This window comes from Serratia sp. EC4, assembly GCF_059652115.1.
In genome coordinates this window covers 1-112,902 of the sequence record NZ_JBNIDE010000009.1, presented here as the reverse complement: position 1 = coordinate 112,902, position 112,902 = coordinate 1, and the positions used below count along the sequence as shown (strand labels likewise).

Here is a 112,902-nt window from a genome sequence, read left to right as displayed (position 1 = left end):
ATTAGGCATGTTTGTCGCCTTTAATGCCTATCGGGGGCAATTCTCCGATCGCGCGTCAAATCTTATCGATATGGTCATTCGGCTGCGAATGCTGAATTTGCATAATGAAAGGCTGGCGGACATCGTGCTTTCTACGACAGAGGAAGAGAAGCCCTATCGCAAGATATGCAATCCCAACGAGGCGGTGACTTTTGAAGTGCGCGATCTGCTTTATCAATATGACAGCCTTTCGCGCCCAGTGATCCCCGGGCTCAGCCTGCAGATTGCGGCGGGAGAAAGCGTGGCGATCGTCGGGCCTTCAGGCGTCGGCAAAACCACGTTGATGAAGCTGATGTGTGGGCTGTTGGAACCGACGGAAGGGCGCTTGTTTATCAACGGCATTAACATTCATGATATCGGCATTAATAATTATCGGGAGTGCATCGCGTGTGTATTGCAAGAAGATAAACTGCTTGCCGGTTCAATTGCCGAGAACATATGCAGTTTTGATGCTCATCCCGATACGGAATTTATCGTTGAATGCGCCAAGCATTGCAATATTCACGACGACATTATGAAAATGCCGATGGGATATGAAACGTTGGTGGGCGAATTGGGGGGTAGCCTTTCCGGCGGGCAAAAACAGCGGGTTCTTATCGCCCGCGCATTATATCGAAGGCCCAGTATTCTGTTTATGGACGAAGCGACCAGTCATTTGGATCTGGATAATGAAAAAAGGGTGAACGAAGCCATATCCTCGTTGAAAATGACCCGCGTTATCATTGCTCATCGGCCATCGACGATTGCATCGGCAGATCGGGTAATTACATTGCAACCTGTACATGCAATGACATAATTGTCTGGTGAAATATAAAATTTTATATTTATTTCACCTTTGATTAAGATTTTCGTTATTGAGTTAATTTATTGAGCGTCTTATACCTAAAACGTGAACCGACGGTTCATAAAAAGCAGTCTTTTTAAATTAATTATTTTTAGTGAATGGAGATGAAAAATGAGAGAATTAAACTCAACAGAAGTTCAGCAGGTGAACGGCGCAACGATTGGCCTGGGTTTGGCTATCATCGGCAAGGTTGTTAACAGCTGGGGAAACGCGTGGAATAATGCCTGGGGCAGTTGCACACCAAAACCGCCGGTATGTAAACCTGAGCCGCCGGTCTGCAAACCAAAACCGCCTAAATGCGATTAATCGTATTTAGATAACGCAGCGTAATATGCGGCAGGCTTAATGTTTTATTCATTAAGCCTGCCTTATTGCTGGCGGATAACGTGCGCCATCGACGCAGTTAACCCGCCCCCCACTGGGTCAGCAGCGCATGCAGCCTGGCCGGTTCCAGCGGCTTGCGCAGCACCAGATAGCCTTCCTGCTCGGCCTCTTGCAATATTTGCGAATTGAACTCGCCGCTGACCATCGCGCCGCTCACGTCCGGCAGGCGTTCGAACAGCGCTTTCAGGATGTCGAAACCGCTCTCGCCGGAACGCAGGCGCTGGTCGCACAGCACGGCGAACGGCGTAAAACCGTCGTCGACGATGGCGAAGGCTTCCTCGGCGGAGGCTGCGCAGCGCACGGTGATGCCCCAGGTGCTCATCAGGCTCTCCCAGGCGGAGGTCACCAAGGGATCATCGTCCACCACCAGGCAGGCGCCGCGCAGTGGCGCATAGCGGGTAGGCGTGGCGGTGTTGTCGTAGGCGGCCGCGGTTTCCGGCGCTTTGTCTTCGCCGATGTATTGCGTGAAGCGCATCCAGAAACGCGATCCTTTGCCTTCGACGGAGTGCATGCCGTACTTCACCTTCATCAGCTTGGCGCAGCGCGCCACCACCGCCAGCCCCAGCCCGTGGCCGGCGCTGTCGATTTTCCACGCCAGCTCGGGGCGGTAGTAAGGGGAGAAGATTTTGCTTTTCTCTTCGTCGGCGATGCCCACGCCGGTGTCCCACACTTCCACCAGGCACTCGGCGCCGCGCGGGCGGATGGCGATCAGCACGCCGCCCCGTTGCGTGTAGCGCAGGGCGTTCTGGATCAGGTTGATCAGCGATTGCCGCACCAGCAGCGGATCGCCCATCACGCTGATACGCCGTCTGGGGCGCCAGGTGCGCAGCGTCAGGGCGCGGCTGTTGGCCTCTTCGCGGAACAGGGTGACCACCGAGTCGAGCAGGGCGCCGATATCCACATGGGTGGCGGCGGTGCGCACGTTGCCGGATTCGATTTTGCTGAGATCGAGCAGCGAATTGAACATCAAATGCACCGAACGCACGCTCTGCTGCAGATCCAGCAGCTGCGGCGTCAGGCTGTCGTCGCGGTTTTTGTGGATGATGGCCTCGATCAGAAAGCCCATGGCGTGCACCGGCTGGCGCAGATCGTGGCTGGCGGTGGTCAGGAACTGGTTCTTGTCCAACAGCGCCTGTTCCGCCTCTTCTTTAGCCTGGCGGAACTGCTCCGCCAGGCGCGAGCTTTGCTCTTCGAGCAGCGCCTGCTGAATAAAGAACGCATGCGAGGTTAATGCGTGGCGGTAAATGGCGAAGCCGTACAACAAGTTCAGCATCAGCACGATGAACATCACGTCTTCCAGCCGCCAGATGATGCCGAGGTTCAGCAGCCCCCAGGAGGCGAAGAAAAAGCGGGTAAAGGTGCTGATGACGGGCGTCAGGTGCGTTGCGTTGGCGGCGACGATCGCGGCGATGCTGATATTGAGCAGCAGGAAAAAGTCAAAGTTATGGGTCTGCGGCGTAATTAAATAGAGTGATGAGATCCCCAACCCGTGAATAAAGGCCACCTTATTAATACGCGGCAGCCAGCGGCGCAGCACGGCGTCTTCATCATTCTCTTTGGCTTCGCGCTGGTAGCGCCGATGCCCTATTCGGATCGCCACGGCGCATAGCAGGTAAACGATGATCCAGGTAATGGTTGGGCCGAGCTTGTCGCCCAGCAAATAAATCCAGATGGCGAACGGGATGCCGACAAAAGGCACGGCGGTGAAGCTGAACACCAGCCGCATGAAGGTGTTGTCCAGCAGGCGGATCTGCGCGCGCGGGGAGATGCCATCATTTTGTAAATGCTGGAAAAACCTCATGACGACGGATCCCGTTTGCCGTGCAACAGCGTGATGGCTTCCACCCGGCTGTTGACGCCGATCTTTTTCAATATATTGCTGATATGTTCTTTGACGGTGGGTTCGGAAATAGACAGTTGCGTCGCAATTCTTTTATTTGGCAGGCCGCGCAGCATCATAGTTAATACGTCGATTTGCCTCGGCGTTAAATTGAATTTATTTAAGTGTTCATGGTGGCTTTTAACGGTGGCTTCATTACCGTCAGGGAACCATTCCTGATTATTATTCAGCGCAAAAACCGCCCTGGCGAATAATTCCGGCGGCTCGTTTTTTAACACGAATCCATGCCCGCCGGCATTATTAACTTTCTGCCAGATATCGTTATTCTCGTCGCCGCTGACCACCAAAATCCGCACCTGCGGATAACGTTGTTTTACTTCTTTGAGTAATTTCAACGCTGTACCGGAAGAGAGCCAAAAATCGATCACCAGTAAACGCGGTGGGCCATTTTCCCTAATATGGCGGTAGCAACTCTCTTCATTGGTCACCACATGCGCCTGTTTGAATCGGCAATGCGTGCTGAGAAAATTGGCGATGCCGCTTGCTACCAATGGATGGTCATCAACGACCAACGCATAATCCTGCCCCAAAGGATTCTCCTTTCGCCTTCAAATATCAGATAGGTCTGATGAATTATTATCAACCCTCCCTACTTTAGGAGGGTTTTTTCGTTTAGGAAAGGGAAATATATTATTCGAGGATTTGGATAAGAGAAAACATAAAGCTAATCGGTAATTTTAACTGATTGGTTATAAAGGATAATTTATGAAGAAACCACTTATCGCTTTAACCGTTACGATGATGGTAGCCGGTTGTTCCACCCTGAAAACCGATCAGGCCATTCCATTACTGCAGGCGGAAACCGCCAAAATGCTGGGGCTGGGATCGTCGGACGAAATTACCGTGACCAACGTCAATGGCGCACAGCCGGATGCACTGGGCGGCCAAAAACTTTCTTATCGTGCCACCACGGAAAAAGGCCGCATTTTCGATTGCTCGTCGCTGATGATGCCGGGAATTTTAGGTTCGTCGCCGTCGCTGAGCGCGCCGACCTGTACGCCGGTGGTCACGCATAAATAATTCGCTTTGGGGGGCGGTATTACCGCTTCCTGGTTTTTCATCGTCGGAGCGTCAGCGCCGGGGGGCAATAAGCTTTTGCTTCGACGATCACTAAACCGGCGTGCGCGAAATAACGTCTCACACCTCCTCTAGTGTATTGAGTTCCCTATAACAATAAATTTCGCGACATCACGCTAACGAGTACGGAGATAGCCCGTGAATGACAAGACATCGCACCCTTTAGCGGTTAGAACACCGCTTTCCAAACTTTACCTCGCTCTATTTTCCGCGCCGTTGTTGATGCTGGCGCCTGCCGATATCGCTCGCGCAGACGATGCCATTTTTGACGGCGACTCAAAAATTACCGAATCATTGGCCTACACCGGGGACGTTTACGTCGGCCGTAATCAAAGCGGCAACCTGTTGATCGAGAATGGCAAGATCAGCGCCTATAACATCAATATCGGCCGGATGTTCAACGGCCAAATTCATGACAGCCTGGTCACGGTCCGCGGGCCGAACGCCGAGCTGAACGCGGTGAACGATCAGTTCGTGCTGCGCGGCGGCCTGAATCTGGGGCGGGGCACTTTGCGGGTTGAAGACGGCGCGCTGGCCAGCGCGAAAGAGATCGTGGTCGGCGCCACCCGCGGCTACGACAGCCACCTTATCGCCACCGGCGCCGGTTCTCGCGTCACCAGCAATTTTCTCAGCGTCGGCACCGACTTAGGGGCGCGATCCACGCTGGCGATTGAAGACGGCGCGGTGCTGAACACCGCCTTTGACGCGCGCATCGGCAATGGCAGCGGGCCGGGCGAGACCGATACGCTGAGCCCGAAAGCCACGGTCACGGGGGCCAATTCCCAATGGAACGTCGGCCGCGCGCTCACGCTTTACGGCGATCTGGACGTGTTGAACGGCGCTGCGGTCAACGTCGGTAATATTCAGGTGGCGGGCGTCTCGGGCGCGCGTAAAACCGCCGAGCTGACGATCGCCGGCAACGGCTCACGGTTTACCAGCGGCAGCAGCGTCAACGTCGGCGATTACGGCAATGGCGTGTTGGCGGTCATGGACGGCGGGACATTCTCCGCCGGCGGCAACGAAGTGGTGCTGGGCAAGACCGGTTCCGGTTCTAACCGCGGCGCGCTGATTATCGGCAGCCGCGGCAACATGGATACCGGCACCGGGTTGACCGAGCCGACGCTCGGCGCGGCGGGCGCTGCAGGCACTATCGATGCCCAGACGGCGATCGCCCTGCGGGGCGGATTGTTCCGCAGCTATGTGTACTTTAACCATACCGACGGCAATTACGTCTTCAGCAACAAGATGAGCGGCGAAGGCGAGGTGATCAACACCGCCGGGCATACGACGCTGAACGGCGATCTTACTGGCCTGCAGGCCAACGTCACCGCGCGCGGCGGCAAGCTCATCATCGCCAGCGACATTAACACCCAGAAAGAAGACGACATCTTTGAGATCCAAACCCTCGGCGCCGAGAACGGCGGCACGCTGATCCTCAACGCGACGGCGGGTTCCGACGTCAATAACGGGCAGGGTTACAGCAGCGCCGCCTCGATCAAGGCCGGCGGCACGCTGGGCGGCAACGGCACGCTGGGCCAGACCGAGATCCAGTCCGGCGGCCATATCTCGCCCGGCGACGGCAATATCGGCACGCTGACGCTGAAACGCTACCTGAACTTTATCGGCGAATCCTTCTATGACGTCGATATCGCCGGCGACGGACGCAGCGATCAACTGCTGGTGGCGGGCAAAACCACCATCAGCGATCAGGCCAAAGTGCAGGTGACGGCGCTGGATCCGCAAACCAGCTATAAAACCGGCCAAAGCTACCGCATTCTGACCTCGGACGGCGGCATTGAAGGCCAGTTCGCGGCGGCGGTCTCCAAGTCTGCCTTCCTCGATGTGGCGTTGAACCACAGCGCCAACGCCGTGGATCTGACCATCGCGCAGAAAGACACGGGGGGTGAAAACCCTGGCGGCGAGAATCCGGGCGGAGAAAACCCGGGTGGCGAGAATCCGGGCGGGGAAAACCCTGGGGGCGAGAACCCGGGCGGAGAAAACCCGGGCGGAGAAAACCCAGGCGGTGAGAACCCGGGCGGTGAGAACCCGGGCGGGGAAAACCCGGGGGGTGAGAACCCAGGCAGCGGCAAGCCGGGCATTTTCCAAACGGTGGCCGAAAGCGGCAACCAGTGGAATACCGCCGGCGCGCTCTCGACGCTGACGCAGAGCGGCCCTTCGCTGGCGCTGTACAACTCGCTGCTGCTGCTGAGCGCGCCGGAAGCGCGCGAGGCGTTCAATCAGCTGTCCGGCGAAGTCTATCCGTCGATGCAGTCTAACCTGATCGCCGGCAGCACCCAGCTGTTCAACGTGCTGAACCAGCGCATGCTGCGCCTGTTCGACAACGACAGCCTGCCGGTACCGCCGTTGGCGATGTCGCTGGTGCAACCGGCGCAGGCGCAAAACAGCGGCGTCTGGGGGCAGACCTTCAGTTCCTGGGGCAGAAACAGCGGCAACGGCAACGTGGGCAAGCTGGATGGCAACACCACCGGCTTCCTGTTGGGGGCTGATCGCAAACTGGCGGACCATAACGTGCGCATCGGCGGTTACTTCGGTTACAGCCGCGGCGACTACGACGTTGACAGCCGCCGCTCCAAGGCCGATACCGACAACTACCACCTCGGTCTGTATGCGGCCGGGCAGCAGGATGCGTTCTCACTGCGCGGCGCGCTGGGTTACACCTGGCACAAGATTGAAGGCAAGCGCAACGTCGATTTCAGCGGCTTCTCGGATCGGCTGAAGTCAGATTACGACGCGAACTCGCTGCTGGCGTTCACCGAAGCGGGTTACCGTTTCGGCCAGCCGGAGATGAACGTCGAACCGTTCATCAACCTGAGCTATATCCGCCTGCATACCGACAGCTTCCAGGAGTCGGGCGGCGCGGCGGCGTTGAGCGTGCGCAATGAAACGATGAATACCTTCTACTCCACGCTCGGGGTGCGCGGCGTGACCGAACTGCCGAAGAACGTCAGCCTCTACGGCTCGCTCGGCTGGCAGCATGCTTACGGCGATAAGAACACCTCATCGCGCATGGCGTTTGCCGGCAGCGACGCGTTCGTCACGCAGGGCCAGGCCGTGGATGACAACGTGATGGTGGGCGATATCGGCGTGAGCGTGAAACTGTCGCGCGCCGCGACGCTGGATGTCGGCTATCAGGGGCAATTCGGCGCCGATACCCGCGTTAATTCGGTCAACGCCAACTTGCGCTGGTCGTTCTGATTTTCCCTCTAGACTTCTCTGGTACCGACTGGCCCGCTTGATGCGGGCCTTTTTTATGGTGAGGGCTCAGTGGCGGCCTGTGGCTGACTTTCACGATAAAAAAGCCCGCGCAACGGCGGGCTGAGCGGGGGAAGGCGGTTAACGCCCTTTTTTCTTGCGCCCCGGCTGGGTAAAGCGCTTGCGGCCGGCCGGCACAGCGGCTTTGTCGGCGCTTTTCGGCCCGCCGGCGCTCGGCTTTTTCGCCGCGGCGGATTTGGCCGGGGCCTTCTTCGCCGGCTTGGCCTCGGACGAAGAGCCTTCAATCAGTTTGAACAGCTCAATCAGCTCGTCATCGGTCAGATCGCGCCACTCGCCCAGCGGCAACCCTTTCAGGCTGACGTTCATGATGCGCGTGCGTTCCAGCTTGGTGACCTCGTAGCCGAAGTGTTCGCACATGCGGCGGATCTGACGGTTCAGCCCCTGCACCAGCGTGATGCGGAACACGAACGGCGCTTCTTTCTTCACCTTGCACTTTTTGGTCACCGTGCCCAGCATCGGCACGCCGGCGCCCATGCCGCGAATAAACTCGTCGGTCACCGGCTTGTTGACCGTCACCAGATACTCTTTCTCGTGATTGTTGCCGGCCCGCAGGATCTTGTTGACCAGGTCACCGTGGTTGGTCAGAAAGATCAGCCCCTGCGAATCCTTGTCCAGGCGGCCGATCGGGAAGATGCGCTTGCTGTGGTTGACGAAGTCGGCGATGTTGTCGCGCTCGCCGTCTTCGGTGGTGGTGACGATGCCGACCGGTTTGTTCAGCGCGATCAGCACCAGATCTTCTTCATTGCGCGGTTCGATCAGCTGACCGTTAACCTTCACGACATCGCCGGCAAATACCTGGGCGCCAACGGTGGCGCGTTTACCGTTGATGAAAACGTTGCCCTGTTCGATGTATCGATCGGCGTCGCGGCGTGAGCAGATGCCGCTCTCGCTAATGTATTTGTTCAAACGAATGGATGAGTTGGTCAGCATGGGATCTCCGTAAAACGCGGACTATACATTACCCGGATGGCGCTGCGAAGCGAATCATGCAGGAGCCGGATGCCCGCTGCTGAGCGTTGTCGCGGCTAAGGTATTTTCACCACTCGGGTATTCAGCGGGGTGAGCGTCTGCCCGGCGCTGCCGATCGGCGTCAGGCGCGGCACGGGGCGGCCGCTGTCGCTTTCCACCAGCGTTGAGTGCGCTTCTCCCTCGGCGAACAGATGATCTTCCCCCCACTGGCGCAGGCCGACGATCACCGGAAACAGTGCACGGCCTTTCTCGGTCAGCACATATTCCTGATAGGCGCTGCCGTCTGCGGCGGGCACGATCTCCAGCACGCCGTGCGTCACCAGCGCGCGCAGGCGGGTGGCGAGGATGTTCTTCGCCATCCCCAGCCCTTTTTGAAATTCGCTGAAGCGGGTGACGCCGTCGAAGGCGTCGCGCACGATCAGCAGCGACCACCAGTCGCCAATCACATCCAGCGTGCGCGCCACCGGGCACGGCGCGTCTTCCAGGCTTTTACGTTTCACGGCGGTTATCTCCAGCTGCACATTCTGGTTGCATTATAAAACCTCTGCACCTAAAGTTCATTGGGTTTAATAATGAAACCAGATTGAGGTGTGCAATGAGCGACAAACCGCTGGATCCTCCCTGTGCGGCGCTGGGGCGTCTGCCGGCCGCCCTGGTGCTGCTGTTGGCCGTCGCCAGCGCCTTCAGCGTGGCCAACGTTTACTATGCGCAGCCGCTGCTGGACGCCATCGCCCGCGATTTTTCCATCAGCCTGGCGGCGGTCGGCATGGTGATCACCGTGACTCAGTTGGGCTGCGCGCTGGCGTTGCTGTTGGTGGTGCCGCTGGGGGATCGGTTGAACCGGCATCGATTGCTGGCGGGGCAACAGCTGGGGCTGATCGGCGCGCTGCTGCTGGTGGGCTGGGCGCACAGCGCGCCCTGGCTGCTGGCGGGGATGTTGCTGGTGGGGCTACTGGGCACCGCCATGACGCAGGGGCTGATCGCATTCGCCGCCGCCCTGGCGGCGCCGCAGGAACGCGGGCGGGTGGTCGGCGCGGCGCAGGGCGGGGTGGTGCTGGGGTTGCTGCTGGCGCGCACCTTGTCCGGCGCGCTGGCGGACGTTGGCGGCTGGCGCACGGTGTACTTCTTCTCCGCCGGAGTGACGCTGGTATTGCTGCCGATCCTGTCGCGCCTGCTGCCTGCGCCGCGCACCGCGCCCAGCACGCTGAGTTATCCCGCGCTGCTGCGTTCGATGTTGAGCCTGTTGCGGCATGACCGCACGCTGCAAATTCGCGGCATGCTCGCGCTGCTGATGTTCGGCGCTTTCAGCCTCTTTTGGAGTTCGCTGGTGTTGCCGCTGAGCCAGGCGCCGTTCAACTTCACCCATGCCGCGGTGGGAGCGTTCGGCCTGGTCGGCGCGGTGGGCGCGCTGGCGGCGGTGCGCGCCGGGCATCTGGCGGATCGCGGGCTGGGGCAGGCGGCCAGCGGCGCGTGTCTGTTGCTGTTGACACTGGCCTGGCTGCCGCTCGGTTTGCTCGGCAGCGGCCTGGCTTGGCTGGTGGCGGGCATCGTGCTGCTGGATCTGGCGGGCCAGGCGATCCACGTGCTGAACCAGAGCATGATCTTCCGCGCGCACCCGCAGTCGCATAGCCGGCTGGTGGGCTGCTACATGCTGTTTTACGCCGTCGGCAGCGGGCTGGGCGCCTTTGCCGGCACCCATATGTACGCTTGGGCGGGGTGGAGCGGCGTCTGCTGGCTGGGGGCAGGCGTCAGCCTGAGCGCGCTGCTGTTTTGGCGGCTGACGCTGCGCGGGATGCCGGATGCCGCGGGTAAGAGCTAGCGGGCCGGCGAATGCATCAGGTAATAATCTTCTTCGCCGTCGTTGCCGGTAGAGATAATACGCCAACCGTGTTTGCGGTAGAACGTCAGCGCCTTTTCATTCTTCACCAGGCATTTCAGCGAGCCGGTGGCGGTGAAGGTGGCTTGCGCCGCTTGCAGCAGCGCACTGCCGACGCCGCGCGGCGGCTGATGGGGATCGACATACAGGTTATGAATGAAGTTGTCTTCGCGGTAGATGGAGACGAATCCCAGCAGCACGCCGCCGTCTTCCGCCACCCAAATCGCTTCGCCCAGCGTCGCGCGGTCGAAATCTTCCAACTGGTAGTTTGAGGTATTGCGCCAACCGAACGCCGCCTTGCGCGACGCCAGGTACAGCGTGCGCAGGAAGGGACGATCGGCCTCTTGGTAAGGTCTTATTTGCATGACATCTCCCGGTGGTTTGTGCTCACTATAGCGCATGGCGCCGGGCGTGCATGGCCACAAACGGAAAATGCTAGGCGTCGCCCCAGGCGGGCAGGCGATTGACTCCGTCGCTCAGCTCCTGAGCAAGATGGCGCACGGTGTCGGCGTGCAGGGCGGCCGACGGTGGATGAAAGTCGGGCGCCCGCAACGCTTGCGGCGCGCGGGAAAGCTGCGCCGCATACTCGGCGAGAACGCGCCCGCCCTGACGTTGCACCTCGATCAGCGCCTGGCGTTCCTGCGCGGACAGCGCCGCGCCGCCGCCTGCCAGATAGGTGTTGAGCTTTTCGCTGGTCAGCAACAGGCTGCGCGTCTGGTTAAAGATCAGTTGGATATGCCGGGTGAAGCTTTCATGGTTATCGTCCGCCAGCTGCCAGGTGGGCTCCAGCGTCACCCGGGCCACCACCGCTTCGCAGCCCTCGATCTTTTGCCAGATGCCGATGGCGTTTGTGTTCTCGCCGCCGAGGAAGCGCGACAGTTCCCGCAGCACGTTGGCAACCTGCTGCCGCAGTGACTCCCCTTCGTATTCCGGCCACAGCGTGGCGTGAATGAAGGTGGCGAACCCTACTCCCAGCACGATGCCGATCAGGCGATCGCGGATCTCGGTCAGCTCGGTGACCGGGCCGAAGCTTTCCAGCAGCGCCAGGGAAAAGGTGAACAGGATCTGTACCCCGGCATAGCTTATTTTCTCGGAGCCGGCGGCGATCCAGGCGGAGAGGGCGATCACCGGCAGCGTCAGCAGCAGCAAGCCGACGAGGCTGTCGAGGTGAGGCATGATCCACACCACCGAGATCAGCGCCAGCAGGCTGCCGATCGCCGCGCCGCCGAGACGCAGCCGCGCCCGCCGCTGTGTGGCGCCGAGGCTGGGCTGCGCCACGATCAGGCAGCTCAGCATGATGGTATGAATGCCGGACCAATCGACGGCGGTATAAAACACGTAGGCGACCAGCACGGTCAGCAGCGTTTTCAACGAAAACTGGATGTAAACCGGGTTGGTCAGGGCATCGGGGGTAAAGAAGGGCACTTTTGGCGGCGGCGCGGCCTGCAGGGCGTCGGCGTAGTCGCTGCGGTTGGCGTAGACCTGCAGGAGGGCGGCCATTTCATTGAGCGGCGCCGGCACCTGCGGATCGTCGCTGCCGGCGATCGCGACGGAAAATCGCAGCGCGCTGTCGTGGCTGATCGCGGTTTGCAGCGCGCGGCAGGCGGCGTCTATCTCTTGCGCCAATTGACGCGCGGCCGCGCCGAAAGCCGGCGGCAGCTGGTAGGCCAGAATATTGAGCTGCAACACCAGGGTGATCAGCGCCAGATAACCGGGCTCGTTGGCGCGGCAGCGATCGCTGCGCATCACCGAAAAGCGCAGCAGCTTATGCAGCTCGGTGGCGTGCTGCGAGATGGCGCTCAGATCGCGCGTCTCGCCGCCGTTGGCCAACATAGCGCGGGTTTCGTCCAACACCGCGTTCATCCGGCCCTTTAGCTGTTTCAGCGGTTCAGCCGGCAGCAGCAGGGTATTGACGATCAGGGTGAGCAGGATGGCGTAGTTGATCGCCACCCATACCCACAGCACCAGCCGTATCACCACTTCCGCCTGCGGAGTGAGATCGACAAAGCTTTGCGTGTAGATCACCACCAGCGCCATCAGGAAGAACAGCACCCCAACCTTGGTCACCCGCATCAGGAACACGCTGAGGAAAAACAGCGCGCTGGAGAGCAGGATGCGCAGCATCGGGTAGTCGTAGGTGAATTTCAGCACCAGGATAGCGGCGCCGATCGCCAGCGTGGAGCTGACGAAAAACAGGATGCCGATTGCGCGGGTGATCACGATATTGGACTGCGTGATAAAGAAGACAGCGATCAGCGACAGCGCCAGCCACGGCACCTGCAGCGTCTGCGAGATCACGATGGCGATCGCGCTGGAGAGCAGGGCGCGGATCACCAGGTTGATGCGGCTGTCCGAAGGGCGCAGCTCGTCGATCAACTGGGACAGCCAGCCGTGAGACATCGTTTTATTCTTCATGGCGCAGGTTCAGCTTGGCCACCGCCGAAGCGCCCACGCGGAACAGCGCCGGGTTGGGGGCTTCTACCGCGATCTTGACCGGGAAGCGCTGCGAAACGTGCACCCAGTTGATGTTGCGCGACACGTTGGGCAGCCCGCCCAGCACTGTGCCGCCGTCGTCGGGCTGCACGCCGTAGCTGATCGATTCCACCTTGCCACTGAAGGTCTGGCCGGCGTCGCTCATTAAATACAGCGTGGCCGGCACGCCGGGATGCACGCCCTTCAGGTCGGTTTCGCGGAAGTTGGCGACCACGTACCAGTGGCGGGTGTCGATCAGCGTGAACACCGGTTTGGCGCTGGAGGCATATTGGCCTACGGTGGTTTTCAGGGAGGCGATGCGGCCGTCGAACGGCGCTCTCACCTCGGTGAACTCCAGGTTCAGTTTGGCGATGGCGATGTCGGCCTGCACTTCGGCACGCTGCGCGACCAGGGCTTCGACGCCGCTGACGGCGGCTTCCGCCTGTTTCGCCTGCAGCAATGCGGCCTGCAGTTCCGCCTGCGCCGAGCGCTGGGAGGTGCGGGCGGTTTCCACTTCTTCCGCCGAAACGTAGTTCTTGCCGAGCAGCTTCTGCCGGCGGTTGAGGGTGTCGGTCGCCTGCGCCACCAGCGCCTGCGAGCGTTTGACGATGGCGTTCATCGATTCGGCATTGTACTGCTGCGCGTTGACCGAACGCTGCGTCAGCTTGATCTGTTCATTCAGCGTGATCAGGCGCGCTTCGCTGGCCGCCAGCGCGTCCTGGTAAGGGCGCGGATCGATGCGGAACAGCAGATCGCCTTGCCGCACTTCCTGGTTGTCGCGGATCGGCATCTCGATGATGCGGCCGTTCACCTCCGGCACTACGTCGATGGTGTCGGCATAGGCGTAGGCATCGTCGGTAGTGGGGGCGTTTTCCACCCGCCAGACGACGACGGCGGCCACGATGAGCGTCAACGCCAGGATGGTAAGCACCAGCAGTCTGCGCTTGTTGGAGGTTTGTGGTTGGGTCATGGCGTCAGTCTCAGTGGGGGAAAACCAGTAACCAGGTCAGCATGGCGATCAGCGCGGTCAGCGCCGGATACGTCAGCAGCTGCGGCGCCAGCCAGGCGCGTTTTTCCGGGGTGCGCAGCAGCAGGTGGATCGCCACCATGCCCGCCACGCCGCCGCACAGGCAAAACAGCCAGTCGGGGAACGAAGCGCCGAACACCACCATGGACGGTGCCGGCGAGCACCCGGTGAGCAACAGCGCGGTCAGGCAGGTGATAAGCAGTTTTTTGTCGGGCATAGGGCGTTCTCTGGCGATTGGCTTGGTCGACGGGCCGAATGAAATGACTCTTTTTCAGTGAGTGAGGTCACTGTTTGTCACCCCCATGCTTGCGCAAGGGGAAACTAGAATAAATACTCTACTCTAAACTAGAGGGGTTAATCTAGTTTTTTGTGTCACCCTGCCTTCGCGGCGGCAAATGGGTATAATGCGTTGATGACAGCGGGCAGAAACGAATATGCAAATCGACGAACACATCACCGGGCGAGAGCCGCAGCAGGAAAGAGGGCGGCAACGCGTACAAACCATTCTGGATTCAGCGGCGGCGATCGTGGCGCAGGATGGCCTGGCGGCGCTCAGCATGCAGCGGCTGGCCAAACACGCCAAAACCTCCATCGGCTCGATGTATCACTTTTTCCCCGATCGCCACGCGGTGATCAAGGCGCTGGCGGATCGGCATACCGAATCGATCGAGGCGCTGGTGCGCGACATGGCGCTGGCCAGCGACGACGAGTGGCGGCACCTCTCCGCTGAAGCGGTGATCCAGCGGCTGTTTTCACCCTATGCGCAATACCTGCGCGAGCACGCCGACTACCTGCCGGTGATGCGGGAAATGAACCTGCCGGACGAAAAGTCCAGCTTCCTGGCGCTGATCGCCCGAGTGCTGCAGCTGCGTCGCCCCGAGACCGCCGAGACGGAGATCCTGCAGCAAACCCGGCTGTTGCAAAGCCTGGTGGCCGGCACCTTGCATCACATCTTCAAAACGGCGCCGCAGAGCGTGGCGTTTACGTTGGCGGAGCTGCCCGGCGTGCTGAGCCTGTATCTGGCGGGAAAAGAGGGCAACATCGCTTAGGCGCGAGCGAATTTATTCGCTTGTTTGTCCGCGCCGCCGCTGGCATGATCCCGCTCAGGGATTAACGCAACGTTGATCACAACCTATTGATTTTCATGACTCGGGGTGCCCTTCTGCGTGAAGGCTGAGAAATACCCGTATTACCTGATCTGGATAATGCCAGCGTAGGGAAGTCACGGCCGCCCAACCGGCGCCGCCTTCTTGAACGCCGGTTGGGAGGAATATGATCGCTCGACCTGATGCACTACCCGGCGCTCGCGCCGCGGCCTGCCTGACTCAATTCCAACAGCGGCCTCCGCTGATCCACTGCCTGACCAACGAAGTGGTGCAATCGCTGACCGCCAACGTGCTGCTGGCGCTCGGCGCCTCCCCGGCGATGGTGGTGGAGCCGCAAGAGGCGGCGCAGTTCAGCGCGCTGGCCGACGGCCTGCTGATCAACGTCGGCACCCTCAACGCGCTGCGCGCCGAATCGATGCGCGCGGCGGTGGCCGCCGCCAATCAGGCCGGCAAGCCCTGGACGCTGGATCCGGTGGCGGTTGGCGCGCTCTCCTACCGCACCGCCTTCGCCAAACAGCTGCTGGACGAGAAACCGGCGGCGATACGCGGCAACGCCTCGGAAATCATGGCGCTCAGCGGGTTGCTGGCCAGCGGCCGCGGCGTGGACAGCGGCGACGATTCCTTGGCGGCATTGCCCGCCGCGCGTGAGCTGGCGCAGCGCAGCGGTGCGGTAGTAGCGGTCACCGGCGCGGTGGATTACGTCACCGACGGCCAACGCGATTGGGCGATCGAAGGCGGCTCCTCGCTGATGACGCGGGTGGTGGGCACCGGCTGCGCGCTGTCGGCGGTGGCGGCGGCGTTTTGCGCCCTGCCGGGCGATCGCCTGGACAATGTGGCGGCCGCCTGCCGGGTGATGTCCCACTGCGGCGGCCTCGCGGCCAGGCAGGCCGCCGGGCCGGGCAGTTTTACGCCGGCGTTCCTCGACGCCCTGTATCAGCTGCGCGGGGAGGATCTGTGATGAAACGCATTAACGCGCTGACCATCGCCGGCACCGATCCCAGCGGCGGTGCCGGCATTCAGGCCGATCTGAAGGCCTTCTCGGCGCTTGGCGCCTACGGCACCTCGGTGATCACCGCGCTGGTGGCGCAGAATACCCGCGGCGTGCAGTCGGTGTATTACATCGATCCGGCGTTTGTCGCCGCGCAGCTGGACTCGGTGTTCAGCGACGTGCGCATCGACAGCGTCAAGATCGGCATGCTGGCCAACGCCGATATCGTGCAGGCGGTGGCCGAACGGCTGCGCCATTACCGGCCGGAATTCGTGGTGCTGGACACCGTGATGCTGGCGAAAAGCGGCGATCCGTTGCTGGCCCCGGAGGCGGTGGCGTCGATTCGACGCGAGCTGTTGCCGCTGGTGTCGATCATTACGCCGAACCTGCCGGAAGCGGCGGCGCTGCTGGCGTGCGCGCCGGCGGAAGATGAAGCGCAGATGCGCGAGCAGGGGCGGGCGCTGCTGGCGATGGGCTGCCGAGCGGTGCTGATGAAGGGCGGCCACCTGAGCGAAAGCGAGAGCCCGGACTGGCTGTTTACCGCCGAAGGCGAGCAGCGCTTTACCGCGCCGCGCGTCGCCACCCGCCATACCCACGGCACCGGTTGCACGCTCTCGGCCGCGCTGGCGGCGCTGCGTCCGCGCCATGCCGACTGGGCGGCCACGGTGGCCGCCGCCAAGGGCTACCTGCAACAAGCGCTGCAACAGGCGGATACGCTGGAAGTGGGGCACGGCATCGGGCCGGTGCATCATTTTCACGCCTGGTGGTGAGTCAACTTTTTGCCGCAACCGTGGTCTGACTAGTTCAGGCCCGGTTTTATGGGCGAAACCTGATTTAACCTAGGGAGAAGGACTATGACGGGACACCAGGCGCTGCGTTGCGCCCTCTTTGGCGCACTGCTCAGCTTCAGCGCGGGCAGCTTTGCCCAACAAATCGTCACCACATCGGATTTGATTCAGCAGCCGGGGTATCAGGCCAGCTGGCAAAACATGGTCAAAGGCCAGGCGCGGATGCCGGGCTGGGCGCGCAAGGGCGTCGGCACCTCTACGCCGGCGCAGAATCTGAACTGGAAGGGCAAAGAGTATCTGGTCGGCAACCTGTGCAAGCCCCACGACTGCGGCAATAACTTTTTGATCGTGGCGTTCAGCGCGGACAAATCCCAGGCCTGGGGCGTGCGGGTGGAAGTGGAAGATCGGCCGGAAGCCGTCGATCATCCGAAGAAGTATGCCAAGTACCAGTGGCTCGGCAAGCCGAATGACGACATGAAAGCGCTGCTGAAGCAGCAGTTCGAGAACAATCCCGATTGGAAATGATCTGACCGGGGGGCGCTGGTGATGGCGCCCCCCGGCGTTGATCAGCCGATGCCGGCCTGATGCAGATCGTGCAGGTTGAGCGCCCCCACCAGCACGCCGTCCATATCGACCACCGGAGCCGCGCTGATGTGTTGTTCGTGCAGCGCTTCCAGCGCCTCCCCGGCGCGCCACTGCTCTGGCAGCCGATAGCCGGGGCGGGTGATCGCCGGGCTGAGCGGATCCTGCAGGCTGTTGCCCTTCACCAGCCAGCGGCGCAGGTCGCCGTCGGTAAATACGCCCACCACCCGCTGCTGCGCGTCGCAGACCGCTACCAACCCCAGCCCGGTGCGGCTCAGTTCCAGCATCGCCTCCATCACGTTGGCGCTTTCGCTCACGCGCGGCAGGCGATCGCCGGTGCGCATCAGGTGATGCACGCGGTTCAGCAGACGCGCGCCCAGGCTGCCGCCCGGGTGCGATCGGGCGAAGTCTTCCGCGTTGAAACCGCGCTGGCGCATCAGCGCCATCGCCAGGGCGTCGCCCATCATCAGGGTGTTGACCGCGCTGGAGGTGGGCGCCAGCCCCATCGGGCAGGCTTCGCGCTCGACGCCGATATCCAGCACGCAGGCCGCGGCCTGCGCCAGCGGCGACTCTTTGCCGCCGGTAACGGCGATCACCGGAATGCCGTTCTCCGCCAGCAGCGGCAGGATCAGATCCAGCTCTTTGGCGCGGCCGGAGTAGGAAATGAACACCACCACGTCGTCGGCGCCGATCATGCCGAGATCGCCGTGCAGCGCCTCCGCCGGATGCACGAAGAATGACGGCGTGCCGGTGCTGGCCAGCGACGCGGCGATCTTCTTGCCGATATGGCCGGACTTGCCGATGCCGGAAATCACCGCTTTGCCGCGGCAGTTCAGCAGCAGCTCGCAGGCGCAGACGAAATTGTCATCCAGGCGCGCCAGCAGGCGCTGCGCTTCGGTCAACTCGATCTCCAGCGTTTCGCGGGCGAAGGCGAGCAGGGCGTTGGCGTTACTCATCGGGGTCTCCTACCAGAATGATATTGATGCCTTTCGCCTGCAGGGCGGCGAGGTAATCGGGGTTGATGTCTCGGTCGGTGATCAGCGTGTCGACGGCGCTGAGTTCGCACACCACGTTCGGGCTCTTGCGGCCGAATTTCGAGGAGTCCACCAACAAAATAATGCGGCCGGCGGCTTCGCACATCGCTTTGCTGACGTTGTGCACTTCGTTGAAGGTGGTGACGCCTGCGTTGAGATCGACGCCGTCCGCGCCGATAAACAGCTTGTCGAAGCTGAATTGCTGAAACGCCGATTCGGCCAGGCTGCCGTGGAACGAGGCCGATTTTTTGCGGTAGGTGCCGCCGGGCATCAGGATGGTCTGATCGTTGTCCAGTTCCACCAGCGCGTTGACGATGGTCAGGCTGTTGGTCATCACCGTGATGTTATTGAACTGCGCCAGGTGCGGCACCATCTGCAGCACCGTGCTGCCGGCGTCGAAGATCAGCGAGTCGCCGTCGGCGATCAGCGCCACGGCGGCGCTGGCGATGCGGCGTTTTTTCTCGGTGTTGATATGGGTTTTACGGTCGATTGGCTGATCGCCGTCGTCGCGGCTGAGCACCACGCCGCCGTAAGTGCGGATCACCTCGCCTTCTTCTTCCAGCAGGGTGAGATCCTTGCGGATGGTGGTGCCGGTGGTGGAGAAATGCTCGGCCAGGGCGTCCACCGCCGTTTTGCCATGCCGCTGCAGATATTCAAGGATAGCGGCCTGCCGCTGCTTTGGTTTCATCGCGATTCCCGTTCACAAGAGTTGGGCATTTCCCCTCGCTGAATAATTCACTATGAAAGGTAATGTCTTTTAATGTGAAAATATCACGATTTGGGGTCAATCGCTAACGATAGTGCAGACTGGCATGCGCGATCCTCGGGGAAGATCACATCCGGGCGCAAATCCCGCTGATGCAATCCGTGTAAATGAGGCAGCGGGTGGGGCCGGGCGAAGACGGTCAGGCCGCGCAGCAACAGGCTGCCGCATACCCGCCGATCGGCGTCGAAGGCCAGCGCCAGCACCACCCGCGGGCGAAAACGGCCGCCGGAACGGCCGACGCCCACGGCGCCCAGCCGGCATAAACCGTCGAAGGCGCGGTTGAAACGTTGCAGTTGCCACCAGCCGAAGGCGATTTGCAGCAGCCAGGCCAGCAGCGCGAAGGCGATCAAAGCTTGTGTCATGGGGTTCTCCTTAGGCCCCCTTCCGCGGAAGGGGGCGTCGATGGCGTCAGAACATCACCTGGCCGCCGGTGATGTTGATCGACTGGCCGGTGCAGTAAGAGGCCTTGTCGCTGGCGTAGAACAGCAGGGTGTTCAGTACGTCCTGATAGTCGCAACCGCGCTTCAGCGGCACCTTGTCGATGTAGTACTGCTCCACCTGGTCCGGCGCGATGCCCAGTTTTTGCGCGTACTGCGGCAGCAGCGACTGGAACATCGGCGACTTCAGCAGGTTGCCGAGCATCAGCGAATGCACGGTGATGCCGTACTCCGCCAGATCGAGCGCCAGCGACTGCGTCAGCCCCACGCCGCCGAACTTGGCGGCGCTGTAGCCGGAGTTGTGCTTGCTGCCGACCTTGCCGGACTTGGAGTTGATCTGGATGATGCGCCCGGCGATGCCGTCGCGGATCATCAGGCGCGAGAACTCGCGGGCGCAGAGGAAATAGCCCACCAGGTTCACCTGCAGCGAGCGGTCGAAGTCGCCCAGCGGGAAATCGGTGATTGGCGCCGCCTTGGCGATGCCGGCGCTGTACACCAGCAGGTTGGCCTGGCCGAACGCCCGGTCAACCGCCGTCGCCAGCGCGATCACGCTCTGCTCGTCGGTGGCGTCGGCTTGAAAACCGCAGGCGCTGCCTGTGCCGTACTCTTCGTTGATCTGCCGCGCCACCCGATTGGCGTTGTCGGCGTTCAGATCGGCCACCGCCACCCGATAACCGGCCTGCGCCAGCCCGTGGGACAAAAAGGCGCCTAACGTTTGGCCGCCGCCAATCACTACAGCTACTTCAGACATGGTCTACTCCTTATGCGATAAATGACAGCGTGCTGCCCAACGGGATATCGGTCGGCGTCGGGCCGGATACGTGGATCGAGCCGGGGAATTCGGCTTCGGCTTCGCCGTCGAAGCGCACGGTGACGTGGCCCAGCTCGCGCAGATTCTGCGTGGCGACGCTGCCGACGGCGGTGATGGCGTAGCGCTGCTGCGCCAGTTCCATCACGCCGCCGACCTGCAGCTCGCCGGCGGTTGCGCCGTGGCGGTGGATGAAGCAGAACTCTTCGATATCCGCCGGGGCGCCTTCACGGAAGGTGATCAGCATGTTGTCCAGCAACGCGTCGCGGGCGCAGCCGCCGATCTGCGTGATGGTGGTGTGAAAAATGGTGTGCATAAACGTCTCCCTGGGGATCACATTATTGATAAATGAAGGCCGAGGCGGCCCAGGCGATTAACACCGTCGGCGCGCCGGTCAGGAAGCGGCCGACCAGCACTGAAGGCACGCCGACCCGCACGGTGTCCTGTTTGGCTTCCGCCAGCGACAGGCCGACCGGAATGAAGTCGCAGGCGGCCTGCGCGTTGATGGCGAACAGCGCGGGCAGCGCCAGCTGCGGCGGAATATGGCCGAGGCCGATCTGTACCCCGACCAGCACGCCGATCACCTGGGCGATGACCGCGCCGGGGCCGAGGAACGGCGACAGCAGCGGGAATGAGCAGATCAGCGCCAGCGTCACCAGGCCGATCGGGCTGTTGGCGAGCGGCGTCAGGCCGTGAGCGATAAAGTCTCCGAGGCCGGAGGCCATGATGATGCCGATCAAGGCCGAGACGAACGCCATAAACGGCAGAATGGTCTTCAGCACGGTGTCGATGGTGTCTCGTCCGGCCTGGAAGAACACCGCCACCACCGATCCCATACCCATGCCGACCTTCGCCAGCAGCCCGTCGCTTTGTTCGGTGATCTTCTTGCTGGTGTCGTAGTCGCGCGCCTTGGGCGGCGCTGCAACCGCGGCGGCGGGTGGGTTCTCCGTCGCGTCGATTCGGCTGATGTTGTGGTCACGCACGCCGGAGACATAGATGTCTTCGAGGATAAACTGCGCCAGCGGGCCGGACTGGCCGGTGGCATGGATGTTGACCGTCGGAATGCGGCGTTTCGGGTACAGGCCGCAGCGCAGGGTGCCGCCGCAGTCGATCACCGCCACGCCGATCTCTTCCGCCGGCGGCTCGCCCTCTTTGAAACCGTCGACGGCGGGCCAGCCGGTCAATTCGCTGAGGCGATCGACGATGGAAGGCCGGGTGCCGGCGGTGATGTACACCACTTTTTTGCCGGGCTCTATCGGCAGCTCCAGGGGGCCGCCCCAGCCGCTGGCGCCTTTTTCAATACGGATATAAGCACTCATGCTGCACTCCACGAATTAAAGTTGCACCTGGCGATCCAGACGGATGCCCATCTTGCGTTCAAACAGACTGGTGGTGAGATCGGTGACCCAGCCGCGGAAGAAGTTGGTGAACAGCCCCACCAGGAAATAGCTCACCGCCAACGGGCCGAGCGGCAGGCCGAGGGTGGTCAGGCCGCTGGCGATGCCGAGATAAACGAACAGTTCGCCGGGGTTGATGTGCGGAAACAGGCCGTTCATCGAGTGGCAGCTGTAGGAGGCCGCGGCGTAGTAACTCGGCTTGTATTTCTCCGGCATGAAGCGCCCCAGGCTGAGGGTCATCGGGTTGCAGAAGACAAAGGTGCCGATCAGCGGCAGCAGCAGATAACGCGAAACGGGGTTGCCCGCGCAGCGCTGCGCCAATCGTTCGATACGTTCCTGGCCAACAAATTTGATCAGCGCGTTCATGATAACCAACAGGCTGATCAACAAGGGCAAAATGCCGGTCACCATGCCGACAAACACTTCACCGCCTTTCTGAAACAGGCCGATAAACCACTCGGCGCCGTGGGTGATTAGCTCAATCATTATGTTCTCCTGTAATGGACTGATATGGCCTGGAGCGAACGGCGGCTCTGTCGCCATGGGCCTTACAGTAGTCACTTTGTTGGGCTATTTGTTTTAAACAGATCACAATTTGAAAGATAAATATTTTATTTTGAAAGTTTAAAATGAAAGAAAGAGAAGGTTAACGGCGCGGGAGGCGGGATAACGGGCACAAAAAAGCCCGGCGAACCGGGCTTTGGGACAGACGGTCCGTCACATCAGGCGATGGTGACCTTCTTGTCCAGATAGGCGTCTTGCACGGCGTTGATCAGCGCCACGCCGTCTTTCATCGATTTCTTGAAGGCTTTACGCCCCAGGATCAGGCCCATGCCGCCGGCGCGTTTGTTGATCACCGCGGTGCGCACCGATTCCTGCAGATCGTTCTCACCGGCGGCGCCGCCGGAGTTGATCAGCCCGGCGCGGCCCATGTAGCAGTTGGCTAACTGGTAACGCACCAGATCGATCGGGTGATCGGTGGTCAGCTTGGTGTAGACGCGGTCGTCGGTGTAGCCGAATTTCACTGCGCGGTAGCCGCCGTTGTTTTCCGCCATTTTCTGTTTGACGATGTCGGCGCCGATGGTGGCGGCGATGTGGTTGGCCTGGCCGGTCAGATCGGCGCTGGAGTGGTAGTCCACGCCGTCCTTGTTGAACGCCGGGTTGCGCAGATAGGCCCACAGCACCGTGACCATACCCAGCTCATGCGCGCGCTCGAAGGCGATCGAGATCTCTTCGATCTGGCGGCGCGACTGCTCGGAGCCGAAGTAAATGGTGGCGCCGACCGCCACCGCGCCCATGTTGAACGCCTGCTCGACGCTGGCGTACAGGGTCTGGTCGTACTGGGTCGGGTAGCTCAGCGTTTCGTTGTGGTTGAGTTTGACCAGGAACGGGATCTTGTGCGCGTAGCGGCGCGATACCGACGCCAGCACGCCGTAGGTGGAGGCGACGCAGTTACAGCCGGCTTCAATCGCCAGCTCGACGATGTTCTTCGGATCGAAATACAGCGGGTTGGCGGCGAACGAGGCGGCGGCTGAGTGCTCGATGCCCTGATCGACCGGCAGGATAGACAGATAACCGGTGCCGCCCAGACGGCCGTGGTTGAACAGGGTTTGCATCGAACGCAGCACGCTGTTGGGGCGGTTGTTATCGATCATTACGCGGTCGACGAAGTCGGCGCCCGGCAGGTAGAGATTCTCGGCGGGGATAGTGGTACAGCGGTGTTGCAGCAGATCTTCCGCTTCCTTTCCTAGCAACTGCACAATATCAGTCATGATTCACTCCCGATTAAGCTTCTTCATACACCGGCAATGCAAGGGTTTTTGACCACCGGCGCAGTAAAAAGCGGTGATTGAAGCTGTAAAGCGATGCTACCGAACTTGCTCCGGCAAGGACAAACAATAGATGCGATTGAGAGGAAATGCCATTTGCGTGGCCAAATACGCGGGGGCGATCGCCCCCGGCTTGCTAAGCGGTTGATTATTCGATCTCGAACCACTCGGTGTTCTGCAGGGCGATCGGGGTGATGGAGTAGATCATCTCCTGCAGATGATCGTGGATGGCGCGCTCCGCCGCCTCGGCATCGCGCGCTTTCAGCGCTTCATAGATGCGGTAGTGCTGCTTGATCAGGCTCTCCGGCGGCGAGACTTCGCTCAGGCTGAGGAAACGCACCCGATCCATGGTGGCCTTGATGGTTTCGATGGTCTCCCACGCCAGCGGGCAGTCGGCAAACTGGGTCAGCAGCTGGTGGAACTCGTCGTCCAGCGCCAAAAATTCGCGCGTTTGCCCGTTCTGCGCCGCCAGCTCTTGACGGTGCAGGTTATGCTCCAGCGTCATCAGCTGCGCCGGAGTGGCGCGCTCAGCCGCGCGGCGCACGATGGCGCATTCCACCGCTTGACGGATAAAGCGCCCGTCGGCCACGCGCTTGGCGGAAATCTTCATCACGAAGGTGCCGCGCTGCGGCAGGATCTGCACCAGGCCGGCCTCCGCCAGCTTGATGAAGGCTTCGCGCACCGGCTGGCGCGAAACGCAAAAGCGGGTGGAGATCTCTTTCTCGGACAGCAGGGTGCCGGGGGGGATGGTGCAGTCGACGATATCCTTGCGCAGGAAGCGATAGATCTGCTGGTTGACCGGGACGTTGTTGGTGAGACTGTACGTTTCAGACATGGCGACAATCAGGCATCTGGCTGGAATTCGAATGCCACCATACTAGCAGATTATTGGTTGAGGGCGGGGGGATAAATCCACCCGCCGGGCAGGGTAACTCAGTGATGCCAATCCTGATACTCCTGCTTGCGCCGCTCTGGCGCGGTTTCCGGCATCAGGCTCAGGCCGAGGGCCGACACCACGCCCAGCACCATCATGTAGCCGGCCAGCCCGTAGTAATGGCCGCCGGTCACCTGCAGGATCTTCACCGCCAGCAGCCCGAGAATGCCGCTGCCGATCAGCGAGCCGATCTGCCAGATCAGCGCGATGCCGCTGCAGCGCACGCGGGTGGGGAACAGTTCCGGGAAGTAGGAGGCCTGCGGCGCGTAGCACATGCTGTGGCCGAAGGTCAGCACCACGATCATGGCGATCTGCGTCACCCAGAAATTATCGAGGTTGATCGCCATAAAGAACGGCACGATGCACACCACCTGCAGCAGCGCGCCGGCGATGTAAACCGGTTTGCGCCCCAGCCGATCGGAGAGGCGGCCCATCAGCGGAATGGCGAAAATCTCCAGCAGCACCGCCACGATCATCGCCTCCAGCAGAATGCTTTCGTTGAGGTGGTTGGCCTTACCGTAGGCCAGCACGATCACCGTGAACATGGCGAAGGCGCAGGCTTCGATCAGCTTGGCGCACACTCCTTTGGCGATAAGGCCGGGATAGCGGCGGGCCACTTCCACCACCGGCCGGCTCTCCACCGCTTTGGTGGCGCGGATCTGGGTAAACACCGGCGATTCGTCGATCTTCAGGCGAATAAACAGCCCGACCAGCACCAGCAGCAGGCTGAGCAGGAACGGAATGCGCCAGCCCCAGTCCAGCATCTGCGCCGGCGACAGCACGGCGGTCAGCAGCGCGAACAGCCCGGACGGCAGCAAGAAACCGGCAGGCGCGCCGATCTGCACCCAGCTGGCGTAGAAGCCGCGCCGCGGCGGCGGCGCATATTCGGCGGTCATCAGCACCGCGCCGGCCTGTTCGCCGCCGACGCCGAAGCCCTGCAGCACGCGGATAAAGATCAACGCGATCGGCGCCCAGATGCCGATCTGCTCATAGGTGGGCAGCAGGCCGATGCAAAAGGTGCCGAGGCCGACGATCAGGATGGTGATCACCAGCGCCTTCTTGCGGCCGACTTTGTCGCCGATATGGCCGAACACGATGCCGCCCAGCGGACGCGCCAGGAAACCGACCGCGTAGGTGGCGAAGGCCGCCAGCGTGCTGATCAGCGGATCGGCGCTGGGGAAAAACAGCTGGCCGAAGAACAGCACCGCGGCGGTGCCGTAGGCGAAGAAATCATAGTATTCGGCGGCGGTGCCGATGGCCGAAGCGCTGGCGACGCGCCGCAGCAGCGGTTGATTGCCGGTATTGACGGCATTATGCGTGGTGACGGTCATCGGAAACCTCCCGGTCGGTAAGCGGCAGAGCGGCGACGGCGGCTTTGGCCCCCAGGCTCAGCAGTTGGTGATAAGCGTGGCTGACGGCGTGGACGAAGTCAGGCGAATCGGGCAGATCGCGGCCGAAGACGCTGTCGAGTTGCAGCAGCGCCAGGACGCGGGGCCGGCCTTCCTCGCTGCCGGCGACCAACGCGGCGAGGCGTTCGCGCAGCGGATCGCTGATGGCGATCGGCTCGCCTTGTTCATCGCGGCCGCCGACGTAGCGCATCCAGCCGGCGACGCCCAGCGCCAGGCAGTCGAAGCGGCTGCCGCGCGCCAGATGCCAGCGGATCGCGTCCAGCAGCCGTTGCGGCAACTTCTGCGTGCCGTCCATGGCGATCTGCGCGGTGCGGTGCTTCAACGCGCGGTTGCGGTAACGCTGCAGCAGCGAGTCGGCATACTGCGCCAAATCGACGTTCGGCACCTGCAGGGTCGGCGCCTGTTCCGCCAGCATCAGGTGACGGGCGGCGCGGACAAAATCCGCATCCTGCATGCAATCGCCGACGTGCTGATAACCGGCCAAATAGCCGAGATAGGCGAGGAACGAATGGCTGCCGTTCAGCATGCGCAGCTTCATCTCCTCGTACGGCAGCACGTCGCTCACCAGTTCGGCGCCGACTTTTTCCCAGGCCGGGCGCCCCTGGGGAAATCGGTCCTCAATGACCCACTGGCTGAACGGCTCGCAGGCCACGCCGACCTCATCCTCGACGCCGCCCAGCCAGACAAACAGTTGTTCGCGGGCCTCCGGTGTTACCGCCGGCACAATGCGATCCACCATGGTGGAAGGGAAGGCGACCTCTTGACGCACCCAGTCGGCCAACGCCGGATCCTGCCGCTGCGCCAGTTCGACCAGCACCTGGCGCGTGACCTGGCCGTTGGCCGGCATGTTATCGCAGGACATCACGGCGAACGGCGGCAGCCCGCGTTCACGGCGCAGGCGCAGCGCCGCCAGCAGCAGCCCCGGCGCCGACTGCGGCTGTGCCGGGTGGGCGATATCATGCGCGATCGCCGGGTGTTCCGCCATCAGCCGGCCGCTGGCGGGGTGGTGGCAATAGCCCTTTTCGCTGATGGTCAGCGAGACGATGGCGATCTCGGGCTGCGTCAGGGCCGCCAGCACCGCCGCCAGCCCGTCGGTTTGCAGGTGCAGCGCCTGGCGCACCACGCCGATGACCCGGCCCCGCCAGCCGTCGTCGTCCATCTCCGCCACCGAGAACAGCAGGTTCTGTTGCCGTAGATCGGCGATCTTTTGCCGGCCGTGCTGCATGCTGATTTCGCAGTAGCCCCAGTCACTGCCGTGCTCGCTGGCCAGCCTGTCGGCGTACATCGCCTGGTGCGCGCGGTGAAACGCGCCGAAGCCGATATGCGCCATGCGCGGTTTCACGCGCTCACGTGCGTAGCCGGGCCGGATAACGGCGGCCGGCAGCGCGCTGTGGTCGGAAAGTCTCATGTTCAATGTCCCTGGAGAGGTAAGCAAAGGGGCGAAGCCGCCCCGTCTGGCGTTAGGGTTTTAAGATTTGCACGCCCGCCGTTGCGCGCGGCTCCTTGATCACCAGCAGCACCAGCAGCGCGCCCAGCGCGGCGACGCCGCCCGCCAGCATAAAGGCGCTGTCGAATTTGCCGGTGTTCTGCACGATGTAGCCGGTGGCGATCGGCCCGATGATGCCGGAGACGCTGCCGATCAAATGAATGAACCCGCTGGCGCCGCCGACCCGGGATTTATGCACCACGTCCTGAATGATCGCCCAGTAAAGGGCGCCGGTAATGTAGAGGAAGAAGATCGACACCGACATCAGCATCACCGCCGGCACCACGCTGCTGACGGTGCCCGCCAACGCCACGCACACCGCCGCCGCCAGCAGGCTGGTGACCAGCACGATCTTGCGTGACAGCAGCAATTTGCCGGTGATGTTGAAGATCTTGTCGGAAATATAGCCGCCGAGCGCCAGCCCGACGAAGCCGACGATCCACGGGATCATCGTGGTCAGGCTCATCTCTTTGATGTTCAGGTTGTGCGCCTGCACCAGATACGAGGGGAACCAGCTCAGGAAGAAGAACAGGATGTAGTTGTAGCAGAAGAAGGCGAAGGCGGTGACCAGAATGATCGGCTGCTTCAGGTAGTAACCCAGCCCGTGCGGAGCGTCGCTCAAGGCGCTTTCCTCGCCGAGATTTTCCTGTTTCAACCGTGCGATCAGCGCCCGTTCTTCGTTGCTGACGCGTTGGCTTTTCGCCGGGTTATCCGCCACCACGAAGAACCACACCAGCATCCAGACGATGCCGATGGCGCAGATGATCATAAACGCCGGCCGCCAGCCGAACGCCAGCGCCAGATAGCCGACGATCGGCCCGGCCACCGCGCCGCCCAACGGCGAACCGGCGCTGAGCAGGCCCACGGCGGTCGCCGCCTGTTTCTTCGGGAACCAGCCGTTAATCATCTTGTTGGCCGAGGCGCAGATCGGCCCTTCGGCCATGCCGAACAGGACGCGCAGGATCAGCATTGAGTAAAAACCGGTGGCGATCGCCGTCATGCCGCAGAAGATGGACCACAGGCCGACCGCCACGCCCAGCACCAGCGTCGGGCCGAAGCGGTCGACCGCCAGCCCGCCGACGAAGTTGAAAATGGCGTAGCCGAAGAAGAAGCTGCCGAAGATCAGACCGAACTGTTCGGCGTTCAGCATCAGATCCTGTTCGATCATCGGCACGGTGATCGACAGCGCCACGCGATCGAGGTAGTTGATCATGTAGACCATGAACAGCAGGAACACGATGGTCCAACGCAGGTTTTTAAACATAAAGCACTCCACTGGGTGTCGTTTTAATCGTGATGCTTCGTTGTTTGCACGGGCGGCGGGCGCCGCCTCATGCCCCGATGCCGCCTTGGCGTTACTCGAACTGCAGCAGCACCTTGCAGCAGGTGCGCTGATCCCGCTCGAACATCTGCATCGCCCGTTCGACGTCGTCGGCGGGCACGCAGTGGGTGAGCAGACGCTGCGGGTCCAGCTTGCCGTCCGCCATCCAGGCGATCACCTGCGGGAAGCGCGCGCTGTTCAGGCGCGAAGAGAAGATCGACAGCTCCTTGCTGGTGATGCTCTGCTGGGTCAGGGTGCAGGCGTCGCCGGAAAAGCCCATGATGCCGATGCGCGCGGCCGGCGAAGCCAGCGCGATCGCCTCCGGTAAAATGGCGGGGTGGCAAGCGGCATCGACGATCAGCGTCGGCTGAACGCCGCGCTGCTGCAGCGCCTGCGGCAATGCGGCCTCGGCGTTGTTGAATGTTTCGTCGGCGCCGTTGGCGCGCGCCATGTCCAGCCGCTCGGCGATGCGATCGACGACCCATACCTGCTTGACGCCATACACCCCTTTCAGCGTCTGGATCACCGTGAGCCCCATCGGCCCGGCGCCGTAGATCAGCGCGATGTCGTCGGGGCGCGGTTGCAGATGGGCGGTAATGTTGGCGGCGATGCTGAAGGGTTCGATCATCGCGGCGTGGCGATCGCTGATGGCCGGCGGAACCGGGTAGGCATTGCGCGCCGGTACGCAGGCGTAGTCGCTGAAGCCGCCGTCGCAGTGCACGCCGATCACCTGCAGCGAGGTGCAGACGTTGGGGCGGCCGACCGAACAGGGATAGCAGTGGCCGCAGCTCACCACCGGGTCTACCGAGACGCGTTCGCCGAGGCGCGCCGGATCGACGCCTTCGCCCAGCGCATCGATCAAGCCAAAGAACTCGTGGCCGATCACCCGCGGGTAGCGGGCGAACGGGTTATGGCCGTGATAGATATGGACGTCGGAGCCACAGATGCCGGCGAATTTCACCTTGACCCGCACTTCGCCGGCCGCCGGTTGCGGCAGCGCGCGCGTCTGGATCGCCAGGCGCCCGGGCTGTTCGATCACGACGCTGCGCATGGTGTTTACCAGTTCCATAAGGTGCCATCCTCCAGACGCGCGACCGGCAGGTAGGCCGGTTCATACGGGTAACGGGCCGCCAGCTTCTCATCGAACTCGATGCCGATGCCCGGCTTGTCGCCCGGATGCATATAGCCGTCGTCGAACGTCCAGCTGTGCGGGAACACCTCGAGCATTTGCTCGGAATAGCCCATGTATTCCTGCACGCCGAAGTTTGGCACCCACAAATCGAAGTGCAGCGCCGCCGCCATGCAGATCGGCGACAGATCGGAAGGGCCGTGTGAACCGGTGCGCACCTGATACAGTGAGGCGAAGTCGGCGATGCGCCGCATGCCGGTAATGCCGCCCGCGTGCGTCAGGGTGGTGCGGATGTAGTCGATCAACTGTTCTTCGATCAGCTGCTTGCAGTCCCAGATGCTGTTGAACACCTCGCCGACGGCGATCGGCGTGACGGTATGCTGGCGGATCAGGCGGAAACAGGCCTGATTTTCCGCCGGCGTCGGATCTTCCATCCAGAACAGGCGATACGGCTCGGCGCTTTTACCGAAGCGCGCCGCTTCGATCGGCGTCAGGCGGTGGTGCATGTCGTGCAGCAGGTGCTCGTTGAAACCGAACTTGGTGCGCACTGCGTCGAACAGTTTGGGGGTGAAATCGAGGTATTTTTCCGTCGACCACAGCTGCTCTTCCGGCCAGTCGCCCTTGGTGGCCGGCTCATAAGCCTGGCCTTTGCCCTTGGCCATGCCGTAAGTGGTTTTCATGCCCGGCACGCCGCATTGAACGCGGATCGCCTTGAAGCCTTGCTCTTTATGTTTGGCGTAGTCGTCGAGCACCTCGTCGATCGAATGGCCGGTGGTGTGGCAATACACCATCACTCCCGAGCGCGAGGCGCCGCCCAACAGCTGATACAGCGGCATATTGGCGGCCTTGGCCTTGATGTCCCACAGCGCCATGTCGACGGCGGAAATGGCGGACATGGTCACCGGGCCGCGCCGCCAGTAAGCGCCTTTGTAGAAGAATTGCCAGAGGTCTTCGATCCGCTGCGCGTCGCGGCCGATCAACTGCGGGCAGAGGTGATCTTTCAGGTAAGAGGCCACCGGCAATTCGCGCCCGTTCAGCGTGGCGTCACCGAGGCCGATGATGCCGTCATCGGTGGTGATTTTCAGCGTGACAAAGTTGCGCCCCGGGCAGGTGACGAACACCTCGGCGTTGACGATTTTCATAACCTTCACATCCTGTAGCTGCGGAGAGATAGCGCGAAAATACGCCATGAACTAACTACCATACAAGTATGAATTGATGAATTTGCCGGAGAGGATCACATTTGATCGCGAGTGGAAGCGGATGAACGGAGGGGAAGAAGCGGGGCGCAGCGGCTGCGCCCGACAAGGTTAGCCCAGCAGGGCGCAGTTAGGCGGCAGGCGGCATTCGATGGCCTGCGGCAACACTTCGATGCGGAAATGGCGGCCTTTGAGCGGTTCGCCGTCGAGGTTGAAGGTCATCTCATGCGGCGCGTCGATCTCGAGCCACGGCAGCGCCGCGCTGAGGATGCTGTTGCTCTCTTCGTCGTTGAACAGGGCGGCGACCAGCGCCGGCAGCAGTTCATCGGCGATCAGCAGGCGCAGCTGCAGCAGGCCGTCGTTGATCAGCGCGCTGGGGCACAGTTCCTGGCCGCCGCCGGCCTGTTTGCCGTTGCCGATGCCGATCACCAGCGCCTCGCCGGCCCAGCGGAAGTCCGGCCCGCGGATTTCACAGCGGTCGGCCTGCAGCGTATCCATGCGCAGCAGGCCGTGCACAAAGTAGGACACGCCGCCCAGCGCCGCCTTCAGCTTCTCCGGCGTTTCGGTGGTGATGCGGGTGCCGAAGCCGCCGGTGGCCATGTTGATGAAGTAGCGCTCGCCGTTGACCTTCGCCAGATCGATCGGCACTGAACGGCCCTTGATCGCCAGCTGCAGCGCCAGTTCGGGGGACGGAGGGATATTGCACGCCATGGCGAAGTCGTTGGCGGTGCCGAGCGGCAGGATGCCCAGCGCCGGCCGGTTGTGCGCCGGCAGCTGCACCAGCGCGGCGGCCACTTCGTTAATGGTGCCGTCACCGCCGCCGGCGACGACGGTGCCGACGCCGAGCTGTGCGGCTTCCGCGACATAGCGCGCGGCATCGCCGTGCTCCCAGGTGACGCGCACGTGCAACGTTATCTGTTCTTCGCGCAGCCGGTTGACCGCCTGACGCAGCTCTTCGTTACCGGCGCCTTTGCCGTTGATGATAAGCAGGGCGGACGCATGTGAGTGTTGAGGCATTGCCGATATCCTCCGGCGGAAAACCAAGAATGCCTCAAGATAAACCAGCTGCCGCCACCAGGCCATCAGAATATTCAGCTAATTCCGGTTATTTCCCGGCGCTCAGTGAATATGAAGCAATGCGAATTTATCTGAATTTTACGCGGAAATAAGCAAAGTGTTAAAGAAGCTAGGATTAATCGCTGTAGCGTTATTTATATATCGAAGCGGCGTGATTATTATTATTAAAACGGATAATGGGAATAAGTTATGGAAATAGGCGTGGTGGAAAAAAATAGGCGCACCCATAAAGAAAAAGCCAGCCCAAGGGAGATTGGGCCGGCTAAGGAGGTGGTTCCTAGTATTGCTATGCAAATATTTTCGTTGTTCGTTTTAAGCAGCGTGATAGTAACCAAGCTGCGCGCACATTGATGTGATCCAATTCTAATATTTGCTAAAAATCGCCGCCGAATGACGGCGATTCATTTTTATGCCCCGGCGCTATTTTCTTCCGCCAAATTGCGGATCAGCAACGCATAATTGAGATCGATATCCTGCGGGATCGGCAAATAAACGATATGGCCGTTGCCCGGCGCCACCTCAATCGATTCGCCTTTCTTATTTTTCATGCTCTCGAGGGTGAACACCACGTTGCCGCTTGGTGTCATCATTTCGACGCTGTCGCCGAGCGCGAACTTATTCTTCACGTCGACTTCCGCCCAGCCATCACGGCGCACGCCGGTGAATTCGCCGACGAACTGCTGGCGCTCGGAGAGCGAGGAGCCGTAGTCGTAATTCTGCTGCGCTTCGTGCACGTGGCGGCGCAGGAAGCCTTCGGTATAGCCGCGGTGCGCCAGGCCTTCCAGCGTGGTGAGCAGGGTCGGATCGAACGGTTTGCCGGCGGCCGCGTCGTCGATGGCGCGGCGATAGACCTGAGCGGTACGGGCGCAGTAGTAGAAGGACTTGGTGCGCCCTTCGATCTTCAGCGAATGCACGCCGAGCTGCGTCAGACGCTCCACGTGCTGGATGGCGCGCAGATCCTTGGAGTTCATGATATAGGTGCCGTGTTCGTCCTCGAAGGCGCTCATATATTCGCCTGGCTTTTGCGCTTCAGACAGCATGAACACCTTGTCGGTCGGCGCGCCGATGCCCAGCGTCGGCTCGACGGTTTGCACCGGGATCGGCTCGTGCAGGTGCACGATATTGCCGGTGTCGTCCTCTTTGCCTTCCTCCGCTTTGTACTGCCAGCGGCAGGCATTGGTGCAGGTGCCCTGATTGGGATCGCGCTTGTTGATGTAGCCGGACAGCAGGCAGCGGCCGGAGTAGGCCATGCACAGCGCGCCGTGGACGAAGATCTCCAGCTCCATGTCCGGCACTTCGGCGCGGATCTCGGCGATCTCTTCCAGCGACAGTTCACGCGACAGGATCACGCGGGTCAGGCCCATTTGCTTCCAGAACTTCACCGTCGCCCAGTTAACGGCGTTGGCCTGCACCGACAGGTGGATGTCCATCTGCGGGAAGGCTTCGCGCACCATCATGATCAGGCCGGGATCGGACATGATCAGCGCATCCGGGCCCATATCGATAACCGGCTTCAGATCGCGCAGGAAGGTCTTCAACTTGGCGTTGTGCGGGGCGATGTTGACCACCACGTAGAATTTTTTGCCCAGCGCATGCGCTTCGTTGATGCCCTGCGCCAGATTCTCGTGGTTGAACTCGTTGTTGCGCACCCGCAGGCTGTAGCGCGGCTGGCCGGCGTAAACCGCATCGGCGCCGTAGGCGAAGGCGTAACGCATATTTTTCAGCGTGCCGGCCGGGGAGAGAAGTTCCGGTGTAAACATAGTGTGTCTCGGTCTGATTTCAGGTCAGCACCACGCCACCTGATGGCGCAGTAAAAGCGGGGGATTGTAGCCGCAGTGCGGCAAGAAATCAGCAGTTAACCGGATTTATTCAAGGGAGATTGATCCCGGTCAAACGGAAAACGCGCGGTGGCGGCCACCGCGCGGGCGAAACGGGGGATCAGGCGCTCAAATCGCGGATGTCGGTGGTCGGGCCGTTTTTCGTCACCGACTGGATACCGTTTTTGGCCGCGCTTTCGGAGCTGTACATTTCGCTGACGCCGATCACCTGATGGTTCTTGGCCTTCAGCACAAAATAGGGCTGATTGCTGGCGCTGTGCTTCAGTTCGTACTGCGCTTCGTGCGGTGAATTGGTCTGCACCGAGGCGATGCCGTTCTCCGCCGAGGCTTTGCTGGCATACATCTCGCTGGCCAGAATGATCTCGCCGTTACTGGCTTTCAGGTTGAAGTGGTACTGTCCGTTCTTTGCTTTTTTCAGCTCGTAATGACCGATTGCCATGGTTCTTCTCCTGTAGGTTCCGATTCGTGATGTAAGTGTAGCCAATCGCTTGAAAATCGGCGGCTAAACCTCACAGCAGCTTAGTCGAAAAAATGCGCAGTTTTTTTGCGCCGGCGCGGAGTTTTCGTCCGAGAAGCACAGCGCCGCACGGGAAGCTAAGGGAGCGGGCGGCGATTGCGCAGTGCGCCGCATAACAAGGGGAACAGGGTTTCACCCCGTGAGATCGTGCGTTACTGTTTGGCCGTTTCGTCAATGTGGATGAAAAATGAGCGACATATCTTGGCATCGACACGCTACAGGCATATGCTTTGGCCTATGCCTGCTGTGGAGGTGTCAAGATGGAAAGAATCGCAAAGCTGTTTAAAAACGGCAGAAATCAGGCGGTGAGGTTACCGGTGGAATTTGAATTTGATACGGATCGTGTCTATATCCGTCGCGATCGGGAGGGCAACGTGATTTTATCCAAATATCCGGCAAAGCCGGACAGCTGGGCACCGCTGCTGAGCATTATCGCCCAAACGCCGGTGCCGCAAGAATTTCTTGGCGCGGAAGATCGTCAGCAAGGGGTGGCAGACCGCGATCCGTTCTCAGAGGAAGAGTAGGCGATGTACATGTTTGATACCAACACCGTCAGCCACTTGTTTCGGCAGCATCCGCAGGTGCTTAACGTCATGGAAAAGCTCCCGCCTTCTGCCGTATGTATTTCCAGCGTCACGGAGGCGGAACTGCTTTACGGTGTGGCTAAACGGCGGAACAAGGCGTTGCAAAGCATGGTCGAGGCCTTTCTTGCTGCAGTGACGGTCTATGCATGGGATAGCGAGGCCGCCCGTTGCTACGGTGAAATGCGGGCAACCATGGAGAGGAAGGGCAAAATCATGGGCGCGATCGATCAACTGATCGCCGCTCACGCGCAGAGCCGTGGCGCGACGCTGGTGACCAACGATCGCGCATTCGCCATGGTGCCCGGGTTGGCGGTTGAAGACTGGACGCGCTGATTTCCCCTAAACCCCATTCATCAGCCGGCATGGCTCGGCTTCCCAGCGGTAGCCCACGCCGTATACCGAGCGGATGAAGGATTTTTCCCCGTCGATCAGTTCCAGTTTGCGGCGCAGGTTTTTGATGTGGCTGTCGATGGTGCGGTCGGTGACCACCCGGTAGTCGTCGTACAGGTTGTTCAGCAGCTGCTCGCGTGAAAACACGTTGCCCGGCTGGCTGGCCAGCGTTTTCAGCAGGCGGAACTCCGCCGGCGTCAGATCCAATAACTGCCCCTGATAGCTGGCCTGGAAGCGCGGTTCATCGATGTGCAGCAGGTCATCTTCCCGCGCGTTCTCCTGCGGCCGATAGCTGCGGCGTAGGATGGTTTTCACCCGCGCCACCACTTCGCGCGGGCTGTAGGGTTTGCAGATGTAATCGTCGGCACCGATCTCCAATCCCAACAGGCGGTCAATCTCTTCGATTTTCGCCGTCACCATCACGATGGGCACGTCGCTGAAGCGGCGCAGCTCGCGGCACACCGTCAGGCCGTCGGCCCCCGGCAACATCAGGTCGAGCAAGATCAGCGCCGGCGGATGCTGGTGCACGGTCGGCACCACCTCATTGCCGTTGGTCAGCCAGCGGGTGGCGTAGCCCGCCGCCTGGAGATAATCCACCAGCAGCTGGCCCAGCTTGGGCTCATCTTCAACAATCATGATTTGCACGGGTTGATTCTGAATGTCCATCAGGGCGCCTTATTTTTTATCGGGGTAGCAAATTCTACTGTAATGCGCACGCCGCCTAAAGGCGAATGCTCGGCGCGGATTTTCCCGTCGTGCGCTTCCACGATGTTGTGGCAGATCGCCAACCCCAGCCCGGAACCGCCGCTGGCGCGGTTGCGTGAACCTTCCGCCCGGTAGAAACGTTCGAAAATGCGCGTCAGTTGCTGATCGCTGATGCCCGGCGCGCTGTCCTGCCAGTAAAGGAGCAGCCGCCCCGGCTGCTGCTCGACGCCGATCTCCAACCGGCCGCCGGCGTCGGTGTAACGCAGGCTGTTTTCCAGCAGGTTATTGAACAGTTGGTTCAGGCGATCGGGATCGCCGAACAGCGGCGCCTGCGCCGGCAGATGGGTGACGATCTCCAGCCCTTTGGCGCGGAAGCGTTCGCGGAAGGCGGCGACGGCGATCTGCACCAGGTGCACGCAGTCCACCGACGTCTTGCGATAGGCCAGCGCGCCGAGATCGGAGAGCGACAGCTGGTGCAGATCGTCGACCAGTTTGGTCAGGGTGGATACCTCGGCCTGCAGCGAGCTGAGCGACGCCGGCGTTGGCTGGCGCACGCCGTCCTGCAGCGCCTCCAGCTCGCCGCGCAGCACCGCCAGCGGCGTGCGCAGCTCGTGCGACACGTCGGCCATAAAGGCGCGACGCATCTGCTCGTTTTTTTCCAGCGAGGTGGCCAACTGATTGAAGTCGTGCGCCAGCCTGCCCAGTTCATCCTGGCTGCTGACCGCCACGCGGGTGGTGAAATCGCCGGCCGCCAGGCGGTGGGTGCCCGCCACCAGGCGCTTGACCGGGGCCAGCATGCCGCGCGACAGCAGCCAGGTCACCGCCGCCGCCAACAGGGTGGAGAGCGCGACGATAATCCAGCTGGTGCGCCGCTGCTGGCGATCGAAGTTGATGTCGGTATTGCGCGTCAGGCGCTCGACCGGGGTGGTGAGCACCCAGCCGACGATCTCGTTGTTGTAGCGGATCGGGTGGCGAGGCCCTTCCTTCGGCAACGGGCCGGAATGCCCGACCAGCCGATTGAACTGGCTGTCCACCACCCAAAACTGGGTGCGCCACCCCTTGGGCGGCAGATTGTGGCTGCTGTCGCTATTCTGCTCGAACGAACGCATGATTTGGTAGACCACCTGATCGTTGTTGCGCAGGAATATCCAGTTGCCATGATGGCTGTACTGTTCCTCCAGCGCTTCGCTCAGCATGTTGATGCGCTGCTCGTTGCTGCTCTTGATGTAATCGATAAAGCCGCGCTCAAAGCTGACACGCACCCCCCAATGCATGGTGATCAACACCAGCATGCAGGTAGCGAAAATGGCCAGGAACAGTTTTCCGGTAATGCCTATCCTCATTGCAACCTCGTTGAGCCGGTACCCGGCTCTTTGGTCAGCGTGCGGTTGGGCGCGCTATCGGCCGGCACGCGCGCGAAGGCGAGCGCGGGCAGAGCGATAATCAACGCCATACAGCAGTAGCTGTAAATGAATGCGCTGTGGATGGCCGGGCTATCGGCCACCACCTGGTGATGGGCGAAGCTGCCGATCAAGATGCCGGCGACGCTGACGCCGAGGCTCATCGACAGCTGCATGACCATCGACAGCAGGCTGTTGCCGCTGCTGGCCAGCCGGTCCGGCAGATCTTTCAGCGTCAGGGTGTTCATCGCCGAGAAGCGCAGTGAGTTGATCATCCCCTGGAAGAACAGCACCACCGGCAGCAGCCACAGCCAGCCGAGCATCGCCGTCAGCAGGAAGCTCAGGCTGACTAGCGCCAGCAGCAGCGTGGCGGCCACCAGCACGTTGCGGTAGCCAAAGCGGTTGACTACCTGCACCACGATGCGCTTCATGCCCATGCTGCCGATGATCATCGGGATCATCATCAGCCCGGCGTGGAACGGCGTGAAACCCATGCCCACCTGCAGGAACAGCGGCGTCATGAACGGCAGCATGCCGCTGCCGATGCGCCCCAGCAGGCTGGCCAGCAGCCCGATTTTGTAGGTCGGGGTGCGAAGCAGCCGCAGCGAGAACAGGGCGCGGCTATTGCCGTAGGCATGCCAAACATACCCCAACAGCGCCGCTGCGCCCAGCGCCACCAGGCCGGCGATGGCGCCGCCGGACAGCCCCATGCCTTTATGGCCGTCGAGCGCCAGCGTCAGCGACGCCATGCCGATCGCCAGCAGGATAAAGCCGCTGAGATCGAAGCGGCGGGTCTGCATTTGGTAGTTGGGCATCAGCAGCAGCGTGGCGATGGCGCCCACGATGCCCACCGGAATATTGATCAGGAAAATCCAGTGCCAGCTGGCGTATTGCACCAGGAAACCGCCCAGCGCCGGCCCCATCAGCGGGCCGATCTGGCCCGGCAGCGTCACGAAGGTCATCGCCGCCATGTACTGCTCGCGCGGCACGATCTTCATCACCGTCAGGCGCCCGACCGGCACCATCATCGCGCCGCCGACGCCCTGAAGCACGCGCGAGGCGATCAGCTCGTTCAGGGTTTCCGAACGGGCACAGAGGAGGGAGCCGAGGGTGAACAGCACGATGGCGCTGAAAAACACCCGCTGTACGCCGACTTTGTCCGCCAGCCAGCCGCTGGCCGGCAGCGTCACCGCCACCGTCAGCACATAGGAGACGATCACCGACTGCATGCGCAGCGGGTTCTCCCCCAGGCTGGCGGCCATTGAGGGCAGGGCGGTGTTGACGATAGTGGTATCCAGCGTCTGCATAAAGAAGCCGAATGCCACTATCCAGAGTTGCCAGCGTACCGTGGCGGCGTGTTTCATCAGCATCAGTCGGCCATTAATGGGGCAGCGGAGCCAGTTGCTTGTTGCGGCGGAACTTCGCCTGCAGCCGGTCGAAGTAAAGGTAGACCACCGGGGTGGTGTACAGCGTCAGCAGCTGGCTCATCACCAGGCCGCCGGCGATGGTGATGCCGAGCGGCTGGCGCAGCTCCGCGCCGTCGCCGCTGGTCAGCACCAACGGCAGCGCGCCGAACAACGCCGCCAGCGTGGTCATCATGATCGGCCGGAAACGCAGCAGGCTGGCCTGGAAAATCGCCTCGCGGGCGCTGATGCCGCCGTTGCGCTGCGCTTCGAGCGCGAAGTCGACCATCATGATGGCGTTTTTCTTCACGATGCCGATCAACAGCATGATGCCGATCAGCGCGATCAGGCTGAACGGCGCGCCGAACAGCTCGAGCGCCAGCAGCGCCCCCACGCCGGCGGAAGGCAGCGTGGAAAGGATGGTCAGAGGATGGATATAGCTCTCATACAGCACGCCGAGCACGATATACACCGTGGCGATCGCCGCCAGGATCAGGATCAACTGCGACTTCAGGGTGTCCTGGAACACCTGGGCGGTGCCGGCGAAAGCGCCGCGCACCGTGGACGGCACGCCGAGCTGAGTCATGGTGCGCTCTATCGCCGCGGTGGCGTCCGACAGGCTGCCGCCGTCCGGCAGGTTAAAGGAGACGGTCGAGGCGGCGGACAGCCCCTGATGGTTGACCGACAGCGGCGCGTTGGCCGGCCGCCAACTGGCGAAGTAGGAGAGCGGTATCGCTTTGCCTTCGTTGTTGATGATGAACATTTTGTCCAGCGAGCTCACGTCCTGGGTGTAGGGCGGCGCCACTTCCATCACGACTTTGTATTGGTTGAGCGGTTGGTAGATGGTCGAAATCTGTCGCTGGCCGAAGGCGTTGTTCAACAGGTTGTTGGCGTCGGACACCGAAATGCCGAGGCGCGCCATGGTTTCGCGATCGTAGACCAGATCCATCTCCGAGCCTTTATCCTGCTGATCCGAGTTGACGTCCGCCAGCTCGGGCAATGCGGCCAGCGCGGTGCGGATCTTCGGCTCCCATTCGCGCAGCGCGGCGAGATCGTCCGCCAGCAACGTATATTGGTAGCTGGCGTTGGCCTGCCGGCCGCCGACGCGGATATCCTGCACCGCCATTAAAAACAGGCTGGCGCCCGGTTCTTTGGCCAGGCGGGCGCGCAGGCGGGCGATCACTTTCTGCGCGTCGTCGCTGCGTACCGACAGGGGTTTCAGTGAGATGAACATCGAACCGCTGTTGGTGCGCGAACCGCCGGTAAAACCGGTGACGTTTTCCACGTCCGGATCTTCGCGCACGATTTTCATGAAGTCTTCCAGTTTGCCGCGCATTGCCTGGAACGAAATGCTTTGGTCGGCCTGAATAAAGCCCATCAGACGCCCGGTATCCTGTTCCGGGAAGAAGGTTTTCGGGATGCTGATATACAGCCAGACGTTGAGCGCAACGGTGGCGAGGAACACCGCCAGCACCCAGCGCGAGTGGCCGAGCACCCAGTTCAGCGAGCGCCCGTAGCCCTGCTGCAGCGCCAGCAGCATTTTGCCGAAGCCGCGCGCCCGCCGCTGCGAACGCGGCGGCTGGTGGCGCAGCAGGTAGGCGCACATCATTGGCGTGAGCGTCAGCGAGACGATCAGCGACAGCCCGATCGACACCGACAGGGTGACGGCGAACTCGCGGAATAGCCGGCCGGGCAGGCCTTCCATCAGCAGCAGCGGGATAAACACCGCCACCAGCGAAACGCTCATCGACAGCACGGTGAAACCGACCTCCCGCGCGCCCAGCAGCGCGGCGTTGATCGGTTTCATGCCGGCCTCGACGTGGCGGGAAATGTTTTCCAGCACTACGATGGCGTCGTCCACCACAAAGCCGGTGGCGATGGTCAGCGCCATCAGCGACAGGTTGTTGAGGCTGAACCCGCACAGATACATGGCGGCGAACGAGCCGATCAGCGACACCGGTACGGCGACCGCCGGGATCAGCGTGGCGCGCCCGGAGCGCAGGAAGATGAACACCACCAGGATCACCAGCCCGATGGCGATCGCCAGCGACTGTTCCACCTCGGCCAGCGACGCGCGGATGGTCGGCGAACGATCCTGCGCGACGTTGAGTTGAATCGAGGCCGGGATATTCTCCTGCAGGGCGGGCAGCTCGGCGCGAATGCGATCGACGGTTTCGATGATGTTGGCGTCCGGCGCGCGGCTGATGGCCAGAATGATCGCCGGTTTGGCGTCGGTCATCCCGGCGTTGCGCACGTCTTGCACCGAGTCTTTGACCTCGGCCACGTCGGCTAAACGCACCGCCGAGCCGTTGTTGTAATGAATGATCAGCGGACGATAAGCATCGGCGGTTTTCAGCGCGTCGTTGGCCTGGATCTGCCAGCGCTGCTGCGGGTTTTCCACGGCGCCCTGCGGGCGGCGCACGTTGGCGTTGGCGATGGCCTGCCGTACGGTGTCCAACGACACGCCCTGATTGAACAGCGCCGAAGGGTTCAGCTCCACCCGCACCGCCGGCAGCGAGCTGCCGCCGACGGAAACGTCGCCGACGCCCTCAGTCTGGCTGATCTTCTGCGCCAGCTGGGTGGAGGCGAAATCGTAAAGCTGCCCCTGGCTGTAGGTGTCCGAGGTCAGCGTCAGGATCATGATCGGCGCGTCGGAAGGGTTGACCTTGCGGTAGCTGGGGCGGCTCGGCATGCCGGTCGGCAGCAGGCTTTGCGCGGCGTTAATCGCCGCCTGCACGTCGCGCGCGGCGCCGTTGATGTCGCGATCGAGATCGAACTGCAAAATGACTCGGGTACTGCCGAGCGAGCTCATCGACGTCATTTCGTTAACCCCGGCGATGCGGCCCAGCGCGCGCTCCAGCGGCGTCGCCACCGAAGACGCCATGGTTTCCGGCGAGGCGCCCGGCAGCGACGCGCTGATCGAAATCACCGGAAAATCCACCTGCGGCAGTGGCGACACCGGCAGCAGGCGAAAGCCGATCGCGCCGCTGATGGCGATGGCCAGCGTCAGCAGGGTGGTGGCCACCGGCCGGTGAATGAACAGGGCGAAGAATCTCACGGCAACTCCTGCGTATCCGGCTGGCGATGCGTGTTGCGCGCCAGCTTGTCAAACAGCAGGTAGATCACCGGCGTGGTGAACAGCGTCAGGATCTGGCTCATGATCAAACCGCCGACCATACAGACGCCGAGCGGATGCCGCAGCTCCGCACCGACGCCGGTGCTCAGCATCAGCGGCAGCGCGCCGAGCAGGGCCGCCAGCGTGGTCATCAGGATCGGCCGGAAACGCAGCAGGCAGGCCTGATAGATGGCGTCGCGCGGCGATAAGCCCTGCTCGCGTTCCGCCGCCAGCGCGAAGTCGATCATCATGATGGCGTTCTTCTTCACGATGCCGATCAGCAGGATGATGCCGATGATGGCGATCACGTCCAGCTCGCTGCCGGCCATCATCAGCGCGAGCAGCGCGCCGACCCCGGCGGTCGGCAGAGTGGAGAGGATGGTGACCGGATGAATGAAGCTTTCATACAGCACGCCCAGCACGATGTACATCGCCACCACCGCCGCCAAAATCAGCCACAGCGTGCTGCCGAGCGCCGCCTGGAAGGCCAGGGTCGCCCCCTGGAATTGGGTGGTGATGTCCCTTGGCATGTTGAGATTTTTTTCCGCCAGGGTGACCGCATCCACCGCCTCGCCGAGCGAGTAGCCGTCGGCGACGTTGAACGAAACGGTGGCCGACGGGAACTGGTCGAGATGGTTGACCGACAGCGGGCCGAAGCGCTCTTCGATTTTGGCGATGGCGCTCAGCGGCACCACGGCGCCGTCGTTGCCGCTCAGACGGATCTCATTGAGCGCCGCCAACCCCGGTGTCGCGCTGACGTCGTGCTCCAGCACCACGCGGTATTGGTTGGCCTGGGTGTAGATGGTGGAGATCAGGCGCTGGCCGAACGCGTTGTACAGCGCATTGTCCACGTCGCTCATGGTGACGCCGAGGCGGGAGGCCGAATCGCGATCGACGTTAACGTAGGCCACCAACCCCTGATCCTGCCAGTCGCTGGTGACGTCCGCCAGCTGCGGGGTTTGTTTCAGCTCATCCATCAGCTGCGGCACCCACAGGCTGAGATCGTCCAGCGACATCGCCTGCAGGGTGAACTGGTACTGGGTGCGGCTGACCTGGGTATCGATGGTCAGATCCTGCACCGGTTGCAGGTACAGCTTCACGCCGGGAAACCGCGCCGTTTGCTGCTGCAGGCGGCTGATGATCGCCGGAATGCGGTCGCTGCGTTCGCTCAGCGGCTTCAGGTTGATCTGCAGCCGGCCGCTGTTGAGCGTGGCGTTGCTGCCGTCGACGCCGACGAACGAGGTCAGGCTTTCCACCGCCGGATCCTTGAGGATCTGCGCCGCGACCTGCTGCTGGCGCTCGGCCATGTTGCTGAACGAGACGCTCTGCGGCGCTTCCAGCGTGCCCTGAATGATGCCGTTGTCCTGCACCGGGAAGAAACCTTTCGGGATCAGCAGATACAGCAATACCGTCAGCGCCAGGGTGCCCACGGCCACGCCGAGCGTCAGCCAGGGATGGTTAAGCACCGTTTTCAGCCACTGGCCGTATCGCGCGATCACCCGCTCGAAAAAGCGTTCGGAGGCGGCGGAAAAACGGTTCTGCTTGCGCAGCGATTCGTGGCTGAGCATGCGCGCGCACATCATCGGCGTCAGCGTCAGCGACACCACGGCGGAGATCAAAATCGCCACCGCCAGCGTGACGGCGAACTCGCGGAACAGGCGGCCGACGATGTCGCCCATGAACAGCAGCGGGATCAGCACCGCCACCAGCGAGAAGGTCAGCGAGATGATGGTGAAGCCGATCTCGCCGGCCCCTTTCAGCGCGGCGTCGAGCGGTTTTTCCCCTTTCTCGATGTAGCGCGAGATGTTCTCGATCACCACGATGGCGTCGTCCACCACGAAGCCGGTGGCGATGGTCAGCGCCATCAGCGTCAGGTTGTTGATGGAGAAGCCGAGGAAGTACATGGCGGCGAAGGTGCCCACCAGCGACAGCGGCACCGCCACGCTGGGGATAATGGTCGCCGGCACGTTGCGCAGGAACACGTAGATCACCATCACCACCAGCGCGACTGCCAGCAGCAGCTCGAACTGCACGTCGCTGACCGAGGCGCGGATGGTGGTGGTGCGATCGGTCAGCACCTTGACGTCGACCGACTTGGGCAGGCTTTTAATCAGCGTCGGCAGCATTTCGCGGATGCTGTCGGCGGTGGTGATGACGTTGACGCCGGGCTGGCGTTGGATGTTCAGCACGATCGCCTGCTGCTGGTTGGCCCAGGCCGCCAGCCGGGTGTTTTCCGCCCCTTGTTCGATGGTGGCGATATCCTGCAGGCGGATCGCCGCGCCGTTCTGATAGGCGACGATCAACTGGCGATAGTCATCGGCAGATTTCATTTGGTCGTTGGCGGACAGGGTGACCGATCGGGTCGGGCCGTCAAGGCTGCCTTTCGCCGAGTTGACGTTGGCGTTGCTGATGGCGGCGCGGATGGTTTCACTGTCCAGGCCATAGGCGGCGACCGCCGCGGCGTTCAATTTTACGCGCACCGCCGGGCGTTGGCCGCCGGCCAGGGTCACCAGGCCGACGCCGGTCACCTGAGAAATTTTTTGCGCCACGCGGGTTTCCACCATGTCTTCCACCTGCGTCATCGGCATGGCGGTGGAGGTCACGGCCAGCGTCAGGATCGGCGGATCGGCGGGGTTAACCTTGCTGTAGATCGGCGGGTAGGGCAGATCGTTCGGCAGCAGGTTGGTGGCGGCGTTGATCGCCGCCTGCACTTCCTGCTCCGCGACGTCGAGCGGCAGCGCCAGCTGGAACTGCAGCGTCACCACCGAGGCGCCGCCGGCGCTTTGCGACGCCATTTGCTTCAGGCCGGACATCTGGCCGAACTGGCGTTCCAGCGGCGCGGTAATGGCGGAGGTCACCACGTCCGGGCTGGCGCCGGGGTATAGCGTCACCACCTGGATGGTGGGGTAATCCACCTCCGGCAGGGCGGACACCGGCAGCGCGCGATAGCCGATAATCCCCGCCAGCAATATCGCCACCATCAGCAGCGTGGTGGCGACCGGGCGCAGAATAAACAGGCGGGACGGACCGCCGCCGGCGTTGGGAGGCATCACCTGCATCAGGACTTCCTCTGAACGTCAGGTTCGCGCTTGGCGTTGGCCGCCGCCGGCGCTTCGCTCGGCGCGAGCACTTCCACCTGCATGCCTTCGGTCAGGCGATCGATGCCGTCGGTCACCACCCGATCGCCGGCGTTGAGGCCGGCGCTGATCACCACCTGCCGGCTGTCCTGCACGCCGGCGGTGACCCGATGTTTGCTGACCTTGTTGTCTTCGCCGAGCGTCCAGACGAAGTTGCCCTCGTTGCCCATCTGCAGCGCGGCGGTCGGGATCACCACCGCGTCGTGCAGGGTATCCACCTGCAGCCGCGCGTTGACGAACTGGTTGGGGAACAGCGCGTCATCTTCGTTGGCGAAACGCGCTTTCAGCTTGATGGTGCCGGTGGCGGTATCAATTTGGTTGTCCAGGCTCAGCAGCGAACCGGTCGTCAGCTTGTTCTGGTTGGTGCGATCCCAGGCTTCGACGCTCACCGGCCCGGCTTTTTGCGCCTTGAGCAGATCGGCGATGTTGCCTTCAGGCAGCGTGAACACTACGTCGATCGGGTGCGTCTGCGTGATCACCACCAGACCGGTGGCGCTGCCGCTGGTGACATAGTTGCCGACGTCGACCAGTTTCAGGCCGACGCGGCCGTCGATTGGCGCAGTGATGCGGCTGTAGGTGATCTGCAGTTTGGCGCTGTCGACCGCGCCCTGATCGGCCTTGATCGCGCCTTCGGTCTGCTGCACCAGCGAGGCCTGCGTATCCAGCTCCTGACGGGAAACCAGATTGGTTTTCACCAACTGCTGATAGCGCGCCAGATCGCGCCGGGCGTTGGCCAGCGTGGCCTGATCTTTTGCCAACTGCCCCTGAGCCTGGGTCAGCTGCACCTGGAACGGCCGGGGATCGATCTCCGCCAGCAGATCGCCGGCTTTGACCTGCTGGCCTTCGGTAAAGTGGATCGCCATCAGTTGGCCATCGACCCGGCTGGTGACGGTCACGGTATTGGCGGCGGTGGCGGTGCCCAAGCCGGAAAGATAGCGCGGCACGGTTTGTTGCGTGGCTGTCGCCGCCTGCACCGGCGACATTGGCGCGCCGCGTCTGCCGCTCGCCGCGCGGCCCGCTCCCGTTTTACCGGCGGCCTGGTGCGCGCCCGGCGTCGTCCCGGCGGTCGGTTGAACGGCGCTGAAATGGCGCCAGGCCAGAACGGCGACGATGATCGCAATCGCCGCAGCCAGCAGGCGCAGCAGCAGGGAACGACGTTGGGGTTTTGCATTCATGGTGGTGAAAATTCTCTCCAAAAGGCAGGGGCGCGGGCACTCATTGCCACAAAAATGACACTCCTTACAGGATACTAGTTTAGCCAGCGAAGACGGCATAAAAATGAAGGAAATATGGAGGAACCGTCAGCATTGTCTTAATAAGTGGGTGATTTGCGCGTGCTATGTTTATAAGTGATTTATTCCGGCTTATAGCCAATACGTTTTAACGATTTCCTGCATTTGGCGCTAATAATTAACAGGCAAATCATTTAACCCATGGAGCCTTTGTGATGAGCAAGAAACAACTGGGCCGTTCGGGCATTCAGGTGCCGGCGTTGACCTTTGGCGGCAACGTGTTCGGCTGGACGGCGGATCAAGCGACCTCGTTCAGCCTGCTGGATGCGCTGGTGGACAATCAGCTCAACTTTATCGATACCGCCGATGTCTATTCCAGCTGGGCGCCGGGCAACCGGGGCGGCGAATCGGAAACCGTCATCGGCGAATGGCTGAAGAAGAGCGGCAAGCGCGACCAGGTGATCATCGCCACCAAGGTGGGCAAACCGATGGGCGAAGGCAAACAGGGGCTGTCGCCGCGCTATATTCAGCAGGCGGTGGAAGATTCGCTGCGCCGTCTGCAAACCGATTATATCGATCTCTACCAGTCGCACGACGATGACCGCGATACGCCGCTGGAAGAGACGCTGGCTGCGTTCGATGCGCTGATCAAAGCCGGCAAGGTGCGGGCGATCGGCGCCTCCAACTATCAGGCGGATCGCCTGGAAGAAGCGCTGCGGGTGAGCGAGAACAACGGATTGGCGCGCTACGAAACCCTGCAGCCGGAGTACAATCTGTATGCGCGCGAAGGGTATGAAGCCGAGCTGGAAGGCGTGGCGCAGCGCCACGGGCTCGGGGTGATCAATTTCTTCGCGCTGGCCAGTGGTTTTCTGACCGGCAAATACCGCAGCAAAGCGGACGAGGGCAAAAGCCAGCGCGGCGATCGCATCGTCGAACGCTACCTGAACCCGCGCGGTTTCCGCATTCTGGCGGCGCTGGATCAGGTGGCGGGCAAACACGGCAGCTCCCCGGCGCAGGTCTCGCTGGCCTGGCTGATTGCGCGCCCGAGCATCACCGCGCCGATCGTCAGCGCCACCTCGTTGCCGCAGTTGGATGAGTTGGTCAGCGCCACCCGCCTGACGCTGGATGCGGACGACATTCAGACGCTGAACCACGCCAGCGCTGAGTAAGAGTCGCCGGCGATTTTGCTCTATGCTGAAGGGGTCAATATGACCTATTCAGGAAACTGCAATGTCTGGCGATATCATCAACGACCTCGCGGCGCTGGAACAGCTTTACGGCAAACCCGCCGCGCCCTCGGTTTTTAAAGAAGTCAGCTATATCCACCCGGCGTACCGTCCGTTTATCGAGGCGGCGCCGTTTGCCGCCCTCTCGACCGTCGGGCCGGACGGCATGGATGTCTCCCCGCGCGGCGATCCGGCCGGTTTTATCCAGATCGAAGACGAGAAAACCCTGCTGCTGCCGGACCGGCGCGGCAATAATCGCATCGATAGCCTGCGCAATATCCTGCACGATAACCGGGTGGCGCTGCTGTTGCTGATCCCCGGCATCGGCGAAACGCTGCGGATTAACGGGCGGGCGGAGATCGTGGTGGCGCCGGCGGTGCTGCAGCGCTTCGCCCACCGCAACCAGTTGCCGCGTTCGGTGCTGCGCATTCGGGTGGAGGCGGTGTTCTTCCAGTGCAGCCGGGCGATCTTGCGTTCGGGATTGTGGGAAGAGGGCAGCCGCCTCGAACGTTCGGCGCTGCCCAGCCCCGGCCATATTTTGGCCGCGGTGAGCCAAACGCGCTTCGACGGTGAGGAGTACGACAGCGCGCTGCCGCAGCGGCTGAAGGATACGCTGTATTAATCGCCGTGGCGTTCGTGCCACGTTTGCCGGTTCAGCCGGTACAAGACGTGCTGTTGCAGCGGATGGCCCGCCGGCAGACGCGGGTGCAGGAAGGTTTCGCCGTCGAAGCGCATGCCGATGCGCGTCATCACCCGGCGCGACGGCTGGTTATCTTCGGCGGTGAAGGACACCACTTCCGGCAAGTGCAGCGTGTCGAAGGCGCACGCCAGCGCGGCGCGCGCCGCCTCTGCGGCATAGCCGTTGCCCCAGTGGGCCGCCGCCAGCCGCCAGCCAATCTCCACGCAGGGGGCGCAAGGCAGGTCGTCGCCCGGCCGCGCCAGCCCGACAAAACCGATAAAGGGCGCGCCGCCTTTCACTTCCACCGCCCACAGCCCCCAGCCGTGTTGTTGCATGAAGGCGCGGATGCGTTCGGCCTGCGCGCGGCTTCCCTCGGCCGTCATCGGCGCCGGGAAATAGCGCATCACCTGCGGATCGGCGTTGAGCGCGGCAAAGGCCGGCAGATCGTCATCACGCCAGGGGCGCAGCCGCAGCCTGGCGCTGTCGAGGGTAAGGATGGTCGACATGATGCATAGCCTCCAATGAACAAGGGCGCGGCGAGCCGCGCCCGTGGGCTGTCAACGGAACAGCGTTTGCGCCCAGCGCGCCAGCCCGGCGGTGACCGAGCCGAAGTCGTTGCCGCCGACGATCGGAATGCCTGGCAGCTGCTGTTGCAGCGCGGCGCGCAGCAGGGGTGAGCGCGCGCTGCCGCCGGTCAGGTAGATCACCTGCGGCGCGGTCTGGCTGCTGGCCAGCGCGGCGCTGACCTGCTCCTGAATGCGCATCAACGGCTGCGAGATGGCGTCGGCGAGCTGAACCTGGCTGATGTTCTCCGCCAGATCGGCCTGCACGAAATTGAGCGGCGCGCTAATGGCCGTTTGGCCGGACAGGGCGATCTTACTCTCTTCGGCCGCCCGCACCAATCGGTAGCTCAGGCGCTGCTGGTACACTTTCAGCAGGCGCTTGACCTTTTCCGGCTCCGCCGCGTCGAGGATCAGATCGCGCAGCACGCGGCCGTTGGCGGCGCTGTAGAAATCGTTTTGCGCCGGCACGTCGTTGGTCGCCACCGCATTCCAGTAAGGCAGCGCCGGCAGGGCGATGCCTTTCGCGGTTTCGCCGCCCAGGCCGAACAGCGGCATCAGCTGTTTGAAGGCCAGCATGATGTCCAGATCGTTACCGCCGACCCGGCAGCCGCTGTGGCCCAGCAGGCTCTGCTGGCGATCGGCACGGTCGCGCCACTGCGGCCCCATCAGCAGCACCGAGCAGTCGGTGGTGCCGCCGCCGATGTCCACCACCAGCACGGTTTGCTCTTCGCTCAGCGTCGCTTCGAAGTCCAGCCCCGCCGCCACCGGCTCGAACTGGAATTCAATGTCCTTGAAACCGGCGCGTTCGGCGGCGCGCTGCAAAATGCCCTGCGCCTGCCGGTTGGCTTCGTCGCCGCCGATGCCCTGGAAGTTGATCGGCCGGCCGATCACCGCCTGATCGATGCCGGTCTGCAGTACGTTTTCCGCCTGGCGTTTGATGTGGAACATCATGGCGCACACCAGGTCTTCGAACAGCGCGATCTGCTGCGGTTTCAGGCCATTGGCCCCGAGGAAGGACTTCGGCGAGCGCACGAAGTACACCTCTTCCGGATCTTCCATGTAGTGCGCCAGCGCCTGCAGGCCGAACAGCACGCTGTCGCCGTTGACCGGAATGTCTTCTTCGCGGTTGTAACTGATGGCCCGGCGCAGCAGCTGCTGGTTTTCTTCGCTGCCGGTCGGGACCTGCCAATGGCGGTGCAGGCATTCGCTCACCGCTTCGCGGGTCGGCGCGCACAGCATCGAAGGCAGATAGGGCGCGTTGTTTTCCAGCGTCAACAGCTCGGGGCCGTGGTCGCGCATCACTGCAACGGAACAGTTGGCTGTCCCGTAGTCGAATCCAATAAACATCTCTTTTTTGTCCCCATGCCAATGAAGGGGGGCGACTTTACCCGAGACGGGGCCGGCGGGCAATGCGCCAATGCGCGAGTGTCGAAAAATTTAGCGTGCGCGAACTTTCTCAGTGTGAATAACGCTCAAGCCGCAGCAATGGCACAGTCGGCTATGAAAATGGCGTGCTTCGCCCATCAAGACGCACGCCATTTCTTTATACTCAACAGGTATTCCGAGCGGGGAATGCCTTTCCCTATGACTCAGCGATGAGGATTCCATGACGCGCAACTCTACCTTTCTCATGAATATCGGCTGGCGAACCCTGCTGAAAGATCTGGGACTCCAGCCGACGGATGTTTTACGCCGGGCTGCATTGCCTGAAGATCTGTTGTCACGCACCGCGGAAGGGATCACAACGGAAGAATATTTCCGCTTCTGGCGCGCGATGGAGGAAGGAACGGGCGACCCGTTGTTTCCGTTGAAAATCGTTGCGCTGATGTCAACGGAATCGTTTGACCCTCCGATATTCGCCGCCCTGTGCAGCGCCAATCTGGCGCAAGCTGTCCAGCGGTTAGCGAAATACAAGCAACTTACGGCGCCGATGAGCCTGGAGCTCGCCATCGGCCCTGAAGGCGAAATGACGATTTCACCCCGCTGGCTGTTGGCGGAGGAGGCAGTACCGGCGTCTTTGCTGGTGGCTGAGCTGGCATTTTATGTTCGGCTGGCGCAGCTTGCCACGCGCGAACCGGTAAAAGCGCGCCGTATCACCTTGCCTGAACTGCCGCCTGCAGCCCTTTCGCGCCCCTTGGCAGCCTTCTTCGGCTGCGCGGTAACGCCTGGGGCAGGGCCGGGCATTACTTTCTCCTCCGCAGATGCCTTGCGTCCCTTTTTGACAGTGAATGAGGGCATGTGGCGCGTTTTCGAACCCGAGCTGCGTCGTCGCCTCAGTGAACTGGGCGCCACGGCAACCACCGGAGAGCGCGTTTGTGCGGTGCTGCTGGAGTTGATTCCCAGCAATACCGCCGGCATCGATGCGGTGGCGGCAAGATTGGGCATGAGCCGCCGGACGCTGCAGCGGCGTCTGGAAGATGAGGGCGAGAGTTTTCGTTCGCTGAGCAATGGCACCCGGGAAAAATTGGCGCGCCACTATCTTAAGCATTCGACCCTTACCAGCGGAGAGATTGCCTTTTTGCTCGGTTTTGAAGAGCCGAACTCTTTCTTCCGCGCCTTTCACGAATGGACAGGGCAAACGCCGGAAGCGGCTCGCCAGGCGATGCGGCTGAATTAGCCGAGAGGCGCTGTTCACGTTGGCGCATTCTGCGAGTTGATTGGCGCGGTTCGACATGGTTGCGGCAGGGCCCGTCGCTTAAAGTGGACAACATACAGACTGCGCAGGCAGTCGCCAACGCAATCATCCTAATAAGGAGCAGTCAGTATGAAGTCCAAAGTGATCCTGGTGACCGGCGCCTCGTCCGGTATTGGTGAAGCCACCGCCGTCACGTTAAAGCAGCACGGGCACACCGTTTATGCGGCCGCCCGCCGGGTTGAGCGCATGCAGGCTCTGGTTGCCGCTGGCATTCGCGTTTTGCCGTTGGACGTCACCGACGATGCTTCCATGGCGCAGGCGGTAAAGACCATCATCGCCGAAACGGGGCGTATCGATGTGCTGGTCAATAACGCCGGTTACGGCTCCTATGGCGCTATTGAAGACGTTTCTGCGGATGAGGCTCGCGCTCAATTTGATGTGAATGTGTTCGGTGCGGTTCGGCTGACGCAGCTGATTTTGCCGCACATGCGAGCGCAGCGCTCCGGCACCGTCATCAATATTACGTCGATGGGCGGAAAAATACATACGCCGCTGGGCGGTTGGTATCACGGCACCAAATTCGCCTTGGAGGCCATCAGCGACTGTCTGCGCATGGAGGTGCAACCTTTCGGCATCGACGTCGTGGTGATCGAACCCGGCGGCATCCAGAGTGAATGGGCGGATATCGCCGCGGAAAAACTGATCGGCGTTTCCGGCCAGAGCGAGTACGCCGCTCAGGCTCATGCTGTCGCCCACGCCATGGTCAGCGACGCCAGCAAGAAACGGCAATCGCCGCCGAGCGTGATTGCCGATACGATCGCCAAAGCCATCGCCGCCCATCGTCCGAAAACGCGCTATGCGGTGGGGTTTGGCGCGAAACCGTTGATTTTTCTGCGGCGCTTGTTGTCCGATCGCGCCTTCGATGGGCTGATGCGTCGGGCATTGGGGGTACCGCGCCAGGGGCAATAAATCGTCGGGCTGCGGGGCTTTATGTCGGTGGCGGTAAAAATGGTGCGTCTGAACGCTGTTAAGACGCATAATCATTAAAGACAATCGCTAATCTGGACGGCGGGAAGGCGCGTAACTTAATGTCCGAATTCCGCACGTCAGCGCGCCAGCCGAGCCCCATAATGCCGAAAAAACCGACCCCGAGCGTTGCCATGAATACTCAACAGCAAGCGTTGTACGACGCGCTGCGCGCGCGTGACCGCAAATTCGACGGACGCTTTTTCGTCGGCGTCTCTTCAACCGGTATCTATTGCCGTCCGGTGTGCAGCGCCCGCACGCCGAAGCGGGAAAATTGCACCTTTTATCCGAGCGCGGCGGCGGCTGAACTGGCGGGGTTTCGCCCCTGCCTCAAATGCCGGCCGGAGCTGGCGCCCGGTCTGGCGCTGATCGATCTGGGCAACCGTTATGCGCAGGTGGCGGTGCAGCTCATCGAGCAGGGGTATCTGTCCGAACACAGCTGCGAAGCGCTGGCGGCGCGGCTGGGCATTTCCGATCGCCATCTGCGGCGCATCTTCGCCGAACAGTTTGGCGCTTCGCCGATCGATTACGCGCAGTCGCACCGGCTGCTGCAAGCCAAGCGCCTGCTGGCGGATACCGATCTGCCGCTCAGCGAGGTGGCGTTCGCCGCCGGCTTCGGCAGCCTGCGGCGTTTCAACGAGCTGTTCAAGGCGCGCTACCGCCTGATCCCGTCAGCGCTGCGCAGCGGCGGCGCGCGCGGTGAACGGGCCGCCGCCAGCGGGCTGGTGTTTCACCTGGGCTATCGGCCGCCCTATGACTGGGAGCGCATGCTGAATTTCTTGCAGGCGCGCGCCGTGCAGGGCGTGGAACGGGTCGACGGACGCCGTTACCTGCGCTCGATCGCCGTCAGCCAGGGCGGCACGGAACACTGCGGCTGGGTCAGCGTGCAGCCGGAAGAGGCGCGCAATCGGGTTCGGGTCGAGATCGCGCCTGCGCTCAGTCTGGTGACGACGGAGGTGTTGCGCCGGGTGCGCCTGCTGTTTGATCTGGACGCCGCGCCGGATCGCATCAATGAGGCGCTGGGCTCGCTGGCGGCCGATGCGCCGGGGCTGCGCCTGCCGGGCTGCGTGAACAGTTTCGAGCAGGCGGCGCGGGCGGTGCTGGGCCAGTTGGTCAGCGTAAAAATGGCGGCGACCTTCGCCGGGCGGATGGCCGAACGCTGGGGGGAAGCCCTGGCGACGCCGCATGAGGGCATCACCCATGTCTTCCCCACCGCAGAACGGGTGGCGCGGCTGCAGCCCGAAGAACTGCGCCCGCTCGGGGTGCAGCTGAAGCGCGCGGCGGCGCTGATCGAGATCGCCCGCGCGCTGGGCGAAGGGCGGCTGCAGCTCGACAACGTGCTGGATATCGAGCGGGGCATCAAGGCGCTGACCGCGCTGCCGGGCATCGGCAGCTGGACCGCCAGCTATATCGCGATGCGCGCCTGGTCGTGGCCGGACGTGTTCCTGGCCGGCGATTATCTGATCAAACAGCGTTTTCCCGGCATGACGCCGCGCCAGATAGAACGCTACGCCGAACGTTGGCGCCCGTGGCGTTCTTACGCCACGCTGCATCTGTGGCACAACGACGGCTGGGCGCCGGAAGGGGAGAGTTGAACGCAGAGCTAGCGAGGGGCGTCGATCAGCTGCAGCAGGCGGCTCATGCCCTCGCGCATCAGGAACGCCAGCAGCTTTTCCCGCTCGGCCGGCGTCAGGTGGTAGTAATGCTCGATCCAGACCCGTATCGGATCCTGACGTTTGACGTCGTACTCCGGATGATCGGCCTCGCGCAAGGCCGACAGGCTGCGCGCGCCGAACGGCAGGCTATCGATATGGTATTCCAGCGCTTTGCCCTGTACGCCGCTGCGGCGGCGGCTGACCCAGCCTTCACGCCGGGCCATCAAATTGACCCCTTGCGGAGTTGAAGGCAAGCCCGCCTTACCCATCAGTTCCCTGGCGGAAAACCATTTCTTTTCCATAGTCCCTTATCCCTGAGCCATCACATGCCGAGGAAAATCAACGGATACGCTGATACTCGCATGAGCGCTTCATCTTACTTAATCGTTTAAGCCTCAGGTGTTATTTATATCACTAATCTTGTCTTGGTTAACATAATGTGACGGATGAGGGAATACGGCGTGGTTTGAACGCGGCAAATGGCGGCGGGGGCTCTGTTATTCTGGCGAATCATCAGGGCACGTTTTCAACGATGTCATCCGGTGGAAAGGGCCGGCACAGGGCCGGCTTTTGGCGTATTACAGCAGGAACAGAGTGGCGAGGCCGAGGAAGATGAAAAAGCCGCCGGTATCGGTCAGCGCGGTGATGAGCACGCTGGAGCCGACCGCCGGATCGCGGCCCAGTTTGAGCATGGTCATCGGGATCACCACGCCCATCAGCGCCGCCAGCAGCAGGTTGAGCAGCATCGCCAGCGTCATTACGCCGCCCATCGCCGCGTCGCCGTAAAGCAGCCAGGTGACCACGCCCATGATGCCGCCCCACACCACGCCGTTGATGATGGCGACGCCCAGCTCCCTGAGCATCAGGCGCGAGATGTTGCCGACTTCGATCTGATGCAGCGCCAGCGCGCGCACGATCATGGTGATGGTCTGGTTGCCGGTGTTGCCGCCGATACCGGCGACGATCGGCATCAGCGCCGCCAGCGCCACCAACTGGGAAATGGTGTGTTCGAACAGGCCGATCACGCGCGAGGCGACGAACGCGGTGCAGAGGTTGATCGCCAGCCAGGCCCAGCGGGTCTTGACCGCCTTGCTGACCGGGGCGAACACGTCTTCTTCCGGGCTCAAACCGCCCATGCGGCGCAGGTTGGTGTCGCTCTCTTCGTTGACGGCGTCGACGATCTCTTCGATGGTCAGGCGGCCCATCAGTTTGCCCTTGGCGTCAACCACCGGGGCGCTGATCAGGTCGTAACGTTCGAACGCGCCGGCCGCTTCATCGGCCTTGTCTTCGGGCTGGAAGGTGGCGGGATCGCTGTCCATCACCTCGCGCACCGGGATCTCCGGGTCGTTCAGCAGTACTGCGGTCAGCGGCAGTTCGCCCAGCAGGGTGTTTTTGCGGTCGGTGACGAACAGTTTATCGGTAGCGTCGGGAATGGTTTTGCGCATGCGCAAAAAGCGGTGCACCGCGCCGAGCGTGACGTCCGGCCGCACCGTCACCAGTTCGAAATCCATCATCCAGCCGACGCTGTCTTTGGCGTACTGGCTCATCTCGCGCACCTGGGCGCGCTGTTCCGGCTCCAGCGAGGTCAGCAACCGGCCCATCAGGTTGCGCGGCAGGTATTGCGCCAGGTAGGCCTGTTCGTCGACGTCCAGCGTTTTGATCGCTTTGAGCAGGTCTTTGTCGCTCATTTCCTCGATCAGGCTGTCCCAGACCGGTTCTGCGACTTCCACCAGCGTCTGGCCGCGCTTGCTGTTGCCCACCAGCCGCCACAGCGCCATACGTTCGTCCTGCGGCAGCGCCTCCAGCAGGTCCGCAAGGTCGGCGGCGTGCATGTCGTCCAGCAGGCCGGTGATTTCCGCCGTCTGGTTCAGCAGTTCGCTTTGGCTGAGGGCGTGTTCATCCCCTGGCCGGCCGAGAATGCCGTCGACCAATTCCTTATTGTTCAACAGCAGAGTGAGAATGCGCTGGCGGTGTTCAGCGACTTTTTTGACGTTATGGGTTGCGGCTGACATGGTGTTCCTTAACGGGCGCTCGGCCTTCCTGACGCAGGCTCATTAAAAGATAGAGCATAGCGAGTGCCGGCGTCATTTTTATGAAACGGACGGGGCGCGGCGGTTATTCAGAGGAGGCGTCCTGTTGCGGGGCGCTGACTTCGGCGGCGTTTTGCGCAGCGGCCTGCTTTTTTTCCTGATGATGAGGCACCGCCACCACGGCGGCGTACAGCAGTCGGCCGACTAAAATGATAAAGCTGATAAACAACACTATCTTCGTCATCTGTCCGGTGGTTTTCTTGCGCATATATCACCCGGTATGCCGGTATCCTGTGTTATTCGCTCGAGAATTTGTAACCGGATTTTAGGCGCTGATGACAAAAGTTGTCCATTTTTTTCCGGCGTGCGGCGCGGCGTATTAGGGTTTCGTTTAGGTTGACAGGGCGGGGCGGAAAGAAAAACCCCCTGGCTGGCAGGGGGCGGGGATCAGGCGGAGCGCTGTTCGTCTTGCGAGCCTTCTTCGTCGATCAGCAGCTTCCAGCCGACGACGTCGTTCCAGTAGGCCTGCTCGCGCTCGAAGTCCAGCTGCACCAGGTTGTTCTGCGCCAGGTAGCCGGCCGGGAAGCGCAGCGTCCAGTGGTTGTCGTCGGTGGTCAGGCGCAGCGTTTCCGGCGTGGTGGTCGACTGCCGCTGGTTGTTGAGCAGGGTGCTCAGACGCAGCAGCTGGATCAGCGGCAGGTAGTGTTTCTTCTTGAACAGATTGAGGCGCGGCAGCTCTTCCAGCTTGATCGCTTTACGGTGGAAACGCACCAGCGCCGCCAGCAGCAGCTGCTGTTCCTGGTTGAAGCCGGGCAGGTTGGAGTTTTGCAGAATGTAGGCCGAATGGCGGTGCATGCCGCTGTGGTTGATGCTCAGCCCCACCTCGTGCAGCATGGCGGCCCATTTCAGCAGGGCCTCCAGCTGCGGATGCACCAGCTTGGTGTTTTGCGCCATCCACTGCGAGTAGAGCAGCTCGGTGGTTTCCAGCACCCGCTTGGCCTGTTCGCGGTCGATGTTGTAGTGATCGGCCAGACTTTTGGCGGTGCGGCTGCGGATGTCCTGGTGGCGGAAGCGGCCTTCCATTTCATACAGCACGCCTTCGCGCAGCGCGCCGTCGGACAGGCGCAGATCGCGGATCGCCAGCGCATCGAACACGCCGCACAGGATAGCCAGCCCCGGCACGAATACTGATTGGCGATCCTCCGACAGCCCCGGCAGGCTCAACGAGCCGAAGCTTTTGAACTGCAGCACCTGTTCGGCGAGCATTTCCAGGCGATCCAGGGTGATGAGACCGTCTTTTTCGCCCATCGCCACCAGCACTTCGTGGGCGGCCTTGATGGTGCCCGAGGCGCCCAGCGCGTACTGCCAGCCCTGAATGCGGTACTGCCAGGCCAGCGTTTCCAGCTTCTGCGCCGCCGCCAGCCGCGCGCGGCGGAAGTTGTTTTTGCTGATCTCGCCGCCCGGGAAGAACAGCTGGGCGAAGCTGACGCAGCCCATGCGGCGGCTTTCCGCCAGCAGCGGCTCGAAGTCTTCGCCGATCACCAGCTCGGTGGAGCCGCCGCCGATGTCGATCACCAGCTTGCGGCCCTTCTCCGGTTGGGTGTGTTCCACGCCCATGAAGATCAGACGCGCCTCTTCCTGGCCGGCGATGATTTCGATCGGGTAGGGGATCACTTTGGCGGCGCGCTTGAGGAACACTTCAGCGTTCACCGCCTGACGCAGGGTGTGGGTCCCGACGATGGTGACGTTATCCGCCGGGAAGCCCTGCAGCCGTTCGGCAAACAGCGCCAGGCAGGCCAGGCCGCGTTCTATCGCCTCTTCACTGAGTACGTTGTTGCTGTCCAATCCGTCGGCGAGATGCACCCGCTGTTTTAAACGGCCCAATACCTGTAAGGCGCCGTTGACGACGCGGGCGATCACCATGTGGAAACTGTTCGACCCGAGGTCGATGGCGGCGATTTCCTGCGGTTTGTTCGTTGCAGTGTTTTTTAGCGGCATAGTTGCTGGCCTACTGTCCTGGTTGTTCCAGAGCTTTTAAATACTCGTAAATAGCCACCTGGGCGCGCACTTTGCGGCGGTTGCCGCGCGGCACGTACTGGTTGCTCAGTTCTTTATCCACATAACGGGCCTTGACCGTATCGCTGAACAGGATCTCCAGAATGTCCAGAACGCGCTGTTTCAGCGCCGGATCCAGCAGCGATACCGCCACTTCGATACGGTAATCTATGTTGCGGGTCATCCAGTCGGCGGAGGACAGATACACCCGTTTGTCACCTTTGTTGTCGAAAACGTAAACCCGATCGTGTTCCAAAAAGCGATCGACGATGCTGATCACCTGAATATTGTCGCTGATCCCCGGCAGGTTGGGAATCAGGGAACACATGCCCCGCACCAGCAGACGGATCTTCACGCCGGCGCCGGACGCGGTATATAACCGATCTACCAGCCCTTTATCCACCAGATTATTTATTTTCAACATAATGCCGGCCTGTTCCCCGGCCTGGGCGTTGGCGATTTCGTTGTCAATCAGCTCATACAACTTCAGGCGCGAGTTCTGCGGCGACACCATCAGGTTGTCGAAGGTGACCGGCCGGTAGGGGTTCTCGATAAAGTTGAACACCCGGCGCACTTCGTTGGTGATGCGCGAGTCGGCGGTCAGCAGCGAATAGTCGGTATAGATGCGCGCGGTTTTTTCGTTAAAGTTGCCGGTGCCGATATGAGCATAGCGCACAATTTCATCGCCTTCACGGCGCGAAATCAGGAACAGTTTGGCGTGGATTTTCAGCCCCGGCGCCGAGAAGATTACGTGTACGCCGGCTTCGGTCAGGCGCTTCGCCCAGTGAATGTTGGCCTCTTCGTCGAAGCGCGCCTGCAGCTCGACCACTACCGTGACCTTTTTGCCGTTGTGCGCGGCGTGGATCATCGATTCGATGATGCGCGAGTCTTTCGCCACGCGGTAGATGTTGATTTTGATCGCCAGCACGCTCGGATCGAACGACGCCTGGCGCAGCAGCTCCAGCACGTGCTCAAAGGTGTGGTACGGGTAGTAGAGCAGCACGTCTTTTTCACGAATGGCGTCGAAGCCGTTGCGGAAACCGTCGAACCAGATGTGGCGCAGGCGCGGCAGCGGCTTGTTGACCAGATTGGCCTTGCCGACGTTCGGGAAGCTGATGAAGTCTTTAAAATTGTGATAGCGGCCGCCGGCGATCACCGAATCGTAGTTGGAGATGCCCAGCTTGCCGCGCAGCAGTTCTACCATCTCGTTCGGCATGTCGCGCTGATAAACGAAGCGCACTGGTTCGGCGGTGAGGCGCTGTTTCAGGCTGGAGGACATCAGTTCCAGCAGGCTGGATTCCATTTCGGTCACCAGATCGTACTCGGCGTCACGGGTCATCTTCATCGAATAGGCGTTGAGCGCGTCGTAGTCGAAGAAGCCCTTGAAGATATCGTCCAGGCAGTAGCGCAGGATGTTGTCGAGCAGGATCATCGGCTTGCGGCGGCGCGGCGCTTCCGGCGGCAGATTGACGAAGCGCGGCACCTTGTCCGACGGGATCTCCAGCAGCGCATAGTCAGTGCGCGCGCCGCGGATAATCTCCACCGCCAGATAGGTGTAATCGTCTTTCAGGAACTGCACCAGGTTGGTGTCGTGGTTTATCAGGATCGGCGTGATGTGCTGGCGCAGGTGCTGTTTGAAATATTGCCGCAGCCAGATTTGCTGGTTCTCGGACACCTGGCGTTCGTTGATCAGGAAGATCTGGTTGCGCGCCATTTCCAGCAGCAGATCGTTGTACAGACCGTCGAACTCCTGATCGGTTTTCAGCACCTTGGCCTGGATCTTTTTCAGCAGATGGCGTGAGGAACCGGCGGAGCCTTGCTCTTCGCTGATCAGGATGCGCCGTTTGAGATCGGCGAAGCGGACTTTATAGAACTCGTCGAGGTTGTTGGAGTAAATGCCCAGAAAACGCATACGTTCAATCAGGGGATTGCTCTTATCTGCGGCTTCCTGCAACACGCGCTCATTAAAGGATAACCAGCTTAGTTCTTTTTCGATGTAGAGCTTTTCCTGACCCATTGCCACTCCAGTTCAAATTTAGAATAGGATCCGGGACGCAGCGCCCGGATGCCGCTCTAGTGTCCTTCATCATTATTGCGAGAGATTGACAGGAAAGTCCAACATATCCATTGCGTTGGCGCGCGGCGTTTTTCGGCGGCAATAAATTTTCTCAGAGGTGGGGCGCCAGGTGGCGAAATGAACAGCAGGAAATGAAGATTAGCAGACTTATCCTTGGTGATATTAAGCGTGTTTACGTTCATTTTTCAGCAATATATCAAAGCCATATTGTCTTTTTGCAGTTTAAAAAACCTGGGTTATGGTGGGTAACTTTGTCATGCAAACGTCATAAAACTGACATAAGATGCCCGGTTATCTTACGGCGCAAGCCCGATTACATCAGCGACAGCGAGACACATGATACAGACGACGGCCAATCAACATCCCCGAGATCGCATGCGCGGGCGCATCGACCGCGGCGTGCAGGCGGCAGTGACCGCCAGCGGGCTGATGGTGCTGATGACGTTGATGCTGATCTTCGTTTATCTGCTGTTTGCGGTGCTGCCGTTGTTCAAACCGGCCTCACTCGGCCAGGCGCAGCCGCTGCCGCTCACGGTATCGGCCCCGGCGCTGGCGCTGGGCATGGACGTGCAGCAGCGCGTCGGTTATCGCATCGACGCGCAGGGCACGGGGCAATTTTATCGCCTGACGCCAGCGCCGAGCGGCCAGGCCCAGACGCCGCTGGCGCAGCAGACGCTGTTGGCCAAACCGACGCTGCTCGCGCAGGCCGCCGGCGAGCGCGATCTGTTTGCGTTGGCGCAGGCTGACGGCCGGTTGGTGGTGGCGCGCGCGGATTTCGCCACGGCGGAAAATGGCCGGCCGCAGTGGCAGTTCCCGCTCGGGCAGCAGCCATTGGCGCTGGATCCACAGCGCAAGCCGCTGAAACTGCTGTCGCTGGCGGATGCGCATCGCGGGCAGTATCTGCTGGCCGGAGTGACCGACGATCGGCGGCTGGTGTTCGGCCGCTTCAGCCCCGACCGGCCGCCACAGTTTAGCGAGCGGCCGCTGGAGCACGACGGGGAGCAGCTGGTGCTGACGCCGGATGGCCGCCAGCTTTATCTGCTGACCGGCAACCGGCTGGCGCGTTATCAGATCGACGGCGCACAGGTGCAGCTGCGTGAAACGCGTACCCTTGGCGAACATGCGCCGTATCAGATGACGGCGCTGCCCGGCGGCAGCGCGCTGCTGATCAAGGGCGCCGACGGCAATCTGCGCGAGTGGTTCGAGGTGGAAAAAGATCGGCGCTGGCGCCTGACGCCGGTGCAGCATTTCGACCACGGCGCCGACGGGCAGGAGCTGACGGTGGCTGAGCCTTACCGCCGGGTGTTCGCCACCCTGCGGCCCGATGGCGGCTTCTCGCTGTTCTCCGCCATTCAACCGCAGCCGCTGCTGAATACCCGTTTGGGCGCCGAGGTGCGGCAGATGGCGTTCGCGCCGCGCGGCGATGGCCTGCTGTTGGAGAGCGCGCAGGGCTGGCAGCGCTATGCGCTCGACAACCCGTATCCGGACGTCACCTGGCGTTCGTTGTGGGGCAAGGTGTGGTACGAGAACTACCCGCAGCCGGCCTATGTCTGGCAGTCCACCTCCGGCGAAGACAGTTACCAACCCAAATTCAGCCTGATGCCGGTGATCTTCGGCACCTTTAAGGCGGCGGCTTACGCGATGCTGTTCGCCATCCCGCTGGCCTTGGCCGGCGCCATCTATACCGCTTACTTTATGACGCCGGGGCTGCGGCGGGTGATCAAACCGGCTATCGAAGTGATGGGCGCACTGCCGACGGTGGTGATCGGGCTGGTGGCCGGCATTTGGCTGGCGCCGATCATCGAGCAGTATCTGTTGGCGGTGCTGGCGTTGCCGCTGCTGTTGGCGGCGGCGGTGTTGCTGTGCGGCGCGTTGACCCATCGCTTTATGCCGCGCTGCCGGCCGGGCGTCGATCTGCTGTTGCTGTTGCCGCTGCTGGCGTTGACGGTGTGGCTGGCGCTCAGCCTGGGGCCGCGGCTGGAGGTGGCGTTGTTCGGTGAGCCGCTGCATTTCTGGCTGGGGGATAATTATGACCAGCGCAATGCGCTGGTGGTGGGCGTGGCGATGGGCTTCGCGCTGGTGCCGATCATCTTCTCGCTGGCGGAGGACGCGCTGTTCAGCGTGCCGGCGACCCTGAGCCAGGGTTCTTTGGCGCTGGGCGCCACCCAGTGGCAGACGGTGATCAAGGTGGTGCTGCCATCCGCCAGCGCCGGCATTTTCTCCGCGCTGATGATCGGCTTTGGCCGCGCGGTGGGGGAAACCATGATCGTGCTGATGGCCACCGGCAACACGCCGATTATCGACGGCAGCCTGTTCCAGGGGCTGCGCGCGCTGGCGGCCAACATCGCCATTGAAATGCCGGAGGCGGTCTCTGGCAGCAGCCATTACCGCGTGCTGTTCCTGACTGCGCTGGTGCTGTTTGTCTTCACCTTCGTGTTCAACACGCTGGCGGAGGCGGTGCGCCTGCGGTTGCGCAAGCGTTACACGCCGAATCAGGAGGCGCCATGAAGAGCTGGGTGAAGAGCGGGTCGCCGTGGGTATGGCTGACCGCCGGTTCGGTGGCCGTCAGCCTGCTGGCGCTGATCGGCATTCTGTTGCTGCTGGCCGGGCAGGGGATGCGCTATTTCTGGCCGAGCCCGGTTTATCAGTTCGAACTGAATCAGAACGGCGCCGGGCCGGTGACGGTGATCGGTGAGTTGTACCAGCAACAAAGCATTTCCCGGCGCCAACTGGCCGAGGCGGGCGTCACGCCGCCGGGCGAGGCGCAGAGCGTCGAACGCTATCTGATTAAGGTCGGCAACCGCGAGCGCGAGGGGCAGGATTTCCGCACGCTGCTGGCCAGAGACATCCGCAGCCAAAGCACGCCGCGCAGCCTGCTGGTGCTGGAGCGTGATAGCCACGGCACCGCCTACGGCTATCTGGCAGGGCTGCTGGAGGATGGGCAACCGCTGACCGGCCGCAATCTGGGGCAGGCGCTGCAGCAGCGGCTGCCGCAAATCGCCGCGCTCTCGCGCCAGGCGCACGACATTCAATTCCGCGACATGGCGCGCATCAATCAGCAGTTTGACGCGCTGCGGCTGCGGGAAAAGCGCCTGCAGCGCGACGATAAGCTGGACGCCCGCGCGCAGGACGCCATCAAGGCCGAACGGCTGGAGCTGCAGCGGCAGTATCAGCTGCTGTCCGAACGTCTGGCGGGGCTGAACCGCGATCGCCAGCGCGACGCGCTGCTGCTGCGCGACATGCACGGGCAGACGTTGACCATTCCGCTCAGTCAGGTGCGCGATGCCTGGTACCCGAACGCCATGAACACCGCCGAGAAGCTGGCGCACTGGGGCGAGCAGGTGAAGAAGTTCCTCACCGACAGCCCGCGCGAAGCGAATACCGAAGGCGGGGTGTTCCCGGCCATTTTCGGCACGGTGTTGATGGTGATCCTGATGTCGATCGTGGTGATGCCGTTTGGCGTGATCGCGGCGGTATATCTGCACGAGTATGCCGGCAACAATCTGCTGACGCGGGTGATCCGCATCGCGGTGGTCAACCTGGCCGGCGTGCCCTCGATCGTCTACGGCGTCTTCGGCCTCGGCTTCTTCGTTTATATGATCGGCGGCACGCTCGATCAGCTGTTCTATCCTGAATCCTTGCCCAACCCGACTTTCGGCACGCCCGGCGTGCTGTGGGCGGCGCTGACGCTGGCGCTGCTGACGCTGCCAGTGGTGATCGTCGCCACCGAGGAAGGGCTGTCGCGCATTCCCACCTCGCTGCGGCAGGGCTCGATGGCGCTGGGCGCCAGCCGAGCCGAGACGCTGTGGCGCATCGTGCTGCCGATGGCGGCGCCGGCGATGATGACCGGCCTGATCCTGGCGGTGGCGCGCGCCGCCGGGGAGACTGCGCCGTTGATGTTGGTGGGGGTCGTGAAATCGGTGCCGGTGCTGCCGGTGGACGAGATTTTCCCGTATCTGCACCTGGAGCGGAAGTTCATGCATTTGAGCTTCCAGATCTACGATATGGCATTCCAGAGCCCGAGCGTAGAGGCGGCGCGGCCGCTGGTGTTCGCCACCGCCTTCCTGCTGGTGACGATCGTGGTGAGTTTGAATCTGGCGGCGATGGGTATCCGCCATTCGTTGAGGGAGCGGTACCGAGCATGGTCGCAGTAACAATGACGCTATTTTTGGGGAGTGCGTAATGGGTTTGATGACGCCAGGCAGTTTGCCCCGGCTGGATGTCCAGCATCTCGACGATGAACAGACCGCGCTGGCGGTCAACGGCCTGAATCTGTTTTATGGCGACAAACAGGTGCTGCACGATATCTCGTTACGCATCCCGAAACACCGGGTGACGGCTTTGATTGGTCCCTCGGGCTGCGGCAAATCGACGCTGCTGCGCTGTTTCAACCGCATGAACGATCTGGTGGACAACTGCCGCATCGAGGGCGATCTACAGCTGAACGGCGCGGCGATCTCCGGCGCGCAGATCGACGTGGCGGCGCTGCGGCGGCGGGTGGGCATGGTGTTCCAGCGGCCGAACCCGTTCCCGAAATCGATCTATGAAAACGTGGTGTACGGCCTGCGGCTGCAGGGCGTGCGCGACCGGCGCTTGCTGGATGAAGCGGTGGAGCGTTCGCTGCGCGCCGCCGCGCTGTGGCATGAGGTGAAGGACCGGCTGCGCGAAAATGCGTTCCGCTTGTCCAGCGGCCAGCAGCAGCGCCTGGTGATCGCGCGCGCCATCGCCATCGAGCCGGAGGTGTTGCTGCTCGACGAGCCGACCTCGGCGCTGGATCCGATCTCCACGCTGACCATCGAAGAGCTGATTTCCGCACTCAAGCAGCGCTATAGCGTGGTGCTGGTGACGCACAACATGCAGCAGGCGGCGCGCGTCTCCGACTACACCGCCTTTATTCATCAGGGCCGGCTGGTGGAGTACAACGACACCGACGCCATTTTCACCTCGCCGCGCCAGCGCCGCACCGAGGATTATATTACCGGGCGGTATGGGTGAGGCCGTTTGGGCTATGAACAAACGAAAGGCTGCACAACTGTGCAGCCTTTTGTCTATCAGGGGCGTCAGTAATTTTTGCGAATGCGGATCGCTTCTTCTACCCACTCAGCCAAATTGTCTTTTATATGGTTATAGACATTGGTGCTGGTCGAATAAGGCGGATCGTAGGCTTTGGCGATTGTGGAAAGCTTTGCGTCACCCAGCTTAATGTAATCCAACGGGTTTTTACCTTTCGTGGTTTGGTCGCCGGCGCTGTCTTTCAAATTGTGTATATATACCACCAGCACGCCCATGCCTTTTTTCCAAGCCTCGCATATTTCGAAATTAATCCATTTGCGATCAGCGGTATCTTTACCAGCGAGAATCACGGCGCAGCTGCGATTGTCCAACTGGCCCTTGATCCAAGCGGCGATGGCGGCGTCACCGCCTTTTTTCACTTCCTCCCAATCGTTATCCGTGGCTGGCCGGTTACCTTCCAGCGAGCCCATTTCGCGTACCTGAGAAGCGCGCCAGTTGTCCGGCTCATAATGGAAACTGTAAAAACATTTTCTGGTCATCGGGGGTTATCCTTAGTAATGATATCGATAAGCGCCAACAGGCTTTTTTTCTTCTCCGCCAGGCTGCCCGGTTCGTTAAGCTGATCCAGCAGATTCATGGCGGCGGGGTTGCGGTAGTAGAGGGTTTCTTTCATTTCCTCCTTGATTTTCCGGTAGATCTCGGCGGATGCGCTGCCGGTACAACCGATAGGAATGCAGACGCAGCCTTGTTCCGTGGCGATCTGGTACTCTTTCAATAAACCGTCGGCCAGCACGTATTCGCCTTCGGCGTTGCGTTTGTTGCCGAACAAAAAGATTGCGATGCCGCTGAGCGAAATCATGTTCTGACGGTATTCGTGCCAAAGAGCCGGTAGGGTAATGCCGCCGCTGGCGAATTGGGGGAAAGGACGCAACACCAACTGGCTTTCGCTGATTTTTCCTTGGCTGTCGTAAATGGCTTCCAGTGCGCCGTTGATCACCGCCGTGCCTACGCCCCAGCCGAAACCGTTGACGATGCGATACTGTTTGCGGATAAGCAGGCGCGCCAGACGATGTATGAACTGGATGGACTCTTCACGGGTATAGGGCTGGTAGTTGTCGGCGCTGCCGGAGATAAACACCGTGCTTTTCTTGAACTGCGTTTCGATGGCATACAGCAGGTCAGTGATTTGCCGATAGTCATCCACCAACAGCGTTTGAATGCCGTAACGGCGCAGATCGTTAATCATCAAGCCTTGTTTGCGGCTGTTGTAATCGCAAGACGCCTGATCCTCGCTGCCGCTGTCGCCGAGCTGGACGCGCCGCATGATGCAGTAGTGGTTTCTCTGCCCTTCGCCGTACTGTGCGTAAAGGCGGCTCAATACATATTGCAGGTTGGGGTCTTCAAAGCTGAAACCGATAAACAGGAAGGTTTTGGCAGTCAGCTCCGCCATCAGCATGTTGATAAAAGGAAGGTGTGTACGGGAGTAAGTTTCGTATTGTTCGCGAGTGATAATCGCCTGGTTGGGATTTCTATAGTCACCATGCATTTTATATAAAACAACATCACGTTTATGAATGTTATTGGTCAGGCTTTCCGGCGTGGTTTTGACGTCGCAGACGCGATTATAACGGGCATAGGTTTTTTCAATCAGGTCGTCGTAGTTAGTGGTCCAAAGTGACGCTATCGGTAATCTGGCGATAATCCGGTGGTTTTCTGTTTCTTCCGCCTGTTCAGCGAATTCTGTAATTATTTTTTGATTTATCTTATGTCTGTTGCCTTTTTCATTGAGGTGATATTGCGCCAGAGAAATAAGATCGCTCTCTTTTTCGATATCCAGCTCCAGTTCATAAGCGATATCGCCGATAAGCTCTTTCCAGCTAACGAAGCCGGCGGGGATGGACAGTCCGGCGCCGGCAAACAGCGCAGCGCTGCCGGCTTTGATATCATTAACGTAATCTCGAATAAACAGTTCTATATCACGGTTAAACATGAGGCTATTCCCGATATTGTTTTTCTTTATTGGTTAATTAATAACTATGTTTTTTATGAATTAATTATGCGAATATAACGACCAAGATAAAAGGGTGAATTAACTTTGTAAACTCTGCTTGTTTGTTTTTGTCGATGTTGAACGTGTTATTTTTATATTGAATTTATTTGTTTTTACTATTCATTTTTTTAATTTTAATATTAATTAAATGCACTCTGGGTAATAAGCCGCAGTAGCTGTGGCATATGCGCATTTTTTCCGCATTGTGATTTAGTTCAAACAAAATTAATTCTCATTATCATTGATTGGCGGCATAAAATGTATATACTCCGCTAAGGTATGTAAATTAACGTAAATGGATGTATTTAAATGTGTGCATGGAAGCCGAGGATTTGGCCTGTGCTTTTGGCGTTTTGCAGCTCGGCGTGGTGCGCAGAAATCACCAGCCCTGCCGATCGCGACAGCATTACCCAACAGCAGAAAACGTTGCTGGAACAGGCCCAGCAACAGCGCGAGGCGCTGCAAAATAACGTTGAATTGCCGGCGTTACCGCTGCCTGTGCCAGCCGCCGCAGGAGCGGTTTGCCAGCCGGTGCGGCAGATTGTTTTTGAGGGTGCCGAGCATCTTTCCTGGTCGGTGAAAGAAAGCCTGGCGCGCCCGTATCAGGGAAGCTGTCTGACGCTGGAGCACATCAACCGCTTGGTGCGTGAAACCACCAATGCTTATCTGCAACGCGGCTATGTCACTTCGCAGGCCTGGCTGCAGGAACAGGATATCTCCCGTGGCGTGTTGGTCGTCAGCGTCAGCGAAGGGCGAATCGAGTCCATCACGCAGAGCGGCGAGCAGACGCCGGCGTTGAAGATGGCGTTCCCCGGCCTGGTCGGCGACGTATTGAATCTGCGTGATATCGAGCAGGGCATGGAGCAGCTCAACCGGCTGGCTTCGCAGCAGGTGACCATCGATATTCAACCTGGCGAGCAACCCGGCTTTTCCAAAGTGGTTTTGCTGCGTGGCGCCACGCACGCGCCGGTCTCTTTCTCTTTCGGCGCCGATAACAGCGGCCAGAAAAGCACCGGCACCGGGCAGATGAATGCCGGCGTGGTGCTGGACAACCCGCTGCGCCTGGCCGACCAGTGGTCGCTCTCCGCAGCGCGCAATAACGATTTCAGCCCACATCATCGCAGCCGCAGCCTGAACGGCAGCGTCACCTTACCCTATGGCTATTGGCTGTTCAGCTACCAGTACGCCTGGAACGATTTTTTCCAGCAGGTGCCATTCAACGGCGCGGCTTACCGCTATCAGGGCAATAACCAGACCCAGCGTTTGGGCGCCAACCACACGTTGCTGCGGGATGGCAAACGCAAGCTGGCCGTCGATATCGGCCTGGCGCGGCGCACCACGGAAAATAAGCTGGCGGGTGAACGGTTGGGCGTCAGCAGCCCGACGCTCAGCATTGCCAGCCTGGGCCTCAATTACAGCGCGGTCGCGGGCGGCGGCTATATGACGCTGAACCCGACGGTAAGCCGCGGGCTGCGCATGCTGGGCGCCACCGCCGACGATCCGGAGCGCGACGGAGCGCCGCGCAGCGAGTTCCGTAAGCTTGGCCTCAGCGCCAGTTATTTCTATCCGCTCGCACCCTCCCTCTACTACCTGACCTCGGCCTATGGGCAAACCAGCGCAGACAACCTGTATGCCGGGGAGCGCATTTCCATCGGCGGGCAATACTCGGTGCGTGGCTTTAAAGAGCAGTACCTGACCGGTAATCGCGGCGCCTACTGGCGCAATGAACTCAACTGGCAATGGCAGACCCTGCCGAGGCTGGGGGAGCTTTCTTTGACCGGCGCGTTAGACGCCGGCTGGCTGCAGGGGCGCGCCGGGCAGATAGACGGCGGCAGCGTCGTCGGGGCGGCGCTGGGCGCCACGCTAAGCGGCCGCTGGTTCAATCAGGCGGTCACCGTCGGTAAACCGCTGACGCACCCAGACAGCCTGCAACCGGATCGTTGGGTGGCCTACTGGCAAGCCACCGTCACGTTATAACGCCAGCACACAGCAGGAGCGCCTCGGCGTTCAAAACAACATCCTTTCGAAGGAATGAACATGGATAAGCTCAATCATCCGCTGGCGCGGGGCGCCAGCTATTTGCTGATCTACCTGACGGCTTTCCAGCCGTTGCACCCGGCGTTCGCCGCCGGCATTACCGCCGCTAACGGCAATACGCAGGTGGTTATCAAGCCGGGCAACGTACCGGTGGTGAATATCGCCACGCCGAACGGTGCGGGCATCTCCCACAACACCTATAAAGATTTCAACGTTGGGCCACAGGGTGCCGTATTGAATAACGCCACACACGGCGGCAAAACGCAGCTGGGCGTGGAGATTTACAGCGCGCAGGGCAACACCTACCTGAAGGGAAAACCGGCGGAGTTGATCATCAATGAGGTGATCGGCGGCAGTCGTTCCGAGTTGCAGGGTAAACTCGAGGTATTCGGCAACAAGGCCAACGTGATGATCGCCAACCCGAATGGCATCACCTGCGACGGCTGCGGCTTTATCAACGCGCCGGGCGTGACGCTGACCACCGGCAAACCGCAGTTCGACAAGCAGGGCGCGCTGGAAGCGCTGGAGGTGAAAAAAGGCGGCGTCACCATCGGCGGTAAAGGACTGGACGGCAGCGGCGCCGACTATGTCGATATCATCAGCCGCGCCACCGAGTTGAACGGCAAAATCAATGCACAAAATCTGTCGCTGACTCAGGGCGCCAACCGCATCAGCTTCAAGGATGGCAGCATCAAACCGCTCGCCGGTGAAGGCGCTAAGCCCCAACTGGCCGTGGATACCAAAGCGCTGGGCGGCATGTACGCCAACAAAATCCGCCTGGTGGCCAACGAGGATGGGGTGGGGGTGAACCTGAAAGACCTCACCAGCAAACAGCGGGATATTACGCTGAGCGTTAACGGTAACCTGGTGCTTAACGGCACCACGCACAGCAAGGGTGACCTCAATGTCAGTGCCAAGGGATTGCACATTACGCGGGGTACTGTCGTGCAGGCGGACGGCAACGCCACGCTGGCAGCAACGACGCTGGTGAATGACGGGCAAACCAGCACCAGCGGCGATATGCGTATCTTTGGCGACCATATCCGCAACGCCGGGGAAAACGCCAAGCTGCACGCTAATAAAAATATGTGGATCCAAAAGGGTGCGCAGGGCAACAAGGCTAAATCCGTCGAGAACCGTTCGGCGAAAATCCTGACCAACAGCGGCGATTTAGTGATACGCACGGAGAGTTTGAACAACGTTCGCCAGCAGTTCGCCATTTCCTCCAACAACGCGCCGAAGGACAACAAGGATATCGATCGTTGGTTGGCTGATGGTGTGTACGAGGGGCAATTCGATTACCAATTTTTTGATTATTTGGCGGACTTTGAAGATAAAAATTTCACCTGGTTGGGACACGTCGATTTCAAAAAAACGCCCTGGGTTAACAGTGAACGCGCGCGTTTTACCGTAGTGACCGACAGCCGTCCCGCAGAAATCATTTCAGGGAAGAATGCCTACATTAATGCGTCGGAGCTTTGGAACCACGTCAGCACAATAAAAGCGACTAACGATCTGATTTTAACTGGTAATAATCTGGGCGTGCGCAGTGAAATGACGGGGGACATGAACGACTATGCACTTTTCGAACCGAAGGTGCCGAATCCTAACGTTGTTCTGGGACATAAATGGCAGGATCAGAAATCGTCGATCCCGGAATATGTCATTTATGTCAGAAAAGGCGGGCAAAAGAGCTGGTCGGCTTCTGGCTATCCGGCCTCAGCCATGTTGGCGGGCGGCAATTTGGTTGCGGATTTTAAAAATCAGATAGAAATTAAAACTTCGACGCCGGCGGGAAATCAGCTTAGTGAGGTGGTGGCTTCGGGACGGCCTGACTCACTGGTAGCTCACAACATTGTGCTGCATGCGGGACGTGTTATCAGTACCGATAAAATAAACGCGCGTAACGACCTGACTGTGGTTGCCGATGATGTGTTTTACACCGACGGTGCTGAGCTAACTGCGGGCAAGAGTCTGAACGTTGCAGCAGTGAATGAGCTGGATGCCCGTCAAAGCTATCTGAAGGGACATCATGTCACTTTGACCAGCCGCAACGGCAACGTCAAAGTGCACACTGTACCTAGCCCACGCTATTTCGGCGTCGATGGTGCCCGCTGGCTGAGCCAATTGAATGCTGCCGGGGACTTAACCTTAAATGCCGGGCAAGGTATTTATCTACGTAACACGCACTTCGCGCCGCAAAGCCAAAATATTGCAATGACGGCGAACGGCACTGTTTCGATTGTCAGAAATGACGAGGCGTTGAATAACGATCGTTTAGCGCAGAATTTATCTCCTGAACAACGACAAACGCAGTTCAACCAACTGCTAAATGCCGGACAGTTGAACGCCAGTGGTTCAGTGCTGCTCAACAGCGGCGGTTATCTGGCGTTGCGCGGGACGCACATTAAAGCAGGTAAAGATGTCACGCTGTTGGCCGGCCATAATGCCGATCTGAACTATCGCGAATTGGGGGAGCAATTTAGTCGCTTGTTCCCCTCTTCCCGCACGCCTGAACTGGGTAGCCGGGTACACGCCGGCGGCAATTTACTGATTAACTCGGCCCGCGACATCGGCACCCAGGGCGGCGCGCTTTCCGCCAACGGTAATATCACGCTGCTGGCCGGGCAGAATCTATGGTTGTCGAACCTGGCCTATTCCGCCATTGATGCCGCTAACGACAACAACAAAGACGACCGCCATGTGGTCACTACCCTCAGCGCCGGGAAAAACCTGACCGCGTCGGCGAATAACCAACTGCTGACTTACGGCGCCAGGCTGACTTCCGGCGCCAACATGACGTTGACCTCCGGCGGCGATATGCGCTTCGAGGCGGTGCAAAACCACACTTACCGCGAGAGCGGCAACGAGTTCACCGAAACCCGTACCCAGCAAGGTACCGAGCTGAATGCCGGCGGCCTGATGACGGTGATTTCCGGCGGCAGCATTCTGTTCCAGGCGACCAAGCTGGTGGTTAAAGGATTAGGGGCGAACTGGAAATCACCGGTAGCGGTGACGGATTGGGGGAGTCGGATAGCCATTGCCGAGCAGCAGCTTCGAAATACGCAGCAGCAAATTAATCAGGCATTGCAGGCAAAAACAAATGCTGAACATATTGTTACGCAAAGAATTTCGTTCGTTCAGCAAGCAGAGGCTGCCGTCAGAGATGCTGAGGAAAGGCGGGATGAGTTTATGCGTAATAACCCACCTCACGAATATGGCAGTGGTTGGTCTGCTGAAGTAGGGAGTTGGGATAAATTCGTAGCACAGCGCGAAGGAGAACTTAGTGCTGCAAGAAGTAGTCTGGCTGCTGCTCGAAATGATGTCACGCAGGCAGAGCAGCGAATTAATCAAGGCAACAAAACAAAAAACGAGGCACAAAACCAGCTGACCGCTGCGCGCCAGGAAGCCCAAAGCAAAGGCATTGACGAGGCCAAACAAAAAGCTCAGGTCGACGCCCACAACCAGGCTGAAGCCATGCGCGCCGGCAATATGGATATCGCCGCCAAGGGTGGCTATCTCTACGCTCAGGCGATGGAGGAATCCAGCCACTACGAGAAAACCGAGAAGAAACGCAAATGGTGGGGCAAGAAAACCGAGGTTAAGCAGACCCGCCATGACGTGACCAACAAGGTTACCGAGTTTACCGCCGCCGGCAATATCACGCTGATGAGCCGCGACGACAGCACCTATGAAGCCAGCAAGATCGCCGCTGGGCAAAACGCGCGCCTGACCAGCACGCATGGCCAGGTTAACTTCCGCGCAGTGAAAAATACCTCTTTCGAACAGACCGTCAGCAATTCGAAAGGCTTCTTTATCAAGCAGGCCAATAAAGGTTACGAAGACAATAAGTGGGTGCTGCCGAGCATTCATACCGGTGGTGCCTTGACCGTGGATGCCGCCAAGGGCGTCAGCGCCGATGTGAAGGTAAAAAACGGGCAGGCGTTGCAAAGCGCCATCGACGCCCTGGGCAATACGCCGGGCACCACCTGGGTCAAAGATCTGAACAAGCGCAACGACGTGCAGTGGAGCAAGGTCAAAGACGCTTACGACAGCTGGGATTACAAGAGCCAGCACCTGAACCCGGCGGTGGCGGCGGTGATCGCCATCGCGGCCGCGGCGGTGACCGCAGGCAGTTCACTGGCGGCCACGGCGGCCTCCAGCGTTTCCGGCGCCGTGGGCGGCGGGGCGGTAACCAGCGGCGCGGTCACCGCCGGGATGTCTTCGCTGGCCTCTCAGGCGGCGGTGGCGTTGGTGGAGAACCAGGGCAACCTGTCAAAAACCCTGCAGGCGCTGGGCAGCAATGAAAACGTCAAGGCGACCGCCACGGCGATGGCGATCGGCGGCGCGCTCAACGGCTTCGACAGCGCGATGGGCTGGAGCAAGGACGCGGCGGGCAAACCGCTTAACCCGAACAACGTCAAATTGCCGCAGCTGAGCAACGGCGACTGGAGCAAGGTGGCGCAGCGGGTGGCCGGGCAATCGGTCATCAGCTCCAGCCTGAATACCGCCATCAATGGCGGCAGCTTCAAAGACAACCTGACCAATGCGCTGCTGGCGAACATCGGCAGCCAGGTTCAGGCCGAGGGCGCCAACCTGATTGGGGATAACGGTCAGGTTCTCGATATACCGGGCCGGGCCGTAAGCCATGCCGTTCTGGCGGGCGTGGCCGCAGAAATCGGCAAGGGCAATGCCAAAGGCGCGGCGGCAGGGGCGCTGGCGGCGGAGCTGGCTGGGGTGATCATCAATGATAATCTGGTCAGAAGTGAAGGTTGGCAAGAGCGTCAGGCTCAGATCAGCCGCGTAGCGGGCGCCTTTGCAGGGGCCATCGTAACTGCTAAAGCCGCAGGTGCCACCAGCGGTGCAAATGCGGGGGAGTTTGTCGAACGCTTCAATCGACAGCTGCATCAGGAAGAACTCAACGCGATTAAAGAGTTGGCTAAGGGCGACAAGGAAAAAGAAGCGCGTCTGATGGCGGCTTCATGCCGAAAAGTAGCTTGCACCACGCAAGAGGCGTTGAACTCAGACGAACGCAAGCAGTTTGAAGCCCTGATGAATAAGTACCCGTCAACGCGGGATGAAGACGGTCTCATCGCCAACTACTGGGTACAAAAAGAGCGTCAGCGCTTCGGCAACTATCCGGCGTTTGCCGGCTATGACAGCGAAAAGTTATTCACGTATGATTTGGGCGACCAGATAACCGACGGCCAGCTGTTTGCTCGCAACCAGCAGATAGAACAAATCAGCAAGTTGACCGGGTGGTCGCCGGACTGGGTGAATGCCTCGGTGATGGCGGTCTCTATTGCCAGCACATTTGCCGGTATGGGTAAAGCAAACGTCGGCAACCAATACCTGTCATCCAAATTGGTAGGCCCAACCAGCGCCTGGAAAGGGTATCTGGTCAATGAGAAGACCGTTCAACAGGCGGCTGCGTTCAGGCAGCAAGTGCTGGATGCTAGGGCGCCATTTGCGGAAAAAATCCGAAAAAAAGGAAATGCAGCTGTTGCACAAATCGATGTTCCTGGTATGCCGAAAACACTTGCGGCACACAGCAGGATAGCTAAAGCAGAAAAAAGTTTCATAGGTGATGGAAACCAAAACTTTAAATATGAAACCATTAAAAGTTCTGATGGTATCCTCATATCTAGGAATACAGATTCAGAGTACAAAATTCTGGACAACCTGGCTGATAAGTTAGGTAACAATGTATCAGCTGAGGGGAGAATCACCATTTTCACTGAACGTGCTGCATGTGATAGCTGCTTGGGTGTCGTAGAACAATTTCAGAAAAAATACCCTGGAATAAAAGTAGAGGTTCTCGACAATAACGACGTAATGCTGATCCCTGGGAGATTGAAATGATGGATGAAGAACGCATGACTTATGAAGAATTGCGAGCTGAGTATTTAGATTGCTTTTATAGCTGTTGTAGAAGTCACATTAATGCTTTTAATAAAAATGGTACGACCTGGGAGTACGGTATTGAAGAAATAGGGTATGCATCTTATCAATACGAAAATGCACAGTTATCGCCTGTGGAAATGTTAATGCTGAAAGTGTTTACACTCATCCTTATAGCCGGTAGAGGGCCAAAAGATGTTGAGAATAATTACCGAAACTCAATTTCTTCCATTTTGGAAAAAACAAACCTTGAATCTCTAATTCAAGGTATTGGCGAAGATGAAAAAAGCGACTTGCTTTATGATATGGAGTTGCTTGGATTGCTTGAGAAGCCTGAGTAACCTCACCGCTCCCAACAGTTTGAGGTTAGGCACGCTTTGCTCATGCAAATGAGCCAAGGTAAAAAGTACCACTATAGGCCACGGTTGACGGAAATCTAACACCCATATGAACGGCTCTTCGGAGCCGTTTTCTGTTTTTAACGTCCCCGCCCCGAAACCCGCAACACTACCCCCACCAGCAGCAACGCAGCCCCCGAGGCATAGAGCGGGAACCAACGCGTCCACCAGAGTGAGGAAAACAGCGGGGTGCTATTGGGATCTGCGGAGGCGTAGCCGCTATAGGTATTCAGGCCGGCGGCGATGGCGAGCATCGCCAGGCCGATAAAAAGCAGCAGGTTTGAGACGGTCGTCATGGCATTTTTCCTTTGTAGAGGCAGAGGGTAATTCTTACTATTAATTATTGTTCGATTAATTATCTCGGGAAATATTATTTATTTTCGTATTCATCTGGCTATTTCCTGACGATAAAATAATATGCCTTAATACTAGCCGCTTATTTCCCAATAAAAAACCCGCCTGTGCGGGTTTTCTCTTTTTTTTCTCGCGAATTGTCACTTCACCAGCGGCTTATCGCTTGGCGTTTTGAACTTCGCCAGATATTGCGGCTGGAAGATGCACATGCGCAGCACGGTGCGGTATTCGCCGTTGACGAAGAACTCGTCGATCAGCTCGCCTTCCACGTTGAAGCCCAGCTTGCTGTAGATGTGGATCGCCTTCGGGTTCTCCTTATCGACGATCAGGTACAGCTTGTACAGGTTCAGCACCGAGAAACCGTAGTCCATCGCCAGGCGGGCGGCGGTGCTGGCATAGCCTTTGCCCTGGTGGGCGGGATCGATGATGATCTGGAACTCAGCGCGGCGGTGGATGTGATCGATCTCCACCAGCTCTACCAGGCCGACCTTGGCGCCTTCGTGCTCGATGATAAAGCGGCGCTCGCTCTGATCGTGGATGTGTTTGTCGTAGAGATCGGAAAGCTCGACAAAGGCTTCGTAGGGTTCTTCAAACCAATAGCGCATGACGCTGGCGTTGTTGTCCATCTGGTGGACGAACGACAGATCGTCCCGTTCCAATGGGCGTAATCTGACGTTGGCAGTGCTGGACATGTGGGCTCCTCTGTGCCGTGAAATTGTGCAAAGTATAACTTCACAGAATGGATGAAGGCGAAAAAAAACGGCGCCGCGCGGGCGCCGTTTAGGCAAGGTTCAGGCTGCGCGCATCAGTCGGCGGCGTGACCCTGCTCAGGCAGGCGTTCGCCGTCCAGCCAGGCGGCGCCGTCGCGCATCGCCAGGCGGCCGTCGACGAACCAGCTCACCACCAGCGGATAGATCGTGTGTTCCTGGGTTTGCACCCGTTCAACCACGTCATCCTCTTCGTCGTCAGCGAAAATCGGCACCTTGGCCTGCAAGATCACCGGGCCGCCGTCGAGCTGTTCGGTCACGAAGTGCACCGAGGTGCCGTGTTCGCTGTCGCCGTTGTCAATGGCCTGACGGTGGGTATGCAGCCCCGGGTATTTCGGCAGCAGGGAAGGGTGGATGTTCAGCATGCGGCCGGCATAGCGCTGCACGAACTGCGGGCTGAGGATGCGCATGTAGCCGGCCAGCACCACCAGATCGGGCTGGTACTGGTCGATGGCGTCCGCCAATGCGGCGTCGAACGCCGTGCGATCGGCGTAGGCCTTGGCATCCAGCGCCTGGGCGGCGATGCCCGCCGCTTCGGCGCGTTGCAGGCCATAAGCCTGCGCCTTGTTGCTGAACACCGCCACGATTTCGGCGGCGATGCGGCCCTGCTGGCAGGCGTCAATCAGCGCCTGGAGATTGCTCCCCTGGCCGGAGACCAACACCACGATCTTTTTCATCAGTTGATGACCACTTGTTGTTCGTCGGAAGAGGCGGTCAGTTTACCGATTTTCCATGCTTTTTCACCTGCCGCGGTCAGCAGCGCGATGGCCGCTTCCACTTCGGCTTCCGGCAGGGCGATGACCATGCCTACGCCGCAGTTGAAGGTGCGGTACATTTCATGACGGCTGACGTTGCCGGCCTGCTGCAGCCAGGTGAACACCGCCGGCCACTGCCAGCTGGCTTCGTCGATCACCGCCTGCATGCCTTCCGGCAGCACGCGCGGAATGTTTTCCCAGAAGCCGCCGCCGGTGAGGTGAGCGATGGCGTGTACGTCAACCTTCTCGATCAGCTCCAGCACGGACTTCACGTAAATTTTGGTCGGCGCCAGCAGGTGGTCGGCCAGCGGCTTGCCTTCCAGCTGAGTGGCGGTCGGATCGGTGTTGCTCACTTCCAGGATCTTGCGCACCAGCGAGTAGCCGTTGGAGTGCGGGCCGGAAGCGCCCAGGGCGATCAGCGCATCGCCGGACTGCACTTTGCTGCCGTCGATGATCTCGGATTTTTCGACCACGCCGACGCAGAAACCGGCCACGTCGTAGTCTTCGCCGTGGTACATGCCCGGCATTTCAGCGGTTTCGCCGCCGACCAGCGCACAGCCGGACTGTTTGCAGCCTTCGGCGATGCCGGTGATCACGCTGGCCGCGGTGTCCACATCCAGCTTGCCGGTCGCGTAGTAGTCGAGGAAGAAGAGCGGCTCGGCGCCCTGAACCACCAGATCGTTGACGCACATCGCCACCAGATCGATGCCGATGGTGTCGTGGCGTTTCAAATCCATCGCCAGACGCAGTTTGGTGCCCACGCCGTCGGTACCGGAAACCAGCACCGGCTCGCGGTATTTCTGCGGCAACGCACACAGGGCGCCAAACCCGCCCAGACCGCCCATCACTTCCGGGCGACGGGTCTGTTTAACTACACCTTTGATGCGATCTACCAATGCGTTGCCTGCATCGATATCGACACCTGCGTCTTTATAGCTGAGAGAGGTTTTGTCGGTCACTGCGCGATTCCCCACGACGGTTTGCGGTTTGAAAACTGTGCTTCCGATGTTGATTCCGGAATAAGGCGCGGCAATTCTAACAGCGCAGGCAAACGTTTGCGAGCGGCTTGTGAACCGGCTCCGCTTTTTCGTCATCTATACTGATATTCAAACTTTTGTTGATCCCGATCGGGCTATTGTGGGTGGCGCGGCGAAAAAAAGGAGGTATAATCCCGCGATTTTTTTGGCCGCAACCACCTTAATAGGAGAAAAATGATGAAGATCGTTGAGGTGAAACACCCGCTGGTAAAACACAAGCTTGGCCTGATGCGCGAAAATGACATCAGCACCAAACGCTTCCGTGAGCTGGCCTCAGAAGTGGGTAGTTTACTGACCTATGAAGCGACCGCCGATCTGGAGACGGAAAAAGTCACCATCGAAGGCTGGTGCGGGCCAGTTGAAGTGGATCAGATCAAAGGGAAAAAGATTACCGTAGTGCCAATCCTGCGCGCAGGCCTGGGCATGATGGAAGGGGTGCTGGAGCACGTGCCGAGCGCGCGCATCAGCGTGGTGGGCGTATACCGCGACGAAGAAACCCTGGAGCCGGTGCCGTACTTCCAGAAACTGGTTTCCAACATCGAAGAGCGCATGGCGCTGGTCGTCGACCCGATGCTGGCCACCGGCGGTTCGATGATCGCCACTATCGATCTGCTGAAGAAAGCCGGTTGCCACAGCATCAAGGTGCTGGTCCTGGTTGCGGCGCCGGAAGGCATCGCCGCGCTGGAGAAAGCGCATCCGGACGTTGAGCTGTACACCGCCTCCATCGATCAGTGTCTGAACGACAAGGGCTACATCGTGCCTGGCCTGGGCGATGCGGGCGACAAGATATTTGGTACCAAGTAAACATTTGAGCCGACTTAACGAGTCGGCTTTTTTTTGACTAAAACCTATAAAACCAATAAACCGAGGAAAAGCACACATGACCCGTCGCGCCATCGGCGTCAGCGAGCGCCCGCCGCTGCTCCAGACCATTCCGCTCAGCTTCCAGCACCTGTTCGCCATGTTCGGCGCCACCGTGCTGGTGCCTATCCTGTTCAAGATCAACCCGGCAACCGTGCTGTTGTTCAACGGCATCGGCACGCTGCTGTATCTGTTCATCTGTAAAGGCAAGATCCCGGCCTACCTCGGCTCCAGCTTCGCGTTTATCTCGCCGGTGCTGCTGCTGTTGCCGCTCGGTTACGAAGTGGCGTTGGGCGGTTTCATCATGTGCGGCGTGCTGTTCTGCCTGGTGGCGCTGATCGTGAAAAAGGCCGGCACCGGTTGGCTGGACGTGATGTTCCCGCCGGCGGCGATGGGGGCGATCGTCGCCGTCATCGGCCTGGAGCTGGCGGGCGTGGCGGCCAACATGGCGGGCCTGCTGCCGGCGGAAGGCGCCAGCGCCGACTCGACCACCATCACCATTTCGCTGGTGACGCTGGCGGTCACGGTGCTCGGCTCGGTGCTGTTCCGCGGCTTCCTGGCGATTATCCCGATCCTGATCGGCGTGCTGGTGGGCTATGCGCTGTCGTTCTTTATGGGCGTGGTGGATTTGACCCCGATCCGCGAGGCGCACTGGTTCGCACTGCCGACCTTTTACACCCCGCGCTTTGAGTGGTTCGCCATCTTCACCATTCTGCCGGCGGCGCTGGTGGTGATCGCCGAGCACGTCGGCCACCTGGTGGTGACCGCCAACATCGTGAAGAAAGACCTGATCCGCGATCCGGGCCTGCACCGCTCGATGTTCGCCAACGGCATCTCGACGGTATTCTCGGGCTTCTTCGGCTCCACGCCGAATACCACCTACGGCGAGAACATCGGCGTGATGGCCATCACCAAGGTCTACAGCACCTGGGTGATCGGCGGCGCGGCGGTGCTGGCGATCCTGCTGTCCTGCATCGGCAAGCTGGCGGCGGCGATCCAGGCGGTGCCGGTGCCGGTGATGGGCGGCGTTTCCCTGCTGCTGTACGGCGTGATCGGCGCCTCGGGCATTCGCGTGCTGATCGAGTCCAAAGTGGATTACAACAAAGCGCAAAACCTGATTTTAACCTCGGTGATCCTGATTATCGGCGTGAGCGGCGCCAAGGTGCATATCGGCGCGGCGGAGCTGAAAGGCATGGCGCTGGCGACCATCGTCGGCATTGGCTTGAGCCTGCTGTTCAAGGTCATCAGCCTGTTCCGCAAGGAAGAAGAGGTGCTCGACGCGCCGGACGAACCGGCGGAGCAGAAGTAACGAAAAGGGCAGCCCAAGGGCTGCCCTTTTGACTTATGGCATTCGCCTTAGCTGCGAATTTTGCGGTACACGAACAGCACCACGATGGCGCCGATAACCGCCACCACGAAGCTGCCGAAGTTGAAGCCGTCAACCTTGCCGTAGCCGAAGAAGGTGCTGATATAGCCGCCGACCACGGCGCCGATGATCCCCAGCACGACGGTCAGAATAAAGCCGCCGCCGTCTTTGCCGGGCATGATCCACTTAGCCAAAATACCGGCGATCAGGCCGAAGATAATCCAGGAAATAATCCCCATTTACTGCTCCTTTCTTTTGTGGCTGAGAATAGCTTACTGCTGGGTGGCCGGCTGAGTATTGCCGTTCACCGCCGCATCGGTTTCTTGTTTCAACTCTTGCGCTTTGTTTTCGGCGCTGTTTTTGATGGCTTCGGTCTTCGCCTTGGCCTGCTCGGTCAGATCGTTGGCGCCGTTGATGGCGTCGTTTTTGATGGCCTTGGCCTGATCCACCAACTGCTGGCTCTGTTTGCCTGCGTCGTCTTTGATCGCGGCGGCCTTGGCCTTGGCGTCGTTGGTGATGGCGTCCGCCTGCTTGGCGGCGTCTTCTTTAATCGCCGAAGCTTTGTCTTTCAGCTGATCCGCCTGAGTGGCGGCCTCTTTTTTGATTTCATCCGCCGTCGCTTTCGCCTTGTCCGTCAGATCGTCCGCTTTTTTCTGGGCGGCGTCTTTCATCTGCTCGGCGCTGTCTTTGGCTTTATCCAGGTTGGCGTCAACCTTGGACGAGTCATCACAGCCGGCAACCAACAACCCGATAAAGGAGGCCAACAGCACTTTATTCCATACTTTCATCGTCTATATCCTTGCAGAAACCTTGTTGATGGTGATTGCGTTTAGCCTACCTATACTAGGCCAGATTTGGCTTAAATGACAAATTTAACCTGCGCAGGCATGGGGTTAGGGAATTAACTCGGATAATTCTTGCCTTGGCGGGGGCCGCAGCCAATCAAGCGGCGCTTAGGCATTGTTCACTATTGCGGCATAAGATCCAGCCGGTTCAACAGCGCCCGTTTTCTGTGTTAAACTGCCCTCGTTTTTCTGCCAGTTTTGGTTGAGGTGCTTCTCTGAATACGCCGGCACAGCTTTCACTGCCACTTTATCTTCCCGATGATGAAACTTTCGCCAGTTTTTATCCGGGCGAGAACCCATCCCTATTAGCCGCGATCCAATCCGCCGTCCGTCAGGAACATGGCAGCTATATCTATTTCTGGTCGCGTGAAGGCGGCGGGCGCAGCCATTTGCTGCATGCGGCCTGCGCAGAGCTTTCGCAGAAGGGGGAAGCGGTGGGCTATGTGCCGCTCGACAAGCGCGCTTACTTCGTGCCTGAAGTGTTGGACGGCATGGAGCAGCTGGCGCTGGTCTGCATCGATAATATCGAATGCATCGCCGGCGACGAAGAGTGGGAGATGGCGATCTTCAACCTTTACAACCGCATCCTGGAAACCGGCCGCACCCGTTTGTTCATCACCGGGGATCGCCCGCCGCGTCAGCTGAACCTGCGTTTGCCGGATCTGGCTTCGCGTCTGGACTGGGGGCAGATCTACAAGTTGCAGCCGCTGTCGGACGAAGAGAAGCTGCTGGCGCTGCAGCTGCGCGGCAAACTGCGCGGCTTTGAGCTGCCGGAAGACGTGGGCCGCTTCCTGCTGAAACGGCTGGATCGCGAGATGCGCACGCTGTTTATGACTCTCGATCAGCTCGATCGCGCCTCGATCACTGCCCAACGCAAGCTCACCATTCCGTTCGTTAAAGAGATCCTGGGGCTGTAGCCGCTACCGTAAAAGAAAGGGCGCAATAGTCCGCGCCCGAATTCGAATTTACAAAATCTCCAGCACCTGCTCCGGTGGCCGGCCGATGCGCGCCTTGCTGCCTTTCACCACGATCGGTCGTTCGATCAGTTTCGGGTTCGCCGTCATCGCCGCCAGCAGTTGCTCTTCGCTCAGGCTGTCGTCCGCCAGCTTCAATTCCTTATACAGATCTTCTTTTTTGCGCATCAGATCGCGCGCCGATGTGAAGCCCAGTTCCTTCAACAGCTTTTTCAGCTCATCGACCGTAGGGGGCGTATCGAGGTACAGCACCACCTTCGGATCGACGCCGTGCTGTTCCAGCAGCGCCAGGGTTTCACGGCTCTTGGAGCAGCGCGGGTTGTGGTAAATCGTGACGTTTTTCATGGCGTTCATTCCTTGTTGAATCAGCTGCGCTGGTATTGGCGGAAGCGCTGTTGCAGTTGGCGAAGCTGGTCGATGCGCGCATCGTAACGCGCCTGTTTCAGGCTGCCGAGTTTTTGCAGCGAGCTGGCATTGCTGAGCAGGCCGATGGCCTGATCGAGCCGGCCGGTCAGCGCCAGGCTTTCGGCGCGGGCCGACAGCTCTTCATCGCGCAGCCCCTGAGCGGCGCTGGCTTGCGCCAGCAGATCCCAGCCGTTCGGATCGTCCGGATGGGCAAAGGTGTAGCGGTTCAGGATCTTCGACGCCTGCGCCGGTTGGTTGCCTTCGACATAGGCGTTGGCCAGGTTGAGCTGCAGCACCGGGTTGTTGTTCTGGGCGGCGTTGGCCGCCTGCAGGCGTGCGATCGCCTGCGGCGCGCGTTTCTGGCCGAGATCGATGTCGGTCATCAGGTCGATCAGCCAGACGTTTTTCGCATCCTGCGCCAGCATCGGCTGAATGATGTTGCGCGCGTCGTCGTATTTTTTCGCTTCATAGAACAGAATGGCGCGGCCGTATTTGGCGGCCGCCTGTTCGCGCACGTTGCCCTTGCTGAGCGAGCCGAGCAGCTCTTCGTTCAGGCCATAGCCTTCCGAACTGTACATGCCCAGTGCGCGCACCTTGGCCATCAGGTAATCCTGCGAAGACTGCACGATGTGTTTCGGCATCTGGTTGGCGCGGTTGCGCGCGTCTGAGAGGCGGCTGTCCGGCAACGGGTGCGTCAGCAGCATTTCCGGCGGCTTGGAGGCGTAGCGCGACTGATCCGAGAGTTTCTGCAGGAAGTCGGGCATGGCTTCCGGATCGAAACCGGCGCGTTGCAGCACCTGAATGCCGATGCGGTCGGCTTCCTGTTCATTCGATTGGGTAAAGCTGATCATGCCCTGCTGGGTGCCGGCCATGGTGCCGCTCAGCGCCGCCATGCCCATGGTCGGGTTGGCCATCGCCAGCAGAATGGAACCGAGCGCGCCCACCCAGGTCAGCGGGGCGTTGCGCTGTTGATCTTCCATGGCGCGCGCCAGGTGGCGCTGGGTGACGTGCGAGATTTCGTGCGCCAGCACCGAAGCCAGCTGGCTTTCGTTGTCGCTGACGCGGAACAGCGCGGAGTGCAGCACCACGTTGCCGCCGAAGAAGGCGAAGGCGTTGATCTCGTCGTTGCGCACCAGATAGAAATGGAACGGCGTGCGCACCGAATAGGCGCTGGCCACCAGCCGGTTGCCCAGCTGATTGATGTACTGGCTCAGCAGCGGATCGTTGATCAGCGGGGCGCTGGCGCGCAGTTGGCGCACATAGAAATCGCCCATCGCCAGTTCTTGTCCGATGCTCAGGGTGCCGCCGGCGGAGGTGCCCATATCCGGCAACTGGTCCTGGCTTTCCGCCTGTGCTGGCGCCAGGGCGGTGGCGTTCAGCGTGCTGAGCAGCAGCACCGCTAACGCGGTTTTGGTCAACCGGTTGGTCATAGTCAGGCGTTTCCCTTAAATAATCATTTCTAAGACGTCAGCAGCAGACAAGAGTTCTTTATTCCCGCGGCGCAATCCGCGCGAAAGTGCGGCGGCTCACAAACCGCGGCGGCGGCACCCATCACATCATAGTCAGCCGCAGGCGACAAGGAAACGTTAGCCGAGCGCGAATCGAGCAAAAAAGTTTTATTTTTCATTTTGAAGGGCGCTTTTTTGTCGCTGGCGACATGCATTTTTAATAAAACGCAGACAAAGTTAGTCTGTGTTTTATTGACAAGATAAACGCAGACTCATATAGTCTGCGTTATTGAGGATTCACTGACGATCGAAAACGGACATATGGCGTACATCACAACCAGCGTTGAATATGGCATTCACTGCCTGCTGTGGCTGGTCGGCGACAACCAGCGCGCGCTCAGCAGCCGCGAACTCGCCGAGCTGCAAGGCATCTCCCCCAGCTTTCTGGCCAAGATTTTCCCCAAGCTGGAAAAGGCGGGGATCGTCGCCGCCAGCGAAGGGGTGCGCGGCGGTTACCGGCTGGCCCGTCCGGCGGACGAGATCAGTTTTCTGGAAATTATCGACGCCATCGAGGGGCACAAGCCGCTGTTCGATTGCCAGGAGGTGCGCGGGCGCTGTGCGGTGTTCGATGATTCCCCGCCGGATTGGGCGGTCTCCGGCAAATGCGCTATCCATGCGGTGATGCTGCAGGCGGAGAAGGCGATGCGCGATGCGCTGGCGGTGCAGACCCTCGGCGCCGTCGCCGCCCGCTTTGGCCGCAAAGCGCCGCAGGGCTTTTTCGGCGAGGTCAACCTCTGGCTCGACGAGCGTATGACGGAACGCACCGCGCGCAGCGGCAAAACGGCGCGGGCCAAAACCTAATCACCGCCTTTCCTTAAAAAAGCGAAACACACTTTTTTCCCGCCTCTTCGGAAGGGGCGGGCGGGCCTTCTGCACCCTGTTACGGGAGCGGAACGGCATCGTTCATCCGAAAAAACTGCGGGCAGCCTTGTCGCCCGGTTAACCCTGTTATGAAGGAGTCATCCCATGACGCAGAAAATAGTGATTGCCGGTTCCGGTTTTGCCGGTTTTTGGGCCGCCGTGTCCGCCATGCGCGCCATTACCCTTGCCGGTAAGCATGACGATATCGAGGTGCTCATGGTTTCACCGACGCCAACCGTTACCATCCGGCCGCGCCTGTATGAAGCCGTGTTGGAAAACATGAACCCGGACATTTCCGCGCAGCTCGCCGCTGTCGGTGTGCGGCACCTGGCCGGGGTTGTAGAGCGTATCGATGCCGCTGCTAAAACGCTCACGGTGGCGCCGACGACGGGGGAACCCCTTGAGTTGGCCTACGATCGTTTGGTGTGGGCCACCGGCAGCCGGCTGTCCGTGCCTGCGGTGCCGGGCTTTGCCGAATACGGTTTCAACGTCGATACGCTGGAAAGCGCGCAGCGTTTGGGCGCCCATATCAACGCGCTGGCGGCCAAACCCTCGACGCCTGCGCGCAACACCGCTGTGGTGGTGGGCGCGGGGCTGACCGGGCTGGAGAGCGCGGCGGAGATGCCGCAGCGGCTGCGGGATGCGCTGGGCAAAGACGAGAATGTGCGCGTGGTGATCGTCGATAGCGCGCCGGAAGTGGGCGCCGGAATGGGCGCGGAGCCGGGGGCGGTGATTCGCCAGGCGCTGGCGGAGTGCGGCGTGGAAGCGCGGGCCGGCCTGCGCGTCTCGGCTATCGACGCTGAGGGAGTGATGCTGTCGAACGGTGAGCGCATCGCCGCCAACACGGTGATCCTGGCGGCGGGCGTGCGGGCGCATCCGCTGACCGAGCAGATCCCCGGCGAGCGCGACGGCAGCGGCCGGGTGATCGGCGACGCCTTCCTGCGCGCGCCGGCGGCGGCGGGCATTTTCGTGACCGGCGATACGGTGAAGGCGGCGACCGACGATCTCGGTAATCACAACCTGATGACCTGCCAGCATGCGATGAGCCTTGGCCGCGTGGCCGGCCACAATGCGGCGGCGGAGCTGACGGGCTTGCCGACGCACCCGTACAGCCAGCCGAAGTATGTGACCTGTCTGGATCTGGGGCCCTGGGGGGCGCTGTACACCGAAGGCTGGGATCGCCAGGTGCGCTTTACCCGTCAGGCAGGCAAAAAGATTAAGCAGGAGATCAACACGCAGTGGATTTATCCACCGGCGGCGGATCGCGAGGCGCTGTTCGCCATCGCCAATCCGGATTTCGTGATTGTGCCTTAAGGTCGTCAAAACGGGAGCGGCAACGTTCCCGTCGTCATTTTCCCAACGGCAGGAATGAACGCTCCGGCACCACGGTTTTCATCACCAGCGTGGAGCTCAGGCGTTGCACGCCCGGCAGGGCGGAGAGTTTCTCGTCATAAAGCTGCTGAAAGGCGGGCAGATCGCGAGCGATCACGTGCAACAGATAGTCGGGGTCGCCAAACAGCCGTTGTGCCTGCACCACCTGCGGAATGTCCACCATGGCGTTTTCGAAGGTTTCAACGGCGCGGCGATCACCTTCGCGCATGGTGACGAACACCAGGGCGGAAAAGTTATAGCCCAGGCTGCCGGGATCGAGCTGGGCGCGGTAACCCCTGATCACCCCGGACTCCTCTAATGCCCGCACCCGGCGGTGGCAGGGGGACACGCTCAAACCGATCCGCTCGGCCAGCTCGGTCACCGACAAACGGCCGTCGGCCTGCAGTTCAGCAAGAATCTTGCGATCAATCTTATCCATTTGGAAAAATTTCCCCGTTTATGCCGATTTCAGGCAAGTAATTGAAAGCACATTTTAACGTCATGAGGATATTCTTGCCATCTGTTGAACGGTTTTACGGCCGCCGCGGTAGGCGGAGGCCGTTCTTCTTCCACGAGGAAAGCGCAATGGTTCTCTGTTCGGTGTGGCGCGGCGCGTTTGAGAGGGCGCCGGCATGACGCTCGCTCTTTTCGCCGCGTTTTGGGCGGTGTCGATTTTGTTGGTGATCACGCCAGGTATGGATTGGGCCTATGTGATCTCGGCGGGCATTCGCGGCCGGGTGGTGGTGCCCGCCGTCGCCGGCTTGCTGTTTGGCCATCTGCTGATGATTGCGATCGTGGTGGCGGGCGTCGGCGCGCTGCTGGTCGGCAACCCGCTGGCGCTGACGGCGCTCACCTTGCTGGGGGCGGCTTATCTGTTGTGGATCGGTTTCAACATGCTGCTGCACCCGCCGGTGCCCGGCGCCGGTGAAGATCAGCGTTCCGATTCCTGGCTGCGCTGGGCCGGCAAGGGCGTGTGCGTCAGCGGCTTGAACCCCAAGGTGTTTCTGCTGTTTCTGGCGCTGCTGCCGCAGTTTACCGACGCCCGAGCCGAATGGTCGGTGCCGATGCAGATGCTGGCGTTGGGCGTCGTGCATTTGATCAGCTGCGGCCTGGTGTATCTGCTGGTGGGGTTTGGTTCGCAGTCGGTGCTGCGCACTCGCCCGCAGGCCGCGAAGGTGGTGGGGCGCATCTCCGGCGCGGCGATGATCGTGATCGCCCTCGGGCTGTTGGCCGAGCAGGCGCTGAAATAGCGCTACCGTCGGTAAATGTCCGGCCGGGCGATCTGCCAGACAAAGTCGGGGCGGTTGATGGCGCTATAGCCCACTTTTTCGTAGAGCCAGGGGGCGGTGCTGGTGACCAGCATGACTCGCCGCAGCGTCGCCATCAGCGGATGGGCCTGACAGCATTCTGCCAGCCATAGGCCCAGCCCGCTCTTTTGGTACGTTTCCAGCACGTACACGTCGCACAGATAGCCGAAAGTGGCGTAATCGGTGACCAGCCGGGCGAAACCGATCTGCCTGGCCTCGTGATACAAACCGAAGCACAGGCTGTGGGCGAGCGACTGGCGGACGGTCTCTTTATCGATTCCCTCCGCCCATGAAGAACGGGTCAGAAAAGCGTGGATGGCATCAAGATCCAGCAGAACGGGATCGGTGCTGATGAGATAGTCCGCACGCCGCCACTCCCGTGGGGCAGGGGTTGTCATGATGGTTCTTCTCCTGTGCAAGCGTTCAGGTCAGGGCCGCCGTTCAGGCGTGCAATTCGGCGACCGTCATGGTGAAAATCAGCGTGTCTTCGCCTTCGTTGGCGTACCGGTGCGGGCCGTCCGTTTTGGCGACTGCCGAACAGCCCGGCGCAATCATGAGCTCGGTCTGTTCGACGGCCAGGCTCAAGACGCCTTGCTCAACGTGCAGCAGCTCGAAGGTGCCCGTCGGGTGGCCGCCCGATGCATAGGCTTCCCCCGGCGCCATTTCCCACCGCCACAGTTCTATCATGTTCGGGCCTTGGGTGCCCGCGAGCAAACGGGCCGAGCCGCCGCGATCGCCATGCCACAGCGTGGGAATATCTTGGCTTTCAATCAGGAAGGCGGCGGGCGCGCGGGTGACGTTGACGATGTCCGCCACCGACAGACCCAGCGCCGCCGCGAGCTTGCACAGGATGGCGATGCTGGGATTGGCGGCGCCTTTCTCGATCTCCACCAGCATGCCTTTGCTGACGCCCGCCCGGCGCGACAGTTCATCCAGCGATAGCTTTTGGCTTTTTCTTTGTTGCTTGATGCGGTGCGACACCGCTTCGCTGACGGTTTGCACGTCGGCGCCGAACTCGGTCGGTCTGTTGACTTTGGCGTTCATCGGTCAATATTATGAAATAAAATGGTCAATATAGGATTATTCAATGATTTTAGTCGATCCGTCAATCGATCCGGCCGTCGCTGCGCTGGCACCCGGTTTCCGGGCGTTAAGCATTACCGCGGTTGCGGCTCCCATAACCCATCCGGACGTGGGGGCATTGGCGTTGGCGCAAGCCTGTCGCGCCCTCGGCGAGGAAGATGCACCCTGGGCAGAGGCGCATCTCACGGCCTGGCGCGAGGTGTTCATGCAGTTTGGCGCCAAACCCAAGCGTACGCCCTGTTCCGCCGACGCCCTGCGCAAGCGCGCGCTGCGCGACGGCACGATGCCCAGCATCGATCCGGTCGTCGATCTCTATAACGCCGTCAGCATTCGTTATGCCGTGCCGGTGGGGGGCGAGAATATCGCGGCCTATGTCGGCGAGCCGCGGCTGATCGTCGCGGATGGCAGCGAACTGTTTGATACCGTCAAAGAGGGGGCGCTGATCCATGAATCGCCGGAGGCGGGGGAGGTGGTTTGGCGCGACGATCGCGGCGTGACCTGCCGCCGCTGGAATTGGCGCCAGGGGGTCAGAACCCGGTTGAGCGCCGAGGCCGAGCGGATGTGGTTCATCCTGGAGAGCCTGCCGGCGATGCCGTTGGCGGCGCTGCACGAGGCGGGCGACGAATTGATTGCCGGTTTACGGCAAATGATGCCCGGCGTCACGGTAGAGCAACGGCTCATCGGCTGCGCCTCGTAACAGGCTTCAGCACTGGCGGCGGACCAAACCGCTGATCAAATCCAGCGCGTCGTCCGCCGCCGCGATTTCGCTTTCGCTGAGCGCCTGCCGTTCGATGAAGCACTCGATAGCTTCCAACAGGGAGAAGACGCTGATTTCATCCCCTATCTTCACGACTTCGCAAACGCCACGCCCGATCGCCAGACAGATGGCTTCATCAAATTCACACGGTTTGCTGTTCATCTTTTTTCCCCCTACGGCGTTTGGGATGATATCGGCCATGCTACCGGTTTTTGCCCGGCGGCTGTCTGACGAAAATCCCATTTTTTCGTTGGTGCTGACGGGCGCACGAGCGCGGGCATTGGCGAAATTCTGATTTCCTCACCGTGGCCAAATTTCCCTTGTGACCACCGTGCCGGCGCGGTATTGTCGCCAAATGACGACAATACCGCCTCATTGTCCGCATAAAAAATTCATGACGTTATCATCCCTTCATCCCGCTGCCGTGCGGGATTTTTTTATGAGGTTTATCTCAAAGTGCGGATAACCTCGACGCGATCGCTTGCCATGCTCTGAGAATAATCCTAGCTTGAAATAGTCATTTAGGGTTAGCAATCCCTCATGACCTCCTTGTAACACTTGATGCACCAGAACGTTTTCTCCCCCGCTGCGGCGGGGGTTTTTAATGACGTGCATCAGAAAAGGCCGTGAACGTAGAACCGACAGAGTTCGTGACGATAACCAGTTTAAGCATCAGGGGACGGGACAATGAAAAATGATCTGGCGGCGGCGATCGCGATTGGCTGTGTGTTGTTGTTCGCATTGGCGGTCGGTTCGCCCCTTTCTATCGTGACTTCGCTGTAATCTTCCGCGGCCCCGTTCGGGGCCGCTCATCGCGCCAGTCGCCGCGTCTGCGGATTTTTGCGTCGATCGCCTGCCCGCGTGATAAAATCAGCCAGATCGCTGTTGATGTATGGCGAACTTTGAGTACTCTGAGTGCTTTGCATATCCCGCGTGCGCCCATTCTATCTATGCTTTAATCAGGCCTATCACAGGAATCGCCATGCCCGCCCGCCAAATCTCAAGGAGCCCGCTCTGATGCTGGAGATGTTATTACAGTGGTACCGCCGCCGTTTCACCGATCCTCAGGCCATCGCGCTGCTGGTGATCCTGGTTGCCGGGTTCCTTATTCTCTATTTTTTGCACGGCATTCTGACCCCGTTGCTGGTCGCCATCGTGCTGGCGTATCTGCTGGAGTGGCCGACCGCGCGCCTGCAGCGCATCGGCTGTTCGCGCACCTGGGCGGCGAGCGTCATGCTGCTGGTGTTCGCGGGCGTCGCCATGCTGCTGGTGTTTGTCGTCGCGCCGACCGCCTGGCAGCAGGGCATCAATCTGATGAGCGATCTGCCGGGCATGCTCAACCAGTTCTATAACTTCGCCGCGACGCTGCCGAAGCGTTATCCGGCGCTGGTGGATGCCGGCATCATCGACATGATGGCGGAAAACCTGCGCAGCCGGTTGTCCGGCATGGGCGAATCGGTGGTGAAATTCTCGCTGGCGTCGCTGGTCGGCCTGCTGACGTTGGCTATCTATCTGATCCTGGTGCCGATGATGATGTTCTTCCTGCTGAAGGACAAAGAGCAACTGCTGAACGCGGTGCGCCGCGTGCTGCCGCGCAATCGCGGCCTGGCGGGGCAGGTCTGGAACGAGATGAATCAGCAGATCACCAACTACATTCGCGGCAAAGTGCTGGAGATGGTGATTGTCGGCGTGGCGACCTACCTGGTGTTCGCCGTGCTGGACATGCGCTACTCGCTGCTGCTGGCGGTGCTGGTGGGGTTCTCGGTGTTGATCCCCTACATCGGCGCGGTGCTGGTCACCATACCGGTGGTGGTGGTGGCGCTGTTCCAGTGGGGCGTCGGCGCCGATTTCTGGACGCTGATCGTCGCCTATCTGGTGGTGCAGGGGCTGGACGGCAACCTGTTGGTGCCCATTTTGTTCTCCGAAGCGGTCAACCTGCATCCGCTGGTAATTATCCTGTCGGTGATCGTGTTCGGCGGGATGTGGGGCTTTTGGGGCGTGTTTTTCGCCATACCGCTGGCGACGCTGGTGAAGGCGGTGATCCATGCCTGGCCGGATGAACTGCGGGTCGAGGTGGAAGACAAGGCCGACTGACTGGGAAGAAACGAAGCGCAGCAGGCCGCTGCGCTTCGTGAGAATTACTGCTGCAGGTAGTTCAGAACGATGTCGTGGTGATTGGTGGTTTTGAAATCATCAAACACTTTTTCAATCTTGCCATTGGCATCGATCAGGAAACTGATGCGGTGAATACCGTCGTAGGTCTTGCCCATGAAGGTTTTCTCGCCCCACACGCCAAACTGTTGTGACACCTGATGATCTTCATCAGACAACAGCGTGAAGTTGAGCAGCTCCTTTTCGGCGAAGCGCGACAGTTTTTCCGGTTTGTCGGTGCTGATGCCCAGCACTTCGACGCCGACCTTTTTCAATTCGTCCATGTTGTCCCGCAGGCCGCAGGCTTGCACGGTGCAGCCCGGCGTCATCGCCTTCGGATAAAAATAGACCAATACTCGCTGTCCCTGGAAGTCGGCCAAATTAATTTCCTCACCGTCCTGGTCAGGCAAACTAAATTTCGGCGCTGTGTCACCGGCTTTCAATGGGCTCATCACTACTCTCCATCTTTCTCGTCATGCTGTGGATAGTTCACCACGCTAATACTGCCTTGCGCGTTCAATTCTGTACATAGGCGATGGAAGGCTTGCTCAATATTTGAGGCGTCCCGATCGCCGGAGCTGTGGGCGGTGATTTGGATATACAGCTGCGGCGGCAGGTCGCCGTCCGCCGGCTGCGTGCGCGAGACCAGTTCGGCGATATTCATCTGGCTGGAGTCGAACAAATCGGTAAAGCGTTCGATGATGTGCGGCGAGTCCTTCACTTCCACCTGCACCCACACCGTGGCCGGCATCGGCGGCCTTTCGTGCGAGTTTGTGCGCTTCATCACGATCAGCAGATCCAGCTCCGCGCCTTTTTGCGGCAGGGTGGATTCGATCAGGGTGATGGCGTTCCAGCTGCCGGACAGCAGCATGATGAACGTGAACTCCTCTCCCAGCATGGCCAGACGGCTATCTTCGATATTGCATCCGCAACTGCTGACGTGGCGGGTGATGGTATTGACGATTCCGGGGCGGTCGGCGCCGAGCGCGGTAATCACGAGATAGTGTTCGTCTGACTGAGGCAAAATAGCGCTTCCTGTCGTGCTCAATGGGGTTACCATGGTAAACATAAAAAAAACCGCCTGCCAAGCGCTTACAACGCGGTTGTGCGCTTGCTTTTGGATAGGCAGCAAAAGTACCATGAGTGACTTGTTTGTGGAGGGGACGGCCAATGTTTACGGGAAGTATTGTTGCACTGGTTACGCCGATGGACGACAAAGGTGCTGTCGATCGCGCGAGCCTGAAAAAATTGATCGATTATCATGTAGCCAGTGGCACCGCGGCGATCGTTTCCGTAGGGACCACCGGCGAGTCCGCAACGCTTGCCCATGACGAGCACGTTGACGTGGTGCTGCAGACGCTGGAGTTGGCCGACGGCCGCATTCCGGTGATCGCCGGCACCGGCGCCAACGCCACCGCCGAAGCCATCGCGCTCACCACCCGCTTCGCCAACACCGGCGTGGTGGGCTGCCTGACGGTGACGCCGTACTACAATAAGCCGACGCAGGAAGGGCTGTATCAGCACTTCAAGGCGATCGCCGAGAGCACCGAACTGCCGCAGATCCTGTATAACGTGCCTTCGCGCACCGGCTGCGACATGCTGCCGCCGACCATCGCTCGGCTGGCGAAAATCAAGAATATTGTTGCTGTAAAAGAAGCGACGGGGAACTTAAGTCGCGTTAGTCAGATCCAAGTGCTGGTTGACGATGAAGATTTCATTTTGCTGAGCGGCGACGACGCCAGTGGGCTGGACTTCATGCAACTGGGCGGCAAAGGGGTGATTTCCGTGACGGCCAACGTGGCCGCGCGCGAGATGGCGGAACTTTGCGCGCTGGCGGCGCAGGGCAAATTTGCCGAAGCGCGCCGCTTAAATCAGCGCTTGATGCCGTTGCATCAGGATCTATTTGTAGAAGCAAACCCAATTCCGGTGAAGTGGGCCTGTAAGGCGTTGGGATTGATGGCAACCGATACGCTGCGTCTGCCGATGACGCCGTTGAGCGAAGCCGCCCGCCCGGTGGTGGAGCGCGCGCTGAAAAGCGTCGGTTTGCTGTAACTCTAAGGGAAATTTGATGGCTTATTCATTGCAAAAGTCGACGGTAGCAAAAGTAGTGGGCATCTCATTGGTGATGATGCTGGCAGCCTGCAGCAGCGATCAGCGCTACAAGCGCCAGGTCAGCGGCGACGAGGCCTACCTCGACGCGGCTCCGCTCAAGGCGCTGAACGCGCCGTCCGGCATGATCCTGCCGGTGCAGAGCGGCAACTATGACGTGCCGGCCACAACGGTGCAAGGCAACGTCGGCAAGCAGCTGGACATTCGTCCGCCGGTGCAGCCGTTGGCGCTGCTGAGCGGTTCGCGTGCGCAATACGCCGGCGACAGCGGCACGCTGCTGCTGGAAAACAGCCCGCAGAACCAGAACCTGTGGTCGCGCGTGGTCAGCCTGCTGCAGGCGAAGAACATCGCGATCGCTTCCCGCCAGGACGCCGGTCAGACCCTGACCACCGACTGGGTGAAGTGGAACCGTCTGGACGAAGACAACCAGTACGAAGGCCGTTATCAGATCAGCGTGCAGCAGCAGGGCTACCAGCAGGCGCTGGTGGTGAAAAGCGTTGGCCTGCAGCAGCAGGGCAAGACCGAGCAGGTGACCGATCAGTCTGAGATCCAGCGCTACAACGGCATGATGATCAACACCCTGATCGAAGGCCTGGACAAGCAGGATAACCTGGCGAGCAGCCAGACGGCCAGCCGCTTCGGCGCGCTGGACGTGCAGAGCGGCGCCGATGACACCGGCCTGCCGATGCTGGTGGTGCGCGGCCCGTACACCGTAGTGTGGGATCGCCTGCCGCCGGCGCTCGAAAAACTGGGGATGAAAGTGGGTGACCGCAGCCGTCCGCAGGGCACCGTCGCCGTGACCTACAAGTCCCTGAGCAGCAGCGATTGGGATGCGTTGGGCGTCAAGGATCCTGAACTGACGGAAGGCGATTACAAACTGCAGGTCGGCGATCTCAACAACCGCACCAGCCTGCAATTCATCGATCCGAAAGGCAAACCGCTCACCCAGTCGAAAAACGACGCACTGGTGGCGGCATTCCAGTCAGCCTTCAGCAAAACCAGCGTTAACTAATCAAAAAGGGGCTTCGGCCCCTTTTTGTTTTGTCTATACGGTATCGTTTGCGTCGCAGGTTTGGCACAATAGTGTCCGGCACGCCAAAGAATTCATTAGGTCAATTCTATACCCCCTAATTTCGGGCCGCGCTCGGGAGACAACGGGGATACATCACTGGAGTAAGTAAGATGCAAAAGCTAGCTGAGCTGTATCGCGGAAAGGCAAAAACCGTTTACACCACCGAGAATCCCGATCTGTTGGTGTTGGAGTTCCGCAACGATACGTCAGCACTGGATGGTCAGCGCATTGAGCAGTTCGATCGCAAAGGCATGGTGAACAACAAGTTTAACCATTTCATCATGAGCAAACTGGAAGAAGCCGGCATCCCGACCCAGATGGAGCGTCTGCTGTCCGACAACGAAGTGCTGGTGAAGAAGCTGGACATGGTGCCGGTGGAGTGCGTGATCCGCAACCGCGCCGCCGGTTCGCTGGTGAAGCGTCTGGGCATCGAAGAAGGCCTGGTGCTGAACCCGCCGCTGTTCGATCTGTTCCTGAAAAACGATGCCATGCACGATCCGATGGTGAACGAATCCTACTGCGAAACCTTCGGCTGGGTGAGCAAGGAACATCTGGCGCGCATGCGCGAGCTGAGCTACCGCGCCAACGAGGTCTTGACCAAGCTGTTCGATGACGCCGGCCTGATCCTGGTCGACTTCAAACTGGAGTTCGGTCTGTTCAACGGCGAAGTGGTGCTGGGCGATGAGTTCTCGCCGGACGGCAGCCGCCTGTGGGACAAAAACACCCTGGACAAGATGGACAAAGACCGTTTCCGTCAAAGCCTGGGCGGCCTGATCGAAGCCTACGAAGAAGTGGCGCGCCGCATCGGCGTGAAACTCGACTAAGCGTCGGCACCGCCATTCGGGGCGATCCGGCCGGATCGTCCCGCTATTCTGCGTTTTTCCAGAAAATTTCTACATTTCCTCCGCGGCAGACCATTTATAATGATGGATGCGAGATGACTAAAACCTATCCCACTCAGGCTTGAAGCTGCCTTTGCGCTTACGATCGCGGCGCAACTTCAACGAGCAGGGGAAATATCTGGAGTGTATTTATGCGTTGGCAAGGGCGTCGGGAAAGTGACAATGTTGAGGATCGTCGCGGGCAGTCTTCAGGTTTGGGCGGCGGTGGCGGCGGTTTCCGCGTGCCGGTGGGCGGCAAGGGCGGCATCGTCATTCTGGTGGTGGTGCTGGTGGCCGGTTATTACGGCATCGATCTGTCGCCGCTGTTGAACGGCGGTAACGTCGCGCCGCAGGGTCAACAACAGAGCGCCAGCATCAGTCCGAAAGACGATGAGCTGGCCAAATTCACCTCGGTGGTGCTGGCTTCGACCGAGGACAACTGGAAAGAGATTTTCCAGCGCATGGGCAAAACCTATCAACCGCCGAAGCTGGTGATGTATCGCGGCGTGACGCGCACCAGCTGCGGCACCGGTCAGTCGGCGATGGGGCCGTTCTACTGCCCGGGCGACAGAACGGTGTATATCGATCTGTCTTTCTATCAGGACATGAAGACCAAGCTGGGCGCCGGCGGTGATTTCGCTCAGGCCTACGTGGTGGCGCACGAAGTCGGCCACCACGTGCAGAACCTGTTGGGCATCGAGCCGAAGGTGCGCCAGATGCAGCAAGGCGCCAGCCAGGCGGAAGTGAACCGCCTGTCGGTGAAAATGGAGCTGCAGGCGGACTGCTTCGCCGGCGTGTGGGGTAAATACGCCGAGAAGCAGCAGATGCTGGAAGAGGGCGACCTGCAGGCGGCGCTGAACGCCGCGCAGGCGATTGGCGACGATCGGTTGCAGCAGCAGAGCCAGGGCCGCGTTGTGCCGGACAGCTTCACTCACGGCACCTCGCAGCAGCGCTACACCTGGTTTAAACAAGGCTTCGACAGCGGCGATCCCAATACCTGCAACACCTTTGCATCCCGTTAACGCCTCAAGTGCCGGAGCCTGACTCCGGCATTTTTTTCGGATTGAGATACAGCCTTATGTTACAGGCAGCGCAACAACTCATGCGGCGGCAGGGCATCCGGCGCCTGCTGGTGCTCAGCGGTGAACCTGACTGGTGCCGCGAACAGGCGCAGCGGCTGGCGGCGACGCTGCCGGGCGACTGGCCGTGGGTGGGGGAAAACCCGCCGCCCGGCCTGACGGCTTTGCCGAGCCGCGCGGTGCGCCAATTGCTGGGGCAGGAGCGGCTGCACGCAGTGTTCGACGCCGGTCAGTCGCTGGACGTGGAGGCGTTGGCGGCGCTGTGCGGCGCATTGCGCGCCGGCAGTTGGTTGCTGCTGTTGACGCCGCCCTGGCGGCAATGGCCTCAGTTGCCGGATGGCGACAGCCTGCGCTGGAGCGATTGTCCGCAGCCGATCACCACGCCGCATTTCATCCATCATCTGCAGCAGCATCTGGCCGATGACAGCGAAGTGACGATCTGGCGGCAAGATGAGCCCCTGACGCTGGCCGCGCTGCCGGCGCGTGAGGGGTGGCAGCCGCCGGATGGCCGCCCGACCGAGGAACAACAGGCGATCTTGACGGCGCTGCTGCAGGCCGAGTCCGGCGTGTGGGTGCTGACCGCCGCCCGTGGCCGCGGCAAATCGACGCTGGCCGGCATGCTGGTGGCGCAGTCGCCGCTGACCTGCTGGATCACCGGGCCGAGCCGCGCCGCTACTGAGGTGGCCGGGGAATGGGCGCAGGGGCGCGCGCAGTTTTGGGCGCCCGATGCCTTGTTGGCGCAGTGCCGGGAAGGCGACGTCAGTGAGGTGGGCTGGCTGCTGGTGGATGAAGCGGCGGCGATCCCCGCGCCGCTGTTGCAGCAGTTGATCGGTTATTTTCCTCGCGTGCTGTTGACCACCACGGTGCAGGGCTATGAAGGCACCGGCCGCGGTTTTCTGCTGAAGTTTTGCGCCGGGCTGCCGTCCTATCAGGCGTTGAGCCTGCAACAGCCGATGCGCTGGGCGCAGGGGGATGCGCTGGAACGGATAACGGACAATGCGCTGTTGTTCAACGAGCTGCCCGCGTGGCCGGCGGACGGCCAGGCGATCGATTACAGCCAGGCGGAGCAGCGTGAACTGTGCGCCGATCCGCAGCGGCTGGCGCGTTTCTATGCTCTGCTGAGCAGCGCGCATTACCGCACCTCGCCGCTGGATTTGCGCAGGTTGATGGATGCGCCCGGTATGCATTTCGGGCTGGCGCAGGCCGAACAGGAGGTGGTGGGCGCCGTGTGGCTGGTGGACGAAGGCGGCTTGAGCGCCGAGTTGGCGCACGACGTGTGGGCCGGCCGCCGCCGGCCGCGCGGCAACCTGGTGGCGCAGTCGCTGGCGGCGCATGGCGGCCAGTGGTGGGCGCCGACGCTGCGGTCACGGCGCATTACCCGCATCGCGACGCTGCCTGCGTTGCGGCGGCAGGGTATCGCGCGTCAGCTGGTCGAGCGGCAACGCTGCCAGGCTCAGGGTCTGGACTTCCTGTCGGTCAGCTTCGGCTATACCGAGCCGCTGTGGCGCTTTTGGCAATCCTGCGGTTTCGAGCTGGTGCGCATCGGCAGCAAGCCGGAGGCCAGCAGCGGCTGCTATACCGCGATGGCTATCTTGCCCCTGAGCGAGCAAGGGGAGGCGCTACGGCATGCGGCGCACAAGCACCTGGCGCGTGACTGGCCCTGGCTGCGGCAGCGTATCGAGCTTACGCTGGCGATCCCGGGCGACGACGGCGATACGTCGCTCGGCGAAGAGGACTGGCGCGAGCTGGCCGGGTTCGCTTTCGCCCATCGGCCGCTGGAGGCCAGCCTGGGGGCATTGCAGCGTTTGCTGTTGGCCAGCAGTCTGCCGCTGTCCGCGCTGCGCGGCCATCTGCAGCGGCGGCAATCCCCGGCGGCCTGCGTGGAGCAGGCGGGCGTAAGCGGCCAGAAAGCCTTGCTGCGCTACTGGCGGCACGAAACGGCGCAGGCGCTGGAACAGCTGAATGCGCAGCACTGCCGCTACTGGCGCGACTGGGCGCAGTCGTTGCAATAAATTGAATAACTCGCTCAATAAAACCCGATTTTCCCGATTTCTCAACGGCGTATAGTCACTGTCAGCGGTGCGGCGGCGACTGTCGCCGCACCAAGTCTGGTTACAACTAAGGAGTCATCGATGAAACATGAGCATTTCGTTGTCCAAAGCCCGGCGACCCCGGCGGCGCAGCTGATCTTGCTGTTTCACGGTGTCGGCGACAACCCGGTGGCGATGGGGGAGATCGGCAGTTACTTCGCCAAAGAGTTTCCTCAGGCCCAGGTGGTGAGCATCGGTGGCCCCGAAGCGTTTGGCAACGGCGCCGGGCGCCAGTGGTTTTCAGTGCAGGACGTGACCGAAGAGAACCGTGCGGCCCGCATCGCAGACGTGATGCCGCAGTTTGTGGCGGTGGTGCGCCATTGGCAGCAGTTGAGCGGCGTAGGCTATGCCGGCACGGCGCTGGTGGGGTTCTCGCAGGGGGCGATCATGGCGCTGGAAGCGTTAAAAGCGGAAACCCGACTGGCCGGGCGCGTGGTCGCGTTCAGCGGGCGTTTCGCCCAGTTGCCTGAGCAGGCTTTCGGCGACAGCGTGGTGCATTTGATCCACGGTGAAGAGGATACGGTGATCGCGGTGCAACACGCTCACGCGGCGGCGGAGGCGTTGCGGGCCAACGGCGCCGATTTCACGCTGGACGTGGAGGAAAACGTCGGGCACGCAATCAACCAGGGCATGATGAACGCCGCGCTGGAAAGGCTGCATTATTACGTGCCGCAGCGCTACTGGGACGAAGCCTTGTCCGGCAAGCGCGGCGAGCTGATCGCCTTTCGCTGAAAACTCAGGGCGCCGATGAGCGCCCTGATGTCATTTCTTTTTCGGCCAGTCGTCTTCGTCATCCCACTGGGCGTTGTTGTCGCGGTGCGGCGGTATCTCCGGCTTGTTGGCCAGATAGCTTTTCACGTCGACGCGGCGCAGTTCCTTGATGCCGCTGACGACCATCCCCACCAGAACCAGCAGGATAATCCACCAGTAATCAGCTAACCATTGCATAGCTACTCCTTTCCTTCACTGCGTATAAAACGCGAAAAAATCGAGGGCAGATGGCGTTCGAGCCATTCGGCACCGGCGACCTCCTTGTCTTGCCAGGCCGCCAGCAACAGCGCCGGGGTCAGCAAATGTTCGGCCTCTTGCGCCAGCGGTCGGTAGCTCAGATGCCACGGCTCCACCGCCACGCCGCCGCTGTCTTCGGTAAAGGGGCGATAGAAACCGAACTCGGCCATATGCGCCGTCAGCCACTGGTTGAGTGGCGCAAAGTACCCGCCTTCTTCATATTCCCACGGCTCCAGCTGCAGCTTTTGCCCTTCCGGCAACAGCGACGGATCGTACACGTCCAAATCGCTGCCCCAGTGATGGCGGCTGGCGCCAGGCAAGGCTGACCAGCGCAGGATCGCCTCACAGCGCTCGGCGGCGGACAGCGGCGCGACGTCGATCGGTTGGCTGTCCTTATCTAATACTGGCCGCTGGCCGCAGAATTTGCCATTCCAAATCGCCAACTGACGGTCGAAATCGCGGAAGGTACTGGCGGGCTGGAGATCGAATCCCGCCTCACGCGCCGCCTGCTGCATCGCCAGGAAGGCGTTGACCGCCTGCGGCTGCAGGCGGTGGTTGCCGCTCAGCGGCGCCAGGTGTTCGGTTGAGCGGCCGGTGAGCATCTCTGCGTTGATCATGCGACCAATTGCTCCATGATGCGTTGATACATGCGGCTCAGCAACTGCAGATCCGCGGCGTTGACACATTCGTTGACCTTGTGGATGGTGGCGTTGACCGGCCCCAGTTCCACCACCTGCGCGCCCATCTGCGCGATGAAGCGGCCGTCGGAGGTGCCGCCGGTGGTCAGCAGCTGCGGCGTCAATTCAGAATAGTGCTCGACGGCGTTGACCACCGCATCCACCAGCGCGCCGCGCGAGGTGAGGAACGGTTGACCGGACAGCCGCCATTCGATGCTGTAATTCAACTGATGGCGTTCCAGCAGCTCTTCCACGCGCTGCTTGATCATCGCATCGGTCAGTTCGGTGCTGAACCGGAAGTTGAACTGCACGTAGAGATCGCCCGGGATCACGTTGTTGCTGCCGGTGCCGGCCTGCACGTTGGCGATCTGCATGCTGGTCGGCGGGAAGAACTCGTTGCCGCGATCCCATTCGATCGCCACCAGTTCATTCAGCGCCGGCATGGCGCGGTGCACTGGGTTGTCCGCCAAATGCGGATAGGCGACGTGCCCCTGTACGCCGTGGATATGCAGGTTGGCGGTGATGGAGCCGCGACGGCCGTTTTTCACCACGTCGCCGACGCGTTCGGTGCTGGACGGCTCGCCGACCAGGCAGTAATCCAGCCGCTCGTTGCGCGCCATCAGCGCTTCGACCACTTTAACCGTGCCGTGAGTGGCGCTGGCTTCTTCATCTGAAGTGATCAGAAATGCCAGGCGGCCCCGGTGATTCGGGTTGGCGGCGACAAAGCGTTCCGCGGCCACCACCATCGCGGCCAATGAGCCTTTCATGTCCGCCGCGCCACGGCCATACAGCATGCCGTCGCGGATCGCCGGTTCAAAAGGCGGGTTTTCCCAGCGTGTTTCATCGCCGGTCGGCACCACGTCGGTGTGCCCGGCGAACGCCAGGGTTTGCCCTTCGCCGCGCCAGGCCCAGAAGTTTTGGGTGTCTTCGAAGTCCATTGCTTCGACGGTGAAGCCGATCGCCTGCAAACGGTCGATCATCAGCTGCTGGCAGCCTTCGTCATTCGGGCTGAGGGAAGGGCGCTTGATCAACTGCTGGGCCAGTTCGATAACCGGGCAAGTCATACGGCAACCTCGGCGATAAATTGTTGGTAAGCGTCGGCGTTAAAACCGAGCAGGGCGTGGCCGTTGCCGTCGTCCAGCAGCGGACGTTTAATGATCGCCGGCTGCGCCAGCATCAGCGCGATGGCGGCGTCGGCATTATCACAGGCGTTGCGCTGCGCTTCATCCAGCTTGCGCCAGGTGGTGCCGCGGGTATTGAGCAGCGGCTCCCAACCCAGTTGCGCGACGAAACCGCGCAGTTGCTGTTCGGTCAGGCCGTCGGCGCGGTAGTCGTGAAAATGATAGGCCACGCCCCGATCTTCCAGCCAGCGGCGGGCTTTTTTGATGGTGTCGCAGTTTTTGATGCCGTACATCGTCAGCGTTGTTTGTTGCGGTTTGTTTGCCATGGCGTAAAGCTACCTGTCTCGTCGAGTCGATACTGAGCGGCGGGCGCGGTCTTAGGCCTTCTCGCCGCCCGGCGATAGCAGAGATAATGCCAGTAAAGCGGCGGCGAGATCCAGACAACGATGCGTGCGAGACACGATTGGGCGCCAGGGTGAGGGGTTGGCAAACTGATGAAACGGCGACCTTCGCCGGCGGTGCGCTTAAAAGACGCCGGCGAACGCGTTCTGCCGCCAATGCGGAGCGGGGAGGGAGAACTACTCTTTATTGATTCTTATGTTTAAACGCTCGGTCAAGCAACGCACGCGGGTAATATGCAACAGCGGTTTTATCCTGCTGGCGCCGAGTTTTTTCATGATTCGTGATTTGTAATGATTGGCGGTTTTATTTCTGATATTCATGGCATTGCTGATATCGGCCAGCGATTTTCCCGTCGACCACTCCGAGAGAAAATGCGATTCGCGCTGAGAGAGTTGCGGCGGCTCGGTATAGTGACTGTAACGCTTATATAAGTCGCCGATCAGGTGGCTGAAGCGGCTCAATGATATAAGGTTTGATAATATAATGGTCTTATTGTCGACAATCACCATCTCATGCAGGCAGTCGGTGATAATGATTATTTTGTAGGTATTGGGGTTGGCATATTCATCGCGGTAACGCGCTTCAAAGTTGGCGATAGTGACATCGATAAAGCAGACCCTTTTGCGGCTAAAGCCGGCCGGCGCGCGTTTTTCCGCCCAGGTTTGGTTAATGAGTTGTCGGATGCCGACGGTGGTATAGGCGCACTCGCTGAAAATATCAATTTCCATTTTATTATAATCCTTTACTTTTTATTTCCCGGTGAGGATGGCTATCTTAAAACATAAAAAAAGAAATAATCTAAATAATTTCATGTTGAACTTTTCTTGCGTCGCAAACGAATGAGCGTTATCTGGGCGCCAGCTTTGAAGGGAAGGTTATATACTAGCATGATTTATAAAGAGTAAATCTTTTTTTCAACCGAATTTTTAAGCAAGGTAAGGTTAATAGAATAGACATCTTCTATTAATACCGCGGTAATTAAAAGGAATTAACATAGATTAAGGCTATCAAAATAGGATAAACGATCGGTTTTGACGATCATTAAGTGGTGGCTGTCTTAGCTTAACGGATTAATAATTAAGATTTTTCTTGGTTTTGTCACGATGAGTGGCCTTATTTTGAACGTCACTAAAGTCGGCGCTGAAGTCATGAAAATATTAACGTTGAAATTGAGAGAAAGATAATTCTAAACAAAGAAAATGCGATGTTTTAAGCTGTAATCAGAGTGTGAACGTGGAGGATTGATACGGAGAGCCGACGTGAAAAAATGTCATATCGAAATTTCCGAGCGGGTAACGCAGGAAATAACGTCCTGTATCGCGGAGGGATTGGATCGTTTTAATGATCAACATATCGGCTACGGCGATCGTCTGCCGCTGGCGGTGGTGGTAAGAGATCCCGACAGTGGGGAAGTTCTGGGAGGGATTACCGGACGCTCATCGTTAGGGCTGCTGTTTCTCGAGCTCTTTTATCTGCCGGAAGCGCTGCGCGGCGAGGGGTTGGGCAGCGAACTGTTGCGCCGTTTCGAGCAGGAAGGCCGCCGGCGCGGTTGCCTTTCCGCCGTGTTGTACACCATCAGCTTTCAGGCGCCGGATTTTTATCAACGGCATGGCTGGCAGCGTATGGGTGAAGTGCCTTGCTTGCCGCCGGGAACCCGCCGTATCTTTATGAGCAAAACCTTGTGATGCGCGTTTAACGCACGTAGCCTCCTTGTTGCAGGCGCAGCAGCGCAGCGCCGTCCGCATACACCATGCCGGTGGTCAAATCGTGAAAGCCGTACTTTTTATAGAAGGCCAGCTTTTCCGGCACCGAATAGATGAAAATCTTGCCGAGCGGCGCCAGATCTTGCATCACCCGATCCATCAACCTGCGCCCCAGCCCTTGGCCCTGAAAGCGCGGATCGATCGCCACGTCCGCCAGGTAGGCGACCGATGTCAGATCGCTGATGGCATGTGCAGTGGCGATCAATTCGTCGCCGATAAACCCCCAATAGCAAAACTGGCTGTGTTGGTAAACGCGCCGCACGGTGTGCGGATCGCGCTTGCCCAGCCCGGCGGCCTCCAGCAATTCACACAGCCGCTGCCAGTCGATGGCGCGGCGGCTCGGATCGGTGATAATTTCCATCGTTTTCCTCTAACCGATAAGACTGAGATCGGCGGCATAGTGCCGAATGGCGCGTTGATAACTGCGGATGTCGGGGTCTGACGAGGTGTCCGCCAGCAGCAGCAACAGATCGGTCACGGCCCGTTTATTTTCACCCAGGTTGTACAGCGCCATGGCGCGAAACAGCATCAGCTCGTTGGCCTGCGGGAACTCGGCCAGGCCGTCGTCGAAAGCCCGTAGCGACGCCGAATATTCTCCCAGGGCGCGGTAGGTGCTGCCGAGACCCAGCCAGGCCTCGCGGCGCTGGGCGGGCGGCAAATCGCGAGCCAACGCCGCGAGGTAGCAGGGAATGGCCTGTTGCTCCAGGCCCTGTACGTCATACAGGCAGGCCAGCTGAAAGTGCAACATCGCCGCTTCCGGCTCTGCCGTCAGTTGCCTGAGCGCCAGCGCGGTCGCCTCCTGATAGCGGCCCTGCGTTTTCAACTGCGAGAGAGACAAAGAGCTGGGCATGATCGACGCTCCATTGGCGTATTTTTATACCTTTTACACGCTACCGCGGAGAAATTGATATCACAAGGGAATAGCGGCACTAAACATTGATCAGATAAATACGAAAATGTGCGCTAAGCCCGGTTTCCGGGCCCGGCATCGTTCCCGTTTCCCTTCACATGGTCAAAAAACAGGCGTAGAATCCGCTTCGTCAAATAATTGAGGTTGTAAAGTATTATGGTTGATCGTGAATTAGGAAACTGGAAAGACTTCATTGATGAGATGTTGGGCAACTGACACAGCGTTGAAGCAGATGGCAAGGTTGAGTCATTGGAACGTCACTGAAGAAACACCTTGGGAACGAGATTTTCGTTCGAAATAAAGCAGCATCGGTAACCCGACGCTGCTTTTTTTATATTCCGCGGATCAGTCCCCGCTGGCCGGCGTACTGCCTGCCGGATGCGCTTTACCCGGGAAGCGGCGCCGTACCAGCACGAAGAACAGCGGCACGAAGAAAATCGCCAGCAGGGTGGCGGAGATCATGCCGCCCATCACCCCGGTGCCGACCGCATGCTGGCTGCCGGAACCGGCGCCGCTGCTGGTGGCCATCGGCAGCACGCCGAAGATGAACGCTAGCGAGGTCATCAGGATCGGCCGCAGGCGCATGCGGGACGCGTCGAGCGTCGCCGACATCAGATCTTGTCCTTTATGGTTCAGCTCATTGGCGAACTCGACGATCAGAATGGCGTTTTTCGCCGACAGTCCAATGATGGTCAACAGGCCAACCTGGAAATAGACGTCGTTCTCCAGACCGCGCAGCCAGGTGGCGGCGACCGCGCCGATCACCCCCAGCGGCACCACCAGCATCACCGAGAACGGTATCGACCAGCTCTCGTACAGCGCCGCCAGGCACAGGAACACCACCAGCAGCGAAATGGCGTACAGCGCCGGCGCCTGCGAGCCGGACAGCCGTTCCTGATAGGACATCGCCGTCCATTCCAGCCCGAAACCGGTCGGCAGTTGGCTGACCAGTTTTTCCATTTCCGCCATGGCGGTGCCGGTGCTGACGCCGTTGGCCGCCTCGCCGACGATCTCCAGCGCCGAGCTGCCGTTATAGCGCTCCAGCCGCGGCGAGCCGTATTCCCAGTGCGAGGTGGCGAAGGCCGAGAACGGCACCATGCCGCCCGCGCTGTTGCGCACATACCATTTATTGATGTCATCCGGCAGCATGCGGAACGGCGCCGCGGCCTGCACGTAGACTTTTTTCACCCGCCCGCGGTCGACGAAGTCGTTGACGTAGGTCGAGCCCCAGGCGGTGGAGAGGGTATTGTTGATGTCGTCGATCGATACGCCCAGCGCCTGAGCCTTGCGCTGATCGATATCGATTTGCAGCTGCGGGCTGTCGTCCAGGCCATTGTGGCGCACGCGCGACAGCAGCGGATTTTGCCCGGCCAGCTGCAGCAATTGATCGCGCGCCGCCATCAGTTTGGCGTGGCCGAGCCCGGCGTGGTCTTCCAACTCCATGTCGAAGCCGGAGGAGTTGCCGAGACCGGTGATCGCCGGCGGGCTGCTGGCGATCACCCGGGCTTCGTTAATCTTGTTGAATGCCAGCGTGGCGCGATCGATGATGTCGAACGAGCTGTTGGCGCCCGAGGTGCGCAGGTCCCAGTCTTTCAGCCGCACGAACAGGCGCGCCACGTTTTGGCCGTTGCCGCCGGGCCCGGAGCCGATGATGGCGAACACCGACAATACGTCCTGTTTCTCTTCGGTGAGGAAGTACCGCTCGACCTTTTCCACCACTTTGGAGGTTTGCTGCAGGGTCGAGCCCGCCGGCAGTTGCACCTGCACGGTGAAGATGCCGCGGTCTTCCTGCGGCAGGAACGAGGTCGGCAGCTTGATGAACAGCAGCGCCATGCCGCCGAGCAACAGCAGATAAATCACCATGTAGCGGCCGCTGGCGTGCAGAATGCGCCCCACGCCGCGCTCATAGCGTTCGGCGTTGCGGTTGAACATGCGGTTGAACCAGCCGAAGAAGCCGCGCTTGCCGTGATGGTGCCCTTTGGCGATCGGTTTGAGCAGCGTGGCGCACAGGGCCGGGGTCAGGATCATCGCCACCAGCACCGACAGCACCATGGCGGAGACGATGGTGATGGAGAACTGGCGATAGATGGCGCCGGTGGTGCCGCCGAAGAACGCCATCGGCACGAACACCGCCGACAGCACCAGGGCGATGCCGACCAGCGCGCTCTGGATCTGCCCCATGGATTTGCGCGTGGCTTCACGCGGCGGCAGGCCTTCCTCGCTCATCACGCGCTCGACGTTCTCCACCACCACGATGGCGTCGTCCACCAGCAGGCCGATCGCCAGCACCATGGCGAACATGGTGAGGGTGTTGATGCTGAAGCCGCAGGCGGAAAGGATGGCGAAGGTGCCCATCAGCACCACCGGCACGGCGATGGTGGGGATCAGCGTGGCGCGGAAGTTCTGCAGGAACAGATACATCACCAGGAACACCAGCAGGATGGCTTCCAGCAGCGTTTTCACCACGTCCTTGATCGAGGCTTTGACGAACGGGGTGGTTTCATAGGCCACTTTGGCCTCCAGCCCGTGCGGGAAGTATTGCGACAGCTCGGCGATCTTGTCCTTCACCAACTGGTCGGTTTGCAGTTCGTTGGCGCCGGAGGCCAGCTTGATGTTCATGCCCGCGGCCTGCATGCCGTTGTAGCGGCTGAGGTAGTTGTAGTTCTCGCCGCCCAGTTCGACGGTGGCGACGTTGCCCAGCGTCACCAGCGAGCCGTCCTGATTGACCCGCAGGGTGATCTGGCGGAACTGTTCCGGCGTCTGGAGCTGCGACTGGGCGTTGATGGTGGCGTTCAACGCCTGTTTATCGACCGATGGCGTGCCGCCCAACTGGCCGACCGCCACCTGGGCGTTCTGGGATTGAATGGCCTTGACCACGTCCTGGGTCGTGAGCTGGTAGCTGTTGAGCTTGTTGGGATCGAGCCAGATGCGCATGGCGTATTGCGAGCCATACACGTCCATGCTGCCGACGCCGTTGATGCGGCTGAGTGGATCCTGCAGGTTGGAGACGATGTAATCGGCGATGTCCTGCTTGTCCATGCTGTTGTCGGTGGAGACGAACGCCACCATCATCAGCGTGGTGTCGCCGGATTTCGAGACCGTGACCCCCTGATTCTGCACCGCCTGCGGCAAACGTTTGATCGCCGCCTGCAGCTGGTTTTGCACCTGCTGCATCGCCTCGTTGGGATCGGTGCCGGCTTCGAACGTCAGCGTGACGGTCGCCTGGCCGGTATTGGTGCTCTGCGACGACATATACATCATGTTGTCGAGGCCGGTCATATTTTGCTCAATGATTTGGGTGACGGTGTTTTCCAGCGTTTGCGCCGAAGCGCCTGGGTAAGTTGCGCTGATGCGCACGTTCGGCGGCGCCAAATTCGGGTATTGTTCTACCGGTAAAGAAAAAATCGCCAATGCCCCGGTCAGGCAAAGAATAATTGCCAGCACCCAGGCGAAAATCGGGCGATCAATAAAAAAATTGGCCATGCAGCGCGAACCTCGTTATGACTTGTTCTATCTTTAAAACGCATCGGAAATATGCATTTCAGCGGCAGGGAAGGATTCCGGCGCTATTGCACTTTACTCGGGATAGTCGAGGAAAGCGTGGAGAAAAAAAGGAGATAGTGTAAATAACGGTAGCGGAAAACGGCGCGGATGCACCGACGCCGATAATTGGACGCTATTAAGACATTTTTATTACTATCAAAGGCCTTGCGCATCTCTTCGCCGCAGGCAACCGAAAGTAAAAACTTGATTCACCTTACAGCAGGAGCTTGGCATGGGAATTAACCCGGTATTTGCCCGTCGGCTTTATTTATGCTGGCTGATCAGCCACAGTGAACGGCCCAATGTGCCGCGGTTGATGGCGCTGACCGGTTGGCCGCGCCGCACGTTGCAGGATGTGCTGAAGGCGCTGCCCGGCATGGGCGTCGAGCTGCAGTTCGTGCAGCAGGGCGTGCGCAACAACGACGGTTTTTATCAGTTGGAAAGCTGGGGGCCGTTCAACAAGAGCTGGGTGCATCAGCATCATCAGGCGCTGCTCGGCGCCATCGAGTAGGCGGCCCCGGCGTATTGGCCGGGGCGGGGCGATCAGTGGCTTTTGTACTCCAGGTACATCACCGTCGCCGCCACGCGAGAACGCACGTCCAGTTTGCGCAGTATGTTGCGGATGTGCACCTTCACGGTTTCTTCAGAGATATGCAACTGCGCCGCCACCTGTTTGTTGGACAGGCCGCGCGCCACCTCTTGCAAGACGTCCAGTTCGCGTTCGGTCAAGGCGGTGAAGGGATCGCGCTGCTCGCTGCGCGCCAGCAAATAGTCGGCCATGGCGTCGCTGATCACGTTTTGCCCCTCGGCGGCGGCGCTGATGTGTTCCAGCAGCTGCTCCGGTTCACTGTCTTTCAGCAGATAGCCGTCGGCGCCGGCGTCGATCAGCGCATACAGATCGCTGCGCGCGTCGGAGACCGTCAGCACGATGATGCGCGCGTCCACGCCTTCGTCGCGCAGAGCCCGCAGCGTATCCAGCCCGGACATGCCCTTCATGTTCAGATCCAACAAGATCACGTCCGGCGCGTGCTGCAGCGCCAGCGCAACCGCCTCGCTGCCGTTGCCGGCCTCCGCCACCACGCCAAATCGCGCATCCAGTCCCAGCAGTTGTTTGATGCCGCGCCGCATCAACGGATGATCGTCAACGATCATGACTCGGTATTGCTTCATCACCATGAAAAATGCTCCCTGTAGCAAGTAAAGCCACTCAAACGCGCCCGGAGGCGTGCTTCACAGTGGGACTGTCTCTTCAAAAATAGCGGCATTCTGCACCGCAAACCTCTCCGGGCGGCCTTCTGCCCGGCGGCAACCGTAACGCAGAGTGAACAGCCGCAAGGTCAGGGCGAGAATGTCAGGCAGACCGCCGTGCCGCCGCCGCTTCTGCGCCGGATGCGCAGCGTTCCTCCCAGTCGCGCCGCGCGTTCGCTCATGATGGTCAAGCCGTAATGCCCTTCCGGTTCTTCCAGACTGGCGATGCCGCAACCGTCGTCGGTAATGCTGAATACGTTGTCGCCTGCGGCATTGACCTCGCAACACACCGCGATCTCGTTCGCTCCGGCGTGCTTGACGGCATTGAGCACTGCCTCGCGCACGATCTGCAGCGCGTGCACCTGCTGTTGGGCGTTGAGCGCCTGCGAGGGCAGCCGACAGTGTAACTGAATCCGCGCGGGGGTTAGCGCCTTTAATGGCTGCAACAGTTGCTCCAGCGCGGCATTCAGATCCGCCTCCTGAATGTTGAGGCGGAAGGTGGCCAGCAATTCTCTCAGCTGGCGATAGGCATCGGCCAGCGTGCGATCGAAATCGTCGATAATCGTCTGTGCCGCCGGATCGTCGGCGGCGCGCCGGAGCAGCGTCAGCTGGATGCGCAGGAACGACAGCGTCTGCGCCAGCGAATCGTGCAGCTCGCGGGCGATGGTCCCACGCTCTTCCATCAACAGCAGATATTGGTGCTGCTTTTGCGCCCGGTTGAAGTAGACGCCGCGCCCCAGCATGTTGGCCAGGCTCTGCATCAGGTGAGGATGCGGCGGCTGCGCTTCGGGCTGCCATCGCAATTCACCCAACAGTTTATCGCCTTGGGTGATCGGCAGCGCGCTCCAGGTTTGCGTCGGCGCCGGCTCTCCTTCGTTCAATTGCCACTGGCCATGATCGTCCGCCACGTTCAACCGGATGCAGCGCAGTCGTTCGCTTTGGCGCACGATGCACAGCACATTCTCGAATGCCTGCTGATCGATCTGGCGCACGCTCAGCGCCTGTGAACAGCGATACAGCACCTCCAGCGTTTCGTTGGCCTGCTGCAGGCGCTGGGTTTTTTCCTGCACTTTCAGCTCCAGCGACTGATAGAGCCGGGCCAGCTCGTCCGACATGGCGCTGAAGGTTTGCGACAGCACGCCGAGCTCGTTCGGCAGCGCCACGTCCAGCTGCGGGTGGCGAAAGTCGCGCTGTTGCACGCGCTGGCTGGCGTCGACCAGGTGCTGCAGCGGCGTGACCACCTGGCGGCGCATAAAGCGGATGCAGAACAGCACCAGGCCGATGATGGCGGCGTAGCCCAGTACGCTGACGGCGGCCACCAGGGTGAGTTTCAACTCGGAATAACGCTGCAGAGCGGAAACAAAATGATCGACGCGGTTGACGTAGCCGGCGACCTCCGCCCGGTAGGCGGCGGCTTGCCCGTCGCGGATCTGCCGCTCCATCGTTTGCCATGTTCGTTGCAGCGCCAGATAGTGGTTGCGCACCTCGGCCGGGACGTAAAAGCGCGCCAGCTTTTGCAGCGCCGGCGCCTGCAAAGATTGCCGATACTGCTGCAGGTGCAGCTCCAGCTCCGGGCTCTGTCGATCGAGATCAAAGGCCAGGCGGTAGCTTTGCATGCGCAGCGAACCGGCGATGTTGATCGCCTCGGCATCGCTCTGGCTGCCGGCGACGGTCGTCAACGCCAACCCGGTGGCGAGCACCGACAGTATCACGATGCCGAACAGCGCCCTGGCCAGGCTGCCGGTCACGGAACGTTTAACAAGCAATCACGGAATCCTTTTCTCTCAGGTGAGGGCTGCGCCAGTTTCATTCGAAAGCAAAACTATAACTTTTGCAACTAAATTGCACCGCGATTTGTATCAAGTTGTCAACAAAACGGGAACAATTGTCGTCGTGTAATCAAATGAATAGCGAAATGCCCGCCGATGTTCAGCCGCCGCCCGGTTTCCACTGAGGATTTGCCTTTGCGGATGCGATTCGTCTGTCAGATTATGCGTCTGCCCACGATGTCTTTTTAATCCTGGTTTGCCCGGAGAGGCGTTGTGATTTTTGTTGCAAATCGTCTGCTGCGGCGCAGCGTAATCGCGGTATGATTTTCACGTTGCAACTCAAGGAAAAAGGGTCATGTCGTCGAAAATTGAGAATGTGAAGAAAGAGCTGTTGTCGGACAACTGGTATGTGCTGAACAAGTATACGTTCGATCTGAAACGCAAAAACGGCGGTTCGGTGCAACAGGTGCGCGAGGTTTACGATCGCGGCAACGGCGCCACCATTTTGCTGTACAACCGCGCCAAGGGCACGGTGGTGCTGACCAACCAGTTCCGCATGCCGACCTACGTCAACGGCAACGAAAGCGGCATGCTGCTCGAGGCCTGCGCCGGCCTGCTGGACGCCGATTCGCCGGAGCAGTGCGCGCGCCGCGAAGCGGTGGAAGAGACCGGTTTTCAGGTGGCCGAGGTCAAGAAAATCTTCGAAGCCTACATGTCGCCGGGCGGCGTGACCGAGATCGTGCACTTCTTTATCGCCGAATACCATGACGATGAGCGGCGCGCGGCCGGCGGCGGCATTGAAGATGAAGATATTGAGGTGATTGAACTGCCGTTCAGCGACGCGGTGGCGATGATCGCCGACGGCCGGATTAAAGACGGCAAGACCATCATGCTGCTGCAGTATTTGCAGATTCATCGGGTGATGGAATAAAAAAAGCCGGTCATGATGACCGGCTTTTTTATCGGCTTGCGCCAGGTCGCTTACTTCAG

The 112,902-nt window shown here is 60.5% G+C and carries 104 protein-coding genes and 1 riboswitch (1 of these 105 only partly in view); of the genes, 40 read left to right on the top strand and 64 right to left on the bottom strand.

Annotation, left to right across the window (positions count from 1 at the left end; genetic code table 11):
* Together ACP39K_RS20600 and ACP39K_RS20595 are read left to right on the top strand one after the other, a co-directional pair.
* Positions 1 to 835, top strand: the end of a protein-coding gene (locus tag ACP39K_RS20600) for a peptidase domain-containing ABC transporter (protein ID WP_244757759.1). The gene continues 1,280 nt to the left of window position 1, outside the view; only the last 835 of its 2,115 coding nucleotides appear in the window; its start codon lies beyond the left edge, outside the window; it ends in the stop codon at positions 833 to 835.
* A 159-nt stretch (positions 836 to 994) separates the two neighbouring features.
* Positions 995 to 1,189: a hypothetical protein gene (locus ACP39K_RS20595; RefSeq protein ID WP_497008804.1), complete on the top strand. Its 195-nt coding sequence runs from the start codon at positions 995 to 997 to the stop codon at positions 1,187 to 1,189.
* Positions 1,190 to 1,286: 97 nt separating this feature from the next.
* On the opposite strand, the gene ACP39K_RS20590 is transcribed toward ACP39K_RS20595, so the two are convergent.
* Together ACP39K_RS20590 and ACP39K_RS20585 are read right to left on the bottom strand one after the other, a co-directional pair.
* Positions 1,287 to 3,068 carry a hybrid sensor histidine kinase/response regulator gene (locus ACP39K_RS20590; protein ID WP_060431323.1) on the bottom strand — a complete coding sequence of 594 codons (1,782 nt, stop codon included), beginning with the start codon at positions 3,066 to 3,068 and terminating at the stop codon, positions 1,287 to 1,289.
* Entirely contained in the window at positions 3,065 to 3,697 is a 633-nt protein-coding gene (locus ACP39K_RS20585; RefSeq protein WP_016929736.1) for a response regulator transcription factor, read from the bottom strand. The genes ACP39K_RS20590 and ACP39K_RS20585 overlap by 4 nt, the downstream gene beginning before the upstream one ends.
* Before the next feature lie 175 nt (positions 3,698 to 3,872).
* On the opposite strand from ACP39K_RS20585, the gene ACP39K_RS20580 reads away from it, so the two are divergent.
* Together ACP39K_RS20580 and ACP39K_RS20575 are read left to right on the top strand one after the other, a co-directional pair.
* Positions 3,873 to 4,187: a putative periplasmic lipoprotein gene (locus tag ACP39K_RS20580; protein ID WP_015378764.1), complete on the top strand. Its 315-nt coding sequence runs from the start codon at positions 3,873 to 3,875 to the stop codon at positions 4,185 to 4,187.
* A gap of 195 nt (positions 4,188 to 4,382) precedes the next feature.
* Positions 4,383 to 7,460, top strand: a complete 3,078-nt coding sequence (locus ACP39K_RS20575; protein ID WP_497008803.1) for an autotransporter outer membrane beta-barrel domain-containing protein — start codon at positions 4,383 to 4,385, stop codon at positions 7,458 to 7,460.
* A 138-nt stretch (positions 7,461 to 7,598) separates the two neighbouring features.
* Here ACP39K_RS20575 and rluF read toward each other — a convergent pair whose 3' ends face one another.
* Positions 7,599 to 8,468, bottom strand: coding sequence for a 23S rRNA pseudouridine(2604) synthase RluF (gene rluF / locus ACP39K_RS20570; protein WP_033639631.1), 870 nt, complete (start codon positions 8,466 to 8,468; stop codon positions 7,599 to 7,601).
* A 95-nt stretch (positions 8,469 to 8,563) separates the two neighbouring features.
* A complete protein-coding gene (locus ACP39K_RS20565) occupies positions 8,564 to 9,007 on the bottom strand; it encodes a winged helix-turn-helix transcriptional regulator (protein WP_060445269.1) in 444 nt (147 codons plus the stop codon).
* Positions 9,008 to 9,102: 95 nt separating this feature from the next.
* Between ACP39K_RS20565 and ACP39K_RS20560 the strand changes: the two genes are divergently transcribed.
* Positions 9,103 to 10,326: an MFS transporter gene (locus ACP39K_RS20560; RefSeq protein WP_497008802.1), complete on the top strand. Its 1,224-nt coding sequence runs from the start codon at positions 9,103 to 9,105 to the stop codon at positions 10,324 to 10,326.
* Here ACP39K_RS20560 and ACP39K_RS20555 read toward each other — a convergent pair.
* From ACP39K_RS20555 to ACP39K_RS20540, 4 genes are all read right to left on the bottom strand, one after another.
* Positions 10,323 to 10,748, bottom strand: coding sequence for a GNAT family N-acetyltransferase (locus ACP39K_RS20555; protein WP_016926687.1), 426 nt, complete (start codon positions 10,746 to 10,748; stop codon positions 10,323 to 10,325). The two genes, ACP39K_RS20560 and ACP39K_RS20555, sit on opposite strands and share 4 nt — an antisense overlap.
* Positions 10,749 to 10,818: 70 nt before the next feature.
* The gene (locus ACP39K_RS20550) at positions 10,819 to 12,783 is read right to left on the bottom strand and encodes an FUSC family protein (protein ID WP_060445272.1); all 1,965 of its coding nucleotides are present in this window, start codon (positions 12,781 to 12,783) and stop codon (positions 10,819 to 10,821) included.
* Positions 12,784 to 12,787: 4 nt separating this feature from the next.
* On the bottom strand, positions 12,788 to 13,825 hold the full coding sequence (gene mdtN / locus ACP39K_RS20545) for a multidrug transporter subunit MdtN (RefSeq protein WP_016926685.1): 1,038 nt from the start codon (positions 13,823 to 13,825) through the stop codon (positions 12,788 to 12,790).
* Between the two features lie 10 nt (positions 13,826 to 13,835).
* Positions 13,836 to 14,099, bottom strand: a complete 264-nt coding sequence (locus tag ACP39K_RS20540) for a YtcA family lipoprotein (RefSeq protein WP_004941494.1) — start codon at positions 14,097 to 14,099, stop codon at positions 13,836 to 13,838.
* Between the two features lie 217 nt (positions 14,100 to 14,316).
* Here ACP39K_RS20540 and ACP39K_RS20535 point away from each other — a divergent pair, with 217 nt between their 5' ends.
* The 4 genes from ACP39K_RS20535 to ACP39K_RS20520 all read left to right on the top strand — a co-directional run bounded on the left by ACP39K_RS20535 (position 14,317) and on the right by ACP39K_RS20520 (position 17,289).
* Positions 14,317 to 14,931 carry a TetR/AcrR family transcriptional regulator gene (locus ACP39K_RS20535; RefSeq protein ID WP_048796712.1) on the top strand — a complete coding sequence of 205 codons (615 nt, stop codon included), beginning with the start codon at positions 14,317 to 14,319 and terminating at the stop codon, positions 14,929 to 14,931.
* A gap of 91 nt (positions 14,932 to 15,022) precedes the next feature.
* Positions 15,023 to 15,119: riboswitch (TPP riboswitch) on the top strand.
* Between the two features lie 35 nt (positions 15,120 to 15,154).
* Positions 15,155 to 15,946: a hydroxyethylthiazole kinase gene (thiM, locus tag ACP39K_RS20530; protein WP_497008801.1), complete on the top strand. Its 792-nt coding sequence runs from the start codon at positions 15,155 to 15,157 to the stop codon at positions 15,944 to 15,946.
* Positions 15,946 to 16,746 (top strand): bifunctional hydroxymethylpyrimidine kinase/phosphomethylpyrimidine kinase, encoded by an 801-nt coding sequence (thiD, locus tag ACP39K_RS20525; RefSeq protein ID WP_033639638.1) that lies wholly within the window; start codon positions 15,946 to 15,948, stop codon positions 16,744 to 16,746. The genes thiM and thiD overlap by 1 nt, the downstream gene beginning before the upstream one ends.
* 84 nt (positions 16,747 to 16,830) lie before the next feature.
* On the top strand, positions 16,831 to 17,289 hold the full coding sequence (locus ACP39K_RS20520; RefSeq protein ID WP_033639640.1) for an inhibitor of vertebrate lysozyme family protein: 459 nt from the start codon (positions 16,831 to 16,833) through the stop codon (positions 17,287 to 17,289).
* 41 nt (positions 17,290 to 17,330) lie between these two features.
* Here the strand turns inward: ACP39K_RS20520 and gutQ are convergent, their stop codons facing one another.
* The 17 genes from gutQ to ACP39K_RS20435 form a co-directional block, all read right to left on the bottom strand.
* Positions 17,331 to 18,302, bottom strand: coding sequence for an arabinose-5-phosphate isomerase GutQ (gene gutQ, locus ACP39K_RS20515; protein ID WP_016926691.1), 972 nt, complete (start codon positions 18,300 to 18,302; stop codon positions 17,331 to 17,333).
* The gene (srlR, locus tag ACP39K_RS20510; protein WP_016926692.1) at positions 18,295 to 19,068 is read right to left on the bottom strand and encodes a glucitol operon DNA-binding transcriptional repressor SrlR; all 774 of its coding nucleotides are present in this window, start codon (positions 19,066 to 19,068) and stop codon (positions 18,295 to 18,297) included. The genes gutQ and srlR overlap by 8 nt, the downstream gene beginning before the upstream one ends.
* 83 nt (positions 19,069 to 19,151) lie before the next feature.
* Positions 19,152 to 19,508 (bottom strand): transcriptional regulator GutM, encoded by a 357-nt coding sequence (gene gutM, locus ACP39K_RS20505; RefSeq protein WP_497008800.1) that lies wholly within the window; start codon positions 19,506 to 19,508, stop codon positions 19,152 to 19,154.
* A gap of 46 nt (positions 19,509 to 19,554) precedes the next feature.
* Complete coding sequence (gene srlD, locus ACP39K_RS20500) at positions 19,555 to 20,334, bottom strand: sorbitol-6-phosphate dehydrogenase (RefSeq protein ID WP_147827706.1); 780 nt, start codon at positions 20,332 to 20,334, stop codon at positions 19,555 to 19,557.
* Between the two features lie 10 nt (positions 20,335 to 20,344).
* Positions 20,345 to 20,707: a PTS glucitol/sorbitol transporter subunit IIA gene (gene srlB, locus ACP39K_RS20495; RefSeq protein WP_033639642.1), complete on the bottom strand. Its 363-nt coding sequence runs from the start codon at positions 20,705 to 20,707 to the stop codon at positions 20,345 to 20,347.
* A 22-nt stretch (positions 20,708 to 20,729) separates the two neighbouring features.
* On the bottom strand, positions 20,730 to 21,710 hold the full coding sequence (gene srlE / locus ACP39K_RS20490) for a PTS glucitol/sorbitol transporter subunit IIB (protein WP_016926695.1): 981 nt from the start codon (positions 21,708 to 21,710) through the stop codon (positions 20,730 to 20,732).
* Positions 21,711 to 21,725: 15 nt separating this feature from the next.
* A complete protein-coding gene (srlA, locus tag ACP39K_RS20485; protein ID WP_004941528.1) occupies positions 21,726 to 22,274 on the bottom strand; it encodes a PTS glucitol/sorbitol transporter subunit IIC in 549 nt (182 codons plus the stop codon).
* A gap of 236 nt (positions 22,275 to 22,510) precedes the next feature.
* Positions 22,511 to 23,560 (bottom strand): class I fructose-bisphosphate aldolase, encoded by a 1,050-nt coding sequence (gene fbaB, locus ACP39K_RS20480; protein WP_015378749.1) that lies wholly within the window; start codon positions 23,558 to 23,560, stop codon positions 22,511 to 22,513.
* Between the two features lie 205 nt (positions 23,561 to 23,765).
* A complete protein-coding gene (locus tag ACP39K_RS20475; RefSeq protein WP_016926696.1) occupies positions 23,766 to 24,452 on the bottom strand; it encodes a GntR family transcriptional regulator in 687 nt (228 codons plus the stop codon).
* Between the two features lie 98 nt (positions 24,453 to 24,550).
* Positions 24,551 to 25,882, bottom strand: a complete 1,332-nt coding sequence (locus tag ACP39K_RS20470; protein WP_048325252.1) for an MFS transporter — start codon at positions 25,880 to 25,882, stop codon at positions 24,551 to 24,553.
* Entirely contained in the window at positions 25,863 to 27,368 is a 1,506-nt protein-coding gene (locus ACP39K_RS20465) for a mannitol dehydrogenase family protein (RefSeq protein WP_497008799.1), read from the bottom strand. Before ACP39K_RS20465 ends, ACP39K_RS20470 begins: the two co-directional genes overlap by 20 nt.
* 52 nt (positions 27,369 to 27,420) lie before the next feature.
* The gene (locus tag ACP39K_RS20460) at positions 27,421 to 28,710 is read right to left on the bottom strand and encodes an MFS transporter (RefSeq protein ID WP_497008798.1); all 1,290 of its coding nucleotides are present in this window, start codon (positions 28,708 to 28,710) and stop codon (positions 27,421 to 27,423) included.
* 91 nt (positions 28,711 to 28,801) lie between these two features.
* The gene (locus tag ACP39K_RS20455) at positions 28,802 to 29,818 is read right to left on the bottom strand and encodes a Zn-dependent oxidoreductase (RefSeq protein ID WP_187178382.1); all 1,017 of its coding nucleotides are present in this window, start codon (positions 29,816 to 29,818) and stop codon (positions 28,802 to 28,804) included.
* Positions 29,819 to 29,823: 5 nt separating this feature from the next.
* On the bottom strand, positions 29,824 to 31,038 hold the full coding sequence (gene manD / locus ACP39K_RS20450) for a D-mannonate dehydratase ManD (RefSeq protein ID WP_016926700.1): 1,215 nt from the start codon (positions 31,036 to 31,038) through the stop codon (positions 29,824 to 29,826).
* A gap of 168 nt (positions 31,039 to 31,206) precedes the next feature.
* Entirely contained in the window at positions 31,207 to 32,112 is a 906-nt protein-coding gene (gene yegS, locus ACP39K_RS20445; protein ID WP_016926701.1) for a lipid kinase YegS, read from the bottom strand.
* A 467-nt stretch (positions 32,113 to 32,579) separates the two neighbouring features.
* The gene (gene trhP / locus ACP39K_RS20440; RefSeq protein ID WP_497008797.1) at positions 32,580 to 33,932 is read right to left on the bottom strand and encodes a prephenate-dependent tRNA uridine(34) hydroxylase TrhP; all 1,353 of its coding nucleotides are present in this window, start codon (positions 33,930 to 33,932) and stop codon (positions 32,580 to 32,582) included.
* 178 nt (positions 33,933 to 34,110) lie between these two features.
* Positions 34,111 to 34,449: a YegP family protein gene (locus ACP39K_RS20435; RefSeq protein ID WP_016926703.1), complete on the bottom strand. Its 339-nt coding sequence runs from the start codon at positions 34,447 to 34,449 to the stop codon at positions 34,111 to 34,113.
* Positions 34,450 to 34,787: 338 nt separating this feature from the next.
* On the opposite strand from ACP39K_RS20435, the gene ACP39K_RS20430 reads away from it, so the two are divergent.
* Positions 34,788 to 35,051 (top strand): antitoxin, encoded by a 264-nt coding sequence (locus ACP39K_RS20430; RefSeq protein WP_004941563.1) that lies wholly within the window; start codon positions 34,788 to 34,790, stop codon positions 35,049 to 35,051.
* A gap of 3 nt (positions 35,052 to 35,054) precedes the next feature.
* The gene (locus ACP39K_RS20425) at positions 35,055 to 35,444 is read left to right on the top strand and encodes a type II toxin-antitoxin system VapC family toxin (RefSeq protein ID WP_033639649.1); all 390 of its coding nucleotides are present in this window, start codon (positions 35,055 to 35,057) and stop codon (positions 35,442 to 35,444) included.
* A gap of 6 nt (positions 35,445 to 35,450) precedes the next feature.
* Here ACP39K_RS20425 and baeR read toward each other — a convergent pair whose 3' ends face one another.
* The 6 genes from baeR to ACP39K_RS20395 are packed head-to-tail and all read right to left on the bottom strand — an operon-like array spanning position 35,451 to position 46,436.
* On the bottom strand, positions 35,451 to 36,167 hold the full coding sequence (gene baeR, locus ACP39K_RS20420) for an envelope stress response regulator BaeR (protein ID WP_004941568.1): 717 nt from the start codon (positions 36,165 to 36,167) through the stop codon (positions 35,451 to 35,453).
* Positions 36,167 to 37,549, bottom strand: coding sequence for an envelope stress sensor histidine kinase BaeS (baeS, locus tag ACP39K_RS20415; protein WP_197788463.1), 1,383 nt, complete (start codon positions 37,547 to 37,549; stop codon positions 36,167 to 36,169). Before baeS ends, baeR begins: the two co-directional genes overlap by 1 nt.
* Positions 37,546 to 38,976: a multidrug transporter subunit MdtD gene (mdtD, locus tag ACP39K_RS20410; RefSeq protein ID WP_060445283.1), complete on the bottom strand. Its 1,431-nt coding sequence runs from the start codon at positions 38,974 to 38,976 to the stop codon at positions 37,546 to 37,548. Before mdtD ends, baeS begins: the two co-directional genes overlap by 4 nt.
* A 10-nt stretch (positions 38,977 to 38,986) precedes the next feature.
* Positions 38,987 to 42,067, bottom strand: a complete 3,081-nt coding sequence (gene mdtC / locus ACP39K_RS20405; RefSeq protein WP_033639651.1) for a multidrug efflux RND transporter permease subunit MdtC — start codon at positions 42,065 to 42,067, stop codon at positions 38,987 to 38,989.
* The gene (locus tag ACP39K_RS20400; RefSeq protein ID WP_147827703.1) at positions 42,064 to 45,183 is read right to left on the bottom strand and encodes an MdtB/MuxB family multidrug efflux RND transporter permease subunit; all 3,120 of its coding nucleotides are present in this window, start codon (positions 45,181 to 45,183) and stop codon (positions 42,064 to 42,066) included. Before ACP39K_RS20400 ends, mdtC begins: the two co-directional genes overlap by 4 nt.
* The gene (locus tag ACP39K_RS20395) at positions 45,183 to 46,436 is read right to left on the bottom strand and encodes an MdtA/MuxA family multidrug efflux RND transporter periplasmic adaptor subunit (protein WP_115116661.1); all 1,254 of its coding nucleotides are present in this window, start codon (positions 46,434 to 46,436) and stop codon (positions 45,183 to 45,185) included. Before ACP39K_RS20395 ends, ACP39K_RS20400 begins: the two co-directional genes overlap by 1 nt.
* A 272-nt stretch (positions 46,437 to 46,708) precedes the next feature.
* Between ACP39K_RS20395 and ACP39K_RS20390 the strand changes: the two genes are divergently transcribed.
* Together ACP39K_RS20390 and ACP39K_RS20385 are read left to right on the top strand one after the other, a co-directional pair.
* Positions 46,709 to 47,662: an aldo/keto reductase gene (locus ACP39K_RS20390; protein WP_033632388.1), complete on the top strand. Its 954-nt coding sequence runs from the start codon at positions 46,709 to 46,711 to the stop codon at positions 47,660 to 47,662.
* Positions 47,663 to 47,723: 61 nt separating this feature from the next.
* Positions 47,724 to 48,341, top strand: coding sequence for a pyridoxamine 5'-phosphate oxidase family protein (locus tag ACP39K_RS20385; protein WP_016926711.1), 618 nt, complete (start codon positions 47,724 to 47,726; stop codon positions 48,339 to 48,341).
* Here the strand turns inward: ACP39K_RS20385 and ACP39K_RS20380 are convergent.
* Both ACP39K_RS20380 and yegD read right to left on the bottom strand, forming a co-directional pair.
* Entirely contained in the window at positions 48,338 to 48,904 is a 567-nt protein-coding gene (locus tag ACP39K_RS20380; RefSeq protein WP_060445285.1) for a GNAT family N-acetyltransferase, read from the bottom strand. The two genes, ACP39K_RS20385 and ACP39K_RS20380, sit on opposite strands and share 4 nt — an antisense overlap.
* 51 nt (positions 48,905 to 48,955) lie before the next feature.
* Positions 48,956 to 50,308: a molecular chaperone gene (yegD, locus tag ACP39K_RS20375; protein ID WP_497008796.1), complete on the bottom strand. Its 1,353-nt coding sequence runs from the start codon at positions 50,306 to 50,308 to the stop codon at positions 48,956 to 48,958.
* A 259-nt stretch (positions 50,309 to 50,567) separates the two neighbouring features.
* Between yegD and ACP39K_RS20370 the strand changes: the two genes are divergently transcribed.
* The 3 genes from ACP39K_RS20370 (at position 50,568) to alkA (ending at position 54,217) form a co-directional block, all read left to right on the top strand.
* Complete coding sequence (locus ACP39K_RS20370) at positions 50,568 to 51,578, top strand: AraC family transcriptional regulator (protein WP_033639656.1); 1,011 nt, start codon at positions 50,568 to 50,570, stop codon at positions 51,576 to 51,578.
* A gap of 147 nt (positions 51,579 to 51,725) precedes the next feature.
* On the top strand, positions 51,726 to 52,565 hold the full coding sequence (locus tag ACP39K_RS20365) for an oxidoreductase (protein ID WP_033639657.1): 840 nt from the start codon (positions 51,726 to 51,728) through the stop codon (positions 52,563 to 52,565).
* Positions 52,566 to 52,726: 161 nt separating this feature from the next.
* A complete protein-coding gene (alkA, locus tag ACP39K_RS20360) occupies positions 52,727 to 54,217 on the top strand; it encodes a DNA-3-methyladenine glycosylase 2 (protein ID WP_033639658.1) in 1,491 nt (496 codons plus the stop codon).
* 8 nt (positions 54,218 to 54,225) lie between these two features.
* Here alkA and ACP39K_RS20355 read toward each other — a convergent pair whose 3' ends face one another.
* The 5 genes from ACP39K_RS20355 to ppk1 form a co-directional block, all read right to left on the bottom strand.
* The gene (locus ACP39K_RS20355) at positions 54,226 to 54,579 is read right to left on the bottom strand and encodes a DNA-binding protein (RefSeq protein ID WP_048794840.1); all 354 of its coding nucleotides are present in this window, start codon (positions 54,577 to 54,579) and stop codon (positions 54,226 to 54,228) included.
* Positions 54,580 to 54,855: 276 nt separating this feature from the next.
* Complete coding sequence (mgtE, locus tag ACP39K_RS20350; RefSeq protein WP_016926718.1) at positions 54,856 to 56,289, bottom strand: magnesium transporter; 1,434 nt, start codon at positions 56,287 to 56,289, stop codon at positions 54,856 to 54,858.
* Positions 56,290 to 56,392: 103 nt separating this feature from the next.
* Positions 56,393 to 56,575 carry a YfgG family protein gene (locus ACP39K_RS20345; RefSeq protein WP_004941600.1) on the bottom strand — a complete coding sequence of 61 codons (183 nt, stop codon included), beginning with the start codon at positions 56,573 to 56,575 and terminating at the stop codon, positions 56,393 to 56,395.
* 179 nt (positions 56,576 to 56,754) lie between these two features.
* The gene (ppx, locus tag ACP39K_RS20340) at positions 56,755 to 58,305 is read right to left on the bottom strand and encodes an exopolyphosphatase (protein ID WP_016926719.1); all 1,551 of its coding nucleotides are present in this window, start codon (positions 58,303 to 58,305) and stop codon (positions 56,755 to 56,757) included.
* Between the two features lie 10 nt (positions 58,306 to 58,315).
* Entirely contained in the window at positions 58,316 to 60,379 is a 2,064-nt protein-coding gene (ppk1, locus tag ACP39K_RS20335; RefSeq protein ID WP_016926720.1) for a polyphosphate kinase 1, read from the bottom strand.
* 396 nt (positions 60,380 to 60,775) lie between these two features.
* Between ppk1 and ACP39K_RS20330 the strand changes: the two genes are divergently transcribed.
* From ACP39K_RS20330 to pstB, 3 genes are read left to right on the top strand one after another with little or no spacing between them, the layout of a single operon-like run.
* A complete protein-coding gene (locus tag ACP39K_RS20330; RefSeq protein ID WP_060445288.1) occupies positions 60,776 to 62,947 on the top strand; it encodes an ABC transporter permease subunit in 2,172 nt (723 codons plus the stop codon).
* The gene (pstA, locus tag ACP39K_RS20325; RefSeq protein ID WP_033639661.1) at positions 62,944 to 64,593 is read left to right on the top strand and encodes a phosphate ABC transporter permease PstA; all 1,650 of its coding nucleotides are present in this window, start codon (positions 62,944 to 62,946) and stop codon (positions 64,591 to 64,593) included. The genes ACP39K_RS20330 and pstA overlap by 4 nt, the downstream gene beginning before the upstream one ends.
* Positions 64,594 to 64,621: 28 nt before the next feature.
* The gene (gene pstB, locus ACP39K_RS20320) at positions 64,622 to 65,434 is read left to right on the top strand and encodes a phosphate ABC transporter ATP-binding protein PstB (protein WP_019452422.1); all 813 of its coding nucleotides are present in this window, start codon (positions 64,622 to 64,624) and stop codon (positions 65,432 to 65,434) included.
* A gap of 65 nt (positions 65,435 to 65,499) precedes the next feature.
* Here pstB and ACP39K_RS20315 read toward each other — a convergent pair whose 3' ends face one another.
* Both ACP39K_RS20315 and ACP39K_RS20310 read right to left on the bottom strand, forming a co-directional pair.
* Complete coding sequence (locus ACP39K_RS20315; protein WP_048795067.1) at positions 65,500 to 65,991, bottom strand: TIR domain-containing protein; 492 nt, start codon at positions 65,989 to 65,991, stop codon at positions 65,500 to 65,502.
* Complete coding sequence (locus tag ACP39K_RS20310; protein WP_497008795.1) at positions 65,988 to 67,442, bottom strand: SIR2 family protein; 1,455 nt, start codon at positions 67,440 to 67,442, stop codon at positions 65,988 to 65,990. The genes ACP39K_RS20315 and ACP39K_RS20310 overlap by 4 nt, the downstream gene beginning before the upstream one ends.
* A gap of 369 nt (positions 67,443 to 67,811) precedes the next feature.
* Between ACP39K_RS20310 and ACP39K_RS20305 the strand changes: the two genes are divergently transcribed.
* Genes ACP39K_RS20305 through ACP39K_RS20295 form a run of 3 tightly spaced genes read left to right on the top strand, consistent with a single transcriptional unit; the run spans position 67,812 to position 75,781 of the window.
* Positions 67,812 to 69,479 carry a ShlB/FhaC/HecB family hemolysin secretion/activation protein gene (locus ACP39K_RS20305; RefSeq protein ID WP_497008794.1) on the top strand — a complete coding sequence of 556 codons (1,668 nt, stop codon included), beginning with the start codon at positions 67,812 to 67,814 and terminating at the stop codon, positions 69,477 to 69,479.
* Positions 69,480 to 69,539: 60 nt separating this feature from the next.
* Positions 69,540 to 75,401 carry a DUF637 domain-containing protein gene (locus ACP39K_RS20300; protein WP_115116666.1) on the top strand — a complete coding sequence of 1,954 codons (5,862 nt, stop codon included), beginning with the start codon at positions 69,540 to 69,542 and terminating at the stop codon, positions 75,399 to 75,401.
* Complete coding sequence (locus tag ACP39K_RS20295; protein ID WP_043140454.1) at positions 75,398 to 75,781, top strand: hypothetical protein; 384 nt, start codon at positions 75,398 to 75,400, stop codon at positions 75,779 to 75,781. Before ACP39K_RS20300 ends, ACP39K_RS20295 begins: the two co-directional genes overlap by 4 nt.
* 137 nt (positions 75,782 to 75,918) lie before the next feature.
* Here ACP39K_RS20295 and ACP39K_RS20290 read toward each other — a convergent pair whose 3' ends face one another.
* The 4 genes from ACP39K_RS20290 to purM form a co-directional block, all read right to left on the bottom strand.
* The gene (locus ACP39K_RS20290; RefSeq protein ID WP_043140451.1) at positions 75,919 to 76,134 is read right to left on the bottom strand and encodes a hypothetical protein; all 216 of its coding nucleotides are present in this window, start codon (positions 76,132 to 76,134) and stop codon (positions 75,919 to 75,921) included.
* A 198-nt stretch (positions 76,135 to 76,332) separates the two neighbouring features.
* Positions 76,333 to 76,884, bottom strand: coding sequence for a spermidine N1-acetyltransferase (gene speG / locus ACP39K_RS20285; RefSeq protein WP_048794942.1), 552 nt, complete (start codon positions 76,882 to 76,884; stop codon positions 76,333 to 76,335).
* A 113-nt stretch (positions 76,885 to 76,997) separates the two neighbouring features.
* Positions 76,998 to 77,636 (bottom strand): phosphoribosylglycinamide formyltransferase, encoded by a 639-nt coding sequence (gene purN, locus ACP39K_RS20280; protein ID WP_004941635.1) that lies wholly within the window; start codon positions 77,634 to 77,636, stop codon positions 76,998 to 77,000.
* Positions 77,636 to 78,673 (bottom strand): phosphoribosylformylglycinamidine cyclo-ligase, encoded by a 1,038-nt coding sequence (purM, locus tag ACP39K_RS20275; RefSeq protein ID WP_016926726.1) that lies wholly within the window; start codon positions 78,671 to 78,673, stop codon positions 77,636 to 77,638. Before purM ends, purN begins: the two co-directional genes overlap by 1 nt.
* Before the next feature lie 255 nt (positions 78,674 to 78,928).
* Here purM and upp point away from each other — a divergent pair, with 255 nt between their 5' ends.
* Positions 78,929 to 79,555 (top strand): uracil phosphoribosyltransferase, encoded by a 627-nt coding sequence (gene upp / locus ACP39K_RS20270; protein WP_004941642.1) that lies wholly within the window; start codon positions 78,929 to 78,931, stop codon positions 79,553 to 79,555.
* 76 nt (positions 79,556 to 79,631) lie between these two features.
* The gene (gene uraA, locus ACP39K_RS20265) at positions 79,632 to 80,921 is read left to right on the top strand and encodes a uracil permease (protein ID WP_004941645.1); all 1,290 of its coding nucleotides are present in this window, start codon (positions 79,632 to 79,634) and stop codon (positions 80,919 to 80,921) included.
* A gap of 47 nt (positions 80,922 to 80,968) precedes the next feature.
* On the opposite strand, the gene ACP39K_RS20260 is transcribed toward uraA, so the two are convergent.
* Positions 80,969 to 81,217, bottom strand: a complete 249-nt coding sequence (locus tag ACP39K_RS20260; protein ID WP_016926728.1) for a GlsB/YeaQ/YmgE family stress response membrane protein — start codon at positions 81,215 to 81,217, stop codon at positions 80,969 to 80,971.
* Positions 81,218 to 81,250: 33 nt separating this feature from the next.
* The gene (locus tag ACP39K_RS20255) at positions 81,251 to 81,766 is read right to left on the bottom strand and encodes a hypothetical protein (RefSeq protein WP_016926729.1); all 516 of its coding nucleotides are present in this window, start codon (positions 81,764 to 81,766) and stop codon (positions 81,251 to 81,253) included.
* Between the two features lie 272 nt (positions 81,767 to 82,038).
* Here ACP39K_RS20255 and hda point away from each other — a divergent pair, with 272 nt between their 5' ends.
* Positions 82,039 to 82,740, top strand: coding sequence for a DnaA inactivator Hda (hda, locus tag ACP39K_RS20250; RefSeq protein ID WP_025159568.1), 702 nt, complete (start codon positions 82,039 to 82,041; stop codon positions 82,738 to 82,740).
* A 48-nt stretch (positions 82,741 to 82,788) separates the two neighbouring features.
* Here the strand turns inward: hda and arsC are convergent, their stop codons facing one another.
* Positions 82,789 to 83,142 (bottom strand): arsenate reductase (glutaredoxin), encoded by a 354-nt coding sequence (arsC, locus tag ACP39K_RS20245; protein WP_015378717.1) that lies wholly within the window; start codon positions 83,140 to 83,142, stop codon positions 82,789 to 82,791.
* Positions 83,143 to 83,162: 20 nt separating this feature from the next.
* Positions 83,163 to 84,632: a beta-barrel assembly-enhancing protease gene (gene bepA, locus ACP39K_RS20240; protein ID WP_004941664.1), complete on the bottom strand. Its 1,470-nt coding sequence runs from the start codon at positions 84,630 to 84,632 to the stop codon at positions 83,163 to 83,165.
* A 339-nt stretch (positions 84,633 to 84,971) separates the two neighbouring features.
* On the opposite strand from bepA, the gene ACP39K_RS20235 reads away from it, so the two are divergent.
* Positions 84,972 to 85,511 carry an RrF2 family transcriptional regulator gene (locus ACP39K_RS20235; RefSeq protein WP_060445292.1) on the top strand — a complete coding sequence of 180 codons (540 nt, stop codon included), beginning with the start codon at positions 84,972 to 84,974 and terminating at the stop codon, positions 85,509 to 85,511.
* Between the two features lie 165 nt (positions 85,512 to 85,676).
* Positions 85,677 to 86,885, top strand: coding sequence for an NAD(P)/FAD-dependent oxidoreductase (locus ACP39K_RS20230; RefSeq protein WP_497008793.1), 1,209 nt, complete (start codon positions 85,677 to 85,679; stop codon positions 86,883 to 86,885).
* A 34-nt stretch (positions 86,886 to 86,919) separates the two neighbouring features.
* Here the strand turns inward: ACP39K_RS20230 and ACP39K_RS20225 are convergent, their stop codons facing one another.
* Positions 86,920 to 87,381, bottom strand: coding sequence for an Lrp/AsnC family transcriptional regulator (locus tag ACP39K_RS20225; protein ID WP_004941672.1), 462 nt, complete (start codon positions 87,379 to 87,381; stop codon positions 86,920 to 86,922).
* 193 nt (positions 87,382 to 87,574) lie between these two features.
* Here ACP39K_RS20225 and ACP39K_RS20220 point away from each other — a divergent pair, with 193 nt between their 5' ends.
* Positions 87,575 to 88,192, top strand: coding sequence for a LysE family translocator (locus ACP39K_RS20220; RefSeq protein ID WP_004941674.1), 618 nt, complete (start codon positions 87,575 to 87,577; stop codon positions 88,190 to 88,192).
* A 2-nt stretch (positions 88,193 to 88,194) separates the two neighbouring features.
* On the opposite strand, the gene ACP39K_RS20215 is transcribed toward ACP39K_RS20220, so the two are convergent.
* Together ACP39K_RS20215 and ACP39K_RS20210 are read right to left on the bottom strand one after the other, a co-directional pair.
* Entirely contained in the window at positions 88,195 to 88,647 is a 453-nt protein-coding gene (locus ACP39K_RS20215) for a GNAT family N-acetyltransferase (protein WP_497008792.1), read from the bottom strand.
* A gap of 43 nt (positions 88,648 to 88,690) precedes the next feature.
* Entirely contained in the window at positions 88,691 to 89,293 is a 603-nt protein-coding gene (locus ACP39K_RS20210) for an XRE family transcriptional regulator (RefSeq protein ID WP_016926734.1), read from the bottom strand.
* Positions 89,294 to 89,336: 43 nt separating this feature from the next.
* On the opposite strand from ACP39K_RS20210, the gene ACP39K_RS20205 reads away from it, so the two are divergent.
* Positions 89,337 to 90,029 carry a B3/B4 domain-containing protein gene (locus ACP39K_RS20205; RefSeq protein WP_033639670.1) on the top strand — a complete coding sequence of 231 codons (693 nt, stop codon included), beginning with the start codon at positions 89,337 to 89,339 and terminating at the stop codon, positions 90,027 to 90,029.
* Between the two features lie 6 nt (positions 90,030 to 90,035).
* On the opposite strand, the gene ACP39K_RS20200 is transcribed toward ACP39K_RS20205, so the two are convergent.
* A complete protein-coding gene (locus ACP39K_RS20200; protein WP_016926736.1) occupies positions 90,036 to 90,251 on the bottom strand; it encodes a hypothetical protein in 216 nt (71 codons plus the stop codon).
* A gap of 855 nt (positions 90,252 to 91,106) precedes the next feature.
* Here ACP39K_RS20200 and ACP39K_RS20195 point away from each other — a divergent pair.
* Positions 91,107 to 92,183: an AI-2E family transporter gene (locus tag ACP39K_RS20195; protein WP_016926738.1), complete on the top strand. Its 1,077-nt coding sequence runs from the start codon at positions 91,107 to 91,109 to the stop codon at positions 92,181 to 92,183.
* Between the two features lie 44 nt (positions 92,184 to 92,227).
* Here ACP39K_RS20195 and bcp read toward each other — a convergent pair whose 3' ends face one another.
* Complete coding sequence (gene bcp, locus ACP39K_RS20190; RefSeq protein ID WP_015378709.1) at positions 92,228 to 92,692, bottom strand: thioredoxin-dependent thiol peroxidase; 465 nt, start codon at positions 92,690 to 92,692, stop codon at positions 92,228 to 92,230.
* Positions 92,693 to 92,694: 2 nt separating this feature from the next.
* Positions 92,695 to 93,300: a glycine cleavage system transcriptional repressor gene (locus tag ACP39K_RS20185; RefSeq protein ID WP_369783268.1), complete on the bottom strand. Its 606-nt coding sequence runs from the start codon at positions 93,298 to 93,300 to the stop codon at positions 92,695 to 92,697.
* A 110-nt stretch (positions 93,301 to 93,410) separates the two neighbouring features.
* Here ACP39K_RS20185 and dapA point away from each other — a divergent pair, with 110 nt between their 5' ends.
* The 6 genes from dapA to ypfH all read left to right on the top strand — a co-directional run bounded on the left by dapA (position 93,411) and on the right by ypfH (position 100,203).
* Positions 93,411 to 94,292 carry a 4-hydroxy-tetrahydrodipicolinate synthase gene (gene dapA, locus ACP39K_RS20180; protein WP_004941701.1) on the top strand — a complete coding sequence of 294 codons (882 nt, stop codon included), beginning with the start codon at positions 93,411 to 93,413 and terminating at the stop codon, positions 94,290 to 94,292.
* Positions 94,293 to 94,308: 16 nt separating this feature from the next.
* Positions 94,309 to 95,361, top strand: coding sequence for an outer membrane protein assembly factor BamC (gene bamC / locus ACP39K_RS20175; RefSeq protein ID WP_015378707.1), 1,053 nt, complete (start codon positions 94,309 to 94,311; stop codon positions 95,359 to 95,361).
* 170 nt (positions 95,362 to 95,531) lie between these two features.
* Positions 95,532 to 96,245, top strand: coding sequence for a phosphoribosylaminoimidazolesuccinocarboxamide synthase (gene purC, locus ACP39K_RS20170; RefSeq protein ID WP_033644003.1), 714 nt, complete (start codon positions 95,532 to 95,534; stop codon positions 96,243 to 96,245).
* A 209-nt stretch (positions 96,246 to 96,454) separates the two neighbouring features.
* Complete coding sequence (gene ypfJ, locus ACP39K_RS20165; protein ID WP_048325299.1) at positions 96,455 to 97,324, top strand: KPN_02809 family neutral zinc metallopeptidase; 870 nt, start codon at positions 96,455 to 96,457, stop codon at positions 97,322 to 97,324.
* 56 nt (positions 97,325 to 97,380) lie between these two features.
* The gene (locus ACP39K_RS20160) at positions 97,381 to 99,393 is read left to right on the top strand and encodes a tRNA(Met) cytidine acetyltransferase TmcA (RefSeq protein ID WP_497008791.1); all 2,013 of its coding nucleotides are present in this window, start codon (positions 97,381 to 97,383) and stop codon (positions 99,391 to 99,393) included.
* 120 nt (positions 99,394 to 99,513) lie between these two features.
* Positions 99,514 to 100,203 (top strand): esterase, encoded by a 690-nt coding sequence (gene ypfH / locus ACP39K_RS20155; protein WP_147827693.1) that lies wholly within the window; start codon positions 99,514 to 99,516, stop codon positions 100,201 to 100,203.
* Positions 100,204 to 100,233: 30 nt separating this feature from the next.
* Here the strand turns inward: ypfH and ACP39K_RS20150 are convergent, their stop codons facing one another.
* From ACP39K_RS20150 to ACP39K_RS20130, 5 genes are all read right to left on the bottom strand, one after another.
* Positions 100,234 to 100,419: a YpfN family protein gene (locus ACP39K_RS20150; protein WP_004941720.1), complete on the bottom strand. Its 186-nt coding sequence runs from the start codon at positions 100,417 to 100,419 to the stop codon at positions 100,234 to 100,236.
* A gap of 2 nt (positions 100,420 to 100,421) precedes the next feature.
* Complete coding sequence (locus tag ACP39K_RS20145; RefSeq protein ID WP_048796511.1) at positions 100,422 to 101,096, bottom strand: M15 family metallopeptidase; 675 nt, start codon at positions 101,094 to 101,096, stop codon at positions 100,422 to 100,424.
* Entirely contained in the window at positions 101,093 to 102,220 is a 1,128-nt protein-coding gene (gene dapE, locus ACP39K_RS20140) for a succinyl-diaminopimelate desuccinylase (protein WP_016926745.1), read from the bottom strand. The genes ACP39K_RS20145 and dapE overlap by 4 nt, the downstream gene beginning before the upstream one ends.
* Positions 102,217 to 102,603: an ArsC family reductase gene (locus ACP39K_RS20135; RefSeq protein ID WP_033634178.1), complete on the bottom strand. Its 387-nt coding sequence runs from the start codon at positions 102,601 to 102,603 to the stop codon at positions 102,217 to 102,219. Before ACP39K_RS20135 ends, dapE begins: the two co-directional genes overlap by 4 nt.
* A 252-nt stretch (positions 102,604 to 102,855) precedes the next feature.
* Positions 102,856 to 103,407, bottom strand: coding sequence for a LuxR C-terminal-related transcriptional regulator (locus ACP39K_RS20130; RefSeq protein ID WP_033639677.1), 552 nt, complete (start codon positions 103,405 to 103,407; stop codon positions 102,856 to 102,858).
* Between the two features lie 531 nt (positions 103,408 to 103,938).
* On the opposite strand from ACP39K_RS20130, the gene ACP39K_RS20125 reads away from it, so the two are divergent.
* Positions 103,939 to 104,364: a GNAT family N-acetyltransferase gene (locus tag ACP39K_RS20125; protein WP_491037632.1), complete on the top strand. Its 426-nt coding sequence runs from the start codon at positions 103,939 to 103,941 to the stop codon at positions 104,362 to 104,364.
* Positions 104,365 to 104,371: 7 nt separating this feature from the next.
* On the opposite strand, the gene ACP39K_RS20120 is transcribed toward ACP39K_RS20125, so the two are convergent.
* Together ACP39K_RS20120 and ACP39K_RS20115 are read right to left on the bottom strand one after the other, a co-directional pair.
* On the bottom strand, positions 104,372 to 104,803 hold the full coding sequence (locus ACP39K_RS20120) for a GNAT family N-acetyltransferase (RefSeq protein ID WP_244757744.1): 432 nt from the start codon (positions 104,801 to 104,803) through the stop codon (positions 104,372 to 104,374).
* Between the two features lie 9 nt (positions 104,804 to 104,812).
* On the bottom strand, positions 104,813 to 105,292 hold the full coding sequence (locus ACP39K_RS20115) for a tetratricopeptide repeat protein (RefSeq protein ID WP_033639680.1): 480 nt from the start codon (positions 105,290 to 105,292) through the stop codon (positions 104,813 to 104,815).
* 216 nt (positions 105,293 to 105,508) lie between these two features.
* On the opposite strand from ACP39K_RS20115, the gene ypfM reads away from it, so the two are divergent.
* Complete coding sequence (ypfM, locus tag ACP39K_RS20110) at positions 105,509 to 105,568, top strand: protein YpfM (protein ID WP_100396732.1); 60 nt, start codon at positions 105,509 to 105,511, stop codon at positions 105,566 to 105,568.
* 129 nt (positions 105,569 to 105,697) lie between these two features.
* On the opposite strand, the gene acrD is transcribed toward ypfM, so the two are convergent.
* Positions 105,698 to 108,835 carry a multidrug efflux RND transporter permease AcrD gene (gene acrD, locus ACP39K_RS20105; RefSeq protein WP_033639681.1) on the bottom strand — a complete coding sequence of 1,046 codons (3,138 nt, stop codon included), beginning with the start codon at positions 108,833 to 108,835 and terminating at the stop codon, positions 105,698 to 105,700.
* A gap of 292 nt (positions 108,836 to 109,127) precedes the next feature.
* Here acrD and ACP39K_RS20100 point away from each other — a divergent pair, with 292 nt between their 5' ends.
* The gene (locus ACP39K_RS20100) at positions 109,128 to 109,406 is read left to right on the top strand and encodes a winged helix-turn-helix domain-containing protein (protein ID WP_016926751.1); all 279 of its coding nucleotides are present in this window, start codon (positions 109,128 to 109,130) and stop codon (positions 109,404 to 109,406) included.
* Positions 109,407 to 109,438: 32 nt separating this feature from the next.
* Here ACP39K_RS20100 and ACP39K_RS20095 read toward each other — a convergent pair whose 3' ends face one another.
* Both ACP39K_RS20095 and narQ read right to left on the bottom strand, forming a co-directional pair.
* A complete protein-coding gene (locus ACP39K_RS20095) occupies positions 109,439 to 110,071 on the bottom strand; it encodes a response regulator (protein ID WP_004941753.1) in 633 nt (210 codons plus the stop codon).
* 161 nt (positions 110,072 to 110,232) lie between these two features.
* Positions 110,233 to 111,909: a nitrate/nitrite two-component system sensor histidine kinase NarQ gene (narQ, locus tag ACP39K_RS20090; protein WP_243810504.1), complete on the bottom strand. Its 1,677-nt coding sequence runs from the start codon at positions 111,907 to 111,909 to the stop codon at positions 110,233 to 110,235.
* 358 nt (positions 111,910 to 112,267) lie between these two features.
* Here narQ and nudK point away from each other — a divergent pair, with 358 nt between their 5' ends.
* Positions 112,268 to 112,843: a GDP-mannose pyrophosphatase NudK gene (gene nudK / locus ACP39K_RS20085; protein ID WP_497008790.1), complete on the top strand. Its 576-nt coding sequence runs from the start codon at positions 112,268 to 112,270 to the stop codon at positions 112,841 to 112,843.
* The last annotated feature ends 59 nt before the right edge of the window (positions 112,844 to 112,902 follow it).

Bases quoted from the DNA above. Each gene is read 5' to 3' on its own strand.
- arsC (WP_015378717.1), bottom strand. From the start codon at position 83,142: ATGAAAAACGTCACGATTTACCACAACCCGCGCTGCTCCAAGAGCCGT.
- thiD (WP_033639638.1), top strand. From the start codon at position 15,946: ATGAAACGCATTAACGCGCTGACCATCGCCGGCACCGATCCCAGCGGC.
- ACP39K_RS20305 (WP_497008794.1), top strand. From the start codon at position 67,812: ATGTGTGCATGGAAGCCGAGGATTTGGCCTGTGCTTTTGGCGTTTTGC.
- ACP39K_RS20200 (WP_016926736.1), bottom strand. From the start codon at position 90,251: ATGAACAGCAAACCGTGTGAATTTGATGAAGCCATCTGTCTGGCGATC.
- rluF (WP_033639631.1), bottom strand. From the start codon at position 8,468: ATGCTGACCAACTCATCCATTCGTTTGAACAAATACATTAGCGAGAGC.
- ACP39K_RS20520 (WP_033639640.1), top strand. From the start codon at position 16,831: ATGACGGGACACCAGGCGCTGCGTTGCGCCCTCTTTGGCGCACTGCTC.
- ACP39K_RS20435 (WP_016926703.1), bottom strand. From the start codon at position 34,449: ATGGCAATCGGTCATTACGAGCTGAAAAAAGCAAAGAACGGACAGTAC.
- ACP39K_RS20300 (WP_115116666.1), top strand. From the start codon at position 69,540: ATGGATAAGCTCAATCATCCGCTGGCGCGGGGCGCCAGCTATTTGCTG.
- ACP39K_RS20130 (WP_033639677.1), bottom strand. From the start codon at position 103,407: ATGGAAATTGATATTTTCAGCGAGTGCGCCTATACCACCGTCGGCATC.
- srlA (WP_004941528.1), bottom strand. From the start codon at position 22,274: ATGATTGAGCTAATCACCCACGGCGCCGAGTGGTTTATCGGCCTGTTT.
- ACP39K_RS20595 (WP_497008804.1), top strand. From the start codon at position 995: ATGAGAGAATTAAACTCAACAGAAGTTCAGCAGGTGAACGGCGCAACG.
- srlD (WP_147827706.1), bottom strand. From the start codon at position 20,334: ATGTCTGAAGTAGCTGTAGTGATTGGCGGCGGCCAAACGTTAGGCGCC.
- bcp (WP_015378709.1), bottom strand. From the start codon at position 92,692: ATGAGCCCATTGAAAGCCGGTGACACAGCGCCGAAATTTAGTTTGCCT.
- mdtD (WP_060445283.1), bottom strand. From the start codon at position 38,976: ATGCTGATGAAACACGCCGCCACGGTACGCTGGCAACTCTGGATAGTG.
- ACP39K_RS20315 (WP_048795067.1), bottom strand. From the start codon at position 65,991: ATGACCAGAAAATGTTTTTACAGTTTCCATTATGAGCCGGACAACTGG.
- ACP39K_RS20590 (WP_060431323.1), bottom strand. From the start codon at position 3,068: ATGAGGTTTTTCCAGCATTTACAAAATGATGGCATCTCCCCGCGCGCG.
- ACP39K_RS20460 (WP_497008798.1), bottom strand. From the start codon at position 28,710: ATGTTTAAAAACCTGCGTTGGACCATCGTGTTCCTGCTGTTCATGGTC.
- trhP (WP_497008797.1), bottom strand. From the start codon at position 33,932: ATGTTTACACCGGAACTTCTCTCCCCGGCCGGCACGCTGAAAAATATG.
- thiM (WP_497008801.1), top strand. From the start codon at position 15,155: ATGATCGCTCGACCTGATGCACTACCCGGCGCTCGCGCCGCGGCCTGC.
- ACP39K_RS20230 (WP_497008793.1), top strand. From the start codon at position 85,677: ATGACGCAGAAAATAGTGATTGCCGGTTCCGGTTTTGCCGGTTTTTGG.
- ACP39K_RS20255 (WP_016926729.1), bottom strand. From the start codon at position 81,766: ATGAAAGTATGGAATAAAGTGCTGTTGGCCTCCTTTATCGGGTTGTTG.
- ACP39K_RS20330 (WP_060445288.1), top strand. From the start codon at position 60,776: ATGATACAGACGACGGCCAATCAACATCCCCGAGATCGCATGCGCGGG.
- ACP39K_RS20370 (WP_033639656.1), top strand. From the start codon at position 50,568: ATGACGCGCAACTCTACCTTTCTCATGAATATCGGCTGGCGAACCCTG.
- ACP39K_RS20555 (WP_016926687.1), bottom strand. From the start codon at position 10,748: ATGCAAATAAGACCTTACCAAGAGGCCGATCGTCCCTTCCTGCGCACG.
- ACP39K_RS20390 (WP_033632388.1), top strand. From the start codon at position 46,709: ATGAGCAAGAAACAACTGGGCCGTTCGGGCATTCAGGTGCCGGCGTTG.
- ACP39K_RS20380 (WP_060445285.1), bottom strand. From the start codon at position 48,904: ATGTCGACCATCCTTACCCTCGACAGCGCCAGGCTGCGGCTGCGCCCC.
- ACP39K_RS20395 (WP_115116661.1), bottom strand. From the start codon at position 46,436: ATGAATGCAAAACCCCAACGTCGTTCCCTGCTGCTGCGCCTGCTGGCT.
- ACP39K_RS20560 (WP_497008802.1), top strand. From the start codon at position 9,103: ATGAGCGACAAACCGCTGGATCCTCCCTGTGCGGCGCTGGGGCGTCTG.
- ACP39K_RS20220 (WP_004941674.1), top strand. From the start codon at position 87,575: ATGACGCTCGCTCTTTTCGCCGCGTTTTGGGCGGTGTCGATTTTGTTG.
- ACP39K_RS20430 (WP_004941563.1), top strand. From the start codon at position 34,788: ATGGAAAGAATCGCAAAGCTGTTTAAAAACGGCAGAAATCAGGCGGTG.
- speG (WP_048794942.1), bottom strand. From the start codon at position 76,884: ATGTCCAGCACTGCCAACGTCAGATTACGCCCATTGGAACGGGACGAT.
- ACP39K_RS20540 (WP_004941494.1), bottom strand. From the start codon at position 14,099: ATGCCCGACAAAAAACTGCTTATCACCTGCCTGACCGCGCTGTTGCTC.
- ACP39K_RS20205 (WP_033639670.1), top strand. From the start codon at position 89,337: ATGATTTTAGTCGATCCGTCAATCGATCCGGCCGTCGCTGCGCTGGCA.
- pstA (WP_033639661.1), top strand. From the start codon at position 62,944: ATGAAGAGCTGGGTGAAGAGCGGGTCGCCGTGGGTATGGCTGACCGCC.
- ACP39K_RS20345 (WP_004941600.1), bottom strand. From the start codon at position 56,575: ATGCGCAAGAAAACCACCGGACAGATGACGAAGATAGTGTTGTTTATC.
- ACP39K_RS20095 (WP_004941753.1), bottom strand. From the start codon at position 110,071: ATGGTGATGAAGCAATACCGAGTCATGATCGTTGACGATCATCCGTTG.
- bamC (WP_015378707.1), top strand. From the start codon at position 94,309: ATGGCTTATTCATTGCAAAAGTCGACGGTAGCAAAAGTAGTGGGCATC.
- purN (WP_004941635.1), bottom strand. From the start codon at position 77,636: ATGAAAAAGATCGTGGTGTTGGTCTCCGGCCAGGGGAGCAATCTCCAG.
- gutQ (WP_016926691.1), bottom strand. From the start codon at position 18,302: ATGAGTAACGCCAACGCCCTGCTCGCCTTCGCCCGCGAAACGCTGGAG.
- ACP39K_RS20355 (WP_048794840.1), bottom strand. From the start codon at position 54,579: ATGGAAAAGAAATGGTTTTCCGCCAGGGAACTGATGGGTAAGGCGGGC.
- ACP39K_RS20465 (WP_497008799.1), bottom strand. From the start codon at position 27,368: ATGAGACTTTCCGACCACAGCGCGCTGCCGGCCGCCGTTATCCGGCCC.
- alkA (WP_033639658.1), top strand. From the start codon at position 52,727: ATGCCGAAAAAACCGACCCCGAGCGTTGCCATGAATACTCAACAGCAA.
- ACP39K_RS20145 (WP_048796511.1), bottom strand. From the start codon at position 101,096: ATGATCAACGCAGAGATGCTCACCGGCCGCTCAACCGAACACCTGGCG.
- dapE (WP_016926745.1), bottom strand. From the start codon at position 102,220: ATGACTTGCCCGGTTATCGAACTGGCCCAGCAGTTGATCAAGCGCCCT.
- ppx (WP_016926719.1), bottom strand. From the start codon at position 58,305: ATGCCGCTAAAAAACACTGCAACGAACAAACCGCAGGAAATCGCCGCC.
- mgtE (WP_016926718.1), bottom strand. From the start codon at position 56,289: ATGTCAGCCGCAACCCATAACGTCAAAAAAGTCGCTGAACACCGCCAG.
- acrD (WP_033639681.1), bottom strand. From the start codon at position 108,835: ATGGCCAATTTTTTTATTGATCGCCCGATTTTCGCCTGGGTGCTGGCA.
- ACP39K_RS20115 (WP_033639680.1), bottom strand. From the start codon at position 105,292: ATGCCCAGCTCTTTGTCTCTCTCGCAGTTGAAAACGCAGGGCCGCTAT.
- purC (WP_033644003.1), top strand. From the start codon at position 95,532: ATGCAAAAGCTAGCTGAGCTGTATCGCGGAAAGGCAAAAACCGTTTAC.
- ACP39K_RS20425 (WP_033639649.1), top strand. From the start codon at position 35,055: ATGTACATGTTTGATACCAACACCGTCAGCCACTTGTTTCGGCAGCAT.
- ACP39K_RS20470 (WP_048325252.1), bottom strand. From the start codon at position 25,882: ATGACCGTCACCACGCATAATGCCGTCAATACCGGCAATCAACCGCTG.
- manD (WP_016926700.1), bottom strand. From the start codon at position 31,038: ATGAAAATCGTCAACGCCGAGGTGTTCGTCACCTGCCCGGGGCGCAAC.
- ACP39K_RS20150 (WP_004941720.1), bottom strand. From the start codon at position 100,419: ATGCAATGGTTAGCTGATTACTGGTGGATTATCCTGCTGGTTCTGGTG.
- ACP39K_RS20295 (WP_043140454.1), top strand. From the start codon at position 75,398: ATGATGGATGAAGAACGCATGACTTATGAAGAATTGCGAGCTGAGTAT.
- ACP39K_RS20120 (WP_244757744.1), bottom strand. From the start codon at position 104,803: ATGGAAATTATCACCGATCCGAGCCGCCGCGCCATCGACTGGCAGCGG.
- ACP39K_RS20535 (WP_048796712.1), top strand. From the start codon at position 14,317: ATGCAAATCGACGAACACATCACCGGGCGAGAGCCGCAGCAGGAAAGA.
- ypfJ (WP_048325299.1), top strand. From the start codon at position 96,455: ATGCGTTGGCAAGGGCGTCGGGAAAGTGACAATGTTGAGGATCGTCGC.
- ACP39K_RS20225 (WP_004941672.1), bottom strand. From the start codon at position 87,381: ATGGATAAGATTGATCGCAAGATTCTTGCTGAACTGCAGGCCGACGGC.
- ACP39K_RS20215 (WP_497008792.1), bottom strand. From the start codon at position 88,647: ATGACAACCCCTGCCCCACGGGAGTGGCGGCGTGCGGACTATCTCATC.
- nudK (WP_497008790.1), top strand. From the start codon at position 112,268: ATGTCGTCGAAAATTGAGAATGTGAAGAAAGAGCTGTTGTCGGACAAC.
- uraA (WP_004941645.1), top strand. From the start codon at position 79,632: ATGACCCGTCGCGCCATCGGCGTCAGCGAGCGCCCGCCGCTGCTCCAG.
- ACP39K_RS20160 (WP_497008791.1), top strand. From the start codon at position 97,381: ATGTTACAGGCAGCGCAACAACTCATGCGGCGGCAGGGCATCCGGCGC.
- gutM (WP_497008800.1), bottom strand. From the start codon at position 19,508: ATGACACAAGCTTTGATCGCCTTCGCGCTGCTGGCCTGGCTGCTGCAA.
- baeR (WP_004941568.1), bottom strand. From the start codon at position 36,167: ATGGACATTCAGAATCAACCCGTGCAAATCATGATTGTTGAAGATGAG.
- bepA (WP_004941664.1), bottom strand. From the start codon at position 84,632: ATGACCAACCGGTTGACCAAAACCGCGTTAGCGGTGCTGCTGCTCAGC.
- ACP39K_RS20400 (WP_147827703.1), bottom strand. From the start codon at position 45,183: ATGCAGGTGATGCCTCCCAACGCCGGCGGCGGTCCGTCCCGCCTGTTT.
- ypfH (WP_147827693.1), top strand. From the start codon at position 99,514: ATGAAACATGAGCATTTCGTTGTCCAAAGCCCGGCGACCCCGGCGGCG.
- srlB (WP_033639642.1), bottom strand. From the start codon at position 20,707: ATGCACACCATTTTTCACACCACCATCACGCAGATCGGCGGCTGCGCC.
- ACP39K_RS20185 (WP_369783268.1), bottom strand. From the start codon at position 93,300: ATGGTAACCCCATTGAGCACGACAGGAAGCGCTATTTTGCCTCAGTCA.
- pstB (WP_019452422.1), top strand. From the start codon at position 64,622: ATGGGTTTGATGACGCCAGGCAGTTTGCCCCGGCTGGATGTCCAGCAT.
- srlR (WP_016926692.1), bottom strand. From the start codon at position 19,068: ATGAAACCAAAGCAGCGGCAGGCCGCTATCCTTGAATATCTGCAGCGG.
- yegD (WP_497008796.1), bottom strand. From the start codon at position 50,308: ATGTTTATTGGATTCGACTACGGGACAGCCAACTGTTCCGTTGCAGTG.
- ACP39K_RS20385 (WP_016926711.1), top strand. From the start codon at position 47,724: ATGTCTGGCGATATCATCAACGACCTCGCGGCGCTGGAACAGCTTTAC.
- ACP39K_RS20455 (WP_187178382.1), bottom strand. From the start codon at position 29,818: ATGCGCAGCGTCGTGATCGAACAGCCCGGGCGCCTGGCGATCCAGACG.
- ACP39K_RS20100 (WP_016926751.1), top strand. From the start codon at position 109,128: ATGGGAATTAACCCGGTATTTGCCCGTCGGCTTTATTTATGCTGGCTG.
- ACP39K_RS20310 (WP_497008795.1), bottom strand. From the start codon at position 67,442: ATGTTTAACCGTGATATAGAACTGTTTATTCGAGATTACGTTAATGAT.
- ACP39K_RS20235 (WP_060445292.1), top strand. From the start codon at position 84,972: ATGGCGTACATCACAACCAGCGTTGAATATGGCATTCACTGCCTGCTG.
- ppk1 (WP_016926720.1), bottom strand. From the start codon at position 60,379: ATGGGTCAGGAAAAGCTCTACATCGAAAAAGAACTAAGCTGGTTATCC.
- ACP39K_RS20195 (WP_016926738.1), top strand. From the start codon at position 91,107: ATGCTGGAGATGTTATTACAGTGGTACCGCCGCCGTTTCACCGATCCT.
- ACP39K_RS20580 (WP_015378764.1), top strand. From the start codon at position 3,873: ATGAAGAAACCACTTATCGCTTTAACCGTTACGATGATGGTAGCCGGT.
- yegS (WP_016926701.1), bottom strand. From the start codon at position 32,112: ATGCCTCAACACTCACATGCGTCCGCCCTGCTTATCATCAACGGCAAA.
- fbaB (WP_015378749.1), bottom strand. From the start codon at position 23,560: ATGACTGATATTGTGCAGTTGCTAGGAAAGGAAGCGGAAGATCTGCTG.
- srlE (WP_016926695.1), bottom strand. From the start codon at position 21,710: ATGAGTGCTTATATCCGTATTGAAAAAGGCGCCAGCGGCTGGGGCGGC.
- mdtN (WP_016926685.1), bottom strand. From the start codon at position 13,825: ATGACCCAACCACAAACCTCCAACAAGCGCAGACTGCTGGTGCTTACC.
- baeS (WP_197788463.1), bottom strand. From the start codon at position 37,549: ATGAGGATAGGCATTACCGGAAAACTGTTCCTGGCCATTTTCGCTACC.
- ACP39K_RS20475 (WP_016926696.1), bottom strand. From the start codon at position 24,452: ATGTCTGAAACGTACAGTCTCACCAACAACGTCCCGGTCAACCAGCAG.
- ACP39K_RS20135 (WP_033634178.1), bottom strand. From the start codon at position 102,603: ATGGCAAACAAACCGCAACAAACAACGCTGACGATGTACGGCATCAAA.
- dapA (WP_004941701.1), top strand. From the start codon at position 93,411: ATGTTTACGGGAAGTATTGTTGCACTGGTTACGCCGATGGACGACAAA.
- ACP39K_RS20210 (WP_016926734.1), bottom strand. From the start codon at position 89,293: ATGAACGCCAAAGTCAACAGACCGACCGAGTTCGGCGCCGACGTGCAA.
- ACP39K_RS20550 (WP_060445272.1), bottom strand. From the start codon at position 12,783: ATGTCTCACGGCTGGCTGTCCCAGTTGATCGACGAGCTGCGCCCTTCG.
- ACP39K_RS20260 (WP_016926728.1), bottom strand. From the start codon at position 81,217: ATGGGGATTATTTCCTGGATTATCTTCGGCCTGATCGCCGGTATTTTG.
- ACP39K_RS20290 (WP_043140451.1), bottom strand. From the start codon at position 76,134: ATGACGACCGTCTCAAACCTGCTGCTTTTTATCGGCCTGGCGATGCTC.
- ACP39K_RS20365 (WP_033639657.1), top strand. From the start codon at position 51,726: ATGAAGTCCAAAGTGATCCTGGTGACCGGCGCCTCGTCCGGTATTGGT.
- upp (WP_004941642.1), top strand. From the start codon at position 78,929: ATGAAGATCGTTGAGGTGAAACACCCGCTGGTAAAACACAAGCTTGGC.